This window comes from Salinibacillus aidingensis, assembly GCF_039522525.1.
Taxonomy (GTDB): Bacteria; Bacillota; Bacilli; order Bacillales; family Alkalibacillaceae; genus Salinibacillus; species Salinibacillus aidingensis.
Genome location: NZ_BAAADO010000001.1, coordinates 57672 through 173014, shown reverse-complemented (window position 1 = coordinate 173014; position 115343 = coordinate 57672). Strand labels below are relative to the sequence as shown.

Genomic DNA, 115343 nt, shown 5'->3' with positions numbered 1-115343 from the left:
AGGACCTTGTCGGGCAGTTGGAGGAGCTGGAAGTACGGCAAATTGATTACTTAGTACTAACCAATAAAAATGAAACAGCGTGCGGCAATGCAGATGTTATTATTGACAAGTACCATGTAAAAAAGATTGCAAGTTCGAATTATCAGCCCTGTGTTAATATTCAGACGGAAGATATCAGTACTGTTAAATGGGAGCATGGGGAGACTTATGAGCCAAGTACAGGTCTGAGGTTTAAAGTTTTAAAGGTTAATCCCAATTCTCAAAACATGTCATTGTATATCACATTTGGCAAAAACTCCATGGTTTTTATGTCAGAAGCAAATCAGGCGATTGAAGATATCTTAAAGGATTTGCCTATTCAGACGGAGATTATCAAGATTCCCGATTATGCTGAAAAAAACTTTCCGACAGGTGAGCTGTTAGACCAGCTTGATCCTCATATAGCGATTATTTATGACCTGAAGGATAAAAAACTGCATGCAGGACTTGTCGAACGGCTGACAGAGCTGTGGATTGATGTTTATCATTTGAAAAGGGTAGGTACGGTTCAAATTATCTTCACCCCATCAGATTACGAATTTGTCCGTTAAAACAAAGGCGGAAGCGCCTTAAGCCAAAAAAATCGTGTTAACGATTTCGTTAACACGATCTCATTGTTTCTTTTCGATGAAAACTTGAGCAGGTGCAAGCAGCATTTTGGTATGGGTTAGGAAAATTTTAATCGGAATTATTGATTTAACTATTTAGCGACTGAAATTTATTGTTATAATATATAACGAAGTAACCTTTCAGACATCCATTAGTTTGGGATTCATTGCTTGATGATATACGGTGCAAAAATTTCTATGTATGGCTTCTGAATGGTTAAGGAGGTACTCTATGACCCAGTCAGGCCCTGAGACACTCACTACATTACGTGTTTCAAAAACAGATAACCTTTACAAGATTGTGGATTGTTTAAATCGTACACTAAAAGAAAAGGATTTAATGTTTGGATTAGCGTTGGACCAGGAAGATGAAAAGACAGCAATCTTCACCATTTATGAGACATAGGTGGTTTCGCCTCGTTGCCCTTATTTTTTTCATCCTTTTCTTAATCGTTGCCGGATCCTTTATCTACGTGTATAGTACGGCAATGGAGGGTAAAGAAGCGACATTTGAACAATCCAGACAACAGGCGCTACAGGAAACGCCTTTAGAAGAAATCGAGAGTATAGTGCGATATAATGGGGAAAAGGCCTATGATGTTGCCGTGGGACTTTCAGAAGACGAAACAAAAGGAATGGCGTTTGTTCCTGTTGAGAAAGATGAGGAAATTACATATGTGCAAGAAAACGACGGAATAAGTAAAGAAAAAATAACCTCAATCTGGAAGGAACAGTGCCAGGACTGTACAATGCAAAGTATCACTCCAGGTATTGAGAATGGAAATGTAATCTGGGAAATCACATATAAAAACAATGACAATCAATACGTATTTGAAACGTACTTGTTTGAAAATGGAGATTTGTACGAACAAGTGAAGCTAAGTAAAAAATAAGAGGAGGAATCCACTTAATGGAATTGGCAGAACGTGTACAAAGCTTAACGCCTTCAAGTACTTTGGCGATCACAGCAAAAGCAAAGGCACTGAAAAAAGAAGGCCATGATGTGATCGGTTTAGCAGCTGGTGAACCGGATTTTAATACGCCGGAACATATTATACAAGCGGCGAAAAAAGCCATGGATGAAGGAAAAACAAAATATACGCCTTCCGGAGGTCTCCCGGAATTAAAGCAGCAGATTCAGAAAAAATTCAAACGTGATCAGAATCTTGAATATCGTGAAAATGAATTGATTGTAACGATTGGGGCCAAACACGCGTTATTCACTTTGTTTCAGGTATTACTTAATCCTGGTGATGAGGTGATCGTTCCAACACCGTATTGGGTAAGTTATCCTGAACAGATAAAGCTCGCACAGGGAAAACCTGTGTTTGTTGAAGCTCAGGAAGACAATGAGTTTAAATTAACTCCGGAGCAGGTGGAACAAGCGATTACCGATAGAACCAAAGCAATTATTATTAATTCTCCAAGTAATCCAACAGGTGTCATATATTCCAGAGAAGAGTTACAGGCAATAGGAGATGTGTGCCTAAAACATAATATAACCATTGTTTCAGATGAAATATACGAAAAGTTAATATATGGCGAGCATCACCACATTTCCATTGCGCAGCTGTCGGATAAACTTAAAGAATCAACCGTTATTATTAATGGGGTTTCCAAGTCCCATTCCATGACAGGCTGGAGAATTGGATATGCAGCCGGGAATGAAACGATCATCAAAGCGATGACAAACCTGGCTTCCCATTCCACCTCCAACCCTACGTCTATTTCGCAGTATGGAGCACTTGCAGCTTATTCCGCTTCTGAAGAGGAAGTAAATAAGATGAAAGAAGCATTCGGAGAGAGATTGGAAAAACTGTATCAGTGGGTAACCGATTTACCAGGTGTCAGCTGTGTAAAACCTAAAGGCGCCTTTTATCTGTTTCCAAATGTCAAAGAGGCCGCAGCAGCCTGTGGTTATGATGAAGTTTTTGACTGGGTGGAAGCCCTTCTTGAAGAGGAGAAGGTTGCATTAGTTCCGGGATCCGGTTTCGGTGCACCTGAAAATGTTCGTTTATCCTATGCAACCTCTTTAGATCAGCTTGAAGAAGCAGCTAAACGTATCAAACGTTTTATCGAAAAACATCAAACCGTTTAAATAGGAGGAAGCGTCATGAAGACGACAATCAATCAAGTATATAAACATGTAGGAGAAGAAGTAACGATTGGAGCCTGGCTTGCCAATAAGCGCTCCAGTGGAAAAATTGCCTTTTTACAGCTTCGTGATGGGACAGGTTTTATTCAGGGAGTTGTAGTTAAATCTGATGTAGAAGAAGAGGTTTTTGATTTAGCTAAGAAGCAGCTGACACAGGAGTCTTCGTTGTATGTAACAGGTACAATTGTTGAGGATTCCCGATCTCCACTTGGCTATGAAATTCAAGTGAGTGGTATTGAACTTATCCATGAAGCCGTAGATTATCCGATTACACCGAAAAATCATGGCACAGAATTCCTGATGGATCACCGCCATTTATGGTTACGGTCCAAGAAACAGCATGCGATTATGAAAGTCAGGAATGAAATTATTCGGGCCACTTATGAGTTTTATAATCAGCAGGGCTTTGTGAAAGTGGATCCACCTATCTTAACAGGGGCGTCTGCAGAAGGCACAACAGAATTGTTCCATACAAAATACTTTGATGAGGATGCTTATTTATCCCAAAGTGGACAGCTTTATATGGAGGCTGCGGCCATGGCACTTGGAAAGGTATTTTCCTTTGGTCCTACCTTCCGTGCCGAAAAATCAAAAACACGCAGACATCTGATTGAATTCTGGATGATTGAGCCGGAAATGGCATTTATGAAGCATGAGGAAAGCCTGGAGCTGCAGGAACAGTATGTCACTCATATTGTTCAATCCGTATTGGAAAACTGTAAGCTTGAATTACAGGCACTTGAACGAGATGTTTCAAAGCTTGAAAATATTCAAGCCCCATTTCCGCGAATTACATATGATGATGCGTTGAAATTTTTGAAGGAACAGGGATTTGATGACGTTGAATGGGGCGATGATTTCGGAGCACCTCACGAAACAGCCATTGCCGAAAGTTTTGATAAACCAGTCTTTATCACTCATTATCCTACCAAGCTGAAAGCCTTTTATATGCAGCCGGATCCAGACAATCCTGATGTCGTATTATGTGCAGATTTAATTGCTCCTGAAGGATATGGGGAAATTATCGGTGGATCCGAGCGTATAGATGATTTGGATTTAATGGAGCAGCGTTACAAGGAGCATGGACTTACAGGTCCCGCTTATGAATGGTATCTGGAGTTAAGAAAATATGGAAGTGTTCCTCACTCGGGCTTTGGTTTGGGATTAGAGCGTACGGTAGCCTGGATTGCAGGAATCGAGCATGTACGTGAAACGATTCCGTTCCCACGTCTGTTAAATCGTTTGTATCCATGATGTCTGTAAAAAATGATTTATAGTAAAAAGGCTCCCTTAAAACAGGGAGCCTTTTATACAGCTAATGGGTCTAATATTTTCTCCCACAGAACTTTTCATACATGATTCAGCAAGAGTACATGCTATAATAACTGTAAGGTGGGATAATCATGCAAAACGATTCAGCTTATTATCAGGTCATTTTTGATCAAATGACATTCCCTAAGACCCTTTTACTGAACTATACATCTTTGGGAATGACGGAAGGGGAGCTTGTCGTTATTTTACAGATTTATCGACTTCAGTCAGAAGGAAATCGTCTCCCTTCCATTCAGGCGATCAGTGAACATATGACCATAAATGAACAGGAGCTTGCCCGAGTACTTAAAAAACTTATGAATAAGAGTCTGATAAAGATTGAACAGCACCAGGAGGATCATGTCATCTATGAATGGTATTCGCTGGAGCCCATTTGGAAGAAGATTTATGATCAGGTTGAAAAGGAAGAACAGGCCGAACATGAAGGAAAACTATTTTATTTATTTGAACAGGAATTTGGCCGGGCTCTATCCCCTATTGAAATTGAGACGATCAATCATTGGCTGGATGATGATCAGTTAGCCCCATCTCTCATTAAAGCGGCTCTTCGTGAAGCGGTTTTAATGGGAAAATTAAATTTCCGCTATGTAGATCGAATCCTCATAGAGTGGAGAAAAAAAGGGGTTAAAACGGTTGAAGATGCACGGAAGGTGAGTCAGTCCTTCCGTCAGAATTCCAATCAGACAAGCGGTACTCAAAAGAAGAAAAAACGGGATACTTCCGTTTATTATAATTGGTTAGATGAAGATGGTGAATAGGAAGAGGTGGTCAATTAATGCTGACAAAAAAACAGATTCGTTTTTGTCTGGATAAGATGGGGGAAATGTTTCCTGAAGCCAAATGTGAACTTACCCATTCCAACCCATTTGAGTTGCTCATCGCAGTCGTACTTTCAGCGCAATGTACGGATGCACTGGTGAATAAAGTGACTAAGGATTTGTTTCAAAAATATAAAACACCCGAAGATTATTTAGCTGTTTCACTAGAGGAACTGCAAAATGATATAAAAAGAATTGGCTTATACCGGAATAAATCAAAAAATATTCGTAAGTTGTGTGAGATATTAGTTGAACAGTACGATGGACAGGTTCCTGATGAACACGAAAAATTAGTGAACCTCCCCGGTGTAGGAAGAAAAACAGCCAACGTTGTTGTATCAGTTGCGTTTAATAAGCCTGCCATTGCAGTGGATACACATGTTGAACGGGTTTCTAAACGATTAGGATTCTGTCGCTGGAAGGATTCTGTTCTGGAAGTTGAAAAAACACTTATGCGTAAGATTCCTGAAGATGAATGGGGAGATACACATCATCGTATGATTTTCTTTGGGAGATATCACTGTAAAGCACAAAGTCCTCAATGTGAAATTTGCCCTTTATTAGAGGTATGCAGGGAAGGACAAAAGCGAATGAGGAAGAGGGAAAAGGAAATAACCAATAGTAATCAGTCGTGATATAAGCAGATGATTTTCATTTGCACGAAATAAAGGTCTGAAAAAAAGAAAGAGCTGAATTCTCCAGTTTTCCTGGAGGATTCAGCTCTTCTTGTTGGGTATGGAAATCATCATTTGATGAATGATTAATTTTTTTCAGGGAAGGCAACATGCGTTGTTCTTAACCTGCTCTTCTCATTAATCCGTCAATTTGGGCTGTCTGACCGTCATCTGGCGGACTTTCACCATCTTGGGGCGGGTCGGTTGGTCCTTCTTCATTTCCGTCTTCGCTGCCATTGTCGCTACCGTTTTCGCCATCACCATCATCTTGTTGATCATCACCTTCATTGCCATTACCTTCATCATTCCCATTGCCGTTCCCGTTGCCATTACCATTTCCGTTTCCATTTCCATTTCCATTACCATTTCCATTTCCTTCACCAGGCAACATGTCGTCAAATGGATCTTCTTCCTCTTCAGGAATCTCCAGTTCAACTCGTTGCGGCTCACTGCGGTTTTCGGAATCATCCGTATGAACAGCCGTAACTTCGAAAATAACCTTAGATCCAGGTCGAATGTCTGTCACTTTAACTTGCTTGTTTTGCGTGTTTGTGATGACTTGTAAATCTGAATTTTCGATGCCCGCTTTTACTTCAAATTTAATATTTTCTGCTTCACCATCATAATTCCAGCTAAGGTCTACAGCTTTTTCCTGTTCATTGTATTCCGCTTTTAACTCGCTGACTGGATCAATTTGGTCATATTTCTCTGATACTTTTTCAGGTTCTTGGCCTTTTACAAATAACTCGTTGATGATCTGGTCTTCAGGAGTAAATTCACTAGGTAATTTTGCAGGACGTGTGCCTTTTTCAACGCCAACTTCAACAACAGAGTCTGGTTTTACAAAATCCTTCGTTTCTACCCCTTGCGAAATGTGCTGCATAATATTCTTAAACATTAATTTAGGAATATCATCCTGATTTCCTTCCAGACTATCACTGGATTTAGGATATCCGGTCCAAACTGAAATGGAATAATTCGTCGTATAACCACTGAACCAGGCATCCTGATTGCCGTTGGTGGTACCTGTCTTACCAGCCAGAGGCAATCCGGAGACGTTTGCATCTGTACCTGTTCCATATTGTACAACGTCTTTTAACATATCACTTATCATATAGGCTGTATATTTAGACATGGCGACTGTTGGTTCTTCTGAAAAATCAACTTCTTTATCACCCATGACAACTTTCTTTACAGCGTGTGGTTTATTAAAAATTCCTTGATTTCCAAACGCAGCATAGGCACCGGCCATTTGCACCGTATTCGGTTCAATATGCCCGCCGATGGCATCTGATTCATAGACACCATTATATTTAGACACGGGCAAACCTAATTTTTCAGCAAATTCTGCTGCTTTATCTGTCCCAACTTCCTGTAATGCCTTCAAGGCAGGTATATTCCGAGAATAAGCTAAATGGTATCGCATGGTATTCCATCCTCTATAGCTATTATCCCAGTTCGAAATATCAGTCCCATCCGAATATTCATGGTCAGCATCATTAAATTGATAGTATGTGGATCGCTTCTTGTTTTCGATAAGTGGTCCATAGCTCATAATAGGCTTCATAGTAGAACCAGGCTGGAAACCATCTTGAAAGGCATAGTTATAGTCAGCTCCAATTCCTTCTTTTCCATTGTATTGACCACCTAAAGCCAGGATTTCTCCAGTTTTTGTGTCAACCACGGATAAAGCTGACTGCAACTCTTCATTGTTAAAATATCCTCTCAGCGGATTATTCTCTGAATCACTTAACAGAAGTTCCACCTGTTTTTGGGCTTTAGGATCTAATGTTGTATAAATTTTTAAACCATCCTGATAAATATCAACCTCATCCCCCATTTTATTCTTAACTTCTTTTACTACCTTCTCTAAAAAGTCTCCATAAGGGATGTCTGATTCATAATCCTCTACTACAAGTTCATTCACATGAACCTTCTTGGCTTTTTCAGCTTTCTTTTCGGATATTTTTCCGTGCTGAACCATTAAGTCCAGGACAACATTTTTTCGTTCCTGAGCTTTTTCAGGATTCTTTGTCGGATCGTATACATTTGGCAGCTGTGGAATACCTGCTAACAGAGCGGCTTCAGGTAAGGTTAATTTGCTTAAGTCTTTCTTGCCAAAATAGACTTCAGCTGCCTTGGCCACACCATACGTAGAGTTTCCGTAATGAATTTTATTTAAATACATGGTTAAAATATCATTCTTGGAATACTTTCTTTCTAACTTCATGGCAAGCCATTGTTCCTGAACCTTTCTTTTAAGCCTTTTATCCTGCGAAAGAACAGCATTTTTCACAACCTGCTGGGTAATGGTACTGGCCCCTTCAGCTCCGAAGCCCTCGGTAACATTAGCCCAGACAGCGGCTAAAATTCGTTGGAAATCAATACCAAAATGACTGCGGAACCTGGCGTCTTCCGTTGCTATAACGGCATCCTCCAGTACCTGTGGTATATCGTCATATTCAATTTTTGTCCGTTTTTGGGAGCCTAAGTCGGCAATCAGATTTCCTTCACGATCATAAATTTTTGATGAAAGGGGATCCGATAAGTTTGCTGCATCCAGTGAAGGAGCACCTGCTGCCCATACGGCAAAAGTTCCTGCCACTCCCGCGAATAGGACACCACCAATTATGGCAAAAATAATCAGGATTCTTTTCCAATTCCATTTGGTCTTGCCTTGTTTATTCTGTTTCTTTTGCTGTCTTCGTTGCATTCGAGATTGGCTTTGATCTGCCATATTTAAATCTCCTCCCGTCTAAAAATAGACCTGATCAATGACTTTTAGATAGTCTACTTTTGCTTGTAAACTAAAGGGAATCTTAAAACCATGTTCTTTTATAGCGTTAATAGGAATCGACTTTCTGCCACCCTGAAACTGCTGGTCCCAATAGGGGAAAAATTGTTCTGCGGGCAGAAGGAAGGATTCCTCCTGGTTTTGCAAGCGAATAATTAGAAAACAGATTCCATCGTGCGCTGCTACGGACTTCATATGATCAACCTGATGCTGGTGAATATTAGCTAAAGGGAAAGAAGTCCGACTGCGTGTTTCTTTAGCTTCAAAATCAATATATTTTCCTTTATAAAGCCCATTGTAGTCAGTTGTTGATGCCTGCTTAAAATAGGCTTCACGAATAACTGCAGCACTTCTTTTTGGATAATCCACCTGTACGATTTGCACAGGAGTTGGTTTTTTATGGACAACGGCTAGATTCCGTTCCAAATAATATTTATTCGTCTCATTGATATCATTTTCGAGGGTCATTCCACGTTTTCCAAAGTTTGTTGGCTGATTCATCGTGTTTTTGTACTGATTTGTCGTCATTCTTTTTTTTCCATTCGGATAGTGCATAAAATCCTCCCCTATACTGCAGTATCATATCAAATTTTACGAAAAAAAGGTATTAAAAACATAAAATCAGAAGGGAAGATTTGTGTGAATTATCATGAAATCATCACTGACATTAAAGAGCAAACAGACAAAAAGAACATCAATAATGTGGAACGGACCAAGGCCTATCTTCAGTTTTACCTGAATTCCCGTGAAATTCAGTGGTCCTTTCTGGCCAGTATGGTGTCCCGAAATGCAGGCTGGAATATGACAGACCTCAAAACGGACACGTATAAAAATTTGCTGTCAGCGAGGATGTCACGCCATTTATTTATGACTTATGAAAGGGCGAACTGGTTCATTTTTTCGGACGCATACCCTCAATTACTCATTTACCATTATTCAACCCGTTATAAACAACCTCTCTTTCATTTATTAAGGTACTTTTATGTATCTACGTTTATGATAGACGAATGGATGCATTTTTGGTTACATAAAAATGAAAAACGTTTGTTATATGCTCAAATAATTAACGAACAGAATCTGATTCAAAAACCTGTGATAGAGGAACCCTTTTTCAAGTGGAAAATTTTCTATAATGTTCCTTATATACTGCAGGATAAGGTTCACTTAAACGCTGTTTTGTTTCCTGCTCCTTCTGGTATATTATATGGCTTGTCCATAAAAAAATTTACCAGCACCAATGAAAGAATTAAGACGGGAAAAAAATTAGCCTCCATACTATTTCACAATGATTTATATGAACATTTCCTTCAGTTTGCTGAGGAGGTTGAACCTGATGGGACCAGGGGAGAATATGAGCAATTTCTGGGTGAAAGGTACATCCCCGCAGAAGCTCTGGAAGACATATATCCAGATATAAAGCATGATAACAGGAAACGGATAGACTGGTATGATCCTGCATTATTTCAGGAAGAGTGGTGGCACGAAGCTCATTCAGAACCAGTACCAATTGGTGATATTTTCTATAAAAAAAGAAAAGCACTGGAAAAGCTCTCCATTATAGCTGGAAAATTTAGAAATGGCTGATCCATTGGTAAAAACCCATGATCAGCCATTTACGACTACATATCAGGTTGACGGACGATTGGGTCCATCAAGTTTTTTATTTCCATCACCTTTCCAGCCTCTGCGCACAGGTTCTTCTTCTACTGGCTTTCGATTTTTCTGATTATCTTTTTTACCCATCACAAACCCTCCTTAGTCATAGTGTGAAGCATGTCGATAATTCTATACTTGCCATGAAACAAAACGAATCCCTTGTAACATTTCTTCTTTCTTTGTCGGACGTAAAGGAGATAAAAGGATAAGGCAGAAAGTAAGACATAACTGAATATAAAAAAGGAGGCTGATTGTAAATGAATTTAGCCTATAAGGATGAGGAAAGCAGGGAAAATAAAATCAGTGGAGCAGAACTGGATAGGGCGTTGGAACAAGCTGAACAGAAGCTTCGGACTATGGAGAAGCAATTAAGTAATAAAATCAATGCTGAAGCAGCGACATACCTTGCTGAACAAAAGAAAAACATCAAGTCTCTGCCATTGGAGCTTGTGGTGATTTACGATAAATTCAAAGAAATAAAGGGAGGGGTTCTAAACAGCAAAATGAACAAGGATTTCAACTCACTTCCTTTTCTTACAAGATTTGCACAATGGATGAAATAAACATTGAAAAGTGATAAAGTGTAAGTAAAAAGGATGTATAGACATGCTGGATAACTTACACAGGATTATAGACGGAATTTATTCTGAGCTTTTGGAGAAAAGCTTACAACGATATAATGAGGGAAATAAAGTTGACCGTAAAGATCGGGAAGAATTTGAGCGAATTAAGAAGGAAACAGCCCCAATTTTTGAACTGATTAATAATTGGGAAAAAGAGGTCACCAATCATATTGCCAGCTTAAATGTAATGCCTAATCAGGTGGAAAATACGAAAGACAATATGGAGCTTTTACTCTTACACAGCTATTATATCGATGTCCGCAGAAAAAGATTTATGGAATTATATAATTCCATTGATTACGTGATGAATCGGATTTTGAATGATTAACCCCACACCATACAGAAAGCGCTTTACAATGGAATGAACTTTATTTATAATGAATCTCCAGACTATTCTGAGAGGAAGGACATTATGGATAAACAAACGCTGATTAATTATGCAAAAGAAATATGGAACCAGGCTTATGTACCTTACTCCCATTTTAATGTAGGTGCAGCTCTATTAACAAAGGATGGAAAGGTTTTTAAAGGGTGTAATATTGAAAATGCCGCCTACCCTGTTTCATGCTGTGCTGAAAGAGTTGCCATTTTTAAAGCAATCTCAGAGGGAGAAACCGAATTTTCTCAATTAGCTGTTATTGCGGATTCAGATCGCCCAGTACCCCCATGTGGTTCATGCAGACAAGTGATGAGCGAATTTTTCGAGCCGGATATGGAGGTTATTGTTACAAATATGAAAGGCGATGTTAAATCTATGACAGTGGAGGAGCTCCTTCCATTTTCTTTTACATCTGAAGATTTAGCAGAAGGACAATCCAATTCATAAAGTGTTACCTCTTGTTTTAAACAGGAGGTTTTTTTTATGATACAGGAATTATAATCTATAGATAATTTGTGGATAAAAAATCAGATGAGGAGGCGTAGGCAGTCATACAAAATTGGTGTAATGTACAGATTTAGGTACATGGCTTAGTACATGTCTCTTCCTTAGGTAATATAGTGTTAGTGTAGAGTTCAGGAAAGGGGAGGATAGTGTGCATCATCGTCATCATCATAAAGGCTGCCATCCCATGGGGGTAAGCCCGGCACAAAATGTCGTTTATCCTACAAAGCATTGTGTGAAAGATAATTATATACCCCATGAAGTGAATCACATTCATCCCACTAATACAACGATTATGAATCATCATTTAGTCAAAAATAAACATTATTATCCACACACACAGTCTGTCATGAATAATGTGCAGTCACAGAATGTCAACATGGGACCGGGCTCACCAAATATGGTATCACCGGCTAACATGGGCCAGGGGCGCCAAACATGGTTTCACCGGCCAATATGGGACCAGGAGGACTAGGAGGACCCAATGCAGGATCACCTGCATCCATGAATCACAAACCCTACAATGGCTGCTAAATAGCATAGGGAGGGGGAGCTTCCCCCTCCAAAAAAATGGAGAGATATTATGAAGAATTTAATGATTACTGGTTATAAATCAAATGAATTAAACATATTTAATATGAATGACAAGCGTATATTTTTTATAAAGGAAGCCATTAGGAAACGACTCATTCCTTTAGTAGAAGATGAGGGCATCGAGTGGGTGCTGATTTCCGGACAATCAGGAACGGAGCTCTGGGCGGGTGAGGTTGTTCTTGAATTAAAAGAACACTATGAAATTAAACTTGCCGTGATCACTCCATTTTTGAATCAGGAGCAGGTGTGGAAGGAAGAACAGCAATCCCTTTATCAAACGGTAGTTGGACAGGCAGATTTTTATCAGTCACTGGTTAAAAAGGAATACGAAGGACCGTACCAATTTAAAAGGAAGGATCGCTGGTTTCTGGAAAAAAGTGATGCTTGTTTGTTGCTGTATGATGAGGAGCAGGAAGGATCACCAAAGTTTTTTCTGCGCGAGGCAGAGAAGCAGGACAGCCATTTTCCAATTTTCTTTATCCAATCCTTTGATTTAGAAGAAATCGTACGGGAAATTCAGGAAAACTCAAGTGATTTTACATACGATTCTTAAATTGAAAATTGACATTTTGATAGGAATTTGAAAGAATATGTATGAATGTATGTTGCGGGGTGAATAAAATGGCAGAACGTGTACAATTAACAACGAAAGAAATCCTGGAAAAGGACTTTAAAACAGCAATTCGAGGTTACAATCAGGAGGAAGTTGATCAATTTTTAGATATTGTTATTCAGGATTATGAAGCTTTGCAAGGTGAAATTGAACGACTTACTGAGGAAAATCAGCGGTTAAAGAGTGGACAAAATGGAAATACTAGAGTACGACAATCTCAACAGCCTGCAACCGCTAATGTAAATTACGATGTTTTAAAACGCCTGTCTAACTTAGAAAAAGCTGTATTTGGAAAAAAGTATGCTGATTAATTGGTAAAAATTGCGATTTGCAAACGATATGAATCATGTTATAATTCTAAGTCCATGACATAAGTGGTATGAAAAATGAATGTTCGGGTAATCGCTGTACGACTTTAGTCTGCAGAGGAAAGTCCATGCTCGCACAAGCTGAGATGCTTGTAGTGTTTGTGCTTGACGAAATCATAAGTCAGGGTAGTCTGAAAAGGCTAACGGCAGGGAAAATACCTACGTTCTCCTTGAATAGGGTATGACTACCTTTAAAGTGCCACAGTGACGATTTCAACTGGAAACAGTTGAAGTGGAACGGGGGTAAACCCCACAAGCGAGCAACCCAAATAATGGTAGGGGCACTCTCCCAGAGGGAATTCAACCAAGGGAGGGACAAGCACAGGATGCTTGTAGATAGATGATTACCACCGGAGTACGAGGCCTTGACAGCCGTTGGAGTACGAAGGAACAAAACATGGCTTACAGAACATTCATTTTGTCAAATCCACGTATTTTATGAGCGAGCCTTTTCTAAGCATGAACCGTTTAGAAAAGGCTTTTTATTATACATATACACACAGTAATAAAGGAAGGAATGCATAACAATGTCCGGAAGATATACATTAATAGCTACTGCAGCGGCTGGTTTAGAATCACTGGTAGCTAAGGAAGTGAAACAGCTTGGCTTTGATGAGGTAACGGTTGAAAATGGAAGGGTTATTTATAAGGCTGATGCATTAGGTATTGCCCGTAGTAATTTGTGGTTACGTACAGCTGATCGGGTGAAATTGCTGGTTGGCGAGTTTGAAGCAAAGACGTTTGACGAGTTATTTGAACAGACAAAAGCCTTGCCATGGGAAGCCTACGTTCCTGAGAATGGTGCTTTACCTGTTGTAGGAAAATCCGTCAAATCCCAACTGTACTCGGTTCCTGATTGTCAATCAATCGTAAAGAAAGCGATTGTGGATCGCATGACGAAAAAGCATGGTCTGACAGGAAGATTACCTGAGAATGGGGTCATGTATAGAGTGGAGGTGGCTCTACTGAAGGACAAGGCAACGCTTACGATTGATACATCCGGAGAGGGCCTTCACCGTAGAGGTTACCGTGTTGAGCAAAATGAAGCTCCTCTCAAAGAAACGTTAGCTGCAGCCTTAATTGAGCTGACGAATTGGCGTCCCAATGATCCGTTCATTGATCCATTTACGGGCTCTGGAACCATCCCCATTGAAGCAGCTTTAATCGGACAGAATATTGCACCAGGATTTAATCGTGAATTTGCTTCAGAGGATTGGGATATCGTGCCCCGGAAGCTGTGGGATGAAGCTTTAACGGAAGCGGAAGACGTTGCAAAATATGATCAGCCTTTGGACATTTCAGGCTACGACATTGATCATCGAATGATAGAGATTTCCAAAACGAATGCAATGGAAGCAGGTCTTGCGGATCTCATAAACTGGAAGCAAATGCAGGTGCGCGATTTAAATCCCACTGTTCCCAATGGTTATATGATCGGAAACCCTCCATATGGGGAGAGACTTGGAGAACGAAAAGAAGTCGAGAACATCTATCGTGATTTGGGTAATATTATGAATGAGCACCCAAGCTGGAGTGTTTATATAATTACTTCCTATCAGGATTTTGAAAAAGTCTATGGGAGGAAGGCAACAAAAAAACGTAAACTTTATAACGGTTATATACGAACTGATTACTATCAGTATTTTGGCAAGCGTCAAAAATAAGTTTATCAAGCATTAACTGGCCGTAACACCCCCACTACAAGTCTTGAGGAAGCCCAACAAGACTAAGTGGGGGATAAACGGCCAGTAAATTCCTGATAAGTTCAACTAACCATCAGTGGGGGATGGAGAAACCCCCACTGATGGAAGTTTCATTTTATTTAAAAAATCAATTCTATTACGATATTCTGTTTCATAGGTTTACTACTAGAGGTGGTAAAGCTATGAAATGGAAAAAGAAAAATCGCCCCATAAAAAATCCAAATAACGGTCAAACAAAAGTCGTTATTAGCAGGTTTTATTTCATCCTGATTATATTTTTATTTACGATTAGTATTTTTTCGTTACCTTTTTTTCAAAATAAAGTTTTTCATCTGGATTCGATTGAACAAATAACAAATTCTGAAGAGATAACGAATATTTTACTTACAGGGATGAGTACAGAAATTCCGGAACTGGAAGTGTCTGCGGAAACCAGTGTTGAAGTACCATCCTTTTCTACATTAGCGTTCCAAATCACAACAGGAGTTAAGCCTAATCAACTATCTTCCATTCTTGAGAAAAGTCTTCCTGGATTTGAAACCTATACATCTGAAGTTTATGTAGATGGAGAAGGTACAGATGAATCTACATTACCAGTTGAATCACCACCACCAGATTTTGATGAGTTATTAAAGGATGATGATTCAGTAGATGAAGAACCTGAAGAGGAACAAAAGGACCAGCCTGAAAATGCATCGGTATTTGTTTATCATAGTCACAGTTGGGAAGCTTTCCGTCCACTAATGGATGAAGAAAATATAAAGCCGAGTGATTCTTCCAGTGTTGATTCTAAGGAAAATATATTACTTGTAGGTTCCATGTTAACCAGGGAATTTGAAAAGCAGGGGATTCCGACTTTGCATGATAAAACCAATATTCCTAAAGCATTAAATAATAAAGGGTGGCAATGGAATGACTCCTATAAATTAAGTCGGGAAATTATTGAGACAGCCTCTTCTACACAGGATCAACTTCAATTTTATATCGATGTTCATCGTGATGCCGCAGGAAAAGATGTAACTACGGAAACGATAAATGGAAAAGATTATGCCAAATTATACTTCGTTGTTGGAAAAGAACATGCACAATATAAACAAAATCTAAAGTTTGCAAGACAATTAAATTCAAGTTTAAAAAAGAAATATCCTGGTATAAGCAGAGGGATTTTCCTTAAGGACAAATACGATGGTAATGGTGTATATAACCAGGATGTCTCAGAAAAGGCCATTTTAATTGAAGTAGGCGGCATTGATAATAACAAAGAAGAATTACAAAACACCGTTGAAGCTTTCGCAAATGTATTTAAGGAATTCTATAACGGATCTATGGAAGTGAATGCGGAAGAAAACGAGTGAGGCTATCCTCGCTCGTTTTTAAGTTCTAAGGCTTACAGCAAGCATGATGTTATAAGGAACGACTCAAAAAAATCAGCATTTTTGATCGAAATAGCGGCGCATCTTTCCTAAAAGGATTATAATGGAACTATATCATTATTTTTACATAAGGAGCTGAATGAATTGTCAACCAATTATACGGAAACTGAACAGCAATTTTTAGATTATTTAAAGCAAATTCAGGCTTATAATGAAGCCATTGATGTCATGTATTGGGATTTACGGACGAAAGCACCCAAAAAAGGAGTGAAGCAGCGTTCCGAAACCATAGGGCTGCTTTCACATAAAGTTCATCAAATGTCTACTTCGGATACCATGAAGCATTTTATTGACGAACTCAAAGGAAATACACAAAATGAGATAGTACATAAGTCTGTTCTTGAGTGTGAAAAGGAATATGAACGAAATGCCAAAATCCCGGATGAGGAATTTAAAAAATATGTCATTCTTCAATCAGAAGCAGAATCTGTATGGGAAGAGGCCAGAGAGAAGGATGACTTTGAAATGTTTCGCCCATACCTGGAACAGCTGGTGGAGTATAATATAAAGTTTGCTGAATACTGGGGTTACGAAGACAACAGGTATGACGCATTACTGGACCTGTTTGAACCGGGCATGACTGTGAACGTACTTGATGAGGTATTCCCGGCATTACGGGATTCCTTAACGCCTTTAATTGAGAAGGTGCAGCAATCTGGTCATAAACCGGACACATCAAAAATATTAGTTCCATTTACTAAGGAAAAACAGGAAGCTTTTAGTTTGGAAATTTTAAAAGAAATGGGCTATGACTTTGATGCAGGTCGTCTGGATGAAACCGTACATCCTTTCATGATTCCATTAAACCGCAATGATACCCGTGTCACGACTCGTTATGATGAAAAAGATTTCCGAATGGCTGTATTTGGAACGATTCATGAAGGGGGACATGCTCTTTATGAACAAAACCTGGATGAGAGTCTGACAGGAACTCCGCTGGCTACAGGTACATCTAATGGTATCCATGAGTCCCAATCCCTGTTCTGGGAAACCTATGTCGCCAGAAGTAAGGCATTTTGGGATCGATATTTTGATACACTGAAAGATTATGCTCCTGAATCGATTGCAAAATTACCAGCTGAAGAGTTTTACCGTGCTGTTAATGAGGTGAAACCATCCTTCATTCGTATTGAAGCAGATGAAATGACGTATCCACTTCACATTATGGTACGCTATGAGCTGGAAAAAGGCTTAATTAATCAGGAGATAGAAGTGAAGGACCTGCCGAGATTATGGAATGATAAAATGGAAGAATATTTAGGAATCCGGCCGGAAAATGATCGTGAAGGCGTCCTTCAGGATGTTCATTGGGCAGGAGGATCATTTGGATACTTCCCATCATATGCATTAGGCTATATGTATGGCGCTCAATTCTATCACGCCATGAATAAAGACTTTAATGTACAGGAAGCCCTTCAAAATGGTGAATTAAATAAAGTGAAGTCCTGGTTAACCGAAAAGATTCACCAATACGGCAAGCTTAAAGAACCTCTGGAAATTCTTCAGGATGTCACTGGAGAAGGTCTGAACGCAGATTATCTTGTTGAATATTTAGAGGACAAATATAAAGAGATTTATAAGTGGTAAACAAAGGCGCTGTCTAAATGGACAGCGCCTGAATTATTGTTTACGTATTTCCAATCGGCCACTTAAAGCCTGGTGATCCTGGAGGTGCATTTTGAATAATGTCGATAAATGGTATGGTGTAGGCGATTAAAATAAGTGCCGCAGCAATACCAATCCAGAGTCTCCAGTTTTCCAATACCATTGGCGTACGTTCAGTTGGGTCTGCATATTCTGCAGTGGAGAAAACCCTTTGTTTTAAAATGATATAATAGAAGAATAGTACGAAGAGGAGGTCAGATTATGGAAAGGTATTTACCGTCATTTGATCTAAATGGAAAGACGGCGGTTGTTACAGGGGCAACAAAAGGGATTGGTAAAGCAATATCAACGGCCTATGCGGAAGCAGGAGCTCAAGTGATTCTGGTTTCCCGCACACAGGAGGATTTAGACCGCTTGGATAACGAGTTAAAAGCGCAAAACCTTAAAGTACATACTATCGCAGGTGATGTTCAAGACTACAAGCAAATCATAGACAAGGTTGAAACCATAATGAAGGATCAGCCGATTGATATCTGGGTGAACAATGCGGGAATGAATATTCGGTCAGAAGCAGAGGAGGTGTCAGAAGAGGAATGGGAGCAGATTGTCCAGACAAACATGAAGAGTGCATTCTTCTTATCCCAATATGCTGCTAAAAAAATGAAGGGACAAGGATATGGAAAGATTATAAACATGTCATCGGTTGGGGGGCATGTAGCGCTTAGAACCGGGGTTGTCTATGCTATGACGAAAGCGGCATTAATTCAAATGAGCAAAACTTTAGCGATTGAATGGGGGAAATATGGCATCCGTGTCAATGCCATCGGCCCATGGTATTTTCCAACCGCATTGACAGAAAAACTATTGGAAGATGAAGAGTATGTCCAGGATATACTGGACCGTACACCATTAAAACGAATCGGGAAGCTAAAGGAAATTGCAGGTACAGCTGTCTTTTTAGCCTCCGAAGCGAGTGACTACATGACCGGACAGACCTTGTTTGTCGATGGAGGGATGACTATTTACGGATTCTAGGGACTGTCCCCACGTGCTTTAAAGCGCTAAAGTGCATAATTCACATGAAGGCAGGGGATGGCTAAGAAAAAAAGGGATGGTACCCGTGCCAACAATAGCCTCTATTGGAGTTGGGATTCCAAAATATCAAATTAAACAATCAGATGCCCGGGAATTTATTCGAACGATTTTTCCCCGTTCCTCCCATCAGATTGAACGATTGCTTCCCGTATTTGAACATGCATTGATTGAAGAAAGACAGCTTGCTGTACCTGTAGAATGGCTTAAGGAAGAACACTCATTTGAGGATCGTAATCGTTGCTATATCCAGGCAGCCATTGATTATGCAAAGCTGGCAATAGAGGATTGTCTTCATCATCGTCATTTTTTGAAACAGCCTGTCCATGAAAGTGATATTGATTGTATGATTTTTGTTTCAAGCACAGGGATTGCCACACCATCCATTGATGCAGAGCTGATTAATGATATGCCTTTCTCCCGGAATATAACAAGGATTCCTATATGGGGATTAGGCTGCGCGGGTGGTGCTTCTGGATTGGCAAGAGCAGCGGATTATCTCCGGGCTCATCCCGATGCTAATGTTCTTCTTATTAATGCTGAATTTTGCAGCCTGTCTTTCCAGAAGGATGACCATCGGAAGAGTAATTTTGTAGGATCTGCGCTTTTTGGGGATGGGGTCTCCTGTGTGCTGATGACGGGAGACGAAAGCAAGTTAAGGGAAAATATAAAACATGTTGCTCCAAGAATCATGCATTCCAGTTCTAAATTTAAAAGAGATGGTCTAACTATAATGGGTTGGAATATTCAAAATAGCGGTTTCCATGTTATTTTTTCAAAAAGCATCCCAAAACTGGTCGAATCCTTCTGGTCTGAACATATAAATGAATTCTTACATAAATACAATCTGGAAAAAGATGAATTTCCATTCTTTGTTGCCCATCCAGGCGGTCAACGAGTGTTAGAAGCCATGGAACATGTGCTGAATGTTTCCTGGGATTTCTTTAAATTCTCTTATCAAGTCCTAAAATCTCACGGAAATATGAGTTCACCAACCGTCATTTTTGTCCTGAAAAAAGCCATGGAGTCTTTCCCTGATGCAGGAACAAAAAGCCTGTTGTCAGCTTTAGGCCCGGGATTCAGCTCGGAGCTTACATTATTGGAGTGGAAGGACCTATGATGTATGTACTGTTATGGTTAGTCATTGTTTTGCAGAGAGTAATTGAGCTAATCTACGCAAAGAGAAATGAGAGCCGGATGAAGGAACAAGGAGCCAAAGTCATTCAGGAGGACTTGTATGTGTGGATTGTCAGAACACACATCGCTTTTTTACTGGCTATTCTCCTGGAAGCTTATATAAGCCATCATTTTTCAGCCACCATTCAGCAGGTGTGGCTGGTTTTATTTATTTTCCTGCAGGCCATACGGATGTGGTGCATACGATCCCTGGGGCAATACTGGAATACGAAAATCATTGTACTACCTGGAATTCAATTAGTAAAAAGGGGACCTTATAAATGGGTTCGTCATCCCAACTATCTTGTGGTAGGTCTAGAATTTATGATCATCCCGCTGCTTTTCAAAGCCTACATTAGTGCATGTATATTTCCTGTTTTGCATCTCGCATTAATGTCGATCCGTATCCCCATGGAAGAGCGGACATTACAGGCTTTAACGAAAGAGAACGATTAAGACGGAAGATATAATTCCCAAAAAACAAACAAAGAGGGACTCGTTCCATATAGGAAAGGAGCCCCTCTTTGTTGTTTTACTGTGGTTTGATTTTTTTAGCTATATAAAAGAACGGAGTGTCCAGGAAGGATACAATGAATTTAATAAAGTACGTGGAAATAAAGATTTCAGCCCAGACTCCCCATGGCATTCCGAAAAATGCAATAGAACAGAAAACAAGACTGTCCAGAAGCTGACTAATCATCGTACTGCCATTATTTCTTAGCCATAAAAATTTATCATCAGGGAATTTATTCTTAAGCCTTGAAAAAATCCATACATCGAAATACTGACTGATAATGTACGCGGCTAAACTGCCCAGCGCTACTTGTGGAACTAAGTCAAATAATGTTTTCAGTGCCCCGTGAACAGTGTCACTTTCAGCCGGTTGAAACTGCAGGGCAACTTGCATCATAATCGTCATGGCAATTAAGGTAAAAAACCCAAGCCATACTGCTTTTTTTGCATCCTTTTTGCCATATTTCTCATTTAAAATATCTGTGGCTAGAAACGCTGTACCGTAAATGATGTTTCCTAAAGTGGCTGTGATTCCAAACATCTCAATCGTTTTCAGTACTTGAATATTTGCCACAACCGTGGACATTCCAATCCACACAAACAGGCCGGCCTTGCCAAAAATTTTGTAAATTAGCAGGATCATCGTGAAATTAACAATAGCAAATCCCAGCCAAAGCCATTCATTAAACATAATAAAGTCCTCCTTAGTTTTGATAACGCAGGATTTTTCGAACTGCGAATACTTTATTATATATGATTTTTCATTTTTGGACAACACTTGAAATGTGAAATAGATAAGGAGATACAAGAGACATAAAAAAACGCTCAGAACTTTTTCTTTCTGAACGTCTGAAAAACACATATAATCTTTAAAAAGGCTTTTAAGCCATATACTTTCCCATCACTTTTTGCACATAATTTTGAGTTTCTTTAAAAGGTGGAATTCCATTATATTTATCCACGTTCCCCGGGCCGGCATTGTAGGCCGCTAAAGCTAACGAAGTATCCCCATTATACCTGTCCAGCATTTGTTTCAGGTATTTTGTCCCGCCTAATACATTTTGTTCAGGATCGAAGGCATTACGTACACCAAGACCACGGGCAGTCTCCGGCATAAGCTGCATTAGCCCTTCAGCACCTGCGTGACTGACAGCATTCATATTAAAGTTTGATTCCGTGTCAATAACTGAACGGATTAAGTCCGGGTCTATACCAAATATCTCTGAGGCCTTTTGGATATAAGGTTCAACTTCGCCAGGAGACTCGGTACTGGATTGGTATTGAATGGTTGGGGTATAACTATTCTTAATGGAGAACAACTGATTGGAACTAATCGTTGATGTCTGAGGCTGGGGAGAATTAGATACTGTCGATATCTGCTGATTTAATATCGACTGAAAAGCCTGATTTAATAAGTTCATTTGTTGATTAGATGAACCATATGGTGAAAATGAAGATATACTTTGTAGTTGAATGAGACTTTGTAATAATTTTCCTTCCATGTTCGCTACCCCTTTATGTAAACACGCTTATAAGATTACTATATCGGAACATCGTGGATTCGACAAGTATTTTTGTGTATCTGGAACAAATAGGAAGAATTGAAAAGCGGTAACCGCATTAAGCGATTACCGCATCTATGAATGGCGTTTTATTTTTTAACAACATTAGCTGCTTGAGGTCCACGATCGCCTTCAACAACATCAAATTCAACAGATTGACCTTCGTCTAATGTTTTGAAGCCTTCTTCCTGGATTGCAGAGTAATGTACGAATACGTCGTCTGCTCCCTCAACTTGAATAAAACCATAACCTTTTTCTGCGTTGAACCATTTTACTGTACCGTTTTGCATAAATAAAATCCTCCTAAAATCTTTCACAAAAAATGTGCTTATTTCACAAATAAGAAGCGAAGGCAATTAAAAAAGGGCAACCCAGCAGAAGTGAAGGACACAAAATCCATCGACTTCTCATCTGAAGTTACCCGTCTTTCATGAACCTCACATCTTATCTGTTATTAAGTATTATATCCTCTTTTAAATTTAGAGTCAAACATAAAGAAGCAAATTTTTTCAGATAAATTGTCGATAAAGAAAATGTTCTGGTCGGTAAATGATGATCATTTTTGTTAAAATGCTGATAGGGAATTCTTAGCTTGGAGGAAGAAGATTTGGCTATACATATAGGTTTGACAGGATGGGGAGATCATCCCTCACTTTATGAAAATCAAAGCATTTCTTCAGGAAAATTATTTGCCTATGCCTCACATTTTCCAGTAGTTGAAGTAGATACAGCTTTTTATGCGATACAGCCTCAAAAAAACTTTAAGAAATGGGTGGAGGAAACACCGGATGATTTTTCGTTTGTCATTAAAGCCTTTCACACGTTAACTCGCCATGACAGGGCTCAGCTGACTTTAAAAGATTTAAAGGATTTAATGGATGCTTACATAGATTCGATCGAACCTGTATTGAAAGCAAACAAATTGAACGCGATTTTATTCCAATTTCCGCCCTGGTTTGATTTGCGGAAAGAAAATATCCGGTATTTACGAGTGATCCGGGAATATTTACGGGATTACCCGTTAGCCATCGAGTTTCGGAACCGTTCATGGTTTAAACCACAATTTAAGCAACAGACGATTGATTTTATGAAGAAGGAAAATTGGATTCATACGATATGTGATGAGCCACAGGCTGGGGAGGGCTCTGTACCAGCCATATTAGAATCAACGAACGAAACAACCTTAATTCGCTTCCACGGGCGAAATGTTCATGGCTGGAATAAAAATGGAAGGGAAAACTGGCGAGCGGTCCGGTTTTTGTATCGTTACAGTGAACCAGAATTGAAGGAATGGGCTGCACGGATTAAAGAACTCGAAAAGCAATCAAAGAACATCACGATTCTGTTTAACAATAATTCAGGTGGGGATGCAGCAGACAATGCTAAGCAATTCATAGAATTACTGGATATCCATTACGAGGGTTTAAATCCCCGGCAAATGGATTTGTTCGATGGAGGACTATAATGGATAAGCAAAAGATTTTTGAGCATACAGAAAGATGGATAACCGATAAATTTGCCGGGGATACCACAGGACATGATCAATGGCATATGAAGCGGGTGGTAAAGTTAGCGAAACAATTGGCCGAAAAGGAAAAAGCTGACTCTTTCATTTGTCAACTGGCAGCCTACGTACATGATATTCCTGATGAAAAGCTTGTCAATGATATTGAAGCAGCAGTCAAGGAAATCTTTACATTTTTAAAGGACGAGGGTGTACCGGAACAAGTGAGACATCAAATTTGGCTGGCCTTTAAAGATGTATCCTTTAAAGGCAATCATATGGTTCCGGAAACGCTGGAAGGGAAGATTGTACAGGATGCCGATCGTCTGGATGCTTTGGGGGCGATAGGTATTGCACGTACCTTTGCCTACGGAGGTGCTACTGGAGCAAAAATGTTCAACCCTAAATCAGTCGATACTGTCCAGAAGCAGGATTATCGAAGTCATGACAAAACAACGATTAATCACTTTTATGAAAAATTGTTAAAATTAAAGGATTTGATGAATACCGAAAGCGCCAAAAAGATGGCTGCGGACCGTCATCAATATATGGAACAATTTTTAAACAGGTTTTATGCAGAATGGAATGGGGACGACTAACATCATCCCCATTTCAATGCTTATTGCGAAACTCTTTTTGCCCCAAGATAACGCTGCTGCCAGTAGGAGCCGCTCATATTACTGATTTCCACTCCATTATTCCCCGCATGAATAAATGATCCATTACCTAAATAGATACCTGCGTGGGAGGGTCCTGGTTTATAGGTTTCATAAAAGACCAGGTCTCCTACACTTGGCTTTTGAACAGGTGTTGTTGCATTCCATATGTCAGATACGGTTCTTGGTAATTGAACACCAACCTGGGAAAAAACAAATTGTAAGTATCCGCTGCAGTCAAATCCACTTGGAGATTCGCCGCCCCATCGATAAGGTGCGCCCAGATAGGACTTAGCAATCTGAATGACATCACCAGAAACACTTACTTTAACCGTTTTCGTATCCGGTGTTTTCTGAACGGTGTGTACGATGGCATCCTGATCAGGAGTTTTCGTTTGCTCAAGCTGTTGAACAAATTGTTTATCAAGCTTGGTTTTTACAGGGATTTTGTGATCCTCCTGAAAGGCCTTTGCCGCTTCTTTTGTTAATGGACCGTAAATGCCATCTATTTTTCCTTGATAATAGCCGAAATAATGCAGTGCTGACTGGATCTTTTTTACATCCTCACTATACATTCCCACATCAATCGTTTCTTCTTCTAAGTTTTTGAGCGGCTCCAAATAATGCTCTCTCTCTTTCTGAATCAGTTTATATATGGTTTCTTTATTTGCACGGCCATTAACATTTAATTGGTACTTTGCCTGGAACTTTTTCACATAATGTTCTGTCATCACTCCAAACTTTCCATCTTCTTCTCCTTTAAACATATTGATATTTTTGAGCTTCTTTTGTAATACACTTACAGCTTCATTGTGAGTTCCATATGTCAGCGTTTTACTCTCAGAAAGTACTTTGTTTTGTTCCTGAATATTGACATCCAGAACAAATGACAGGGGTTGTGAAATGGCAAAACTGGTTGCCAGTGTTCCAAACAGAACAGGATGTTGACTCATCCCTGGCATTGCTGTCACCACCTTTTCCGTTTAGCTAGAACCAATATATGATGGCGGAAAAGTGGTTATGTACACACATAAAACATGTTACAATAATGTAATGAAAATAGGGAAAGTGGTGACGACTCTTGCAACAGTATCTTCAATTAACCAGAAACATCTTAGAAAATGGGACAACCCGGAGCGACCGAACCGGAACAGGCACGATCAGCATCTTCGGGACACAGATGCGTTTTAATTTAGCGGAAGGATTTCCATTATTAACAACCAAAAAAGTGCCTTTCAGACTAATAGTCAGTGAACTGCTATGGTTTCTTAAAGGTGATACAAATATTAAATTTTTGTTACAGCATAATAACAATATTTGGAATGAATGGGCGTTTAAAAACTGGGTGGAAAGCACAGAATATGATGGACCTGATATGACGGATTTTGGACGCCGTGCGCTGACGGATGAAGCCTTTAATGAACAATACAAAGAACAAATGAGAAGGTTTAAAGAAAATATTTTAAATAGCGACGAATTTGCACGCAAATATGGTGATTTAGGCAATGTTTACGGCAAACAGTGGAGAGAGTGGAAAACCTCTCAGGGTGATACGATTGATCAGATCAAAAATGTGATTGATCAGATCAAAACAAATCCGGCTTCCAGAAGACTTATTGTTTCAGCCTGGAATCCTGAAGATATCCCAACAATGGCCTTGCCGCCATGTCATACGATGTTTCAATTTTATGTAGCAGATGGCAAGCTGTCCTGTCAGCTTTATCAGCGCAGCGGGGATATGTTCTTAGGTATACCTTTTAATATCGCCAGCTATGCTCTGCTTACACATTTAATTGCTAATGAGTGTAATCTTGAAGTAGGGGAGTTTATCCATACCATTGGGGATGCTCATATTTATCAAAATCATCTGGATCAGGTAAAGACCCAGCTTAGTCGTGAGCCTCGTTCCTTGCCATCAATCAAAATAAACGAGGAGATAACGTCCATTTTTAATCTTAGTGTAGAAGATATTGAATTACATGATTATAACCCTCATCCGGCGATTAAAGCACCAGTTGCTGTTTAATTGCTTCAGCCTGATGAACGCTGCCAGATCACAAAAGCTGACGTGATGATTAAAGGAAGTGAACGGAATGATATCTTTATTAGTAGCTATGGATCAGAAACAGGTCATTGGCAAAGATGGGGATTTGCCATGGCGGTTGCCCAATGATCTCAAATTCTTTAAAGAAACAACCCTGGATCATACCATTATTATGGGGAGGAAGACCTATCAATCGATTGGAAGACCCTTGCCACGCCGTGAAAACGTGATCCTGACAAGAGATCGTACGTTTAAGGCTGATGGGTGTAAAATCATTCACTCATGGGATGCCGTCATGGAACGGAATGAGCGTTTCCCTGAAGAAGAGATTTTCGTTATTGGCGGGAATGAGCTGTTTAACGTTGCTCTTTCTTTTGCTGATAAAATGTATATTACGGAAATTGAGGAATCCTTTGATGGAGATACCTTTTTTCCTGCTTTTGGCCGCTCTGAATGGGAGCTCGTACATAAAGAAAAAGGGATAAGAGATGATAAGAATCCTTATGATTATTATTTCTGTACATATGTCCGGAAAAAATCATGAATTTTTTGTCACAAAATCCAATAAGTATTTGCAAATTCGGATGGTTTGAGAGAAAATGAGAACTAGAGTTGCAGATATCTTTGTTTAATGGATGTTCTGCTGGAGAGAATAGTAAAGAATTGTACATATATTACCCACAAATTAAACAGGCAGGTGATTGTTATGATGCAAATTGGAATTCCCGGATTAATTTTAATTTTAATCATCGCACTTGTGATTTTCGGACCGAAAAAGCTTCCGGAGCTTGGCAAGGCAACAGGGCAGACGTTAAAGGAATTTAAGAAGTCGACCCGTGAGCTGACTGAAGATGTAACAGATGAAGTGAAGGAAGTACAGGACATAACATCAAATGACTCAAAAAAATCATGAATCACTTTGAGGTGAATGTGAATGGGACAAATTGGAATTCCTGGTTTAATCTTAATTCTCGTTGTTGCGCTCGTGATTTTTGGACCATCTAAGCTCCCTGAAATCGGAAAAGCAGTTGGCTCATCTTTAAAGGAATTTAAACGTGCAGCAAGTGGCGTGATGTCGGATGATACGGATCAGCAGAAGAAAAACATTGAAACGAAAGATAAAAACTAATAGGTTCGGCTGAAGGTGTAAGGATCTTCCTTACACTTTTTGCTTGTTAATATAGGAATGGCTTTGTCACGTATACGTGAGAGGCAGGAGGTGTGTCCAATGTCAGAAAACGAAAAGGAACAAACAGAAGATACCTATACCAGTGAGGAAATGGAAGTCACTGAACATATACAGGAATTGCGAAAGCGAATCATATGGACGATTGTCTTTTTCATTCTGTTCTTTGTTGCAGGACTTGTTTTTGTCCAGGATATTTATGATTTTTTCACCCGTAATCTTAAATATGAATTAGTGGTCCTTAGTCCGTGGGAAATTATGTGGATCCATATTATGATTGCCAGTGTTATTGCCATTGGTGCTGCACTTCCTTTCTTTTGTTTCCAGGCCTGGTTATTTGTCCGGCCGGGTTTAATGCCTAGGGAAAGAAAGGTCACGTTAATTTATGTACCAGCGGTCTTTCTCCTGTTTATCGCCGGTTTGCTATTTGGGTATTTTGTTGTGCAGGAGCTGATCTTTAACTTTTTAATGGGCTTGGGAGAAGGTATGTTTGACAATATGTTTACCGCTGAGAAATATTTCCGGTTCATTCTCACAACAACGTTACCTTTTGCTTTCTTTTTTGAAGTTCCGTTAATAGCTATGTTTTTAACCAGTCTTGGCATTATTGATCCCGCTAAGCTGAAAAAGGTAAGGAAATATGCCTATTTAGTTCTGGTGATTCTGGGTACGATGCTCTCTCCGCCTGATTTTATTCTGCAGCTATTCGTTGCAGCACCGTTAATTATTCTGTATGAAATTGCGATTGTGATGTCAGGTGTTGTGTATCGAAGGAAAATTGCAAAAGAACAGGAACATGCTGTAGAATAATTTCATAAACATTTACGTAATTAAGGGAGAGAATGGTGTGCGTTCTTTTTATCATTTTATGATGAAATTCAGAGGCATGGACAAACATGCAGAAGAAAGACAGCTGGCTGATTGGATGTTTCGTGACCATGATTTTCCGAAACAATCGAAATCCTATGATGAAATCAGCCGCTATTTAGAATGGAATATGCCTTTTACAGGAGCCCTTCAGGTGTTCGACCAAATGTGGGAGGCTTATATAGTGGAGGAAATGGAATAGGAAGTTTCAGGGAATGGTATTGGGTGACCAATACCATTTTTGTTTGGGAGGGTTTACGGATGATCATCAGCAGGTTCAATGTGTAACAGCGTTTGAACGGCTAGCTTTTCTGTCCCCTGTACCGTCTCAAATTGAATAGTCTGGTGCTGTTCATTTAGTTTTGTGATTCTTCCTTCCCTGGTTTTCCTGTTTCCATCCTGATAAACGGTCACTTGTACCTTTTGTTTCTGCTTACAGGCTGTTACGCATATCTGATTCATTTCTTCTAATTCCTGTTCATCCAGGACAGGCATAGGCTCCTTCTCATAATCCTCCCATAGCTTCTTTAATTCCTCCACATGCTCCGGCAGCATTAAAGAAGTCCATTTCTTATTACCCCGATCCTTTAACAATCTCATCACCTCATGTTTTTTCTTTCGATACTAAAAGTAATCTATCTTTATTAGCAGTTGAGATACACGTAGACTCCTGCGGGAAAACCGGACAATGCAAGACCCCACAGCGAGGTACGAGCGAGGAGGCTTGCGGATCGCCCGCGGAAAGCGAAGTGTATCTCAACTGCGGTAACAATAACCAATGTGAAATGATCATTTTTATTATACACGAACAAATATTCGATTAAAAGTGGATAAAGAACAAATGTTCGTGTATAATAAGAACAGGAGGTGAACAGCATGCTTGCCAATCAGAAGGTAAAAGCAGATCAATGGGTGGAGATCATTTATCAAAGTCAATCAGGAGAAATAACGAAACGTACAATTAAAATTTATGGTTCCAACAAAGAAAAAATATTCGGCTATTGCTTCATGCGAAAAGACTATCGCAGCTTTTACAAAGAACAAATTTTAGCCATGATTCCCAAAAAACGCCTTTAATACCTCATAGAAAACCTTCAAGTAACCACATTTTTTCAAATTACCACAGGAATCAATTCGTGATAAAATAAATGAAGAGACAAGAAAAACGCGATGGAGTGTATGTAAAAATGAGAATTGTACACACAGCTGACTGGCACTTAGGCAAAATTGTGCATAACACATATATGACAGAAGATCAGGAACATGTATTACAGCAATTTTTAGAGGAGCTAAAAGAAATAAAACCGGATGTGATGATTCTTGCCGGCGATTTATACGATCGGGCAATTCCTCCGAAAGAAGCGGTGGAATTGCTCAGTCGTATGCTGACAACCATTGTTTATGATATGAACATCCCGATTTTAGCGATTACCGGAAATCATGATAGTGCAGAGCGTATGGACTTCGGAACTCAGCTGCTCAGAAGAAACAGGCTATTTATTCAGACAAAACTTAATCCGGATCTGGAGCCCGTAATCGTCGAGGATGAACATGGACCGGTATATTTTCATTTAGTCCCTTATATGGAGCCTGCGGAAGTAAGAAAAATTCTTCAAAAAGATGATATTACTTCCCATCAGGAAGCGATGGCGGAAATTGTCGGACAGATTCAATCCAAATACGATTTGGAAAATGAAAGACATATTTTCGTCGGACATGCTTTCCTGGCTGGAGGAATGGATTCAGAATCGGAAGAACGGTTAACTATGATTGGGGGTACACCGTATGTGGAAGCTGAATTGTTTAAGCCGTTTACTTATACAGCACTGGGACACCTTCATCAGCCCCAAAAGGTAAAGTATGATCATATTCGTTATTCCGGCTCTATTTTTAAGTATTCCTTTTCGGAGGTGAATCATAAAAAATCCTTTACGGTCCTGGATTTAGACGAAAAGGGAATCGATACACTGGAACAGAAGCCTTACCGGATGCAGCGCGATTTAATTCGAATAGAAGGATATTTAAATGAACTGCTTGATACAGAAGAAGTATGCGAGGATTACTGCCACATAACCTTACTGGATGACGGAGAAATTATGGATCCCATTGGAAAGCTGCGAAAGTGGTACCCTAACATTCTTAAGTTAGAGCGTAAAATGACAGGAACGCAGAATTTACACGAATTGAAACGGGTAAAAGAACGCCAGCAGATGTCCCATATTGAGCTATTTTCCTCCTTCTATGAAAATATGAAAGGGGAGCCTCTGCCTGAAAATCGCAAAAAAATTATGGAAAATATTGTACAAAAAGTTGTAGAAGAAGAAAGGGGACGGTAATATGCGGGCAATAACACTGAAAATGTCTGCATTTGGACCATACAAAGATGAACAGGTGATTGACTTCTCTCAGATGGGGGAGGAAAAGCTCTTTCTAATCACAGGTCCTACAGGGGCCGGGAAAACCACTGTTTTTGATGCCATGTGTTTTGCTCTATACGGAAGGGCAAGCGGAGATGATCGTGACCATGATACATTGAGAAGTCACTTTGCCGGTGTGGACCAGCAGACGGAGGTTTCCTTCCGTTTTCAATTGCATCAAAAGGAGTTTGAAATTGTCCGTACTCCCAAACAGTTGAAACGTAAAGCTCGTGGAGAAGGATTCACGGAGCAGCCACCACAGGCGGAAATCTATCAGATCATTGATGGAGAAAAGCATTTGCTTTACGGAAAGGTAAAAGAGGTCAATGAAGCTGTAGAGGATATGCTTCAACTGGATTATGAACAGTTCCGGAAAATGGTGATGATTCCCCAGGGCGAATTCCGTCGGCTGATTTCTGAGAATAGTAAAGAACGGGAAGAAATTTTGCAGAAAATCTTTCATACCTATTTTTATGAACAAATGACGAAGCGCTTAGCAGAAGAAAGTAAAAGTATTCAGCAGCAGCTAGAGCAAATTGAAAATCAGGAGCAGCAGGAAATTTCATATATCAACTGGCCTGAAGAATATAATATAGATAATCCTGATTCGAAACAGGCAAAGCAGAATCTCCTTATCCTTATTGAAAAAACAGAGAAAGTGATTCATCAACAGGAAAAAGAGCTGAAGGAAAAACGACAACAACAGCAAAACAGTCAGGATAAATATTATCAGGCAAAAGAGCTGCAAACGCTTTTTGAGGAACATGATCAGCGTAAAGAGGAACTTAATGAATTAAAAGCAAAGCAGGAAGAAATCGACAATCAAAAGCAAAAATTAAAGCAGGCCAAAGCTGCAGCCAGTATCAAGCCCTACGAACAGCAGGCAAAAGTGCGTCAGGATGAGCTGAAAAAAATTGAGAAGGATCTAAGTTTAAAGAGAGAAGAACAACATCAAATTCATAAATCTTATGATCGGATAGAGAAGGATTATAAAAATACGAAAGAAGAAGAACCGCATCGGGAAAAGTTAAAAGAATCCATTCGTTCTATGAAGGAACAGCTGGAGAAGGTAAAACAGGCTACAGATCTGGAAAAACAGAAGAAAGAACTGGCTAATGCGTATCACACAGAAAAGCCTAAGCTGGACCAGACCGATCAGAGAATTGAACAACTGGAAAAAGAGATTGAGAAATTCGATGAAGACATTACCCAATCTCAGCAGCTTACAGAGCAGTTCTATGAATTTAATGCCAAGCTTAAGGAATTTGAGCAGATTCTTAAGAAGGCGGATAAACTGCATCAGGAAAATGAGCAGTTAAACAAATATCGCATTCAGTACCGTAATGTTTTGAAAGAATACGAGAATGACGAGCATTATGTTGAACAATTACGAGACGAGTTACAACAGCTGGAAGATGCTCAGCGGAACGAAAAGGCAGCTCTCCTTGCTTCAGATCTGACAGATGGAGAGGCCTGTCCGGTTTGTGGATCTGTCCATCACCCACAAAAGGCAGAATTTAATCATACCTCTGTTACTGATGAAATGATCAATTCCAAGCGAAAACAGCTGCAACAAAGAGAGCAAAAGTATAAGCAAATCCAGAAAGAATATGTAGACATTAAATCTCAGGGAACCTCACAAAACCAGACAGTAGAACATTTACAGCAGGAACTTGAGGGTTTATCCGGAGTGAATGTGGATTTGAAAGAAATCGATCAGCATATTAAGGAATGGAAGCATGAAAAAGCAGGTATAAGTACAAAACGCAACGAATTGGACAAGCAATTAAAAGAATTGAAGCAAAAGCAGGAAAAACGAAGGCTGTTAAAAGAAGAATTAAATAAAGCAAAAAAAGATCAGCAGCATAAGCATGAAACCCTGCAAAATTTGAAAGAACAGGGAGTCAAAATTCAGTCCCAGCTTGAAAGCGTAAGAGCAGGACTGGAAAACCCTGATGACGATTACCAGGTGGTGCAGGAACGACTTTCTAAGACAGAAAATGAATATGAGAAACAGATGAATAAGTGGAATGAGCTTCAAAAGGATTTTGAAAAAGTGAAGGAGCAAAAACAGACACTGGATGTAAAAGTCGAGTCCTTACAAAATCAATTACAGACGGCTCAAGCTACTTATCAGGAAGCAGAACAAAGCTTTCTGAATGAATTAAAAGAAAAAGATTTCGTGACGGTTGAACATTATGAACAGGCGAAAATGGCTGACGCAGACATGGAAAAAGCAGAGGAACAGATCAAAGCATTTGAAGAAAAAGTTTCAATCACAAAAAGTCGTTACGACCAGCTTTCCATTCAGCTGAAAGAAAAAGAACGTCCTGACCTGGAAACCCTGGAAAACACGTTAAAGCAGATGAATGAAGAAATTGATGCCAAAACGAAACGTATTCAGGAACAGCAGCTGCAGCTGGACCGGCACCTTTCAACCTCGGATCGACTGCATCAGCTGGCTGAGGAAAAACAGGAATTAGAGGAAACGTATTTTGATATTGGGGAATTGGCCAAACTCTCAAGAGGAGACAACCAATTGCGCCTGTCATTTGAACGTTATGTATTATCCTCCTTTTTGGATGAAATCTTATTCCAGGCCAATATTCGCCTGGATCAGATGACAGATCACCGATACCAGTTAAGAAGAAGTGACCGTGTAGCTAAACGTGGTGCCCAAAGCGGTCTCGATATTGAGGTGATTGACCATTACACAGGTCAAAATCGTTCGGTTAAAACCTTATCCGGAGGAGAAGGATTTAAAGCAGCATTAAGCCTTGCTCTTGGAATGGCCGATGTTGTACAGGCCCATTCCGGTGGTGTGGAGCTTGACACCCTCTTTATTGATGAAGGATTTGGAACCCTTGATGAACTTTCACTGGAGCAGGCGTTAAATTGCTTAAGTGATCTGCAAAAAGGCAACCGGATGTTAGGTATCATTTCTCACGTACAGAAATTAAAAGAAGAAATAAGGGCCAAGCTTCACATAGAACCTTCACACAGCGGCTCTAAGGTATCACTTACCGTGTTTTAGTCTTCAATACTAATAAGGAATGAGTCCAGGATAAAAGTTTTATAATATTTTGGAAGGGGATGGTCCCATGTCTGTACCGTTAACAATTGAATGGAAGCTTGTTACAAATGAGAAGGAGAGACGAATGAATGTAAAAGAGAACATCTTTGAAATTACCTTTTCGGGCTACAAACTGTTTCCTATCGATGTCCCCATTGACATTATGAGGCACGAGGATTCAGACCAAATTGGAAGTGCCATCGTGAAGAAAATTACATTCGAGAAAAATCAGACCGTCTGCCAATATCAGCTGGTTTCGTTGTATAGTGTGAACTAACCGGGACATTTAAAAGTCAATTTTTCTAGGAAGATCGTCATCTGAGGCGATCTTTTTTTGCGCTGAAAAAAGGTTCATGACATTAATAAAGAACAAAACGGCAAAAATATTGTACCCGTCAAAACGTCGTCTTTACATAAAAAAGAGGCTGGGACATAACGAATTCGCTTGGTAATAAACCGAATGATAGGATGAATTTCCGGAGCGGTAGTTCCTACACCTATTATAATTCGGGTTTACCTTTAACGAAAACAACTTTGTCCCAGCCTCAAATACTGAACTTAAATCATTAAGTCAGATCATTAAGGGTTATTTTTTAAGTTTAACCTTGTGCCACTTTATCTTCTTCTTCAATACGCTTTAAACGTTCCTGAATGTCTTCCTCTGTCATTTGATGCTCAACCACATAACGGTTTCTTGGAGAAACGCGGCATTCATGGGAACAGCTGCGCATATATTTATACTCGTTTTCTTCAGAGCAGAGGAACTGACGGTTACAATCAGGGTCAGCGCAGTTTACATAGCGCTCACATGGTTTCCCATCAAAATAATCTCTGCCTACTACTACATGCTCTTTCTGATTTACAGGAACGGAAATACGTTCATCAAAGACGTAGCATTTCCCATCCCATAGTTCTCCCTGTACTTCAGGATCCTTTCCGTAAGTGACAATACCTCCGTGCAGCTGGGCAACATCTTCAATTCCTTCTTTTTGCAGCCAGCCGGAGACCTTTTCACAGCGAATGCCACCAGTACAGTACATGAGGACACGCTTATCTTTTAATTCATCTTTATTTTCCTTAATCCATTCAGGAAGCTCACGGAAGGTTTCAATGTCCGGGTTAATAGCTCCTCTGAAATGACCGAGGTCATATTCATAGTCATTACGTGTATCTAAGACAACGGTATCGTCTCTTTGTAATTCTTCATAAAATTCCTTTGGATCCAGGAACTCTGCTGTTTCTTCACTTGGATCCCATTCATCATCCAAACGCAGAGTCACGAGTTCTGGACGATGACGTACATGCATTTTCTTGAATGCGTGTCCCTCCACTTCATCCACTTTGAACATCATATCTGCGAAACGGGGGTCGTTGTGCATCGTTTCCATGTACTTGTTTGTTTGTTCCACCGTACCTGAAACCGTACCATTCAGACCTTCTTCCGCAACTAAAATACGACCCTTCAGTCCCAGCTCTTTACAAAACTCCAAATGTTCAGCCGCATAGGTTTCAGGGTCCTCAATGTGTACAAATTTGTAGTACAGTAAGACCTGATATTTTTCCTTGTTTTCCATTCTTATTACCACCTATCCATTTATATTTGCAAGATATAAACTTTTAAGGTGCTGTATGCATGTTATCTCTTGCAAAAGGAAATTTTATCACGGTTTCTGAACTTTATCAAATTAAAATTCACGAGTGAATGGATTGATAAACACCAAACGAACCATTCATTTGATGTTCAACTTTCTTATAATTTTTAATCCGAAAAAATTATTATGAAAAAAGCTTAATCAATGCCTGAGTACCAGAATCCTCATCACCTTTTTCCGCTAACTCTGTATACAGAGAAAGAGACAGCTCCAGACCTGGTGTCATCAGGTTCATATCTTTAGCGGATTCCAGGGCAATTTTCATATCTTTAATAAAATGTTTCACATAAAAGCCAGGTTCAAAATCACCCTGAATCATCCGTGGTCCTAATTTACTTAAAGAAAAGCTCCCAGCTGCACCAGTGGTAATAGAATCTAATACTCTCTCAGGATTAAGACCTGCTTTTTTAGCATACATAATCGCTTCACAAACCCCAATCATGTTGGAAGCAATGGTTATTTGATTACTCATCTTTGTGTGCTGTCCTGCTCCTGCTGGTCCCTGAAGGATGATGTTTTCCCCCATAACATTAAAAACAGGAAGCATTTCCTCATAAGCTGACTCATTTCCTCCAATCATAATAGCTAGCTTCCCATCACGGGCTCCGATGTCACCACCGGATACAGGGGCGTCTAACGCATAAAGCCTTTTCTTTTTGGCCTGTTCATCAATCTTTTGAGCGAGCTGTGGTTTTGAGGTGGTCATGTCGATTAAGTATGTACCTTCGCGGGCGTTTTCCAGGATGCCGTTTTCCCCAAAGTAAATCTCCTCAACATCTTTTGGATAACCGACGATGGTGATGATCACATCCGATGTTTCTGCCAGTTCAGCTACTGAGTTCTTCCAGGCCGCACCTTCATTGAGAAGCTCCTGTGCTTTTTCCTTCGTACGTGTATAGAGCTGGAGTGAATAACCTGCCTTCATAAGGTTACGAGCCATGCTTTTTCCCATGACTCCGGTTCCAACAAATCCAATGGTTGTGCTGGTCATATAGATCCCCCCTCGATAAAATTTTCATAAATTTGCCATAGGATATACCTTAATTCTACTCTTTCTTCAATTATACTTAAAGTGTAAAACGAAACTGTATAGGGGGAGTTCACGTGCTACCTGCCATTTTATTCGGATTAATTTTAACAAGTTTTGTAGGGTTTATTATTTATTCAGAAGTAACTTCATAACGGTTATAAACTTATAGGCAGCCAGGCACGGCTATGTGTCTGGCTGTTGTTTTCTTAAAAAGAGAAAACGAGTAAAATAGAAATCGAGAATGGTATGAGGGTGAGAGAGAAATGAAGCAGATATTACAAAATGACTGGAATGACTATTTAAGCGAGGAATTTGAAAAAAATTACTATCAGCAGTTACGGGAGTTTTTGAAAAGGGAATACAGCTCTGAAACGGTATATCCTGATATGCACGATATTTTCAATGCCTTTCATTATACCCCTTATCAAAATACGAAGGTAGTAATTTTGGGACAGGATCCTTATCATGGACCTGATCAGGCACATGGCTTCAGTTTTTCGGTACAACCATCCGTACAGATTCCTCCTTCTTTAAAAAACATCTACAAGGAATTGCATCAGGATTTAGGATGTACAATCCCGAATCATGGCAATTTAATTCACTGGGCCAGGCAGGGAGTTCTTTTATTAAATGCGGTCCTGACCGTTCGTGCCCATCAGGCTAATTCTCATCGGGGGAAAGGCTGGGAGTATTTTACGGACAAAGTAATTGATGTACTGAATAAGCGGGAGCGACCTATCGTATTTATTTTATGGGGAAGAAATGCCCAGGAAAAAAGCAAGTATTTGGATCAGGATAAACACTGTATTATTAAATCCCCGCACCCCAGTCCCTTATCGGCTTATCGCGGTTTTTTTGGCAGTAAGCCTTTTTCCAAAGCTAATCAGTACTTAAAATCTATAGGGGAAACACCCATAGACTGGCAAATTCCTGATTTAGGTTAATTTTCTCAGTTGTTTTCCATATAGAGCCTACACTGATTGTGCCTTCTCTTCGTACAGTAAAGTAGTACGTTTGCTTAGAAGAGGAGGAAGAGCGATGGCACCAAATACAGGAAGACCGAATCCATTTGATTTTCCAGGACCACAGAGACCACCTCAGCAGCCACCACAAGGTTTTTTTCAGCAGCCCGTGAATCCTGGCCAAACGGGCGGACAGCAAAGGGGAATTGGTGGACTTTTTCAGCGTCTGTTTAGTCGTACGCCTAAAGGAAATCAAGGCTTCGGTCCAGGAATGGGACCTGGCCCGGGTATGGGAGGCTTTGGTCCAGGAATGGGCACGCAGAATCCTGGTCAATTTACCGGAGCTGCTTCAGGGATTGAAAAGGCATCAAAAGCTTTAGGGAATGTTCAGCAGGCCATTAATGTTGCTCAGCAGGCAGCGCCTATGGTTCAGCAATATGGCCCCATGGTTAAGAATTTGCCGGCCATGCTAAAAATGCTTAAAGCACTGAATGAATCCGATGCTGAAGAAGACCATACCAGTGAGGAAGATGAGTATAAATCGGATCAGGAGGGTAAGGATACCGAAACATCTTTTGAGCAAAGGGAAGAAGATGAGGATGAATTAGAGAAGTTGCTCAGTTCCAATGAAGACTCAAAAGAAAACCAATCAGACACTAAGAAAACACATTTTGCCCCAAGCCGAAAAAGAAGAAGATCAACAGAGGATGGGCGTTCAAAACCAAAAGTTTTTGTGTGATCTGAAAAATCCCCTGAGTTGTGAAGAAGCGTTTTCCAGTATAAAATAGAAGTAACCAATTGCAATAGAGGGGGTAAGTATACATGTCTCAAAATAACCTGGAAAAAGCGACCTTTGCTGGTGGCTGCTTCTGGTGTATGGTGGAGCCGTTTGATGCCCGTCCTGGAATTGAATCCGTCATTTCCGGTTACACGGGAGGGCATAAGGAAAATCCAACGTACGAAGAAGTATGCAGTGAGACCACGGGGCACTATGAGGCCGTGCAAATCACGTTTGATCCAGCTATTTTTCCGTATAAAGATCTTGTTGAAATTTACTGGACATTAATTGACCCAACCGATCCAGGCGGTCAATTTAATGATCGCGGGGATTCCTATCGAACAGCTATTTTTTACCATAATGAAGAACAGAGGAAAATTGCAGAACATTCCAAACTTGAGCTGGATAAAAGCGGGAAGTTTTCAAAGCCAATCGTGACGGATATTTTGCCTGCATCAACGTTTTATCCAGCTGAGGATTATCATCAGGATTACTACCAGAAGAATCCTCTTCATTATAAAATGTATAAAAAAGGATCCGGACGCCAGGATTTTATTGAAAAAACATGGGGCAATCATAAGAATAAAGAAGAGCTCAAGAAGATACTCAATCCCATTCAATATCAGGTAACACAGGAAAATGGCACAGAGCGTCCCTTTCAAAATGAATACTGGGATTATGAAGAAGAGGGAATTTATGTAGATATTGTATCTGGTGAACCATTATTTTCCTCGAAGGATAAATATGATGCAGGCTGTGGATGGCCAAGCTTTACAAAGCCCATTTATGATAAGCAGGTCAAAGAACAGCTTGATACATCACACGGAATGAGAAGAGTGGAAGTCAGAAGTAATTATGCCGACTCCCATCTTGGACACGTCTTTGAAGATGGGCCAATGGATCAAGGCGGTCTCCGATACTGCATGAATTCAGCAGCTATGAAATTCATTCCGAAAGATGAAATGGAGGAAAAAGGGTACGGGAAGCTATTGTATCTCTTTGAGTAAAAGGCACATACCACAGGGTGATCTCACAGGCGAGACACCCTCCTGTTTATTTACATTTCATATACAAAACCAGACATAAAGGAGCAGAAAAAATGATTCATAAAACATGGGAAGAAGGCAATACCATTAAAAAAATTGAGTGTGTACATGCAAATGCGAAAAAGTATATCGTTAATCGTGTACTGACACCTGGTAAGGTATACGATGTAAAAAATGAAACGGATGAATTCTACTTTATTATCGATAATACAGGGAAAATAGGTGGATTCTTTAAGGATTATTTTAAGGAAGTCTAATGTTTCTGCCTAATAACAGAAAAATGCATTCGGCCTCTTTCATTGAGCGAAAAAATCGCTTTATCTTAAGGTGTCAATTAACAGAAACCAAAGAAGAAATTACCGTCCACCTGCAGGACCCTGGTCGTTTAAAGGAACTGCTCATCCCGAACAACACAATCTATGTATCATACCATGATGAACCTCATCGTAAAACCAAGTGGACAGCTGAAATGATTAAAAAACCGGATAGTGACATGCTTATATCCTTACGTTCCACCTTACCGAATCAGTTAATGAAGCATGCACTTCAGAAAAAGGCTCTATCTGATTTTAAACATTAAGATTATAAAAAGCAGGAATTTACCTATGGTGGTTCAAGGTGGGATTTTTTACTGCAAGGGGAAAATAAGCCGTATTTACTTGAAGTAAAAAGTGTCACGATGGCTAAAAACAGAATTGGATACTTTCCGGATGCTCCAACAAAAAGGGGAGCAAAACATGTGGAGGAGCTCACCTCTATTCGTGAGCAAGGCCTGTATCAGACCGGGATTCTTTTTGTTTGTCAAAGAGAGGATATAAAATCTGTTCAGCCTGCGGATTGGATCGACCCGGATTTCGCCCATGTGCTTCTTAATGCTAAGGAAGCTGGTGTTGATATAAAAGCAAGATCATGCAAGGTAGCATTAAATGGAATTACTTTAGGGGAACAAATTTCCGTGCAAATCTAAAATAGGGGAGTTGGAGATATGTCTTTTACAATAAAGGGAATTGATCACATTCAATTGGCGGCACCAGCTGGATGTGAAGAAAAAGCGAGGCAATTTTTTAGTGAAATTATTGGAATGAAAGAAATTGAGAAGCCGGAAACTCTAAGGAAAAACGGGGGAGTCTGGTTTCAATGTGGACATCAGGAAATACATATAGGTGTTGAAGAAGATTTTCGTGCAGCAAGAAAGGCTCATCCAGCGTTCTATATTCAAAATTTGCCTAAATTAAAAGAACATCTCGAGGAAAATGGGATAGAAGTTACCGTAGATGACCGGCTACCTGGATATCAACGCTTTTACGTGGCAGATCCATTTGGAAATCGATTGGAATTTTTGGAAGAAGATGATTAATGAACAAACTTCTTATGTGAAAAAGACCGTATAAGCACGGTCTTTTTCTTATTTCCTGCAATCTTCCATTTGCCTATGCCTTTTTACGTCTAAGGTTAACCAGTATGTTAAACGCAAAAAATAGAACGCCCAGCAAAACGAGGGTACCCCCAACAGCAGTCCCGACAATAAGTGGGGTGCTGTTCATATTTCCTGTCAGCAGCATGACAGCTAAAGAAATCATCATTAAAGGCAAACCAAGGTTGTGTAACCAGAAGTGAATCTTCGCAGATCTTCTGCTTGTGAGCTCAGGAAATAATACATAAATGATACCGATTAAAGTAAGGGCGGTCCAGCCAAGAAGATTGATATGAACATGTACACCAGTGAGTGTATATTGGTGGGAAGTTGACATGTAATAGCCTATACACACTCCAATTACAAAATAAACAGATGAAATTTTAATTAGTAAAGTTCCCAAATGTTTCATCTCCCTTTTATATAGTCAAACTTATTTTATATTCGTTCTAAGGTTCTGGGAACTATACCAAAGTATAATTTTTTAACCTTACATATAGAGACTGGCCAGGAATATCCCCAATGCCTCCTGATAAATTTCTTCATATTGACTTAAAGGCAGAGGGTTTATCCCTTCTCCAAGCTCAAGTGTATAACCTGGGCGCTGCCACTCCTGTATAAACCAATCCTTATAACCAGCATAACTGTCTACAGTTCGAATCGGCTGATAGCCGCTTACTCTCGCAAATTCATTAACGATTGTCTCAGCAATTGGAGGTTCTGAATTTTCAAAGCCCCAGTAAATAACCTCCCCCTGTGTATGAAAAGCTAACACTCGATCAAAATCACGATTGACTGTAAGATCAGCTATTGCACTAGCTTCCGGCTCTGTTAAGGGTGCTTCTCCAGGATAATCTCTCGGAGCTGGTTCCTGTTCCTTACGTTCTTTTTCAATTTCCCATTGGGCCGGGTATTGGTTATTGAGATCTACGCCTCTGATATTGGCCTTCCAATTGGAGAAATCTGTACTTCCGTTATTAATATCCAGCACAAGCTCCCGATAATTGGGTTCTTCAGGAGGGCCGTTCAGCACTAAATTTACACCATCTGGATTTACCATGGGTACCACGGAGAGAAGAACTTCTTCATATAAAGGATTCACCTGCAAGCCACGTATCGGCTGCTGGTTGGTTAAGGAAAGTAAATAATCATTTAAAAAGGTCATAATAATGGGTGTAGTAATCCACTCATTCGCATGGAAGGAACCATTCCAGTGGACTTTTTTTGCACCCTTCCCAATAACAAGTTCCGGGATGGGTTTGCCCATCACAGATTGGCCGACTTCAAAATTAGACATAAATGGATAAATGTAGGATAGCTGACGCAAGTTTTGAATCAGGTCGTCGTACGTATATTCCTGCCGGCCATTGACCACTCTCCAGGTCACTCTTCTTGGCAGTATAATCTGCTGACCCGCATATAAAGCATTAGGATTGATTTGCCGATTCACAAATAAGAGCTGTTGAAAGGAAATATTTTGCTGTTGGGCAATCGTCCATAATGTATCGCCAGATTGAATGGTATAGTTTTCCTGGACAAATCCCGGAATTCTGACTGTTTGACCGATGGATAATTGGTCAGGATGGATAGATGGGTTAGAATCGATGATAAGCTGAAGAGGCAGTTGAAAGGTTTGACTGTACAACCAGTAATTGTCACCCGCCTGAACCGTAATATTCATGCTGTACCCCCTATAATTTCAAGTCTCACGTAAAATATATGAGTAATCATTCTTTAATATTTGTAAAAGAAAGAGGAAATTTCGCAAAAAAACGTGATAAAAAAAAGGATTTTTTGTCATGGACATTTAATATTATAAAAGTAAGTGGAATTTAACGATAAAGGAGGGCTTATTTTGGCATTTGTTATAACCTCGCCTTGTAAGGAAGAGAAGTCGGCGGAGTGTGTAGAAGTTTGCCCGGTTGAATGTATAGAAGAAGGCAAAGACATGTTTTACATTGACCCGGATATTTGTATTGACTGTGGCGCCTGTGAAGCGGTTTGTCCGGTTGAAGCCATTTATCATGAAGACGATGTTCCTGAAGAGGAAAACGAATACATTGAATTGAATAGGAAGTTCTTCCAGGATTAAATAACAGGGCTGCTTCTTCTTTAAATGGGAGCAGTCCTTTTTTTATATTCATGATACACATTAACAAAGGATAGGAGCGAAAAAATGAAGGAAGTGAAATTTACGGAGCTTGAAGGATTCAGGTTAGGACATGCACAAAATGAGCAGGCACTGACTGGGTGTTCAGTGATTATATGTGAGGAAGGAGCAACAGGAGGGGTTGATGTGCGTGGAGGATCCCCTGGAACCAGGGAGACAGATTTACTGGATCCTCAGAATCTGGTGGAAAAAGTTCATGCGGTAATGTTAGCAGGAGGAAGCGCATATGGTTTAAATGCTGCTGGTGGGATTATGGAATACCTGGAGGAGCAGGAAATTGGTTTTGATGTTCAGGTAGCAAAAGTTCCAATTGTAGCCGGTGCTATTCTTTTTGATTTACTGCCTGGTGACCCCTCTGTACGACCTGATCATAAAATGGGGTATTCAGCCAGTCAAAATGCTTTTCATCATCCTGTGAATAAAAATGGAAATATAGGCGCAGGAACAGGAGCAACGGTTGGAAAAGCACTGGGTCCTGAATTTGCGATGAAGGGCGGTTTAGGTACGTATGCTGTGCAGGCTGGAGATTTACAGTTGGGGGCTGTTGTTGCAGTGAATTGCTTTGGCGATGTGATTGATCCAGAATCAGGCAAGTTGATTTCCGGGGCCTACGATAAGCAAAAACAATTCTTTTTATCCTCAGAGGAGTCCTTGCTCAACCAGTTAAATGATAAAGAAAAAACCAATCGTTTTAAGGGGAATACAACGATAGGTACGGTCGTTACCAATGCCAAGTTAACAAAAGCCCAGGTAAATAAGCTGTCCTCCATGACCCATGACTCCCTGGCACGAACGATGCGTCCTTCCCATTCATTGGTTGATGGAGATACAATTTTTACGATGAGCACGAATAAGGTTGAAGCAGAATTAAACAGTCTTGGAATGTTAGCCTCCAAAGTAATGGAAAAGGCTATTATACGAGGGATAAAGGCTGCAGAAGGTGTAGACGGAGTTTCGTCCTATCAGGATCTGAACGATTATATTTGAAAAAGTTTCGGGATAGGTCTGTTATCAAGGTTGCTTTTTCAGTAAAATATTCTGTAAAAAGGGGAACGGGAAAAGGAGCATTTGAATCCTATGACAATGACAAATATATCTAAACTGCAAAATTTGTTAAGCAAATTAGCACGTTCTTATGAAAAATTAGACCAATACGAAGATCAGCAACGAAAACATAAAGTTTTAGACCTGTATAAAAAATTTATAAACAAGGAAATGACAATTGGTTTTTCGGGTCACTTTTCCGCCGGTAAGTCCTCGATGATCAATGAGGTTATTGGCGACAGCATCCTGCCTGCAAGCCCTATTCCTACCAGTGCGAACCTCGTAAAAATAAAAAATACACAAAAGCCGTATACGAGAGTGTTTTTCCGGGAAGAAGCACCTGCTCATTATGAGAGTGTGCTTGATATGGATATTATTCATTCTTTGTGCAGAGACGGCGATGCGATTAAAGGGATTGAAATCGGAAAACCGATTTCACACCTGCCTGAAGACGTCTGGATTTTGGATACACCGGGAATAGACTCGTCTGATGAAGCGGACCGGATCATTACGGAGTCCAGTATCCATACGGTTGATGTCCTTTTTTATGTAATGGATTACAATCATGTTCAATCTGAGGTAAACCTGTCTTTTCTAAAAGACCTTCAAAAACAGGAAAAGCCTTTTTATATAATCGTCAATCAAATTGATAAACATGAGGAAGAAGAGCTCTCCTTTACATCTTTTAAAGATAGTGTCTATCAGGTGCTTGAACAGTGGGGAATAAGACCTGAGCAACTTTATTTTACATCCTTACATGAAGAGAATCATTCATACAATCAATTGTCCGTGGTTAAGCATTTACTGGAGGATCTTACACACAAAAAAGATTCCTTGATGGAGGAAACGGTTCAGCATGCGCTGACTTCTCTTCTTAACAGTCATGTTGAAGAATATAAGCAGGCATACCAGGATGAACTCAATGTACTTGAGGAACAACTGGAAGCTGATGAAAAATTATCAGAACTGGAGCAAATGCAAGCAGAAATAAATGAAGGAAAGTCTTTGGTAGAAGAAGCGGAGATACAACTGAAAAAGACCATGGATGATATTTTTAAAAATGCTTATTTAATGCCTTATGAAAACCGGGAAAAGGCAAGACTGTTCCTTGAGTCTATGCAGCCTGGTTTTAAGATAGGTTTGTTCATGACGAAAAAAAAGACTGCTGAAGAACGGGATAAGCGTCAGTACTCTTTTTATGAAGCACTAATGGAAGTTACAGCTGTACAATTGGAAACGCACATTCGTGACATGGCGGTCAACCTGGCTAAAAAATATCAGGTCACGGATGAACAAATTCTGCAGGATATTCAAAACTTTAATCTGACCTATGAACCAGAACGTTTAAAGAAGGTAATGAAAACAGGGGCAGAGGTTACAGGGAATTATGTTCTTGTATATACGAATGATGTGTCAAACGATTTAAAGAACAGTGCTAAGGAACAGATCGAACATTTATGGGAAAAAGTCAATCTTCATATTGAGGAATATGAAAAGAACATAATAAAAGAGAAGGAAGAAGACTTAGAAAAGCTTAAACAACACGAGCAGATAAGAGAACAAATCAATCATATTCACAGGTCAATAGAGTTGCGGGAAAGGGAGCTGGACCACGAAGAAATAACCGATGACTTGGATATTGAATCATCTCTTCAGCAAATGGAGAAGCTCTTGGCTACGTTTGAGAATAACGTCCAGATGGCTGCCGCTTCAGCATTGGAATCAGCTGGGAAAACCATCAAACATGAAGAAACATTCTCATCATCAGAAAAGCAGAATACTCATTTCTCTCCATCATCTTCGGTTCCAGTGGATGATATGATTGATCGGATGGAGCAGTCCATCCATATAATAAAGGATATGAAAGGTTTTAAAACGATTGCAGGTGATCTTTCTCAAAAGAGAGACCGGCTAATCAACCGTCAATTTACCGTAGCATTATTTGGAGCGTTCAGTGCAGGGAAGTCCTCCTTTGCTAATGCACTTTTGGGAGATAATGTTCTGCCTGTATCGCCTAATCCAACGACTGCAACCATTAATAAAATTCGTCCATCTGACCGTGAACACGAACATGGAACGGTTCGTATTCAACTTAAAAGTGAAAAGCAGGTCTTAGAGGATATTATACATGCAGGGAAAAGAATACCGGACTCCTTTGGAACATTAGAGGAGGCCATCAGCTGGCTTGCCCATGAAGATCTGTCAGAGTATATATCTGAAGGAGAAAATAAGAGTCTGTCCTTTCTGCATGCTCTGCAAAAGGGGTATCACAAGCTGAAAAATCAATTGAATCAATCATTGAGCATAAAACTGGAAGATGCGCATGTGTATGTTGCAGAGGAGCAATATGCCTGTTTCGTGGAATCGGTTGAATTTTATTATGATTGCCCATTAACAATGAATGGAGTAACGCTCGTAGATACACCCGGGGCTGATTCCATTAATGCAAGACATACGGAGGTGGCATTTGAATATATTAAAGATTCTGATGCAATTTTGTTTGTAACGTACTACAATCACGCCTTTTCCAGAGCTGATCAGGAATTCCTTACCCAGCTTGGTCAGGTAAAAGATGTGTTTACCTTGGATAAAATGTTTTTTGTCATAAATGCAAAGGACCTGGCTAAGAATGAAGAGGAACTTGAGCTTGTCCAATCCTATGTTAAGGATAATCTAACTGCATTTGGCATTCGTCAGCCCAGAATGTTCCCGGTGTCAAGTAAATGGGCGCTGCAGGAGAAAAAAGAAAACGAGGTTAAAGGGTCCGGACTCATGGAATTTGAAAAAGCTTTTACCTCGTTTATTCAGGATGAACTGACAGGGATTATGGTCAACTCAGGATTCCATGATATGAAGCGGGCGGTTTCTACACTGGATGAATACAGGAAACGTGCTTCCATGAACGCGGAGGAAAAACAGCAGCGAAAAGATCTATATAACAATGCTTGGTCAGCTATGCTTGACCTGATTAACCAGCAGTCTGATCTTCGTTATCAGCAGTCCATCAGGCAGGAACTGGAGGAACTGATTTATTATATTCATCAGCGTATATTCCTGAACTTTTCTGATCTTTTTAAAGAAACCTTCAACCCCGCAACGATTAAATCCAATGGACGTAGGGGCAAAGCCGAGTTAGAGATGGCTTTTCACCAGCTTATCGGACTGTTAGAGGGTAAACTCATTCGAGAGGTTCAGGCCACCGAATTAAGAGTGGAAGCATTTATGAAAAAGCAGATAGAACAATTAAAGGAGGATGTACAAAATGATGACCTGTTAAAGGATTATCAGGTCACCTTTCAAAACGAAATAGCACCGGATTTTATCTCGCCTAAAGTTGATTTACATCTGGACGTTATTGAATTAGAGCCATTCAGGAAAATTTTCAGTTCCTTTAAGAACACAAAGGTATTTTTTGAACAGAATGAAAAAGAGGATACAAAGCAGAGGTTAGAGGAAACGTTAAAACCGTTGATAAAAGAATCTTTAACAGACGAAAGTCACATATTGGTTCAGAATTACCTGGAACAATGGGAAAAGGAAATAGATGAAGTAAAGCAGAGATGGAAAGAGACCGTTAATCAGTATTTTGAAGGCCTTTTATACAGCCTGACCGATGAAGTGGATATTACTGACCTTCGAGACAAGTATAAGCAATTAGAAAACCTTGTCGATGTATAAGGGATAAAGACGGAAGCTAAGACTCGCAGCATAAGCAGAATCTCCTGAATGTCCTGACATTGGCTATAAATGGGATTCTGCTTATGAATGAAAAACGGAGGCGACGCTATAGTATATTTTACGAAAACAGTCTTTAGTTTTACTTAAAGTAATAATGGGGAAAGGATATTAGAGAGGTTTCCAGCATTATTTTATTCCTGGTTAAAGCAATAAGTTTCTGGAACTATTAAGATAAAATAGTGACTTTGGTGTGATTCATTTCAATAATGAGCACTAAAACTGGATTTTTTTCATAAATTCCTTTAAACTTGCTAAAGTATGGAAATCTAATATTGTGTATGTGAAACTTGTATGTGAAAAAGGAGAACAAGCGGATACTTGATAAAGGTTTGGTAACGATACAATTAGGGTTATTTTGAAACTTACGATACATACTAATAATAGATGAAATATATGTAAGAGGCATCATAGGAAAGGATTGAATAAGATTGACAAATTTTAAGGATTTTAATATTAGCGAGGACACCCTTCAGGCCGTAATGGCCATGGGTTTTGAGGAAGCTACACCCATTCAGGCTAAGGCCATTCCTTCAGGGATGGAAGGAAAGGATCTGATTGGACAAGCTCAAACAGGAACAGGTAAGACGACCGCATTCGGTATACCTCTTGTGGAAAAAGTGGATACAACAAGCGGAAATATCCAGGGAATTATTTTAGCCCCAACACGGGAATTAGCGGTACAGGTGGCTGAGGAATTAAATCGTATAGGTACGAAAAAAGGGATTTTCACCCTGCCTATCTATGGTGGACAGGATATTAATCGTCAAATTAAAGCGTTGAAGAAGCGCCCGCAGATTATTTCCGCTACACCTGGGCGTTTATTAGACCATATGAAGAGACGAACAATCCGTTTAAACAACATTCACACCGTTGTACTGGATGAAGCAGATGAAATGCTGAATATGGGCTTTATTGATGAAATTGAGGAAATTCTTGGAGCTATTACCTCTGAGCACCAGACGATGTTGTTCTCAGCTACCATGCCTAAAAAGATTGAAGCCCTGGCACAGAAGTTTATGAATAATCCAGAGCTGATCCGTACCAAGTCCAAGGAGATGACGGTTAAAAATATTGATCAGCATTATATCGATGTACCTGAAAAACAGAAGTTTGATGTGCTCAGCCGTTTACTGGATATTCAGTCTCCTGAACTGGCCATTGTGTTTGGCCGTACGAAAAAGCGAGTGGACGAACTGACAGAGGGGTTAAAAAAGCGGGGCTATTCCGCAGAAGGGATACACGGCGATTTATCCCAATCCAAGCGTGACCATGTCATTCGTCTTTTCAAAGAACAGACGATTGATATTATGGTTGCCACAGATGTTGCTGCCCGAGGTTTAGACATCTCAGGTGTGACACATGTGTATAATTTCGATATCCCACAGGATCCTGAGAGCTACGTTCATCGAATTGGACGTACAGGCAGAGCTGGTCGCAAAGGTCTGTCTCTTACTCTTGTAACCCCTCGTGAAATAGGACATTTGCGGGCCATTGAACAGGTTACAAAAACAAAGATTGAACGAAAATCAGTTCCTACGTATACAGACGTGATTGAGGGAAATAAACAATCCGCTCTTGATCAATTAAGAGAATCGGCACAGCAGGAAGACAATAAAGAATATAAAACGATGGCTGAAAATCTCCTGAATGATATTGATTCAGTGTCGTTAGTATCAGCTGCCATCAAACTGTTAACCAAGGAACCTGATCGTACACCTGTTCATTTAACATCCATTGCCCCACTGCGCGCCAAAAAATCAAAAAATCAGGGCAATCGGAAACGCTCAAATAACAGAGGGTATAAGGATCGGAACAATAAGGATCGATACAACAAAGATCGTAAACCAAGGGAAAGAAGATATAACAAAGACCAGCGAAATAAGAACAAGAAAAACTGGGGCGGAAAAGGAAAATAAGGAGAAGCGGAGCCGGACACGGCTTTTGCTGATCTCTTAGGCACAAATCAGCTTATTTCTAATTTCCTATACCATACAAAAGCTAATGGCTGCAATTGACCATTAGCTTTTGTATTGGTGCAGAAAATTAATTTCGTACATGTATCATCCATGGATTTTCTATCATATAAACTATCTTTTCCCCAGTCGTTCATGATATAATGGCAATTACGTTTAATTATCAGGAAAATGGAGGCCATACAAACGATGCTTAACGTTCAGAATGTCAGCTTACGATACGGTGATCGGAAGCTGTTTGAAGATGTAAATATAAAATTCACCCCGGGCAATTGCTACGGGCTAATAGGTGCAAATGGGGCAGGTAAGTCCACTTTCTTAAAAATACTTTCAGGTGAAATCGAAACTCAGACCGGTGATGTTTCCATTACACCGGGACAAAGGCTTGCTGTGCTGAAACAGGATCATTTTGAGTATGAAGAAAATGAAGTGCTGCAGGTTGTTATCATGGGGCATGAACGTTTATATAAAATTATGCATGAAAAAAATGAGATTTATATGAAGCCTGATTTTTCAGATGAGGATGGAATGAGGGCAGCCGAGCTGGAAAGTGAGTTTGCTGAACTAAACGGGTGGGAGGCAGAATCGGACGCCTCTAAACTGTTAACAGGACTGGGAATTGATGAATCGCTTCACCAGCTGAAAATGGCAGAATTGACCGGATCTCAAAAAGTTAAAGTTCTTTTAGCTCAGGCTTTATTTGGTTCCCCGGATATTTTACTTCTGGATGAGCCGACGAACCATCTCGATATTAAGGCCGTCCAATGGCTAGAAGAATTTTTAATCGATTTCGAAAATACTGTAATTGTGGTTTCCCACGACCGTCACTTCCTGAATAAGGTTTGTACACATATAGCAGATATTGATTACGGAAAGATTGAGCTGTATGTGGGTAACTACGATTTCTGGTATGAATCCAGTCAATTAGCCAAAAAGATGGCTGAGGAAGAAAATAAGAAAAAAGAAGAAAAGATAAAAGAGCTTGAAACCTTTATTGCACGCTTTAGTGCGAACGCATCAAAATCCAAACAGGCCACGTCCAGAAAAAAATTATTGGACAAAATTACGCTTGACGATATTAAGCCTTCATCGAGAAGATATCCATATATCGCCTTTAAGCCCAACAGAGAAATTGGCAATGATGTTCTTTTTGTTGAAGGGTTAAGTAAAACAATCGATGGAGAAAAGGTTCTCGATAATGTGTCCTTTACTTTGAAGAGGGATGATAAAGTAGCTCTGATTGGTGACAATGAGAGAGCCAACACAGCCCTTATGCAAATTATAATGGGGGAGATGGAGCCGGATGAAGGTTCCTATAAATGGGGAATAACTACGTCGCAAAGTTACTTTCCTAAGGACAATTCCCCATACTTTGAAAACAACAACATGGATTTAGTGAATTGGCTCCGTCAATATTCACCGGAAGACCAGACAGAAACCTTTATCAGAAGCTTTCTTGGTCGTATGCTCTTCTCAGGTGAGGAAGCCAGGAAAAAGGCAAACGTATTATCTGGTGGAGAAAAAGTCCGTTGTATGCTCTCAAAAATGATGCTAAGTGGAGCCAACGTATTGTTATTTGATGAGCCGACAAACCATCTGGATCTTGAGGCGATTACAGCTTTGAATAATGGACTCATGAAGTTTAATGGCGTTCTAATGTTTACGTCCCATGACCATCAATTCATTCAGTCCCTGGCCAACCGTATTATTGATATCCGCCCTGATGGGGTTGTGGACAAAGAAATGACTTATGATGAGTATCTTGAATATCAGGGAGTAACACTGGGATAAAAGAAATCGTAAGGGTACTCTATAGAACCTCGACTTAAAGCAAAATATATGGAAACTGTGATGCCTGGGCACGTATCTACGTCTACCCAGGCTTTTTTCTATTCCAAACTATATGGTGGATGGAGGACATGACTTACTTCATATGAGACGAAACTGACCGTACAAAAATGAAAGATCTGATACTTTATACTCAGTGTTTTTTAAATTTTATTTACAGGAATGTTAAAAAAAGGTAAGATAGAATTACAAATTGTAAATAATGGGGAGTTAATGGTATGGAGGAGACACTTCCACATCTATTAAATAATGTATTATTTATTGTCTTTCCAGTTTTATTCTATTTCATATTCCTCAACGAAGAAGATACTGCACGCCAGACACGTACTTTTTCAAAATTTGCTATTTTTCTTCTTATAGCCTTATGTTTAACCATGTTTTTCCCCGCAGAATATTCCGATGCTTTTATTTATGATTTAAGAATTGTCCCCATCTTAATGGCTATTCTTTATGGTTCACGTTTATCAGGACTAAGTCTCATTCTTGTCATGTTATTCTACACCTTACTGTTTCAGCATTCCGAGTTCTATGTTTATTTAGGTAATTATACAGTTGCTTTTATCCTTCTATTGTGGATAAAACCCCGATATATAAAAGCAGATCGTTTTAAAAGATTTATTATAGTTACTCTCTTTTATTTGGCGATTGCCATAACCAGAGGTGTATTTCTGATTCACACCGGTCAGGTACAGCAATTACCCCTCTTAGTTATCCTTTCATTAATAACCTGGTTTACCATTCTTGCGGTCCAGTTACTCATTGAAAATATGGATAAGCAAACCCGGTTAAAACGCGAGCTTCAGCATAATGAAAAAGTGGATGCCGTAAGCCAGCTGGCCGCCTCTGTTACCCATGAAGTAAAAAATCCGCTGACGACGGTCAAAGGATTTCTTCAAATTCTGCATGAAAAGGACTATTTAAGTGACAAAGATAAATCATATTTAAGATTGTCCATAGATGAATTGGAACGTGCGGAATCTATTATCCAGAATTATTTATCCTTATCCAAACCACAGAAAGATCCATATGGAATCGTAGACATTTCTTCAGTGCTTCAGAATCTTATTAAACTTTTAGCCACATATCAGCAGAATATCCAGTTAGTAACAGCGGTTGAACCTGATTTAACGGTGAAGGGAATAAAACATGAGGTTCAGCAGGTATTATTAAACATCATTAAAAATGGGATGGAAGCCATGAGAGATCATCCCGGACAATTATACATAAAAGCGATGAGAAGGGATTCCGATGTGGTGATAACCATTAAAGACCAGGGGAAAGGAATCGCAAAAAACGATTTAAAAAGAATAGGTGAACCTTATTTTACAACTAAAAAGAATGGCACAGGTCTTGGGATGAGTGTCAGTTTTGAGATTGTTAAACGGATGGGCGGACGAATTACTGTACATAGTGAGTTAGGTTACGGTACGATATTTACAATCGAACTGCCCTTAACCAATTTGTAATTTTCATAGATTTTCTTTTCTATTGTTCGACTTTCTTTTACAATAAGGGAAGCGTTTTTTTATAGGAAAGGAAGTATAAAATGGAATATATCTTCATGTCAACGGATCCAATGTTACTTTTTCTTGCCATTGTTTTAACTTTTATGGCCTCTTATACTGCCATTGATTTATTTACGTTGATAAGCTCCTCTGACCGGAACAAGGAGTTTTTATTTCTTGGAGGAGTTACTTCAATGGGGATAGGTATCTGGGTAATGAATGTTCTGGTTACCTTTACCATCAATACGGTGGATTTGTCTGATTATAACATCCCGCTTGAGATTCTATCTGTACTATTGGGAATTATTTTTATAGGCATCGCTTTTTATAATCTGGTAGCAAGGCCCTATCGAACATCACGTCTTTATACCAGCAGTTTCTTTCTGACTCTTGCTGTTTTCTGCTTTCACGTTTTAGGTGTTTATTCGATGAATTACACGATGTCTTTTGATCCTGAGATATTGTTTGTTTCCCTTGCAATGATTTTTATTTCGTTTTTATTTTCTTTATGGATTCTCTTTTCAAAAAAATATTCCTATACCAGACGAGGATGGTTGCGTCCAGTAAGCACCTTAATTATTACTCTTGCGATTGTTGAAGGCTATTTTTTGCTTTCAAGAGCATCGAGCTTTTATAACCCGGAGCATAATAGCAACGACGGGGGTCAATTAGAAGGATCATTTGTTTTTTACATTGTTATTTTTATGTCTGTTTTAATTTTAACCGGACTAATTGTAACGAGTTCGCTAGTCAGTAAAAGGCTGGCCTCCAGTTATACAAACCTGCAGGATTTTAAATTCGCCCTTGATCAATCCTCTATAGTGGCTATGACGGACAGGCGAGGTCGAATTATTTATGCAAACGACAAATTTTGTGAGATTTCCAAATACAGTCGTGATGAATTGATTGGGCAGGATCACCGGATATTAAATTCAGGGTATCATCCAAAATCATTTTTTAAAGATTTATGGAAAACAATCGGTACTGGTCATGTCTGGAAAGGTGAAATTTGCAATCGCGCCAAGGATGGTTCCTTTTATTGGGTGAATACAACCATTGTTCCTTTTCTGGATGATGACCATAAACCTTACCAGTATATTGCCATTCGAACGGATATAACAGAGCGTAAGAGAACAGAAGAATATTTACACCGTCAGGATAAATTAGCTGCGGTGGGTCAATTGGCAGCAGGGGTGGCACATGAAATCCGTAATCCTTTAACATCGATGCAGGGCTATGCAGAATTTCTGACTTTGGATGAGAAGGATGAACAAAGAAAAGAGTTTCTGGAGATTATTCTTGACGAAATTAATCGGGTGGATAACATTCTTGAAGATTTTATGGTTCTGGCCCGTCCGAAAGATTTAACGATGGAAGTGGGCAATATGGTTTTAACTGTCCAGAACGTTCTCACTTTGCTTGATTATGATGCTCGACAGCAAAATGTATCCGTATCCTTTGAAAATGAACAGGACTCCATGCAGGTTGTGATGGATGAAAATCGGATGAAGCAGGTATTTCTTAACCTTGTTAAAAATGCGATAGAGGCCATGCCTGAGGGAGGCGATCTGAACATAAATATGGACTATGTTCTTGAGGAAGAACAACGATGGGTTCATATTAAAATAGCTGATAGCGGGATGGGAATTTCGGAAAAGAATCTCAAAAGGATTTCCGATCCATTTTATACGACAAAAGAAAACGGAAACGGCTTAGGTCTTATGATCAGTTATAAGATTGTGGAAAACCACAAGGGCAAAATTCATATTGATAGTGCAGTGGGAGAGGGTACGACTTTCCATGTCTACCTCCCGGCTGCTGAACGAAAATGACTGATCTGTCCAGTCATCTGGAAAGAGAATGGTGAGGCAACCGTTTAGGACCTGGGGCATAAGCAGAATTTCCGAAGTGGCTGTATTTTTGCAACGGAAAAAATTCTGCTTATGCTTGTTTTAGTCCGTAAGGCAAACGGTTGTTTCTGCTTTTGCTACAAATTTTCATTCTGCTGTTTTATTTCATCAGCACCAATGGTTTTGTTGGCAGATTCTAATCTCTTGTGCTCGTCTGCCGAATCTCCTGGATAGGTTTCCTGATCGTCGTGAAACGGATCATAGGTTTGGACACTTAGTTCTTCACGCTTGGGGGCTTTCGTTTCTATGTTTCTTCGTTTACTCTTCGTCATTTGAATCACTCCTTTATTTACTACCCTTAGACTGGACCAATCTCCAAAGGTTTATTTCGTTACAGCTTAATTTTGTCATGAATTTTAATTTGGTACTTGTGAATGGTTCCGCTGGGAAGCTCAATTGCGGTAACCGCGTGTTTTACCGGCCAGACTACGTGCCACGGCTTTAGGTGGACTATGGTCTTAACCACTTGATGATGCTCATCTAAAAAGACAACATCGATGGGGAAAAACATAAAAAACATATGAATGGAATTGCAGGGGCTGATGAAAATTCCTTCGTTTTTTATAGGGGTTAATCTAAACATAAGCCCTCTGAACCTCTTCCAGAACGTCTGATATCTTAGTATGCTGATTGGAACCTCAAGCCTTTTGTCACTGCTAATAATCTCCATAAACTAACGCACCTTCCATACTTACCATTAATACTCTAGTGCTTTTTCTCTTCCACCATGCTAATATAAGTTTTGCAGGGACGGAAAGCCTTGCGAAAAGATGGCTGATGGAACGAAAGGAATGGCAATTATTGATTCTTATTATTTATAAATTTCAATCCTCCAATCGGGAAAACAGCCAGCCTGGTTTTAAAAAATTTCATAAAATTAATGGGGGTATACACAAATGAACAAACTAATGCAGAGATTAGTTAAAGAAGAAAAAGGACAAGGTATGACTGAATATGGTCTGATTCTTGGTCTGATTGCACTGGTGGTTGTAGTAGCACTGGTTACGCTTGGTGATGAACTTAAAGCAAAATTTGATTCCATCGTAACGTCAATTACAAATCCGGATACCATTACGGAAACAACTCCAGACACAACTTCCTCGACTAACTAACAACGAAATCCAACAAAGTTAAACTATAAATATTTGCAGACCCTATTTCTTGTAACAGTTTGTTCTAAAGAAGTAGGGTTATTTTTTTGCAATTAAAGGAGTGAGTGAATTGATTGAAGTCATTCTTTCTGTCATTTTAATCATCTCATTAATCACGGACATAAAAGCACGTAAAATTTTAAATATCGTAACCATCCCTGCTATAGGTTTTGCGTTTATATATTATGTTATAACCGGTGGACTACATGGACTCCTGTTCAGTACAGGTGGATTTTTACTTGGACTTGGTCTCTTATTCCTTCCATTTTTGTTAGGTGGAGTGGGTGCCGGCGACGTGAAATTATTGGCTGCTATTGGTGCACTGCAAGGCATGCAGTTTGTTTTTTATGCGTTTATTTATACAGCTCTCATTGGCGGGATGATAGCTGTCGTACTGCTGCTGAAAAGAAAGGATTTACTTCACTCCTTTAAACGTATTCTATACGTAACGCAGTTGAAAACGCTGGACTCTTTAAATAAAGATGAATTGCACCACGCCTTTCCGTATGGAGTGGCCATTGTGATTGGAACATTTATTACCTTGGGAGCAGGATCCTTATGGGTTTAAGAAAATCACAACGTGGACAGGCAGTTGTTGAGATAGCTTTAGCGTTACCTATCCTGCTGTTATTGATTTTTGGAATGATTGACTTTGGAAGAATCATACACACCTACATGACAGTTGAGCATGTCAGTCGTGAATCAGCCAGAGCAGCAAGCGTTGGGGATGACAATTTAAAAATTGAAGAAACAGCTTTTCAGGCAGCTCCAGCTTTAAAACACGAGCATTTATCCGTCACCATCTCTCCAGAAAGCAACCGGACCAGAGGAAGCTATGTCAGTGTAGCCACATCATATCCAGTTGAGATTTTTACTCCCTTTATCAAACAACTCTTACCAAATCCATTTTTAGTAACGAGCGAAACTGTTATGAGGATGGAGTAGTATGAGGAACTTCAGGAAACGTGAAGATGGGGCTGTGATGGTTCTGGTTGCGTTAGCGATGAGCGCTTTTTTAGCACTGGTTGCCCTTGTTTTAGATGGTGGCAATCTTTATCTGGAAAAAAACCGGCTGCAGAAAATGGTGGACGCTGCTGCTTTAGCGGGAGCGCAGGAACTTCCTTCATCACCGGAAAAGGCGACTGATTCAGCCAAATGGACAGCCTTACAAAATGGGGAAGCTGATCAAATTTTTGTTGAGTTTTTATCCGAAAATAAAGGAATAAAGGTTCGTGGACAGAAGACGGTAAGCTTAACGTTTGGAAAAGTATTGGGATTTGATGATCCTGTATTGGAAGCAAATGCTGTTGTTCAGCTGGCACCTCTGGATTCAGTCAAAGGAGCGATTCCTCTTGGTGTTCAATACAACAACGATATGTCTAAAGACGATTTAATTGAGCTGAAAGTAGGAGATCCTGTAGTAGGAAACTTTGGGGCCATTGAATTAACAGGCTCCGGTGCTCGTAACTATCTTGAGGACTTTAAAAAGGGCTTTGACAAAACCTTGCATGTAGGCGAAATCCTGTCTACGGAACCGGGAAAAATGAGTGGTGCTACAGAGGATGCTGTCGATTATCGCGTATCGAAATGCCCCGACGCTACGCACTTAGATTATAGTCCGGGCTGTGAGCGGGTCGTTCTCGTTATGGTGTATAAGCCGGTGAATGTTGATGTGAAACAAATAAAAGAAATTGAAATTGTCGGGTTTGCTTCTTTCTTTTTAGAAGGCATAGCACCCTATGATCAATCAGTTGTTCTGGGTCGGTTTATCGAGACAACCTTTAATGGTGGCAGTGCACCAGACCAATATGACTATGGTGCTTATGGTTTGAAATTAATTCAATAAGAAAATGGTGATGATGTGTGAAAAGCTTGAAGAAAATGTGGATTATATCAATTGTGTTAGGATTTATTTTTTCGTCTTTATTATATCTGGCTCTTAATCAGTCATCTGATCCATCTGTTCCAAAACAGGTACCAGCAACGGATGAGGAAACTTCTGAGGTCAATAATCAGGGTAGAGAGCAGGTACAAACAGAAACAGCAAACAATGGTATTGAAACAACAGAGGAAATAAATGAAGAGGAAACAAACACAAAACCGGCGTTGACTATTGAAAAAGGAAAACGAGCCATTGCCATTCCAGTAACAGGAGTACAAAGTGTAAGCCGTTTTATCCAGCCCGGGGATTTTGTGGATGTTGTTGCTGTTGTTCCTGCAGTCAAAGGTACTGATCCAAATGCGCAGATCCTGCTGCAGAAGCTTAAAGTTTTGGCCGTTGGATCAAGCACGGGCACAGAGAATAATGAAGCATCATCATCCTTAATTACTCTCGAAGTTTTACCGGAAGAAGGGGCTGCACTTGCTTATACTGTGGATCAGGGCTTTTATACATTAATGCTTCGCGATCCTGAGGACAAAGGAGATTCTCCCCACATTCACGTAACCATGGAAAAGTTAAATAAAGGGGTGATTCCTAAATGATAAATTACTTTATTATTTCCAGTAATGGAACTTCCACGGAAGCCATCAAAAAGCTTCTTTACTATAATCGTAAATTTGCAAAGTCCTTTCGGAACCAGGAGGAGTTTCAATCCTTCATAAGTGATGATGACTTCGGCGTTTTGTTTATTACTTCCAGCTCCGCGTACGATTTATACGATCTATGCGGAGACATTTCTATACAGATGCCTAATTTAAAAATCATTTTAATTGCCCATGAGGATGAAATTGATTATAAAAAGGCGATGTACGTAGGAGCAACAGACGTAATTCCTCTGAATTTTGAAGAACAGGAATGGAAGCAGGCACTGGTAAAAGCGGAAAGTATTATTGAAATCAAACTGGAAGAAGCAGAGAAAAAATTTGATCGGAAACCAGCAAGAACAATAACGGTAGCGAGTACTAAGGGTGGGATTGGAAAAACCACAATCAGTGTCAATTTAGCTGTGGCTTTTGCTAAACAAGGTGTAAAAGTAGCCGTCATCGATCTGGACCTGCAATTTGGAGATGTACCTTTGCTATTGGATCTGCAGCCTAAGCAGACGATTTATGAATGGCTGAAGGAGTCCTATGAAAATGGCGATGGCAAGGTTAACCCTTATATTACCTACGATCCGAAAACAAAGGTGTCTGTTCTGGCAGCTCCTACTTCTCCTGAATTTGCGGAATTGATTACTGGGGAACATATTTCCACAATTCTATCTCAGCTTAAGAAAGAATTTGATGTCATAATCGTTGATACCCCTCCATCCTTTGTTGAAACAAGCCTGGTCGCCATCGAAAATTCAGAGGAAATCCTGCTTATTACCTCATTGGATTTACCAGCTTTAAAGAATGGAAAATTGGCCATGGATACGTTTGAACTATTAGGTTTGAAGGATAAAGTGAAAATCCTGTTAAACAGAGATACCAAGATGGAAGGGATGGATCAATCATCGGTGGAGAAGATAGTCGGTCAAAATCTGGAACTATCTATTCCGAGTGATTATAAAACGGTTATTAGCTCCATTAATTTAGGTATTCCTTTTGTCATTCGCTCACCTAAAACAAATGTAGCCAAATCCATTGAGAAATTAGTAAGAAGAATCGATTCAAATAAAGACGCGAATAAAACACGATCAAAAAGGGAGAAAAAACAGTTTTCCTTTTTTCGCAAGCGTCATTAAAGTACGGGGGTAATCTTTACTCCAAACAACTTAATTTAATCATAGGTGGTCTTTAAGCCTTAGTATTTTAATGCGATGCCTAAACAACCATTCTTAGAAAACAGTCTTTTGTGAAAGAGGAGATGTAGATGTCATTATTAAAACGGTTAAATGAAAAAAGTGAAAATCAGCCAAAAGGTTCATCTGCATCAGCTGCTGTACCATCCCGAAGTGACAGCGTTCGTTCTCAGGAACACGAATTAAAAACGATGCTGCGAACTCATTTGATTTCCGAATTAAGAAAACAAAATGAAATTGATGATGATAAACAATTGGAATTTTTAAATAAAGAAGCGATGAAGTACCTGAATGAGGAGGGCGAGCGAATCTCATTTGAAATGAAAAAGTCCTTTATTGAAGACATTTCAAATGAATTAATTGGATATGGTCCGATTACTCCCTTCCTGAATGACCCGGAAGTTTCAGAAGTGATGGTCAATGGTCCAGACGATATTTATGTGGAGCGGAGTGGACGGCTTATAAGGACAGACGGTTATTTCAGGGATCATGATCATGTATTGCAGGTCATCGAGAAAATTGTTTCTCCTTTGGGAAGAAGAATTGATGAAAGCAGTCCGATGGTAGATGCCCGATTGCCGGATGGTTCCAGGGTAAATGCAATTATCCCTCCATTGGCTTTGAACGGTCCGACGATTACGATTCGAAAATTCCCTCAGGACCGGCTGCAAATGGAAAATTTAATTAACTTCGGCACCCTGAGTGAAGAAATGGCTCAATTTCTGGATGCCTGTGTAAAAGCGAGATTAAATGTGTTTATCAGTGGTGGAACAGGCTCAGGGAAAACCACATTGCTGAATGTCTTATCCTCTTACATTCCTCACGATGAGCGAATTATCACGATAGAGGATGCAGCCGAACTGCAGTTATCCCAGGATCATGTCATATCGTTGGAAACACGTCCTCCTAATATTGAGGGCACGGGTGCAATTTCCATCCGTGATTTAGTCCGAAACTCCCTGCGTATGAGGCCTGATCGAATTGTAATTGGTGAGGTGAGAAGCGCTGAAGCCTTGGACATGCTTCAGGCCATGAACACGGGTCACGATGGTTCGCTGGCAACGGGTCATGCAAACTCTCCCAGAGATATGCTTTCCCGTTTAGAAACAATGGTTCTTATGGCCGGTATGGACTTACCGATCAGAGCCATTCGTGAGCAGATTGCAGGAGCTGTGGATCTTGTTATCCAGCAGACAAGACTTAAGGACGGAAGCAGAAAAATCACCCATATCTCTGAAATCACCGGAATGGAAGGAGATACGATTACTCTGCAGGATATCTTCGTTTTTAAACAGACGGAAACAGCAAGCGATGGCAGGATTAAGGGAAGATTTGTATCAACTGGTATTCGGCCTGATTGTGCGGATAAATTAACCGATTATGGATTTGAGGTACCTGCCCATTGGTTCCAGGAGGAGTGGTCATAATGGTGTTTGTATTATTGTTTCTGCTTATTACATTGTTTACAGGAATGATTGCCATGACCTTGAAGCGTCATAAACTTCAAGTCGAATATCGCTTAAACAAATACTTTTCGGAAGAAGCAAATGATGAAAATAAAATGACAACCAGGGGCAGGACAATCGAGCAAGCCGGAAATAGAGATGCATTTTTAAAATCTGCTTTTCAAAGATTCTCAAGAATATTTCGCGGGAAAAAGCAAACAGAAAAGTGGGCAGAGCTTATTGAAACATCGGGTGTCCCCATAAGATCGGAAGAATTTATGGCTATTCGCCTGTTAAGCGTTTTGCTGACCTTTATGACAGCATTCGCAATGGAATTAAACTGGATGATGGTTATACTGCTTCCACTTATTGGCTGGTTTGGACCCGGCAGTTATTTAAAACATAAACGAAAAAAGAGAATTCAGGCGTGCTCAGATCAGCTCCCTCAGGCATTGGGAACTATTAGTACAGCGATGAAATCAGGATTTAGTTTTATGCAGGCGATGCAGTTAGTAGCGAAAGAAGTTTCCGATCCGCTCGGAACTGAATTTGCAAAAGCCATTCGGGAGATGAACTTAGGGATTTCAATGGAACAGTCTTTTCAAAATCTGTTAAGTCGTTTACCAAACAAAGACTTAAAATTAGTTGTGACTGCTGTGCTCATTCAAAGGTCCACGGGTGGAAACCTTTCTAAGCTATTTGAAACGATTGAAGAAACCATCCATGAAAGGATTCGTATGAAGGATGAATTGAAGACATTAACCTCTCAAGGGCGTATGTCGGCGATTATTATTTCGTTATTACCTGTTGTGCTGGGCTTAATATTAAATGTAGCAAGTCCCAGTTACTTTTCCCCAATGCTGGAGCATCCTTTGGGTTTGGTTTTCCTTGCTATGGGAGCCGTTTCAGGTTTCATCGGCTGGCTGGTGATTCAAAAGATTGTAAGAATTGAGGTGTAGAGATGGCAGCGTTTTTGTTATGGATGATTTCTTTTGCATTTTTCTCCATATTGTTTGTTACGGTACAAATAAGCGTGAATCATAATAAACTTCAAATTGACCGCCGTCTGATGCCGCTTGTTGATACGAGTATTTCCGCTGAACCGGAAGAGGATAAAGAATTATTATCATTTAAAATGCGGATTCTGTCACCGATGGCCGAAAAATTAAGAGGTTTTATTTTAAAAAGGACACCTAAACATAAGCTTCAGGAAATGGAAAATAAATTAAGAGATGCGGGAAATCCTTTTGGTCTGACAGGCCCAAATTTTATTTTGCTGAGATTAGTCATAACGATTGGTTTTATCCTGCTTTTATGGGTGATGTTTTTACCATCTGCAGATCAAATGGCCAAACTGATTTTCTTAAGTATTTTCGCAGCGTTATTTATTAACTTTTATGCTAACTACTATATAACTGCAAAGAAAAAACAAAGAGTAATAGAAATTGAAAAATCCATGCCAGATTTTTTTGATATGGTCACGGTTTCCATAGAAGCCGGTATGGGACTGGATAGTGCGCTGAGAAGAGTCTGTAAACAGATGGATGGCCCATTATCAAAGGAATTCCTCTACGCATTAGAGGATATGAAACTCGGCAAGTCAAGGAAAAACGCACTAACCGATTTACGAAACCGGGTAGCATCTGAATTTTTAAAGAGTGTGATCAGCGCAATTATTCAAGCTGATCAAATGGGGATAGGAATGTCCAAAGTTTTGCAGGCGCAGACACAGAGAATTCGTGAACAGCAGCGCCAAAAGGTAAAGGAACAAGCGATGAAGGCACCCGTAAAAATGCTGATTCCTATGGTGTTATTTATCTTCCCAACCTTGTTTATCGTTTTATTAGGACCGGCTGTTATTCAACTTATCGCAGGATGGAATTAGCAATGAATAAAATAGTACGGATACACAATCCCATTGGGCAGTAAGCGTTCAGTTTGAACCTGCAGCCAATGGGATTTTTTATGTCCATTTTTTTGTCTAATTTACCGACAAGCCATACGGGGGTATAGGGATCAGCTGGAGTATGGATGAGGAATATGAAGAGTTAAAGAAAAAAATCGGAACTGTAAACAATGGAAGTATAGCAGATGGCTGTCCGGATATTACAATAGCAAGATCGGCAAGCGAGGCAACCCTCCTGCTATCTTCAACAACCAATGGAAAAGTGGCTGTGAAGGACCATAACTGTTGGAAAGACGAATGAGTGTAGAATAAAGAGCACCTTTTTTTCCATTTAGCAGCAAATCTCTAATCTTCGTCTGAAACTTTCTCATGTGCTGACTTGTCCACTTCATAAATTCAACGGTCAGGGCATTATTAGTGGTTAATGCCTGTTCCAGTTGATCTTTACGGATGACAAATACTTCTCCTGGTTCAATGACTTTTGCACTAAGCAAGTAGGTGGCATCATCGATAAACAAAATCAACTCACCGACGATATCATCCTCTTTACATATACGCAGGATCATTTCCTTCCCGTTTGCTGTCAGCTTGGATATTTGCACGAGTCCACGTTTGATGACAAAGATTTCGTTTGCTGGGTCACCTTCATGAAACAGGAAGCTGTCTTTATCTATTTTCCGAACGGTACTATTGGAATGGAGAAGCTCCTGTAATTCATGGGAAATAGGCTGCTCATTGGTTCGTGCTTTAAGCAACAGGTCTGAATGCATCTTCAAACACTCCTTAATCTATGTAAATACACCGTTATTCTTTCATTAGTTGAAAATTCTCTGTATACTGTTATTCTAGCATCGTAGACGTATTTCTTTTTTCTTGATAAATAACGAATTTGTGACTAATATGCAAAATTATTGTGAAATGAGGGTTGTTATGAAATTAGCAGGCGTCGTTTTGGCAGGAGGGAAGTCCAGACGTTTTGGTTCACCCAAAGCATTTGCCAAAAGAGAAGGGAAAGATTTTTATCAATATTCACTGGATGCTTTACGTCCCGTTGTTGGTGAACTCTTTATGATTACCAATCCTGAGCTTTATAATCATTTTGATCTGCATTATACGAAAAACCTTACGGTACTTAATGACGACCCGGAACTGAAAAAGAGGGGACCGCTCTCAGGTTTATGGACGGCTATGAATGCCAAATCCTTTGACTGGTATATCGTGCTTCCTGTAGATGTACCCTTTATGGAAACTCGTGTATTACAACAGTTAGTCCACAATATAGACGAAGATACCGACGTGGTCATACCTGTCGTTACTGGTCGGAAACAGCCGTTAGTTGCTGCCTACTCAAAACAGATCAAGTCCCATATTAAACGTGTGCTGGATTCAGATGATTATTCTGTTGCCAGATTACTTGAGATGTGCCAGGTGAAGTATATAAATATAGATGAACCGCAGCCTTTTTACAATATAAACAACTCTACCGATTATCAGGTTTATATATATAACGATAAAGATATTAAATGAAGTATTTCGCTAGTCAGGATGGTGAAAATGAAAAGAATTCTTGCAGTTCTAATGGGATGTTTAATCATCATGCCAGGCTGCTCAGCTAATGATGAGGGGGATAAAACGGAGATTACAATCTCTGCAGCCTCCAGTATGTCAGAAAGCCTGCAGGAAGTGATAAGTGCTTTTGAACAGGAAAATCCATCTATCCATATTCATTTAAATTCCGGCGGTACTGGGACCCTTCGGAGGCAGATTGAGCAGGGAGCTCCTATTGATTTGTTTTTCTCAGCATCTGAAAGGGACTATCAAAAGGTTAGACAAAAGAATTTAATAAAAGAGGGAAACCAGCTTTTGACGAATTCTTTAGTTTTAATTAAGTCCGAACAAGCATCTGTTCGCACCATTAATGAACTGCTCCGTTCAGATGGGAAATTAGCTATTGGTACCCCGGAATCCGTACCCGCAGGAACCTATGCAAAGGAAGTTTTAATGCAGCTGAATAAATGGGACCGTCTTCGGGACCAACTGGTATTTACAAAGGATGTCACACAAGTATTAACGCTGGTTAACAAAGGAACCGCAGATTTAGGAATTGTCTATAACAGTGATGCTGATCAGGTTGAAAATGTTGCGGCAGTACGGGAGTTTGACGCAGCATTACATTCGCCGATTAAATACTATTTAGCTATGTTAAAGGATGACAATCAAAAGGAAGGTACGATTAACAAAGCAACAGATACATTTTACCAGTTTGCCCAATCAGAGACGGCTGAAAAGATCTATAAAAAGTATGGTTTCATAATTAAAGATTAATAAGATAGATAGGACGCTACCCTGGGAGATAAATTCCAGGGTATTTTTTTCACGCATTAACTGGCCGTAATACTCCCACATCAAGTCCTGAGGTTACCCCAACAAGTCTAAGTGGAGGATAGAGAAAATCCCCACTGATGGAGGTTTCACTTTTTAAATAATCATCTAATTTTTAATAAATTTTTCTTTTTGTGGTTTAAAATGAAATATATATTTCATATAATACAAAAACAGAAACATAAATTTCATTAAAAAGGAGAATGAAGAAGTGTTAAAACAAGAAGCTTCCTTTGACTCAGATTCCAATCGCAAGTCAAGAGAATTATATGCCCGGGCATGTGAGGTAATGCCAGGTGGTGTGACTGCGAACATTAAATATTTCGAACCACACCCGATTATGATGGAGAAGGGAAAAGGGAGCCGATTATATGATGCGGATGGTAACGAATATATTGACTACCTTCTATGTTATGGGGCACTGATTCACGGACATGGATATGAACCAGTAATGCAGGCCGTTTATGATCAATTAGAGAGCCAGGGAACAACGATTTTCGGTACACCGCACCAACTGGAAATAAAAATGGCGGAAAAATTGGTGGATCTGTATCCTGGTATTGAAATGGTCAGATATACAAACTCAGGCTTAGAAGCCACTCTTCTGGCTGTGCGGGCAGCAATGGCATACACAGGCAAGGAAAAAATTGCGAAATTTGAGGGGCATTATCATGGAGGATCCAATCAGTTTTTAGTAAGTGTTAATCCGGATATAGAGAAGTCTGGATCACAGAATGAACCAAAATCAATCCCTGAATCAACAGGGATGCCGGATATTTTGTTGAAAATACGATCATTTTACCGTTTAACGATTTAAAGGCTTCCGAACAGCTTTTACGTAAGCGTGCAAGTGAACTTTCTGCTGTTATTCTCGAACCTGTTCAGGGAGGATTTATTCCTGCAGATGAAGAATTTATACAGGGATTAAGAAAGGTGACAGAAGAGCTTGGAATCCTGTTAATTTTTGATGAAGTAAAAACCGGTTTTCGAACGTCCCTGGGCGGATGTCAGACAGTCTATGGTGTGAAGCCCGATTTGACGGCTTTGGGAAAGGTCCTTGGAGGAGGTTTTCCGGTTGGAGCTGTCGGCGGACGAGAAGATATCATGATGATCAGTGCTCCACATGGCGGCCGTGACATCCTGAGTGCCGGAAGTAAAGAGAAGGGAAAAGATGTTCTATTTCACAGTGGAACCTACAATGGTCATCCAACCGTATTAGCCGCAGGGCTTGCAACCATTGAAGCTTTAGAATCGGATCAGACCTTTGAAAAATTGGTGGAACGAACACAATATCTGCGCCACCAGTTAGAAACGGTTTATAAACGACACGGCGTAGAGATGCAAACCATTGGAATGGGGAGTATTTTTAATATTGTTCTAATCAATGAGCCTGTAAAAAATTATCGGGATTTACAAAAAGGAAATACATCCTTTCGAAAAATTATTGATCAGGAATTGCTAAAGAAAGGAGTTTACACAAAACCAATGAATCGTTATTCGATGTCGACCGTGCATACAGAAGAGGACATTGCAAGAACTGCAGAATTACATGAGGAAGTATTAAAGAAACTGAGGAGGTAGAAAACAAACAATGGGCAATGTTTATCAAACCATAGCAGAAAAAATCCCTAATATGAGTAAATCTCAAAAAAAGATTGGTGAATACATTCTAAGAAATCCCAATAATGTGCCCTTTTTAACTGTAGGTAAACTTGCTCAGATTACTTCGGTCAGTGAGGCAACGGTAGTCAGATTTGCAACCTTTATAGGGTATTCAGGTTTTCCGGAACTGCAGCAGGCCATGCAGGATTCCCTGCAAAAACAGCTTACAACAACCGAACGCTTACAAATGAGTTCTCAGGTATATGAAGGTGAGGATAAGTGGCTGTATAACATTTTTCAGGATGATATCTCCAATATACGTTCCACTATGGAAAACCTGGATAAGACACAGTTCCAGAAAGCTGTAAACCTCCTGCTGAGCGCAAATAATATTTATATTGTGGCCAGTCGCAGTGCGGTTTCACTTGGAGTCTTTCTTGAATATTATCTCCGCATTATGAGAAGCAATGTAGAATTTATTTCTTCAGCTGAGCTCATTTCCGAAAAATTTTATAATTGTAATGAAAATGATGTAGTGGTTGGCATCAGTTTTCCCCGTTATACCCAATCAACCTTAAAGATGTTTTCCTTTGCAGGGGAAAGAGGGGCGACTACCATCGCGATTACAGATAATCTGTTATCTCCGCTGGTCCCCATTGCGGATGTACCCTTAACCGCATCAAGCAGATTGCCGTCTTTTATTGATTCCTTTGTTGCCCCTTTAAGTTTAATGAACGCTTTGATTACACAAATGGGGAACTCCAGAAATGTGGATATAAAACAAAAGCTTGAGGACCTTGAGAAGACATGGGATTACCTGGATATCTTTCATAAAAAGGGGGAGGAGTGAACTTGATGAAGGAGGATAGGTTAAACAAATACCATTGCTGTGCAACGTGTATTCACTTTCTGGCTGGCAAAGAAGATGGACAGGTAGTAACGAAATGCAAACGGCTGGGATATTATACTAAATCAAATTATCAATTTAACTGCTGGGAACCAAAGCCACGAATTCGGCAGATTTTAGAAAATAAAAATTAGAGCGTCTTTACTGGCGAGGATTTTGACAATTCCAAAACCGCTTGTCAAGACGAATCAGATGTTTATTCTGGTTCTGGTGATTCTGGCATTACAATTTCATCCTCTAATTATGGTGTTGCCTCCATATTGGGTCTGGGATATCCTGATCAGAACTTAAAACCAAAAAAGATGCTTCCACGAGAATCAGTTGTATATTATGAATCAATGTAAAAGACATGCGCCCATGCATGTCTTTTTTATACGAAAATCGGAGGCGACCGTTTAGGCGCGACGGCATAAGCAGAATTTCAGGAGTGGCCGTATTTTGGCCATGGAAGGAATTCTGCTTATGTCCGCTTGGGCCTGGGAGCCGGAGTTGGACAGAGAAAAGCGAAAGCGGGGGCAAGTGTTTAGTGCAACGTATAAGACTCTTTGTTCTCTGATAAAAATGATGCGATTACATAGGCTAAGTGTAAAAACTGAGGGATATAATGACAAATACATTATTTCGTCTTGGATATGTAGCTATGAGTGTTCACCTGAAAAATAGTTCTCCGTCCCAAACGATGACCTACAAACGCTATTCACAATTTGATGATGAGGAGGCTGCGGTCCATAAATTGGAAAGCGTCGCCCAATCCAATGTACAAAACTGTCTTCGTCTGCTTAAGCATAACAAAGCAAATGATATTCATTTCTTTCGTCTCAGTTCCAGACTGGTACCTCTGGCAACTCATGAAGCTTTAAAGGGATGGGATTACATCAAGCCCGTGAAAAAAGACTTAGAAGATTTGGGAGATTTTGCCGATCGAAACCAAATGCGGATTGATTTTCACCCTGACCATTTCGTAGTGCTCAATACCCCCAGAAAAGAGGTTTTAAAGACCTCTTTTCTCACACTCGACTATCATTATAAACTGTTAACCAATATGAACGTGAGTCCCAGACATCGGTGTGTATTACATCTGGGTGGAAAATATGAAAGTAAAGAGGACTCTCTGGAGCGTTTTATAACAAATTGGTCCTATGTACCTGAACGTATACAGGAAATGATTATGCTGGAAAATGATGATAAAACCTATCATATACACGATGTTTTATATGCTTGTGAAAAATTAAATATACCAGCTGTGTTTGATCTTCATCACCATCTTGCTAACCATGAACAGGAAAACTGGATTAAGGAGTGGGATCGAATTTTAAATACGTGGAACGCCTCTCCGCATGCAGTGAAAATGCATATTTCCAGTCCAAAAAGTAAAAAGCAGTTTCGCGCCCATGCAGATACAGTTGATTCTGATATGTTTTTACAATTTGCCAAAGAAGTCAATGGAAGCACAGGTCAAATTGACTGTATGATTGAGGCCAAAAAAAAGGACGAGGCTTTATTTCAATTAGTTAAAGATTTAAAATCAAATCCTGAAGTAGAAATGGTCGATGAAGCTTCATTTTATTTGAAAGCTTAGCAGAAAGTGGAATCATACTTGATCACAACAAATGGGAAGCTAAAAGTGAACCACGTGTTCATTAAATCGGGAAAGGAGCATGACAATGGGACGAGGACAAAGCCAAAAACCAAGAGATAAGAACAAACAAAAACTGCCTCAAACCCCCCGCAGGGATATTGCTTCTGACGGCCTGGACATTGAATTTTCTCAGGAACTGGCTGACCATGATGATCTTGAAGCACAGCAGCGCTCCAATGCAGCGGATAGAAGAGCGAAAGAGAGAAAATAAAACACACTATAAGGGGAATCTTTATGATTCCCCTTTATGAGAAGGAAGGGTTGGATATGGAAACCTATCAAGGACAATTAATTAAGGGTGAATTTTCCATTCGGGAAAATGAGTTTATTATAAAGGAAATTAAACATCTCGAAACTCAATCCATATTGCAGTCGTCACAGATTGAGGCATTGCATGAATATTTAATTAAACAAATAAAGGGTGATGAATCCTGTGTAATTACCGTGAATGATCAAATGCCTGTAAGATTGAGCAGGGAGGAAGCAGAGGTCCTCCTGCAGGATCTGGATAAACTAATCCATCGAATGCATATTCATTAATTTCCTGATTTCATAATTAATTTTTTCAGAATTCCTGCAAACTGGGCAGGCATTTCATTTAAATTGTCAATCATAAGATAATGCTGATTATACATGGATTCCATGATTTTTTCCTGCTGTTCATCCTGTTGGTCCATTTGAACGCCAATGGTTCGGACATTTTTCTTATTCAGCTGCTGGATCGCTTCTTTTGTATCCATTATTCCGTTTTGAAAGTAATTAAATGCTGCCGGCTTTCCATCTGTTAATACAAAAAGAAATTTATTTTGCTCGTTTTGTTTTGACAGCTTGTGCCCGGCATATCTAATCGCAAATCCATCCCGGTTATCCTCTTCAGGCTGAAGCTGCATAATATGAGGACCGGAAGTTTTTTGCAAGCTGTTTTGGAAGGGAACCACTTCATGAAAGTAATTAGGCTGATATTCATCATCGCTGTCCAGACCATCCTCCCAGAATCCCATAACAGAATGGGAGATGTTCATCTGTTTTAACGTTTCATGGAAGAGGACAATCGTTTCCTTCGTTTTGTTCATTTTATTCATCATGGATGAGGAGCAGTCTACTAAGAGGGAGAACGTGCAATCAAATGTCATGTCTTCATCCTTTTTAACAAACATTTTAGGATTTTCTTCAGTTAAAAAGCGAACCAATTTTTTATCCAGCTTTCCATAATGTAAACGCCTGTAGTTATGTTCCTTCTTCCGGTCAAGAATATCTGTAAGCAGCTTTACCAGCTTTTTCTTTTCTAAGGCTACTTTTTGTCTTAGCATCTCATAATCGTTCAGGTCCTGCTCTGTGAAAGGTTCTATATCTTTTTCAATGGCCACAGCATAACGATTTGCTTTTCCTTTGTTAAATTCCTCTTTATCCTCTTCATCCTCCAATTGCTGATTGGAGGCCTCTGAGTGATCATTTAAATCAGCCTGCTGAGATTGGCCTTGAACACTTGCCATTACCTGATCTGTAGACTCACTTTCTCTCGGTGTTTTTGTGAATTTTGTATCCTGATGCTCTCCATCTACATCATCAAATTGAAGGAAGGTTTCCTTGGTTTCTTTTTTACGTTTTCTGCTCCACGTAGGGAATAGTTCATCGATAGACTCATCTTCTTCATCCTCTTTTATATCCCTACTGAGGATTTTTGGTAAGGTAAAATAGGCGTTAATCATGTCCGTGCTTACATATTCCTCTGTCATTTCGTAAATATTCCACGCTAAACCAATAACTTCTTCTGTATTCCTGCAATCAAAAATACGAAACAATCTTTCTTTTATCTTTGCCATTGTCGCATCCGGAATAGTTAAGATGGATTCCTCAAATACATCCATGCCTTTGAAGATGGCTAACGTTAAATAACAGAACAAAGTATCCGAATCAAACCCTCGATTACGATTTACTTTTAATTGATCCTGAAAGAACCCGGCATATTGTTCTCTGCGGAAGGAGAATGATCTTCCTGTACCAGGCCGCAATGAGCGTATTTTTTCCTCAAGTCGTATATCTTCTAAAAAAGCTGTCAGTTGTTTAACATAAGCAGGGAGTCGGCTTCTTTGATTTTGATTTAAAAATTGAATAAAAGCCTGACGATCACTAAAATGATAATTTCCGAGAGCGCGCAGGTAAATATCACTTTTTTCGCCCAAATGTCTCTTGGTTGTACGATTCTCCCAAAAGCTGCTAATCGTCACTTTAGGAGCATGGATATCCAGAAAGGAAACCTGATTATATTGAATATCGACATCCTTTTTCATAAAGGAAATAGCTAAATCCTTCAACTGCATAAACATGAAATAATTCGTTTCTTTTTCAATAAAGCTCATGAAATCATTCCTTAAAATAGGTTTCAGCTAAATTTAGAACAAAATGCTTTTCCCGTTCATCTTCTAATTTTTCGGCAATCGCATGTTCAATAGCGGTCAATGGAGTTAAATAAACAGATAAATCGCATGCATCCAACAGTGCCCTGGTTGAGGCGGCATCCTCGGAAATTTTTCCTTTTTTTGTTTCATTAATTAATTCCTCTGAGAGCTTCACCATATAGTCGATGGTCTGTTCATCTTCCAAGGCCGTTTGTTCCTTAATAACCTCTTTTAAAGGTTCGCCCGTTAAGTAAGAAACCTGGAAGATGACGAATCGGTTCTTTAAAGCTTCATTTAGAGGAGTGGTGCCGACATACCCTTCATTAATAGCAGCGATAACTCTGAAATCTTTATGGGCAGTAATCACCTCATTGGTAAAGGGATTTGTTATCGTTTTCCGGTAATCCAGCACACCATTTAAGATGGGGAGGGTTTCCGGCCTGGCCATATTAATTTCATCTATATACAACGTATGGCCGTTTTTCATCGCCTGAATAACGGGTCCTTCGACAAATTCGATGATGGATTCTCCGTTTTTCTCGTTTATGGTTTTAAAGCCTAATAAACTTTCTGCATCTAAATCTACAGAGCAATTAATGCTGTGCATAGGCTTATGGTATAGCGATGACAGGGATTCTGCCAATTTCGTTTTTCCGGTTCCGGTAGGTCCTTTCAGAAGTATATTTTTACCTAAATAAAAAGCGATAGCTGTCTTACGAACAAGATCCTCCGTTTCCATATATCCACCTGTGGTATTTAGGTGTTCATAATCATGATTCTGCTTCTGCTGATTTTGTTGAATATAATTGTTAATCTCTTTTGGTAAATCTAAATTCATGTTTATGCTCCTTTATTATTCTATAAATCAAGTACGGTACCATTGTATGTCTTTTGCAGGAAAGAGTAAATCAATTGATACATGGGTGGGGAATGATGGAACAAATCCGGCAGCTGTTATGTAAAACCCATGCATGGTTCTGCATGGGTAAGTGTGTTTTCTGGCTTCGCTGCTTGTCTCTGCCAGCTACGGCTCCCAGGCCCAAGCGGACATAAGCAGAATCCGCTCCATGGCCAAAATCCGGCCACTCCGGAGATTCTGCTTATGCCGTCGGGCCTAAACGGTCTCCTTCGCTTTTCTTGTTAATAAGGTCTGGAGTTGTGGCTGTTTTTCTCTGCTTGTTTAGGGGCTTGCTCTGCATCTTCTGCTCCCAGTGGATTTTGACTTGAGCTACCGTCTTTCTTCATTTTCTTAGCTTCTTCCAGGCCATCACGTAATCGGCGTCCATATTCGTCATCAGCTTCTTCAGCTAAGGCAATCATCTTGTCCTGAATTCGCTGGTCACACTCAGACAGGTCACCAACCATATTTTTGATTAACTCGTCCTTTTCCCAATCCTCAAACCAGCGATAGGTTTCTCCTGCCTGTTTGGTTACTTCCTTTCGATCAATCGGTTCTCGTACCAATTTTCCTTGTACTTCCGGTTTGTATTCCTTTCCGACCTGTTCCGTTTCTTTTAAGCCACTAAATGTGGAAGGCTCATAATTAATGTGTGGATTATGATTCGGTCCCTTATCACTTTCATACCGCAGCTGACCACCTTCCTGGTTGGTTGCTACCCGCTTTTTGGCTCTGTTAATTGGTAACTGTAAATAGTTCGCCCCTACCCGGTAACGCTGGGTATCCGAATAGGAAAAAGTGCGGCCCTGCAGCATTTTATCATCGGAGAAATCAAGGCCGTCAACGAGGACCCCTGTTCCAAAGGCAGCCTGTTCCACTTCTTCAAAGAAATTTTCCGGATTTTTATTAAGAACCATTTTTCCGACAGGCAGCCAAGGAAATTGATCTTCAGGCCAGATTTTTGTATCATCCAGTGGATCAAAATCCAGTTCAGGATGTTCATCATCGCTCATGATTTGCACATACAGTTCCCATTCAGGGTAGTTGCCCTGTTCAATGGCATCATATAAATCCTGTGTTGCGTGGTTAAAATTTTTCCCCTGTATTTTCTCTGCTTCTTCTACAGTCAGATTTTTAATTCCCTGTTTGGGCTCCCAATGATATTTCACTAACACTGCTTCACCATCTTTATTGACCCATTTATACGTGTTTACTCCAGAGCCCTGCATTTGACGGTAGTTGGCAGGGATTCCCCATGGGGAGTAAACAAAGGTCACCATATGGAAGCTTTCAGGAGAATTGGAGCAGAAGTCAAAGAAACGCTGACTATCCTGTATATTTGTAACGGGATCAGGTCTAAAGGCATGAATCATATCAGGAAATTTCATCGCATCACGAATAAAAAAGATTTTTAAGTTATTTCCTACTAAGTCCCAATTCCCATCCTCTGTATAAAATTTAACCGCAAATCCTCTTGGATCACGGACCGTTTCAGGAGAATGTCTGCCGTGAACAACCGTGGAAAAACGGACAAAAACAGGGGTTTGCTTTCCTTTCTCCTGAAATACTTTTGCCCGGGTATATTTGCTGACGGGCTCATCTCCAACGGTACCGTAGGATTCAAAATAGCCATGAGCACCTGCCCCACGAGCATGCACAATCCGTTCCGGGACTTTCTCCCGATCAAAATGACTGATTTTTTCTATAAAATCGTAGTTTTCCAAAGTTGCAGGACCACGGTTACCGACGGTCCGAATATCCTGATTATTGGTAACCGGATGGCCCTGTCTGGTGGTTAGAGAATCATCCTTTTCAATGTTGGTTTGATTGTTTTGGTTTTTATCCATGTTATCCATTTGTTTATCGCCTCTTTCCTTAAAAAATTCATTCATCATTTGATATCCTTCCATATCCTGTTTTAATTCATGTAAGGATATTGTACAGATTTCTTACCATGAAACTTCGCGAACCAATGGAATGTACATAGAATGAATAATCCATTATAATAATAAAAAAGTATTTCATCGAAAAAGGGATGAGACTATTGAATGCCAACCAGGCGATTGGAATATTAAAGGAAAATGGCTATAAACAAACGAAACAACGTGAGAAGCTGATACAAATATTTGAAGCAAGACAAAAGGATCAATATTTTCCAGTTAAAGATATTTTAGAGGAATTTCAGGATGAATTTCCAGGAGCAAGTTATAATACTGTTTATCGGAACTTATATACGCTTGAAGATCTGGATATTCTGGAATCAACAAGTTTAAATGGGGAACAGCTTTTCCGTTTACATTGTGATACAGATGGACATCATCATCACTTTATTTGTACAAAGTGCGGGCGGACAAAGCCAGTTGAAATTTGTGCTATTGAACAGGTCAATTCGTTGCTGCCAGGTTATGTAATCGAAAACCATAAGTTTGAAGTGTATGGAACATGTCCAGAATGTAAGTGAACAGGGGATTATACCCCTGTTTCTCTATTAGGAAAAAAGTTTATCATATCTTCTCCTAAATCGTAATCTTTACATTTACAAATAGTAACGATTACGATATAATTTTGTAAGGTTATCAACGGAGAGGAGAAACATTCATGAGGCATTTTGTACGTTATTTCATCATTCTTGTCCTATTTATCCCTGTTATTACCGCCTGTACTCAGGATGAAAACCAAGCAATTAAAAAACATACGGATAAAATTTCGATTTATACAACCTTATATCCAATTGAGGACTTTACCAGAAAAATTGGCGGGGAATACGTTGAGGTGACCAATCTATTGTCAGATGGTATGGATCCTCATACCTATGAACCGACATCGAAAACAATTGTAGATATTGCAGAAAGCGATTTGTTTATGTACAGTGGAGCTGGTTTAGAAGCCTATGCAGAGAAAATATCGAAGGCCGTTGAGTCTGAAGAAGTATTGATTGTAGAGGCAGCAAAAGGCGTTGATACAGTTCATCATGGTCATGGAAAAGAAGTGACTGTTTCGAAGCCTGTTCATGAGAATGAGGAAGAAGACAGTCATCATAATCATCAGCATGGAGATAAGGACCCTCATGTATGGCTGGACCCTCTGCGTTCAATCGATATAGCGGAGACTATTAAAGAATCACTTATCTCGCTAAAACCAGAACATAAAAAGTTTTTTCAGCAAAATTTTCAGGAACTGAAGGCAAACCTTGAGGCTTTGGATTCCAAATTCCATGATGTTATTCATCATGCAGACCGGAAGCAGTTTGTTGTTTCCCATGCTGCTTACGGGTACTGGGAAGAAGCCTATGGAATTAAGCAAATTGGTATTTCTGGTATGAACCAGAACAGTGAGCTATCCCAAAAGGAATTAACCAATATTATCAATGAAGTGAAAGAAAAACAAATCGACTATTTACTTTTTGAAAATACGTCTGTATCCAATATTGCTCAATTAATTAAAGATGAGGTAGGGGCAACGGTTCTTCCCATTCATAATCTGTCCGTACGTACCCGGGAAGAGATTCAGAATCAGGACGATTACTTCAGCCTGATGAGAAAAAACCTGGAGTCTTTATCTACAGCTCTAAATGATTAAAAAGCCTGACTTCGTGTCAGGCTTTTTATTTCTATAGCCCAATTCATGAAATTTCTATGTTATAATAAACATTGATAAGCTTAATTCATACTATACCCATAGGAATTATAAATTATAGTGGGGTGACAACATGGGGAGAGAATTTGTTGAACTGTTTAATGAATGGTCAGACTCTTACGATGACACAGTCAAAGGGTTGGACATTGAGTACAGGCAGGTGTTTGAAAATTACAACCATATATTAGAAATGGTTGCTGACAGTGTAACGGGTACGGTAATGGAGTTTGGAACAGGAACAGGTAACTTAACGGAAAAGTTAATCAATCGTCAATGCAGAGTCATTGGTATTGAGCCGTCCCCTTTAATGAGAAAAAAAGCTGAGGAAAAAGTAACAGGAGCTACCATTATTGATGGAGATTTTCTCAATTTTCCCATAGAAGAACCCATCGATGCTTTTGTTAGCACGTATGCCTTCCATCATTTAACAGAGCTGGAAAAAGAGCAGGCCATTAAGAAATACAAACATATACTGCCAGACGGCGGCAAGGTTGTGTTTGCAGATACAATTTTTTTAACCGAGAACGAAAAATCTGATATGATAGAAAAGGCGGAACAGGATCATTTTTATAATCTGGCTGACGATTTAAAAACAGAGTATTATACAACCCTTCCACAAATAAAAAAGATGTTTGAACAGAATGATTTTAGCATCAGGTTCACTCAGCTTAATGATTTTGTCTGGGTTTTAGAAGCAAAAAAATAAAAAAGGAGCGATAAATGATGAGTAAAATGAACGTTGAAAGCTTTAATCTGGACCATACGAAAGTAAAGGCACCTTATGTACGTTTGGCAGGTAAGACAGAAGGAACAAATGGCGATACAATTTATAAATATGACATTCGCTTTAAACAGCCAAATCAGGAGCATATGGATATGCCTGCTCTCCATTCACTGGAACATATGATGGCTGAATTCAGTCGTAATCATCATGACCAGGTAGTTGATGTAGGTCCTATGGGCTGTCAAACCGGTTTTTATCTGGCTCTTTTAAATGATGAGGATTACGATCATGTATTAGATCTGCTTGAAAAAACACTGAATGATGTATTAGAAGCAACAGAAGTACCTGCTTGTAATGAAGTCCAATGCGGCTGGGCTGCCAGTCATAGTCTTGAAGGTGCTAAGGAGCTTGCCCGTACCATGCTTGATAAGAAAAATGAATGGTCAGAAGTATTTGCATAGGTGGGAGTCAAAATGGAGTATGTACGTAATGTCCAGGAACTTATTGGGGAAACACCTTTAATTGAAATCCATCAGTATGATATACCTGAAGGCGTTCGAATTTTTGCCAAACTGGAATACTTTAATCCCGGCGGAAGTATTAAGGATCGTTTAGGTAAGAAATTACTTGAAGAAGCCTTGCAAAGTGGAGAGCTCCAAAAAGACGGGACGATTATTGAACCTACCGCCGGAAATACAGGAATAGGTCTTGCTTTAGCTGCTATTGGCAGGGGGATACGTGTCCTGTTCGTTGTACCGGAACAATTCAGTATGGAAAAACAGGAATTAATGAAGGCCCTTGGTGCTGAAATCATTCATACACCCACTGAACAAGGAATGAAAGGTGCTATTCATAAAACAGAGGAGCTTCTTAGAAAGATTCCCGGCTCATACTCCCCCAGACAGTTTTCAAATTACAATAATCCCAAAGCCTATTATGACACACTGGGTCCGGAAATTGTTCGGCAATTAGACGGAAAAGCAGATGTTTTTGTAGCCGGTGGAGGCACTGGTGGCACATTTATGGGAACTGCGCAATATCTGAAAGAGAAAAATGAAAAGATAAAAACGGTCATTGTTGAACCAGAGGGCTCCATTCTTAATGGTGGTGAGGCAGGTTCCCATGATACAGAAGGAATAGGGATGGAATTTATTCCTGATTATATGGAAACCCATTATTTTGATGCTATTCATACCATCCCTGATACTCAGGCATTTAACAGAGTTAAGGAGCTTTCGTCAAAAACGGGATTGCTTGTCGGCAGTTCTTCAGGGGCTGCATTTCAGGCCGCTTTGAATGAGGCTGAACAGGCCGTTCCTGGTACAAACATTGTGACAGTTTTTCCTGATAGTAGTGAACGCTACTTAAGTAAGGGAATCTATCAATATAACAGTTAGGGGAGGGGCTTTTATTGCGTAAAAAAACAAAACTAATTCATGGCGGAATAACAGGAGATGAACAGACAGGTGCAGTCAATGTCCCGATTTATCAGGTAAGCACCTATCAGCAGGAGTCAGCTGGAAATCATAAAGGCTATGAATATTCACGGACAGGTAATCCAACACGCTTTGCACTAGAAGAGTTTATCAAAGATTTAGAAGGTGGAAAGCAGGGGTTTGCCTTTGGTTCAGGGATGGCAGCGATTACGTCTGTGTTTATGCTGTTTTCTGCAGGGGACCATGTGATTATGACAGATGATGTTTATGGCGGTACCTACAGGGTTGTATCGAAAGTTCTTAACCGTTTTCAAATAGAGGTTACATTTGTAGATACAAGCTCACCTGATCAGGTAAAAAAAGCTATTCAATCTAATACAAAGGCCATTTATGTGGAAACTCCGACGAATCCATTGTTAAAGGTAACGGATTTAAGGAAAATGAGCGACCTGGCCAAAGAACAAAATCTGCTATTTATAGTAGATAATACATTCAGTACTCCATATTGGCAGAACCCGATTCAATATGGCGCTGACATTGTTCTTCACAGTGCCACAAAGTATTTAGGAGGCCATAGTGATGTGGTCGCGGGGTTAGTTGTGGTTAATTCAGATGAGTTGGGAGAAGACCTGCATTTTATTCTTAATTCTGCTGGTGGCATCTTAGGTCCACAGGATTCTTATCTTCTTATTCGTGGTATGAAAACCCTTGGAGTCAGAATGGAGGAAATTGAGCAAAACACAAACAAGGTGGCTCAATTTCTGCAGAACCATCCAAAGGTGAAAAGCGTTTATTATCCTGGTTTAGAGAATCACCCTGGCCATGATACTCATACATCCCAGGCTGCTGGCTTTGGTGGAATGCTCTCCTTTGATGCAGGCAGTGGTGAAATGGCTGATCAGGTTTTAAAACGAATTCAATACTTTACATTGGCAGAAAGTCTGGGAGCGGTTGAAAGTTTAATTTCAGTGCCTGCACGAATGACTCATGCTTCCATTCCAAAGGACCGAAGAGAAGAGTTAGGTATAACAGACGGCTTAATTCGTATTTCTGTTGGACTGGAGGATGCTGAAGACTTGATTGAGGATTTGAATAGGGCTTTACAATAGCACAGAATAAAAGCGGAAGCGCCCGTATATCCATTGGTCGCCTCCGCTTTTTCTTTTAACACTCAGCACTTGTTGTTATGACTCCGTGTCTTTTTTATTCTTTCGATTTTTAAAGAACCAGATTGACCCTCCGAAAATCGCCAATATAATAAGGAAAGGGGAATAGCCGATCAGAAAAACGATTAATCCGGAAAAGAAACTCGAGAGCTGGTTTAATGAGTTCGTAAATGCTTTTTGAATTCGTTCTCCTGTCTGTAAGTCTTTTTCTGCAATACCCGGGACATTTACAGATATATCTTTCAGCGTAATGGTCACTTCGGCAAATTCTGTCCGGTTTTCCAGGTATTTCATTCTGCCTTCCATTTGTTCTATTTCCTCCTGTACTTTTGCCAGGTCCTTTGAAATATTCAGAAGATCCTCTGTTTTTTCGGCTCCCTTCATAAATTCAAGCAATCGGTTTTCCACTGCTTTTTTTGCCTTTAAGCGGGACTCCAGATCAGTGTATTCCTCTGTTACATCTTCTCCTCTTACATGTTTTTCCACCACTTTTTCACTCAGTTTTTCTAATTCTTTTGTGAACGATTGGAGTTCTGGATTTGGAATTCTGACCGTCATGTGAGATTGAACATGTTGATCTCGATTAGTTGACGTTGTTTCTACCACATAGCCGTTTATCTGATTGGTCCGACTCGTAATGTCCTCGACAGCCCCGTCAATATCTTTTATGTTAAGGGTTAACCGGGCATGATACATAATCATGCGATTGTCTGTATTCGTATCTTTTTGATTTTCAGCTTGTTCCTCGGTTGCCGTTTGGTCCTGCCCCTTTTCATTAGTTTGCACCATGTCCGCAGAAGAATCGGCCTGATCTAAACGGCTGGATTCTTCTGATTTACCTGTATCATCTGAACTGCATGCAGCTAATACCAATATGGTGCAAATCATACCTAATTTCATGAACCACTTCATTCACAAACCCCCTATTGAAACACTTTATTAATTAGACGTTCATTCCATAAAAAGGTGACAACTGCATAGAAATTTTATCCATCAACTAAAATGTTTCTCTGGAAATGGTATATTGTAGAGAGTAATCATAGAAAGGACTGTTTCAGATGAAGATTTCATTAGAAAAAAAGCGAGTACTAATCAGAAAAATTCAGATGTTTTTTCTTGAAGAACGGGGAGAGGATATAGGAGAGCTGGCAGCAGACCAAGCATTTGAGTTTATGAAAAATGAAGTTGCGCCTTTCTTCTATAATCAAGGTGTTCATGATGCCAGAATGATGGCGGAACAAAAAATGGAGGCTTTAGACGAGGATATCAGATCACTTGAAAAGCCGACTCACAGGGGTGGCTGATTTCTTTATTCCTGTCTTCACATTTTGTTATCACATCTTCTGTATCCCTTTAATAAAGTAAGCATAGGGGATTTTACGAGATATATGGGGTGAGGAATATGAAATACGAAATTACCAGAGACTATATAAGCATTGGAAATTCCCGATCCGGTCAAAGTATTCAGAATGTCCAATTCATTGTAAGTCATGACACCGGGAATCCTGGTTCAAGTGCGTACGGCAATCGAAATTATTTTGAAAATACGAACCCAACTGCATCAGCACATACCTTCATTGATGATCGATATATTCTTGAAATCATTCCATTAGACGAAAAAGCATGGCATGTTCGGTATAATGTATCTACAGATAACCGTCGCTATGGAGCAAATGCAAATGATGCCGCAATTGGAGTTGAACTGTGCTATGGCGGGAATATTTCTTTCCAGGAAGCTTATAAACGCTATGTCTGGTACCATGCCTATTTAATTGACAAATTTAATTTGGATCCTGATGAAGATATTATTGGGCATAGTATGCTTGATCCCTCCCGCAGAACCGATCCCCAGAATGCAATGAATCGGTATGGGGTATCCTGGAACGACTTTCTCAATGATGTAGAGCAGGCCTATCGGAAATATTTTGAGGGAGAAGAAAGTCTTCCAGAGCCAGTTGTGGGTGGTGCTTCCGTGCAGTTGCCCATCGGAAAAGGTGATAGTGGAGAATTTGTTAGGGATATTCAAAAGGATTTAATCCAAGCAGGCTATTCCTTACCTGCATATGGTGCTGACAGTGTATTTGGCTCTGAAACAGAAAGAGCTGTTATGAGATTCCAAAGAGATTATAATCTTGCTGTCGATGGATTGGTAGGTCAGCAGACATTAGGAAAGTTAAAAGAGGTTACAAGCGCGAGTAAGCCCAGTACGGACTTTCCTTTACCTGGTGGAATTCTTCAGAAAGGCGATGAAGGACCTGAAGTAAAACAAGTACAAAGAGCTCTGAAACGCTTAAACTTTGACCCAAGATATATAGATGGCATCTATGGTTCATTAACTGAGGATGCTGTGGCAAGATTCCAGTCCATGTTCAGCGCGTTGGATAATGATGGCATCTATGGTCCAAATACACGACGTTTTATGGAAATGGAGCTGGAAGATATGTAAAAAAAGTCGCTGAAAAGCGACTTTTTTTATGAATTAATTTGAGGGTTTCCTCTTTTCCCACGATATTTTGTCATCAGACTCTAAGATCCCCAAAGTAACATCATCAATATCCGGATCCTCTAATATTTTATTTTGAACCTTTATTTTAATGTCATCAGCTTTTTCGAGGGACAAGCCTTCTGTCAGTTCGATATAACTATCTACATGATATTGCCTTCCTACCTGTATAACCTTCATTTCAGATATATCGACTACCTGGGGTTCATCTAAAATAACTTCAGCAATCCGATTTTCAATTTTTGCAGGTGCGGCAACACCAATTAAACCAATCGTATTATCATATCCGATTTTCAATGCAATTCCGATCAAAAGAATACCTATAAGCATTGTACCAATACCATCCAGAAGCAGAAAGCCTGTAAAATGGGCAAGAAGGATACTTATTAAGGCTAAAAATGCACCTGATGTCGCTACAATATCCTCATAAAAAACGAGCCTTGTGGGAGGAGAAGCATATTGTAAATTGCGAAACGCTTCCGGAATAACTGAAAAACCACTGGCTTCTGTACGGGATTCCTCGGCAATTTCCTTCATCGCTTTCAATAATATATAGCCATCAACAATAATGGATAATGATAGAATCCCCATATTTAGCCATAGATGTGTAGCTTCACTTGGATTCTGAATTAAATGCCATCCTTTAATAATGGTCTCGTAAGCCATTATTGAAATCACAACTACAGCTACTAAAACAAACAGGTTAACGACTCGCCCAAAACCGGCAGGGAATTTTTCTGTTGGTTCTTTTTCGGCTAATGCACTTCCGAAAAAAACGAATCCCTGGTTTGTAGTATCTGCTATGGAGTGAATCGTTGTTGCAAACATCGCACCACTGCCACTGATCGCAGCAGCAATTCCTTTAGCTACTGCCAGTCCTGCATTTCCAAGTGCGGCAATACCTGAAGACTTGTTTCCTTTTTTTAAAAGTTCAAGCATTGTGGATTCTCCTTATTGGTGTACTCGGTATTAAGTTGAACGATAAAAATAAAATGATACATATTCTTAAAATGTATCTGAAATTCACTAAATTATACATTTTTTAGTGTGAAGTGTTTACTTTAAGGGAATTGAGGGTATGAAGCTTATAAAATATTATGTACACGAACATATCATCATCAGAGAAATATAGTTAAAGGGGTATTCATAATGAACATGCAGGAAACACTTTTGAACTTCAATAAGGTTTTAGACAATGCACCTGGCCCAATTATGATTACGGATAACAATACGATCATATATGCAAATCAGAACAGCTATCGACTGTTAGGGTATGAGAAAAATTCGCCTGTTTTCCTGTGGGATATATTTCCGGAAAAGGACTATAATCGGTTGCAATTAAATATAGAAAAGGTATTAACAGGTGAAAAATCAGTAGAAATCAAAAACATAACTTTACGAACAAAAGGGGATAATCTTGTTACAACGAAGCTTTATATATACCCATACGATAGTCGGCAAAGCTATGTCCAGATTTGCATGGAGAATACAGATTCCATAAAACTCAGAAGTGATTTTGTTGAACTGAAGGAGAAATACCATAATATCTCAAAATATATTTCCGATGTGATTGCTTATTATAACGATAATGGAGCGATAACTTATGTGACGCCCTCCGTAAATAGTGCCTTTGGGTATAAATCAGACCTGCTAATAGGACGTTCAGCATTTGACTATGTTCATCCCCAGGACCGTAGCCGGGTTAAATACATCTTTAAAACTTTATCCTATAATGCTGAGCAGAAACAAGTACGCTTTCGAGTAAAGAAAAATATAGGTACCTATGTCTGGGTTGATTCCGTGTTCTACCGAATTGAGAATGATCAGGACTCTTACATATTGGGAAATTTGAAGGCCATTGATAAACAAATTGAGGCTGAAAAATTAGCTATGCAGACTGAAAAACTGGCTCTGACAGGAGAATTGAGTGCCGGTATTGTTCATGAAATAAAAAATCCACTGACTTCTGTTAAAGGATTTTTACAGCTCATGGAGGCAGGCACTATTGACACGAAAGACTATATCAATATCTTAAAGGCAGAAGTGGAACGAATGGAAGCAATGGCAGTAAACATGCTTTCGTTCGCAAAGCCTAATAATCATTTTGGTCAGCATAATTTGAAGGATATTATACAGGATGTATTCTCCCTTATGGAAATACAGGCGAATAAGAATCATATATATCTAAAAAAGAATGAGCATTCGCCGGACGTGTTTGTACATGGTGATGAAGCTCAACTAAAACAGGTATTAATTAATTTAGTAAAAAATGCGATAGAGGCATCTGAACCTAACCATAACGTTGAGATTCAGCTTTGTCAGGATTGCATAAATGGATATATAAAAGTAACGGATTATGGTGCAGGAATCCCCAATCATCAACTGAAAAATATTGGAAAATCGTTTTATACAACCAAGAAGGAAGGAACAGGTCTTGGCTTAATGGTATCCTATCGAATTATTGAACATCATCAGGGTCAGATTAAGGTCAACAGTAAATCAGAAAATGGAACAACTTTTACGATTTGTTTACCTAAGGTTAGAGAAAAGGAAAGTTATCAAGTATTAAGTGATTGCAAATCTGGTACATAACTGACACTGAGGAATCTTATATGATAAAAAGAAGCTTTCTTAAGAGTTGGTGTATCGAAAGAGATGGCAGCACGACAAAATTGTCCGTTCCACTCATGGAGTAAACTGTACGGGATCATGCAGCTGGAAAATTTACGTAAAGGATGGAATTATCACATCTGAAACCCAGCAAACGGATTATCCAACTACAGATGCAGATTTTCCTGAATATGAACCCAGAGGATGTCCAAGAGGTGCTAGCTATTCCTGGTATACATACAGCCCGGTTCGTGTTAAATATCCTTATGTTCGCGGCGATTTATATAAAATGTGGAAAGCAGAAATGGACGAGGGACAGAATCCGGTAGAAGCCTGGAGTAATATTACCTCGGATCCGGAAAAACGTGCTAAATATGTAAATGCCAGGGGGAAAGGTGGATTTGTAAGAGCAAGCGGGCATGAAGTGTGTGAAATGATTGGGAGTGCAACGATTCATACGATAAAAAAATACGGCCCCGACCGCGTGACAGGCTTTAGCCCAATTCCTGCCATGTCTATGGTCAGTTATGCAGGAGGAACCCGATTTTTATCTCTGATCGGGGGAACCATTTTAAGTTTTTACGATTGGTATGCAGACCTGCCACCAGCTTCATTACAGCCATTCCGTTTACAAAATTAGTTCACTTTTACAGTTTACCGTTGGGGTATCTTCATCGTGCGCCACAGCAATATCGCTCAAGAGTAGGATTCAGAAGAAAAGGTCTTGAATAAGTTTGTGATTTTTAAGTATCCATCATACGTTAACCACAGCATTACGGCCTGGATTACAAGAATCCAGGCTTTTTTCGTTCCGCCTATTTTTCAAGTCTCCATCCTTGTAACAGGAATGAATGATCTTAAAAAAGACATGCTAAGAAATAGAAAAGAGTGTAAGGAGGATCCAAATTGGTTTCAGCTATTGTAAAATCTGCTATTCTGGTGTTGTCAGGTGTATTATTATTGAGGATGGCCGGAAGAAAATCAATATCTCAAATGACATTAGCACAGACGGTTGTCATGATTTCCATTGGATCCATTATTATTCAGCCGATCATCGAAAAAAGTGTGATCCGTACCATTTTAGCTTCGGGAATATTTATCTTGGCACTGATTATAATGGAGTTCATACAGTTGAAATTTAATATTTTAGAGAAATTGATCACAGGTAAATCAAAGGTCATTATTAAGAATGGACAGGTTGATGTAAAAACATTACGCTCCTTACGTTTCACTGTGGATCAGCTGGAAATGCGGCTAAGACAGCAGGGGATATCCAGCATATCTGATGTAAAGACAGCTACTCTTGAACCGAATGGTCAAATTGGGTATGAACTGGCTGATGAAGCAAAGCCGTTAACTGTCAGGGAGTTTAAAAAACTGATGAATATGTATGATCAACAGCCGTCAGAAAATACTCAAAACCTATTTTCTGAAATCGGAACCAAACAGGATAACCCGGACAACCTGAAATAAACATTTGATGAAAAATACCAAACGGAGAATGAACATTGAGAGGAGAATCAAGTTTGAAACTAAGCGTACTTGACCAGTCCCCAATATCTAAAGGCGATACAGCTGCTACATCATTCAGGAAATCGGTTGAGTTAGCCAGACATACAGAAAATCTCGGCTATACACGCTATTGGTTGGCTGAGCACCATAATACGAAAGGACTGGCGGGGACATCACCAGAAGTTCTTATCTCACATATCGCAGCGAAAACGAACCATATAAAAGTAGGTTCAGGCGGTGTATTATTACCACAATACAGCCCTTTTAAAGTAGCAGAAAATTTTAAGGTTCTGGAAACCCTTTACCCAAACCGCATAGACCTTGGCGTAGGGCGTTCTCCAGGTGGAAATCACGCAACCCGACTAGCGTTAACGGATGGCATGAATAAAAGCTTAAATGAATTCCCCAGACAGCTTGAGGATTTATCCGGCTTCATTAATGGGAATCTACCTTCCGGGCATGATTTTCATAAGGTGAAAGCGACGCCTGAAACTATAACAAATCCAGATCTCTGGGTATTAGGTTTATCCGAAAGGGGAGCAAAAACCGCAGCTAAGAATAGTACCAGCTTCACCTTTGGGCATTTTATTAACCCTGCAAATGGTGAAAAGGCCATTGATACCTATTACAGACATTTTCAGGCTTCTTCAAGTCAAAAGAAACCTTATGTAAATGTCTGTATTTTCGTGGTTTGTGCTGAATCGAGAAATGAAGCTGAACGACTGGCACTAAGTCAGGACCTGTGGTTACTTAATGTGGAAATGGGAAAGGATACGAGAGTTCCATCTATTGATGAAGTAAAAGCGAAGACATTTACACAGCGTGAACTGGAAAAAGTCCAAAATAATCGAAAGCGGTGTGTTATCGGGACTCCTTTTGAAGTAAAACAGAAATTAGAAGAGCTGAGCGAGGTTTATCAAACGGATGAATTTATGATTATTACGAACATCTATGATTTTCAGGCTAAACTAAGAAGCTATTCTCTTCTAGCTGAAGCCGTGGAATTATAAGCACATATGCATTCTCAAAAAAGGGCTGCTATTTTCTATGGATAGCAGTCCTTAAGGAAATCTTAAAAATAGGACAGGAAATCGATCCAGAACCAGGCCTTTAAGATAAGTGTTATGATTCCGGTGATAACTCCTGTCAATCCCATTGCCTTACTCTGTTTTAATCCAATTAACCCAAAAACAACTCCTAAAATAGCCAGAGGATAAGGGAGAAAGGGGAACCAGTATAAGACCAGAGCTACGACCCCACACACCAAAGCAGCTATGGCCATCCCTTTACTATCTGGATCTTTTGGCTTGATTGGTGTTCCCTGCTGTTCCATACAGAAAACCTCCACTCGTATAAGATTTCATGATATTATACGCTCCGGATGTTAAAATATTCTTAAAAATAACTATTTTAACTGGACTATTTTCCTGTAATTCTCTGCACGATTTGGGAACAATATTTGATAAAATAGAATTTGAGAATATGAAGAAGGGAATCGTAACGATGAATAAAAATGACTTAATGATTGTGGATGGAATGGCACTTCTGTTTAGAGGTTTTTTTGCTACATCCTTTACAGGCAACTTTATGATGAATTCAAAAGGCGTACCAACCAATGGAATCTTCGGGTTTATGAGATATTTCCTGAATGCTGTTCAGACATTTAAGCCTACCCATGTGATTTGCTGCTGGGATATGGGAAGCAAAACATTTCGAAATGATAAATATGAATCTTATAAGGCCAACCGTAGTGCACCACCGGAGGAACTCATACCACAGTTTGATCTGGTAAAGGAGGCTGTGGAATCCTTTGGAGTACCGAATATAGGAATGGAAGGTTACGAGGCAGATGACTGTATTGGTACCTTGGCAAAACAGTACGGGAAGGAGGATAACGTCCTGATTTTGACAGGTGATCAGGATATTCTTCAGCTTGTGGATGAAAACATTAAAGTGGCCATTATGAAAAAAGGGCAGGGGAATTACGCTGTTTACCATGCAGACAACTTTCTCGAGCAAAAAGGAATTCACCCCATGCAGATTGTAGATATCAAAGGACTGATGGGGGATACGTCCGATAATTATCCCGGTGTAAAAGGTATTGGGGAAAAAACTGCATTAAAGCTTATTCAACAATACGAAAGTATCGATGGTATTTTAGAAAATATAAACCACCTTTCGAAGGGTGTACGAAAAAAGATTGAAGAAAATTTAGAAGACCTCCATTTGTCAAGAGAGCTTGCTGAAATTTTCTGTGAGGTTCCACTGGAGAGTACCCTTGATGAAGCAAAGTGGACGGTGGATATCACCAGAGTAAACCAGAAATTTGAAGAGCTTGAGTTTAAAAATTTGATTAAACAAGTAGATCAAGTGGTATAACTTTTATCCGGAAATCGGTCGTTCACTGATTTCTGTTCCATCTGTTATACCATCTTCATAGCCCGTATCATAACAGTCTTTGAAGGCCTGCTTAAGCACCTGCTGCTGGTCCTGTGTAAATACAACATTTTCACGTTCAAGCTTTTGTACAACCTCTTTAAACAACTGTTGAAATTCCGGTTGAAAGACCAAGAGAAGCACCACCTTTCTGTTTCTTACTTTTTTCTTAAGAACGAATTTTTATACAAACATTATAGACAGAATAAAAAAAGAAACACTTCCCAAAATAGGACTGGAGGTGTTTCTTTTGGCTAAACATGAAAAAACACGTAACAAAGGGCAAAAGGCTCCGAGCGTAAATCCTCAAGGTCTTTCTGAAGATGTGGCCGATCAGCAGCCAAGATCACAGCTGGAGCAGCGTACTAAAAAGAAAAATACCAAAATTTAATCCTGCTCAGGACCCTAACGCAGAAAATAAATGCGCTAGGATAAAGAGTGCTATGTAAGAATGGATTTTAAATATTAAAAAAAGGGCTGTGCTGCCAGGTTAAAAAATTTGGCTCCAGCCCTTTTTATCATTCATTATTCACTTACGGTAAACTCTTCCTTTGGCATGTTGTGCATTCCTCTGGCCTGGGTATGGGCAATAATATTATAGGTACCTGACTCGCTAAACGTTTTTGTAATGGAATAGACACCGTCCCCCTTATGTTCTGCCTTGATTTTTTCATGATTTTCTTCAGCTGATCCTTTTTTCCAGATTTCAAATTTTACGTAGGTTGCATCCTCAACCTTTTCTTCACCTAATGTAACGGCAGCCTTCAGTGGCACTTCTTCATTAACCTGAATGGATGATGGCAACTGGAGGGAGACATCAATCATTTGAAGCTGTTCATCATCCGTCTTTGATTTTGTCCCTTTCTCTTCCTGTGTACCACAGCCGGTGAAGAATAATATAAGCAGGAAGAATGAAGAAAAGAGTATGATTTTTTTCATATGAATCACTCCTGGTTCCAACTTTACTTTTTTGTCTACCTTCATTGTATAACAGAAATGCTTTCATTTTGGAATGAGTAATCAATGAGGAGTGACAAAATCTTTACAATTCTGGTATATTTCAGGGTAAGAACAGCATAAAGTGAAACTTCCATCAGTGGTGGTTTTCTCTAATCCCCCACTTAGTCTTGTTTAGTTACCCTCAAGACTTGAAGTGGGGGTATTTCGGCCAGTTAATGCGTAATAAAATTGTCAAATCGTTAAACAGGAGGGCTTTTCATGCTGGATATTCTACTATGGTTTCTCGTCATTGGTTTATTTGTATTAAGCTTTATAGGGCTGATTTTTCCAATTATTCCTTCAGTTCTTGTGATTTGGGGCGGTTTTCTCGTTTATTATTTTGGAATTAACAATGAAACTCTTTCTTTTTATTTCTGGATCCCAATGATATTTCTTACGATTGTCCTGTTAGTGGCTGATATAATCGTTAACAGTCACTTTGTCAAGAAATACGGAGGGAGTAAATGGGGGGAAAGGTCCGCAGCCATAGCAGTTATTGTCGGATCCTTTATCATTCCGCCATTTGGGATTATTATCTTACCATTTATCACTGTTTTTCTCGTGGAAATGATTCAGGAGAAGTCTATGGAAAAATCATTAAAAGCTGCATTTGGGTCATTTCTAGGTTTTTTTGGCAGTACTGTTGCTAAAATCATTGTCCAATTCATGATGATTATCTGGTTTTTCCTTGATATTTTTATTAATTTATCATGAACTTACTCCACGGCTGGAAAAAGGTCGATGTTTATTGCTTAAGATTGTGATTTTGCCTGTTTTTCAGCCATATCCCCTACAATGGGAAGTTTCATTTGCTTTCCCTGATAGGCTTTCACCATTAAGATGATCCATAAGATTAATACCAATGGATAGAGAAGCAGACTAAGCATCCATCCAATTATTGGGATAAAAGCTAAAATCGTACTGATCACAAAAACGCCTAAGAAAGTGAAAATCGATTGCAGGGCATGAAACTTAACGAAGGGACTTTCTTTTTCTATGACCAGAAATATAATTCCTGTTACGATTCCGGCTAAATAGCACAGCAATCCAGCTACATTTAAATCCATTCCCGTTGATGACTTTTCTGTCTGTTGTTCATTTGGTTCATTGACGGACTCAGACATCATAATACCTCCTTGTGGTTTGTACATATGAACGTTTGATGAAACTAACAATCCCTCTTCAGAAACCATTCATCAGAAACGCTCATTTATCAAAATAATCGTAACAATATTATGATTGTTTTGGTATTATACAAAAGTATAAATTTCCCCCTTTGTATAATTACGGTTGTTTTTCGAATAATAACTGTATGAATGAACAAAATGGGGGTTTTTTTGTGAAACGAAATCATTCACCCAATAATATTGTTTTTTGGGCTTCTTCCTTTTTTATCACAATTTTAGTTATATGGGGAGCGGTATTGCCTGAGAGCTTTGCAGAGGTAGCCACTGCAATTTATGGTTTTACTACACGTGCATTTGGCTGGTTTTATCTAGTAACGGTATTGGGCATTGTATTTTTCTGTGTTTTTCTGGCTATCAGCCGATTTGGAAAAATCAGATTGGGCGGTGATGATAGTAAGCCTGACTATCCCTTCTTCACATGGATCGGGATGCTATTTAGTGCTGGTTTTGGTGTTGGACTTGTATTCTGGGGTGTAGCAGAACCGATGCAGCATTTTCTAATTACTCCAGTTGATACGGAGCCTCTTACAGCAGACGCAGCACGGGAGGCCATGCGATATGCTTTTTTTAACTGGGGGATTCACCAGTGGTCTGTGTTTACCATCGTAGGGTTGGCTTTAGCCTATTTTCAATATAGAAAAAAGACAACCGGTTTAATCAGCTCAACATTAAATCCAATTATCGGTGAAGAGAGGAAAAGTGGAATCAGGATTCCTGTAGATACACTTGCTGTAATTGCAACTGTTATGGGGGTTGCAACTTCTCTTGGTATGGGAATTATGCAAATAAACGGAGGACTAAATTATGTTTTTCAGTGGCCAAGTGGAACAACAACACAGCTGATCATCACTGCTGTCTTGCTTGTGCTGTACCTGTTTTCCTCCACAACAGGGCTGGATAAAGGGATTAAATTTCTTAGTAATTTAAATTTAAGTCTTGCCCTGCTATTAATGCTATTCTTTTTATTTTTGGGACCGACTGTGTTCATTTTAAATTCACTAACCCTTGGGATCGGGGATTATCTCCAGCATTTTTTAGGTATGAGCCTGCGTCTTACTCCTTATGAAGGTGGAACATGGGTTCAGGACTGGACCATCTTTTACTGGGCATGGGTGATTGCCTGGTCACCTTTTGTTGGATCCTTTATTGCCAGGGTTTCTAAAGGGCGAACAATAAGAGAGTTTATTTTAGGAGTTCTAATTGTTCCACCTGTGCTGGCTATGGTGTGGATGTCTGTTTTTGGCGGTTCCGCGTTAAACCTTGATTTATTTCATGGTACAAACATTGCCCAGGCTGTGAATCAGGATGTAACAAGTGCGTTGTTTGCGACATTTGACCATTTCCCATTTACAATGCTGTTATCCGTGCTGGCTATTCTATTAATCTTTACTTTTTTAATCACGTCAGCTGATTCCGCTACATTCGTATTAGGCATTATGACCACAAATGGAGACTTAAATCCTTCTATGCTTGTTAAAATCATTTGGGGTATACTTCAGGCAGCTATTGCAGCAGTATTGATTATCAGCAGTGGATTACAAGGACTGCAAACGGCTTCACTTATCTCGGCACTTCCTTTTGCAGTCATTTTAATTATGATGTGCTATTCGTTATTTAAAGCTTTAAGCAGGGAGCCAAGGCAAAAAAGAAAAAGAGAGCCCAGACCTAACAGGAAACGAAAGAAAAAAGAAACGGAATTGCCGTCTGAATCATAAATTCTGACTTTCCATTTATATGCAAACCAATTATGCTACAATAAGGGAGAGGAGTAAAACAGGCATAGTAAGAAAGGGAGTATAAATATCATGACTGATAAAGTTGTACAATACTTACAGGATAACCGGGAAGCTTTGCTTAATCGTTTGTATGAATTCTTGTCCATACCAAGTGTCAGTACCGATTCTGAACATAAGGAAGATGTTAAAAAGGGCGCTCAATTCGTTGCGGATTACTTAACCGAAATTGGATTTGACAAGGTAGAAGTGATTGATACGGAAAAACATCCATTGGTATTTGGTGAATGGATGAAGGCAGAGGGAGCCCCAACTGCTTTATTTTATGGCCATTATGATGTCCAGCCTGCCGATCCATATGAGGAATGGAAAAGTGAGCCATTTAAACCGGAAGTAAGAAATGACCGTATCTATGCCCGGGGTTCAAGTGACGATAAAGGGCAGGTTTTTATGCACTTAGCTGTGTTCGAAGCCTTTATGAATACAACAGGTGAGCTTCCTCTTAATGTAAAAGTATGCATTGAGGGGGAAGAGGAAATTGGAAGTGAAAACTTAACTCAAATTTTAAAAGAGCAGAAAGACAAGTTTGCCGCTGATTTTTCCGTTATTTCTGATTCAGGAATGGTTGAACAGGGTCAGCCTACGATTACATATGGATTAAAAGGGTTTACAGGTCTTGAATTTACATTAAATGGACCTTCCAGTGATTTACACTCAGGTATGTATGGCGGGGCCGTGCGTAATCCGGCGATGGCCATGGCCCACCTGCTTACATCTCTGAAAAATGAAGAAGAGGTTGTAACCGTAGACGGGTTTTATGATGGAGTTGAAGAGCTCTCAGCAGAGGAGAGAAAGCTTATTAAAGAAGTACCGGGAGAAGATTTTGAAACAAGTACGGGTGTACCGGAAACCACACCTGAAAAAGGCTTTACGGCAAAAGAACACACGATGGCACGTCCTACGATGGAAATCAACGGCCTTTACAGTGGATATCAGGGAGAAGGAACGAAAACCATCATTCCTTCTGCGGCTACTGCAAAAATTACCTGCCGCTTAGTACCTGGACAAGATCCGGATCGTATCCAGGATTTAATTGTGAACCATCTGGAAACTCACGTACCTGTAGGTGTAACGATTGATATAACAAGGGAGCCTTTATCTGCAAAGGCCTATAAGGTTGATCCTGATCATCCTCTTATACAAAAAGCAGCCGAGAGTTTTACAAAAGCCTTTGGGAAAGAAACAGTCTTTGTCCGGATGGGTGGTTCAATCCCTGTAGTTGAATTGATTGATCAGCTCTATAAACACCCTGTTGTATTACTGGGCTTTGGAACACCAGATGATGGACTTCATTCACCAAATGAGAGCTTCCCTCTTGAAAGCTTTGACAAAGGAATGGAAACCATCGTTTACTACTGGGAATCAGTAAGCAAATCCTAGGGAGCTCAAGGAAGTCTCGCTGTCGCTTTGTGCTGGAGCTGGACGTATAAAAGCTGACTTTGTGTCAGCTTTTTTCATGCCATACACTTAAATGATTTAATCATTATGTTAAAATAGGAATTAAACCATTTTACTGATGAGGAGAATGACTAATCATGCAAAATACTGGTTTAGTATTAGAAGGCGGAGGTATGAGAGGCGTTTTTACCGGTGGTGTTTTACATTATCTGATGGAAAAAGAGGTTTACCTTCCATATGTCATTGGCGTTTCAGCCGGTGCGTGTAATGGAAGTTCATACTTAGCCAGACAAATTGATCGTAATCGGACCGTTAACATTGATTATATTACCCATCCCGAATATATATCGTATAAGCGATTTTTAAAACAGGGAGAGCTATTTGGAATGGACTTTATTTTTGATCAGCTGCCCAATCAATTGGTCCCATTCGACTATGAAGCCTTTAATCAGGCATCCGAAGAATTTGTTGTCGGCACCACGGACTGTCAGACTGGCGAGCCTGTTTATTTTGATAAATCTAATTATAAACATGATATGCTGACTTTGCTGCGTGCTTCAAGTTCCTTACCATTTATGGCTCCGGAAATTGAATTTGAAGGCCGGTACTTATTAGATGGCGGAATTGCTGACCCGATACCGATTAAAAAAGCGGAGCAGGACGGATACAGTAAAAACGTTGTCGTTCTTACCAGAAATAAAGGATATCGAAAGAGTAAAGCAAAATACAAATGGCTGCTGAAGAAAAAATACGGTCATTATGAAGGGTTAATTGAAGCCGTGATGAACCGCCATGAAAAATATAATCAGACTATTGACTATTTAGAGGAGCAGGAAGAGAAGGGGAATGTATTGATCATTCGGCCAAAAGAAAAGCTGGATGTTGGGCGAGTTGAAAAAAATCCTGTCAAACTGCAGAGATTATATGATCAGGGGTATGAACAGGCAAAATTGGATTTTGAACGTATACAAACCTTTATTTCTTCAGCACATGCTATAGAAGTATAATATTTTTAGGAAAAAAACAGGTTTATGGTCTGTTCCTTTTTAATCGGTACTCTTTTGGTTTACACTATGAGAAAGATATGACAGTTAAGTTTGAATGAAGGAGTTAATAAGAGCGATGAATATACCTGTTTTATATGAAGATAATCACCTTTTAATTGTGGAAAAGCCCGTTAATATCCCTGTTCAGTCTGATCAATCAAAGGATAAGGACCTGCTGAATATCTTAAAAGAAGACATTAAAATTCGATACCAAAAGCCCGGCAATGTCTATCTGGGCCTCGTTCACCGTCTGGATCGACCGGTAGGTGGTGTTATGGTTTTTGCAAAAACCTCAAAAGCTGCGTCAAGACTCTCGGATATGATTCGCAGAAAAGTGCTGAAAAGAACCTATCTTGCTGTGGTTCGTGGTCTGCCTTATCAGCAAAATGGAGTGTTAGAGCACTATTTGTATAAAGACAGACGTCAAAATAAAGTTTTTTCTGTTTCGTCCAATCATAACCAGGCGAAAAAAGCTGTTCTTAACTACAGTGTACTTCAACAATCAGAACAGGAGAATCTGAGTCTGTTATCGATTCAGCTGCAGACAGGGCGCTCTCATCAAATCAGGGTACAGCTGTCGGAAACAGGTTACCCTCTGTATGGTGATCAGAAATATGGACAGTTTGTCAATAAGCCGGGGCAGCAAATTGCACTCTGGTCAAACATGCTTCATTTACCCCATCCAACACGTGAGGATGATGTTCATGTTGAATGCAGCCCCCCAAAAGAATTTCCTTGGAGTTTATTCCAGAATTCATGATAAAAGATGAGATAGAAACGGACTTCTTAATAGGACAAGGGGTGATAACCAAGTGATTTATTACGCCAATCCTGGACAAGTCAGCTATGGAGAAACATTGGGAATTCTTATGCTTGATTCCTATGCTCCCTTTATACCTGGTGATATAGGAAATGCCCATACGTTTCCCTTTCCGGTGAGGTATGAAACAGTAAATGGACTAAAATCGAATAATATGGTTGAGTCTGATGATAAGTTTTATTACCCGTTTCTTGAGGCTGCACGTAATCTTGTGCAAAATGGAGTGAAAGCCATTACCGGTGACTGCGGGTATATGGCTATTTTTCAAAAGCGTCTATCAAGAGATTTAAAGGTACCGGTTTTTCTGTCCAGCCTGCTTCAATTTCACTTCCTGAAACATCTTATTCAAGAAGATGAAAAAATAGGAGTTATAACAGCAGATTCAAATTTATTGGATCAAAATCTGCTATCAAGTATAGACATCCATTCGATGGAGGATCCAATCGTAATCAAAGGCCTGGAAAATGAGCCGAATTTCCGCAGCTTTGCTATCGACGAATGGGGGATTTTAGATACGGAAAAAGTTCAGGTTGAGGTAGTAACAGCCGCAAAACAATTATGTGCTGATTACCCTGATATTAAAATGTTTTTGCTGGAATGCAGTATGCTTCCTCCTTATGCTAAAGCTGTACAGGATGAAGTGAATTTGCCTGTGTTTGATTACACCAGTATGATCAATTATGTCTATTCTGCATTTACACGTAAACCTTTTGATGAAGGCCACTAAAATCCATTGTTCTCAAACATTACCAGTCAATAAATTTACAAAAAGAGCATAATAAAATCCAATCCTCCATAAGGCTAAGGGTGCAAGACGATAAATTTCTCAAGGAGGTCATTAGAATAATGGCACAACAAAACCGCAGCAATAATTCCAATCAACTAGTGGTACCTGGAGTTGAAAATGCTTTAAACCAAATGAAAACTGAAATTGCACAGGAATTTGGAGTACAGTTAGGAGCAGATTCAACATCTCGTTCTAATGGTTCCGTAGGTGGAGAAATTACAAAGCGCCTTGTAACTCAAGCACAACAAACCATGAACAAATAAATACTGATGGACTTGAAATAAAAAAAAGCTCCCTTTCTCAGGGGGCTTTTTTAATGATATTCCTAAAGAAATTCCTGAAATGCTCCCTGTTTTCTTCCGTAAAGGCTTTAGGTCCTTTCGTTTTAAATCCGGCTTTTCTGGCTTTTGCATTTGCATGACGCATGGTCAGCATTTGATCAATATTATCTTGGGTAAATTGAAATCCTTTATGATGAAGAACGATACAACCTTTTCCCAATGCCAGAGATGCCAGGCCATAATCCTGTGTCACTACAATATCTCCAGATTGAGCCAGCTTCATAATACGGTAATCGGCAGAATCTGCACCAGCATCCACATACACGGTTTCAACATGGGGTTCTTCAATCTGATTTGAAAAATGTGAAAAACTCATAACGAACACAACACGAATATTCAGTGGTTTTGTCTCTGCAATAATGATATCCTTGACTGGGCTTGCATCTGCATCCACGTAGACTTTCATCCAATCCTCCTAAAAAATGGGTGTTGAGATATAAATAAAAATAATTCCGAGTTTACGTGTGATAATAATTGCAGATACATAAATTGTCAATGTTTATGGGTTAAAAGGAGTGTTTTATATGAAAGATAAAGCAGGAACCATTCAGTCATTAAGAGTGAAAGAAAAGAAAGGGAGGATATGGATATTAACAGATGGGGTTTCTGATGTCACTATGGATGTCGAAAAATCCGCTGAAACCATCGATCCATCCGTACAACAGCTGGATGTCTTTCTGTATCAGGATAAAAAAAGGGAGGTAGTAGCATCAGCTGTAATTCCAACTGTTCGGAGAGATCAATATGACTGGGCCGAAGTCGTCGATGTCATCCCGAATCTGGGTGTGTTTGTGGATATTGGAACGGACAAAGAAATCCTTGTATCCAAAGATGATTTACCTCTGTATGAATCGGTCTGGCCAATAGCAGGGGATTTCCTGTATGTCTGTTTAGATCTGGATAAAAGAAACCGTTTATTGGCGAAACCGGCAACAGAGGACATTTTCACAAGTGAGGACTTTTTGGATGCCGGAAACGATGTGCTTCATAAGTCTGTCAGTGGACGTATTTACAGAACCAGTAAAGAGGGAGGTGTAATGCTGACCGATGATGGATACCGGGGTTTTATCCACCATTCCGAGAGGAAAGAGGAACCCCGTCTCGGTCAAAGGGTACAAGGGAGGATCATTGATGTGAAGTCAGATGGCTCTGTAAATATTTCCTTGCGTCCATTGAAACAGAATAGTATTGCAGAGGATGCTGCGTCGCTTCTGGCTTATATGAATGCTAACGAAGGGATGATGCCATTTGATGACAAAAGTGATCCTGAGGAGATTCGTGCTACCTTTCATATAAGTAAAGCTGCATTCAAACGGGCTTTGGGCCATCTTATGAAGGAAAAAAAGGTGAAACAAAAGAATGGGAATACGTATACCGCGGATTGATATACTATAAAATGATTATGTAAACCTAAAACTGTATATAGGATAGAAATATAATAAGTTGGAAATCATGTCTGATTACAGGCAATATTTCCAGCTTTTTTATGTCGTATAAAAAGGAGGTTACATGTATGAATAAAAATATCCTTCGATTCATTTTCCTCGTTTTCGTACTGGCACTAGCTCTAATCGGCACGAACAGGAGTACATCTTCGCTTGAAGCACAGACGGATCAATTTTCCCGTCAGATTCATCAGCTTTTACAAAATGAGACTCACTTAGAGGGAGCAATAGCAGGAATAAGTATTCGCAATGCAAATACAGGAGAACTTCTTTATCAGCATAATGGCTCGAAATTACTCCGTCCTGCTTCGAATCTTAAGCTGCTGACAGCTGCTTCAGCCTTATCTATTTTGGGGCCGGAATACCGATTTTCCACAGAAGTTTTAACAGATGGACAGGTAAAAAATGGTGTATTAAAGGGAAATCTTTATATTAGAGGAAAAGGAGACCCCACATTAATGGAAAAGGATCTCGCAAATTTTGCTGAACAGCTGAAGGCAAAAGGCATACATAAAATTAAAGGTAAACTGGTAGGGGATGATACCTGGTATGATGATAAGCATTACTCACAGGACCTTCCCTGGACAGATGAGGATACGTATTATGGAGCGCAGGTATCTGCCTTATCGATTTCACCTGACCGGGAATATGATGCGGGGACAATTATAGCCAATATAACTCCTGCAAATCAGGTTGGGAAGAGAACAAAAGTTACGTTAACACCTGAAACTAATTATGTTTCCATCAATAATCAGCTTGAAACCGTCTCTGCCAAAGAAGGAAAAGACATTGAGGTTAATCGAAAACACGGGACAAACCATATTACAATCTCAGGGCAAATTCCACTCGATTCAGCAGCTGAAAAAGAATGGATAGCCGTTTGGGATCCAGCCAAATATGTGTTGCATTTGTTTGAAAAGAATCTCAAGGCTCAGGGAATTACCGTTTCAAAAAGTTCTTTAGGAAAAGCCTCTTCCTCAGCCCAAACCCTTTTGACCAAGGATTCAATTCCCCTGTCAGAGCTTTTTATTCCTTTTATGAAGTTAAGTAACAATGGTCATGCTGAAATTCTCGTTAAAGAATTAGGGAGAATTAAAAAGGGAAAAGGGAGCTGGAAACATGGACTTAGTATCTTGAAGAAGGATTTACGAAAATATAATCTCGATACGGAATCCATGGTTTTACGTGATGGGTCAGGTCTATCCCATATCAATTTAGTTACACCGAATCAAATCTCCAAGCTGTTATTTCGTATTCAAGAGGAAAGCTGGTTCTCTATATATAAAAATTCCCTTCCAATTGCTGGTTCCGACGATCGAATGGAGGGTGGCACACTGCGTTATCGTATGAAGACACCACCCTTACTCGGACAGGTTCAGGCAAAAACCGGAACAATCTCAACCGTTAGTTCATTGTCTGGTTATGCGGAAACCATTAATGGAAATACAGTGACTTTCTCCATCATATTAAACAATATGAAGAGTGAAGAGTATGGCAAGTCTATTGAGGATCAAATTGTCAGTTTTATTGCCAGACTATTATAATATTTCCCGGGCAAGCGCAAAGAGTGACAATAAGTGCTATACAATGACAGAAAATTCGGTTTATTCCCGCAGGTTTCGGCATAACTTGTTATCATCTCCACTTCTTTTAGGTGAATATTCACCAGGTATCAAACCATCCTAACAATAAGAAAGAAGTGTTAGGAGGAATAAAGATGGATCAATCTTTATCTTATTTACAGGAAGTTTTATCAAACTACACAGAGGAAATTGATGCTGTCAGGGATATTGATAACAAAATCGCAACAAATCACTATTCGTCGGAGAATCTTTTTTCAAGAGATCTGGATGAAGAGGAAAGTCGCTTACTAAGGGAGATTCTGTTAAAGGAAATTCATCATGCTAATGAATCAGGTGATCATGAACGCGGGTATCAATTACATGAAGTGTATGAACTTCTTTATTAGTTGCCAAGGACTGTGTTTCCTCATACAAGGGAAAGGCAGTCCTTTTCCTTTCAATCATCCCTTTACATAATTCATAAGTCTTTGTAGGATAATAATCCTTAAAAGTCTCGATATGGAGGGTACCAGATGGAAAATGAAAAACATATTGGGTTAACAGCCTCGGAAATTTCACCATTATGGGCCCAATATTTAAATGACAGTGCAAGTATTTGTATGCTGTCCTATTTTTTAAAAAACATAGAGGACGAAGAAATTAAATCGATTACCTCACACGCTCTGGAATTGTCTCAAGGTCACATTGAAAAAATTACAGAGATTTTTCAGGCGGAAAATTATGCAATTCCAGTTGGGTTTAAACTGGACGAGGATGTCGATTTAAAAGCTCCAAAACTTTATTCAGATGTTTATGTTTTAAATTATCTGAATCATATGGCTATCATTGGTCAGACCAATTACTCCGGTGCTGTCGCAGGATCGGTTCGACAGGATATAACCGATTACTATATAGAATGCATGTACGAAACCATGCATTTATATAAAATCTCTAAGGATTTATTGTTAAAAAAGGGCTTATATCAGAGGTCAGCTAAACTTCCAAAGCTTGAGGAAATTGATTATGTTGAGAAGCAGGGGTTTATCCTGGATATCATTGGTGAAAAGCGATCTCTTCTTGCCAGCGAAATTTCCAGTTTATATTCCAACTTGAAAAGAAATGCTCTTGGAGTTGTGACTTTGACAGGCTTTAGTCAGGTTGCACAGTCTAAGGAAGTAAAGAAGTTTCTTTTAAAAGGAATCGAGATTGGTAAAAAGCATACTAAGGTATTTGGGGGGAAACTGGAAAAAGAAAATCTTCCTGTACCTATGTCAATTTCATCGGAAGTAACAACAAGTACTTCCTTTACTTTTTCTGATAAGCTAATCATGTTTTTTACTTCAGCATTAATTGGCTTAAGTATAGGTTACTATGGTACAGCAATGTCTCAAAGTCCAAGAGTTGATTTAGGTGTAATGTATAACCGATTATCCCTTGAAGTCCAAAAATATTCTGAAGATGGGTCAAATATTTTAATCAAAAACCGATGGATGGAACAACCACCAATGACTGCCGATCGTGGAGAACTTGCCAACAAGAACAGCAATGGGTAATGATGAAAATGGAACGGAACCCCTGACGTTCCATTTTTTGTGTTATAAAATAGCGGTTTTATGGATCAAAAAATAGGAAGGGCCACGTCCGGTGGTTATGCCTTTGTTCATGAAAAATCCCAACATTCCCAAAATTATACACAATTTATGTTGCCAGCAACGGTAAAAAACAGCATAATAGAAATTATAGTAGATATTGCAAGGAGGCTGAACATGCAGGAACACATTGAAGAGCTCCATCAGATTTGTGCCCGTCATCCCTTTGAAGAAAAAATACTCATTGTTGATTCGCATTCAGTTGGAGAACAAATCTATCAGTCATTTCTGAAGAATGGTTATCGTTCTATCCATTTAAAAATCAAAACGGTAAAGGATATGACACAGGATATCATAGCGATTTATGGGAATCCATCGTTTTCGCTACTGGAACCAGTACTGGGTCAGCACCTTATCTATTATTTATTAAAAGAACTACAGGAAAGCCGGAGTTTAACCTATTTTAGCGGAATGGAAGTAACCCCTTCTTTTAGTCAAAGCATTTATCAGATGATAGAAGAGCTTCGTATGGCCGGCTATACAAGTGAAAACCTGCCTGCGCATGCATTCATTTCGTCGGAAAAGGCTGAAGATATGAGAAAAATTTTTATTCAATTTGAACAGTTAATCGCTGTTCATCATTTGCAGGATTTAGCAGGCTTATATCAACAGGCAATTCAAGTTGTGAGACAGACTTCAAATTCTATCTATATTCTTCAATCTCATTTACATTTATCTGATATAGAACTCACCTTTCTTAAAAAAATACTCCCGGAACATTATTATAAGCTGCCACTGCCGGAAGTTCTTGGTGTTTCTCCTCCTGAACATTATAATCTTAGAAGCATCAATTGGGGAAGACCAGGTCCTTTTAGTTACTTGTATAAGCTGGATGAGGCCGAGGATCAAGCAGACCTATCTATCTTTACCGCGAAAACAGAGGAAACCGAACTCAAACAAATCCTCGCTCAAATCAAACAGCAAACCCTACGTTTAGATTCCTGTATTTTATTTTATACCCGACCGGAACCGTATGTAACGATTCTGTACCAATTAGCTGAACAGCATCAATTGCCGGTCACTTTTGGAGAAGGATTGCCTTTATCATTAAGTCGACCAGGCAGGCTGGTTCGCGGACTGCTGCAATGGATGGATGAACGATACAGTACACGTTTCTTTATCCACCTTCTCAATGAAGGATTAATTGCCTTGCCAGAGAATGCACCGTCAAATGTGCGTCTTATTAACCTTTTGCGGGAAGCAGAAATTGGGTGGGGACCGAAAAGGTATAAGCATCAACTTGACAAACTGCTTAAGAAGTACGAGTACAGGCAATGGTATGCTGACAGCACAAATGACAAGGAAGCTATCCAAAGGAAGCTTCAGGATATCGCCTGGTTAAAAGATTGGTTTGACCGTCTATTTAAACAGTTGCCGCCTATGGAATCTGTCATCCGTGAAAAAGAATTCCTTACGTCCTTTCATTTTTTCCTGAAAAACTTCGCAAATTCCGTTTCAGCTATTGATCAATCAGCTCAGCAAGCCATACTTGAGACCTTAAACAGCATCATTCCGTATGCAGTCGAAGCGTTACCCAAATATGACCTTTTTGAAAAGCTGTATAACAGTCTGGATTCTATCCGTGTACGCAAATCAGGGCCTAAACCCGGTTATTTGCACATTGATGCCTATCATAGGGGGATTTATCATAGCAGAAAACATCTTTTTATCGTCGGGGCAGATAACCGTTCGTTTCCTGGTTCATCCGGTCAGGACCCGCTTCTGCTTGACCAGGAACGAAAGAAGCTTAGTAACAACCTGGAGCTTATGAAGAACAAAGGGGAGGAACATCAATATGTCATGCTGCAGCTATTGGCTTTGTCGCAGGGCCCTGTAACCATTAGCTATTGCAGTTTTAATATGAGTGAAAACCGATCTGTGAATCCTTCCTATTTGTTTTTACAGTGCTATCGTATGGTAACGGGGAACCATCACGCGGAGTTTAAGGAATTAAAAGATTTACCAGCCCGGGTAATACCTGAACAACCCTTTATGGATAAAGACTTCTGGCTTCTCTATATGACAAAAAAGGAAGTTTATCACCCGAATCAGCAATTATTGGATCATTATGTGAATTTACAGTACGGTCTGCAGGCAGATTATTCACGTAACACACATGCATTCACCGAATATGATGGACGGATTGATATCGACACGCGTGAATACGATCCCCGTTTAAATTCGAACCGTACCGTGACCGCAGGAAAGCTTGAGAAACTGGCAGGATGCTCTTATGCCTACTTTCTTGAAGAAATATTGCAGGTAAAACCGATCGAGGAGCAAATCTATCATTCTTTTGCATGGCTCGATCCTGCAACTAGAGGAACGTTACTTCATCGCATTTTTGAGTCTTTTTACCAGAAACAGAAGGAGAAAAAACAAAAGCCATCTTACGCCTTACATAAAGAAGACTTACACACGATTGCCTGGCAATTGATTGAAGAGCAAAAACAGGTTCAATCCCCTCCAAACGAACGGGTTTTTCAGCGGGAAGTACAGGATATTCTGGAAGCCTGTGATATTTTCCTTAAGGAGGAAGAGAATTTTGCTATAGACCATGATGCTTTATATTTCGAATATGCCTTTGGTATCGGTGAATATGAGCCTGCAGTGATTACACTCCCATCAAAGGCTAAAATTCATATATCCGGAAAGATTGACCGTGTAGACAGAGGCAAGGACGGCAACTACCATATTATTGACTATAAGACCGGAAGCACGTATAACTATAAGGACTATGAAAGATTTAAGGGGGGACGCCAGCTTCAGCATTTTATTTATGCTTTAGCGATTGAACAGCATTTGAAATTGGAATCAGGTGCTGTGAAAGAAAGTTCCTACTTCTTTCCAACATCAAAAGGACAGGGAAGAAGGTTCAGCCGAAAACAGGATGCTTCACAGAGAGAAAATGGGTTACATCTATTGGAAACCTTAACCGATGTGATTAAAAGTGGGCATTTTTCCATGACAGACGATCCTGCCGATTGTCATTTTTGTCAGCTTAAATCGGTTTGCAGGAGAAGCTTCTATGACCCTGAAATATTGGAGGCAAAACAAATGGATCCTGATGCGGATGGAATCAGGAAATTCTTGGGGGTGCGCAATTATGAGTAAGAAAATTATGGATCAGGAGGCCCGTACAAAAATTGAGAAGGAGCTTACCACTAATTTTCTGATTGAAGCAGGTGCCGGTTCCGGAAAAACAACCAGTCTTGTAAGCCGTATGGTTAATCTTATCTACACAGAAACCTGTAAAGTCCATGAACTCGCAGCGATTACCTTTACGAAAAAAGCAGCTGATGAATTAAAGGTACGCTTTCAAAGTGAAATTGAGAAAGCCTGGACATCCGAACAGGATCCAGAAAAACGGGAATGCCTCGGGGAAGCACTACAGAAAATGGATCAATGCTTTTTAGGTACTGTCCACTCTTTTTGTGCAAAACTTTTAAGAGAACGTCCGATTGAAGCTAAACTGGATATTGATTTTAAGGAATTGGAAGAAAGTCAGGATCTTGAACTATTAGAAGAGTCATGGGATAGTTTCTTACAAACGATTCAGGAGAAAGAACCTCAAATCATTGATCAATTATTGGAATTAGGGGTTCCTGTCGAGGAACAATTTGAAAATCTAAAAATGATGAAGGATTTTCAAGATGTTCAGTGGATGACTGAAAGAAGACCAAAGCCGGAATTACAGGAGACATTTGAAGCATTAAAGATGGTGTTAAAGGAAGCAGGACGAGCACTCCCTGAAATGGAGCCTCAAAAAGGGTATGACAAGCTGCAGTCTGCTATTACAGTGGCCTTACGGAAAATGAGGCACATGAATCATAAACAGGACAAAGATATCATTGACGTTTTTGAACAATTTGATAAAAATCTGAAGCCAACCTATAACCGCTGGATGTACAAAGAGGATGCTGAATACTTTTATGATAAAATTCGGGCTCTGGCAGAAATGAAAATTGTACCATTATTAAAGCAATGGAGGGAATATATCCATTCTGATGTCATTTCCTTTTTGCGTCAGGCCTTAAATGAGTATGAGAGTCTTAAAGATGAACGTTCATTGCTCAACTTTCAGGATTTATTGCTGACAGCCCGAAGTCTATTAAGAGACAATGCAGAGGTAAGAAACTATTTTCAGCAAAAATACCACTCTCTTTTAGTGGACGAATTTCAGGATACGGATCCTGTTCAAGCTGAGATTATGTTTTACCTTACTAGTGTGAACACAAATGAGACACAATGGACAAAATGTAAGCCACTACCAGGATCCCTGTTTGTAGTGGGAGATCCAAAACAGGCGATTTACCGGTTTCGCCGGGCTGACATGGATACCTATAACCGTGTGAAACAATTAATGGTTGAACACGGAGGTGAGGTTCTTCAGCTTACCATGAATTTTCGTACTTTAGATAGTATAACTGAAAACCTGAATGAGGTATTTGAGCAGCAGCTTCCTGAAACAGAAACGGCATACCAGGCGGCTTATCTCCCATTAAATGCGTATCATAAGGATAAACAAACGGCCTTTTCAGGAATAAAATCATTAATGGTACCAGCTGAATTTACAAGGAAGGATGATGTTATTAAAAAGGATGCAGAAAATATCGCTCGAACCATTCAACAGTTACGTAAAGAAGAGGGTTTTACACCCAGTGATTTTATGGTTCTTACCCGCTATAACGATAGTGTTGGTCATTATGCCAAAATTCTGGAGGAGCACAATATGCCAGTAAGTGTAAGCGGTGAAATGGCCATAGGTGATATGATTGAGTTTCAGGAACTGAAAATTTTACTCAGCACATTTACTGACCCTTCAGATCCTGTCCTGTTTACAGCAGCTCTCAGGGGTGTATTCTTTGGGATTAGCGATAATGAATTGTATCAGTGGAAACGGAATGGAGGAAGGTTCTCCATTTATTCACCGATTCCGGATCAGCTTAATAAAAGAACCGTGGAAAAATTCACAACTGCTTTGACTCGATTAAGAACCTATCACAAATGGGTTCGGATTTTATCCCCAACGACAGCAATAGAGAGGATCATGGAGGATGCCGGCTTTTATCCGCTTTTGCTGTTAAATAATCACGGGAAGCGAGCGTTTAAAAGTCTGCTTCAGATTCTGGATGCTCTTCGAAAAACGGAAGCAGAAGGATTTTCTGATTATCGCGATGTTTTTACTTTATTGGCAGACATGGTGGATGAGAAAACGGTAGTTGTAAACATGGAGGAGGAAACAGATGCTATTCGGGTGATGAATGTACATAAATCGAAAGGATTGGAAGCCCCCATTGTTTTTCTGGCTCATCCATGGAAGCAGGTAAACCCTGAATCTTCTATAAAGCAGCACATTAAACGGGATGATACTTCATCCAAAGGATATTTTTCCTTCTATAAGAACATCAGCAGGTTTCATAAAAAGCCAGTGGCTATGCCTTTTCAATGGAATGAGATTAAGCAGGAAGAGCTGCACTACTTAACAGAAGAGGAAAAACGTATACTGTATGTGGCTGCTACCCGGGCGGAAAAAGCCTTAATTATTAGTGGAAGTGAAAAGAACAATAGGAAAAATCCCTGGAAAACACTCTTAGAAGTACCCTTAATTGAAAATTTGAAAGGATTCACAGAGCAGTCAGAGCAAAACGAGACTGCGATAAGGATGATTACAGAAGAGGAATATCCTCATAATCATACTGAAAACCAATATAACTGGATGAAACAAGCAGAAAAACCATCCTATGAATCCTTCAGTCCAACCGCAAATAAAGATTATCAGTCAGTTTTACAGATTGATCGGGAAGCAGGAGGCGGCAAAGAGTGGGGAACCATAATTCACACGGTTTTAGAACACCTGGTTAATGAAAAGCCGATTGAGCTGCTGATTGAACATTTACTTGCTGCGTATAACTTCTCAAAAGAAAAAGAAACAGAGGTATATGATTATATTAATCAATTCAAGCAATCAAAGATATGGTCCGAACTTCAGCACGCAGAAACGATTCTTACTGAGGTGCCGATTGGTCTGCGTGCGGAGAGAGGAAGTGAGCTCTATTCATTAATTGCAGACAATCATGAAGTTGAAGCCTTCCATGTGAAAGGGATCATAGATTTAGTATATAAAGTCAACCACAGATGGAAAATTATTGATTATAAAACCGATCGAGTAAAAAGAAGGGAAGATAAAAAGAGACTGGAAGAGTATTACCAGTCTCAGCTGGAGATTTATCAATCTGCCTGGGAGCAATTGACGGGAGAACGTGCAGATACGCAAATTTGGGGTCTGTTTTTTTATTCGACTTAAGGAACGTTGTAAGAATCTTTTTCCTGGATGAGTCATCCTTTATGGACTGGCCTAATACGTCAACGCTAATGTGGTTGTTTTTCTACGCGCTTATCCGATAAATGGGTTTTCGTTTTATACTCTCCGTGAAGAGTACAACGGTATGTGTGAACAGTAATTGTTCGGTAAACATGGTAATCATGATAATGATAACTGACAAATGTCTGCACTTTCTTTTGGAAGCTGTCAACCAAATGCTCTTTTGAATACGTATGTACTTTTTCCCAATCATGTGTAATTCCCTTTGGCTGATCATCTTCCTTTGCTGAAGCTAACTCAGGGTTTATCATGATACCGGTAATAAGTCCAAGAGTCATTAGCCATTTTTTCATTTCGATTCACCTTCCCGAAAAAGGATTTCTTGCAGACTTTATTTTTAGTCTATCCTGATCGGGAAGGATTTATAAGATTTACTTATTATTCAACGGTCAGGCTTTTAGCCAGGTTTCTGGGACGGTCCACATTATACCCTCTAACAGTTCCTGAATAATAGGCAAGGAGCTGGAGAGGTATGGCAGCAACAATGGGCATTATCAACGGGTGTGTTTCGGGAATATACATGATTTCGTCAACGACATCAGTCAGCGCATCGTCCCCGACATTCGTAATTCCAACAACATAGCCATCCCTTGTTTTCAGCTCACGAATATTACTCACCATTTTATCCTTCAAATGGGGCTGTGTGGCGAGAGCAATAACTGGTACTCCAGGGGTAATCAGCGCCATCGTTCCATGCTTCACCTCACCAGCAGCATAGGCGTTGGCATGAAGGTAAGCTACCTCCTGTAATTTTAATGCTCCTTCTAATGCGAGTACATAATCCAGGCCGCGTCCTATTAAAAATAAATTTGTCTGATCATTCGTGACTTGAGCAAAGGAATCGATGGCATCCTCAGTCATTACTAAGGTTTGCTTTACAATTTCAGGCAAAGTTTGAACAGCTTCTATTAATTCCTTTATAAAATTTGGACTAGGCTCCTCCGTCTTTTTACATAAATGAATGGCCAATAAACTTAAAACCGTAATTTGAGATGTATAGGCTTTCGTTGCAGCCACTGCCTGTTCGGGTCCTGCATTCATTGGAATGATGCAATCAGCCTGACGTGCAATATTACTGCGCTTGTTATTAGTTATCGCAATGGTTTTGGCTCCATTTGCTTTAGCCTCTTTAATCGCCGTGAGTGAATCCGCTGTTTCTCCGGATTGACTAACCACAATCACTAAATGTTGCTCACTTAATTTACCGTGCTCATATGTAAATTCCGAGGAGAGAGAAACCTCAACTGGAAATGATAATAATTTGTCCATAATACTCTTTCCAATGATTCCAGAATGATACGAGGTTCCATTTCCGATGATGTCGATTTTACGAAATTGTTGATAGGGATGCTCACGGAAAAATAATTCTGCCTCTGGTAAATACACCTGTTTGTTTTTAATTCTGTTATTTAACGTACTTTTTAAAGAAGAAGGCTGTTCAAGAATTTCCTTCAGCATAAAATGATCATAATCGTTTAACAGAATTTCCTCTTCGTCCCATTCAATGGCTACCTTATCAGGATGAACCTGTTTGCCATCAACGGTTTCTATAAAAATATCATCTCTTGTCAGGATGGCCATTTCATTATTTTTTATGGGATAGGTTTCTTTCGTATAGGAGAGTAAGGCGGAAATATCTGATGAAAGATAAGCCTGGGATTCGCCAAACCCGACTATCAAAGGATTTTCCTGAGAAATGCCGATAATCATATCCGGATGCAAAGCGGACATCATCACAAGTGCAAATGATCCTTTCAACATCGGCAATACCATCCGAACCGTTTCAACAAAATTACCTGTATTATATTTGGAAAGCAGATGAGGGATAACCTCTGAATCGGTATCTGTTTTAAAGGAATACCCTTCCGATAGCAGCTCCTTCTTTAAAACGTGGTAGTTTTCAATAATACCATTATGAACAACGAAAAATTGCTCATGTTCGTCGGTTAAAGGATGCGAGTTTTCCGCCGATGGATTTCCGTGTGAAGCCCACCGAGTGTGCCCAATACCCAGAGTACCGTTTTGCATAGTATCCAATTGTAATGATGCTTCCAAATCCTGAATTCTTCCCTTTTCTTTCCGAACCTCAATGTGATCGCCATTTGAAATCGCAAGGCCAGCCGAATCATAGCCTCGATATTCCAAATTCGTTAAACAATGAATCAAAATTTCCTGAGCCGAACGATTCCCAATATAACCAACAATACCACTCATAATTGATCACTCCATTAGCATATCTCACCCTTTATTATAGTAAAATTAAACAGAAAAGGATATCATTGTTTTTTCGTTTGGAAAATATTATAGTAAGCGTTTTATGTGACTATAATCACAAATTCTATTATAATAATGGTAAGTTCATTCAAAGGGAACAGTATTTTGCTGCAGAGTCGAAATTACAGAGCAGTTCCGGCTCAACTGGCAACAGGGGCAACAGTTCATGCTGTTCGCAAGTCCCTTACCATTTTTAAAGGAGAATGCTGGATATGAATAATCCAATGATGTTTAAGCATATGCCAAACTTTGTAAAAAAGGAACTGGAGGCTATTTCTGAAACCATTGAACCTTATATTAAAAAGCACTCCAAATATATAATCTTTGCCATACCACTCATGACGTTTGCGATTTTTAATTTACTATTCTATTTATTTACCGGCGGCTGGTATCTCAATATGCTGCCGACATTAGCCATTTATGCGCTCATGGCTGCCATTGGGCTGGCCCTTTACAAAGAATCCAAGCATGTAAAGAAACAAATAGAAACAATAAGCACAGAACAAATGATTAAAAGAATTAAAAAGAGTGAACATATGAACGACTACAGCAAGACAGAATATATTAAGTCAATAAAAGAACAGCCAAAGTATGGGTTTCAGTCTTTTATTAACTTTTTAAATGAAGAAAATCAGCGTAAACAAAGAATGTTTGGGAATTAATCAAAACCTGGGAGTTGAATCTCTCAGGTTTTTTTATAGACCATAGTCCCTTATAATAGATGTAAATGATGGAACAGGGAGGCGGTAACATGTATGCAGCAGGTCAAAAAGACATTCAGATGATGGATCAGTACACGATTGAGAAACTGGGATTACCTGGACCTGTGCTTATGGAAAATGCCGGTGCCATGGTAGCCGAAGAAGTGATGAAACATCTGCCTCATAAACAGTCAAAGGTGAATGTTCTTGCCGGAAGTGGAAATAATGGTGGAGATGGATTTGTGGCCGCCCGACGTTTGTATGACTCAGGGATCAATGTTCAATTATGTCTAATGGTAAATCCAGTTCGTATTAAAGGAGATGCAAAAACTCATTTTGATGTATACATAAACCGGGGGTTACCGTTCGTTGACTTCTCTGAAAAATCTCCGGATAAGCTGTCTTTGTTTCTTGAAGGAGCAGATGTGATTGTTGATGCTATACTCGGAACCGGTGTTCAAGGTCCGGTTCGAAAACCAATAGATGAGATGATAGCTACTGTTAATCAATATTCTAAAGAAAAAATGATCATCGCTGTTGATATTCCGTCGGGGATTGGAAGTGATAATGGAAGAGCAGAAAGTGTAGCTATTAAAGCAACAAAAACGATCACATTTGTTTTTCCGAAAAAGGGGTTTTTTCTTAATCAGGGTCCTGCGTACATAGGCGAATGGAAAACGGTGGATATTTCTGTTCCTGTTTCCAATGCGAAAAAGCTTGACTTACATCTTCCGTCTGTTATTACGAAAGATTTAGCGAAGACTTCCATCCCAGCACGAATGCCACAAGGTAATAAAGGTACTTTTGGTCACGTTCTCGTTATTGGTGGTTCCCGTCCATATATTGGTGCTCCCATGTTTACTGCAAAAACTGCTATACACACTGGAGCTGGTTTAGTTACTTTAGCCATCCCCGAAAGCCTGTATCCGATGGCAGCCTCGCAGAATCCGGAATCGCTTATGCTTCCATTACCAGATAGAGATGGTCATTTGGATGATAAGGCTCTTGATGTTTTAAGCAGAAAAATGGACCAATTTGACTGCATTGCTATCGGTCCTGGTTTAAGTCGTTTTCCTAATGGGGAAGAATGGATGTCTGCTTTTCTGCGCATGCTTCAGGATCAGCATTTAATTGTGGATGCAGATGGATTATATTTTCTGCAGCATGAACTGGATATTTTACCTCATCTTAATGGAAATGTTATTCTTACTCCTCATCCAGGGGAGATGGCCAGGCTTCTTGGTACAACCGTTAAAGAAGTCGAGGGAAATCGGATAGAAATCGCCCGGAACTTTGCCCATAAATATAAGGTATATTTATTGTTAAAAGGTCACCGGTCCGTTATTGCCACTCCTGATAAAGATATTTTTATTAACCCTGTTGGTCATGATGCGTTAAGTAAGGGAGGAAGCGGAGATGTACTGGCGGGACTAATTGCCTCGTTTTTAGCACAGAAGGCTGCTCCTCATAAGGCCTTAATCGCAGCGGTCTATTTACATGCAAAAGCAGGAGAATATCAAGCAGGAGAATGGTCACGTTATGGAGTTACTCCATTAGAACTTATTTTAGGAATCAAGAAGGAATTAAGGGCCCTTATAGAGTAATGATATTGAAACGCAAATATATTTCATCATGAATTCACCATAACAATATTATGTAAACATTGAAATTATTTCTTTTAGCTTTTCGGCAGTATTACGGAAACTGGTTCTCCAATCCATTACTTTCTAAGAGAAATGTATCCGGATAACCCATGGGAATAATCATCTCCATTGAAAAAGTAACCCTTATACAGTTCATCAGGGTTACTTTCACCTTTCTTATACATATATAGGGGACTAACTTGAAGGTTCTTCATTTTCATGCTTCCAGGTTGTCTCCTGTCCCGTTACAGGACATCTGGGGAAAGAATCGTTCTCATTTAGTTTTGCTATTTCACCTGATTGACAGATATATTCTCCCGTCAATGGAACACCTTGTCCGGTCCGATATTCCCGAGTTTCCTCAGCCATGAATAATACCACCTTTCTGCAGATTCCATCTATAGTTTGTATGATGCTTACGCTTTCTATTCTAAACTTGATATCATCCCAATTTTAAAATAACCTTAAGCAGTTTGGAGGGCCTTAGATGTATCAGGATGATGAACTAATTATACGTCCAATTGAACAAAGAGACTTACCACGGTTATGGAAGCTCATTTACAAAGAAGAAGATCCGCTATGGAAGCAGTGGGATGCTCCTTATTTTGAACTTGTTCCTGTTTCCTATGAAAGGTTTCTTGAAAGAAAAAATAAATGGATTGACCAGGAGGATCGCTGGGTGATCGAAGTAAATCATTCGATAATTGGAACTGTCAGCTATTATTGGGAACATAAAGCTTCATTATGGCTGGAAATGGGGATTGGCATTTATGATCCTGATTACTGGAGTGGAGGTTATGGAACAAAAGCACTTCGCTTATGGATAAATCATCTATTTAACACATTACCCTTGGAAAGAGTCGGCTTTACTACATGGTCAGGCAATGAACGAATGATGAGAGTTGGTGAAAAGCTCGGAATGAAACTTGAGGGGCGATTGAGAAGATGCCGATATTATAACGGAAAATTTTATGACTCCATACGTATGGGGCTGCTTCGTGAAGAATGGGAGACTCTCACTGATTTTTATAAGTGAATCTTGTGGGAAATTAGAATTTTTTCATTCATACGCGTAAAAAACGCCTGTGCCCTAATCAGACCAGGCGTTTATATTAATTTTTCCCAAAGCCAGTATGCACTTCACTGTTCAAAGCTGTCATTTGTTTCTATCCTTCATTTAAATCCATGCTCTTTACTTTAGATGCAGAAATGAAAGGGTTTAAAATGCCTTCAGGACTCGATAGTCGAAAAGTACCGTTATTAACAACATCAAGTTTAAGTTTCGGATGAAAGAAAACGGCCTGCTGTCGATTGATATAAGTTGGGTAAACATTACTATCAACTTCCTGATAAGTGGAATTCACTTCTCCCACAAAACTGATCATTGGAAGGCCGTTTACGCCACAGCCGCAATCATCTGTGTCATACCACAACAATAGATATGGATCCCCTTTTTTATTAAGTTCCTTCAATACCATTTCGGCTGATGGAGTTATCTTCAATTCCAAATTAATCTCTCCTTAGAGTTCCTGATAACTGTTGTCATTCTATTTTACTATATGATTATCCACGATGCAGTTTTTTTGTTTTGCTAAAATGTCAAGGTTTTCGAAGGCATGTCAGCCGTCAGAGCAGATTTGTGAAGGAACAGATGTAATCCAATGTCTGTACTTTCATGAAGTCCAGTGAAAAGACATAGAGGATTTATGCTACTAATAAAGAAGTTAATTACTGAGGGGGTGTGCTACTTGGACGGTGTAAACCTGCAAAAGGAAAATCAGAATCTTAAAGATGTAAATCGGGAACTGGATGCCATTATTGAGAACTCATATGATGGGATTTATATTACGGATAAAAATGGAGTTACGTTAAAAACAAATTCAGCCATCGAACGGATTACAGGTATTCCTAAAGAATATTACATTGGTAAAAATGTCAAAGACCTGATAAAGCGAGGCATATTGAAAAACTCCGTAACAAGAAAAGTAGTAGAAGAAAAGAGAACCGTATCCCTTGTTCAAAATAACTATGAAGGGAATGAAACCCTGTTAACTGGAACCCCTGTATTCAATGAAAATGGAGAGGTCGAAAAAGTAGTAACAAATATACGGGATCTCTCTGATCTGAATAAATTACAGATAGAATTACGAAAAGCAAATCAATTGAATACCCAATATA

Annotated in this window: 122 protein-coding genes, 1 other RNA gene and 4 pseudogenes (2 of these 127 cut by a window edge); 98 read left to right on the top strand and 29 right to left on the bottom strand. The window is 39.6% G+C overall.

Annotation, left to right across the window (positions count from 1 at the left end; translation table 11 throughout):
- From ABD006_RS00950 to nth, 7 genes are all read left to right on the top strand, one after another.
- Window positions 1–590 carry the 3' portion of a ComEC/Rec2 family competence protein gene (locus ABD006_RS00950; RefSeq protein WP_343836526.1) on the top strand. The gene continues 208 nt to the left of window position 1, outside the view, so only the last 590 of its 798 coding nucleotides appear in the window; its start codon lies off the left edge, out of view; the stop codon is at window positions 588–590.
- Between the two features lie 289 nt (window positions 591–879).
- On the top strand, window positions 880–1053 hold the full coding sequence (locus ABD006_RS00945; protein WP_343836524.1) for a YpmA family protein: 174 nt from the start codon (window positions 880–882) through the stop codon (window positions 1051–1053).
- Window positions 1043–1540: a cell wall elongation regulator TseB-like domain-containing protein gene (locus ABD006_RS00940; protein WP_343836522.1), complete on the top strand. Its 498-nt coding sequence runs from the start codon at window positions 1043–1045 to the stop codon at window positions 1538–1540. The genes ABD006_RS00945 and ABD006_RS00940 overlap by 11 nt, the downstream gene beginning before the upstream one ends.
- 17 nt (window positions 1541–1557) lie before the next feature.
- Window positions 1558–2745 carry a pyridoxal phosphate-dependent aminotransferase gene (locus ABD006_RS00935; RefSeq protein WP_343836520.1) on the top strand — a complete coding sequence of 396 codons (1188 nt, stop codon included), beginning with the start codon at window positions 1558–1560 and terminating at the stop codon, window positions 2743–2745.
- 15 nt (window positions 2746–2760) lie between these two features.
- Window positions 2761–4056 (top strand): asparagine--tRNA ligase, encoded by a 1296-nt coding sequence (gene asnS / locus ABD006_RS00930; protein WP_343836518.1) that lies wholly within the window; start codon window positions 2761–2763, stop codon window positions 4054–4056.
- 149 nt (window positions 4057–4205) lie between these two features.
- Window positions 4206–4892, top strand: a complete 687-nt coding sequence (locus ABD006_RS00925) for a DnaD domain-containing protein (protein ID WP_343836516.1) — start codon at window positions 4206–4208, stop codon at window positions 4890–4892.
- 17 nt (window positions 4893–4909) lie between these two features.
- Complete coding sequence (nth, locus tag ABD006_RS00920) at window positions 4910–5587, top strand: endonuclease III (RefSeq protein ID WP_343836513.1); 678 nt, start codon at window positions 4910–4912, stop codon at window positions 5585–5587.
- Window positions 5588–5747: 160 nt separating this feature from the next.
- On the opposite strand, the gene ABD006_RS00915 is transcribed toward nth, so the two are convergent.
- Window positions 5748–8363, bottom strand: a complete 2616-nt coding sequence (locus tag ABD006_RS00915) for a transglycosylase domain-containing protein (RefSeq protein WP_343836511.1) — start codon at window positions 8361–8363, stop codon at window positions 5748–5750.
- A gap of 18 nt (window positions 8364–8381) precedes the next feature.
- Entirely contained in the window at window positions 8382–8975 is a 594-nt protein-coding gene (gene recU / locus ABD006_RS00910) for a Holliday junction resolvase RecU (protein WP_343836509.1), read from the bottom strand.
- Between the two features lie 84 nt (window positions 8976–9059).
- On the opposite strand from recU, the gene ABD006_RS00905 reads away from it, so the two are divergent.
- The 11 genes from ABD006_RS00905 to ABD006_RS00855 all read left to right on the top strand — a co-directional run bounded on the left by ABD006_RS00905 (window position 9060) and on the right by ABD006_RS00855 (window position 17880).
- A complete protein-coding gene (locus ABD006_RS00905) occupies window positions 9060–10004 on the top strand; it encodes a DUF2515 family protein (RefSeq protein WP_343836506.1) in 945 nt (314 codons plus the stop codon).
- Between the two features lie 329 nt (window positions 10005–10333).
- A complete protein-coding gene (locus ABD006_RS00900; RefSeq protein ID WP_343836505.1) occupies window positions 10334–10639 on the top strand; it encodes a hypothetical protein in 306 nt (101 codons plus the stop codon).
- Window positions 10640–10682: 43 nt separating this feature from the next.
- Window positions 10683–11027, top strand: a complete 345-nt coding sequence (locus ABD006_RS00895; protein ID WP_343836502.1) for a DUF1798 family protein — start codon at window positions 10683–10685, stop codon at window positions 11025–11027.
- Window positions 11028–11111: 84 nt separating this feature from the next.
- Complete coding sequence (gene cdd, locus ABD006_RS00890; protein ID WP_425542164.1) at window positions 11112–11525, top strand: cytidine deaminase; 414 nt, start codon at window positions 11112–11114, stop codon at window positions 11523–11525.
- A gap of 208 nt (window positions 11526–11733) precedes the next feature.
- Complete coding sequence (locus ABD006_RS00885; RefSeq protein WP_343836498.1) at window positions 11734–12057, top strand: CotD family spore coat protein; 324 nt, start codon at window positions 11734–11736, stop codon at window positions 12055–12057.
- Window positions 12058–12165: 108 nt separating this feature from the next.
- Window positions 12166–12729, top strand: a complete 564-nt coding sequence (locus ABD006_RS00880; protein WP_343836496.1) for an SLOG family protein — start codon at window positions 12166–12168, stop codon at window positions 12727–12729.
- A gap of 68 nt (window positions 12730–12797) precedes the next feature.
- Complete coding sequence (gpsB, locus tag ABD006_RS00875) at window positions 12798–13100, top strand: cell division regulator GpsB (RefSeq protein WP_343836493.1); 303 nt, start codon at window positions 12798–12800, stop codon at window positions 13098–13100.
- A gap of 79 nt (window positions 13101–13179) precedes the next feature.
- Window positions 13180–13567, top strand: an RNA gene (rnpB, locus tag ABD006_RS00870) — RNase P RNA component class B.
- Window positions 13568–13684: 117 nt separating this feature from the next.
- Window positions 13685–14821 (top strand): THUMP domain-containing class I SAM-dependent RNA methyltransferase, encoded by a 1137-nt coding sequence (locus ABD006_RS00865; protein ID WP_343836491.1) that lies wholly within the window; start codon window positions 13685–13687, stop codon window positions 14819–14821.
- A gap of 221 nt (window positions 14822–15042) precedes the next feature.
- A complete protein-coding gene (gene spoIIP, locus ABD006_RS00860) occupies window positions 15043–16215 on the top strand; it encodes a stage II sporulation protein P (RefSeq protein WP_343836490.1) in 1173 nt (390 codons plus the stop codon).
- A gap of 162 nt (window positions 16216–16377) precedes the next feature.
- Entirely contained in the window at window positions 16378–17880 is a 1503-nt protein-coding gene (locus ABD006_RS00855; RefSeq protein WP_343836488.1) for a carboxypeptidase M32, read from the top strand.
- A gap of 40 nt (window positions 17881–17920) precedes the next feature.
- Here the strand turns inward: ABD006_RS00855 and ABD006_RS00850 are convergent, their stop codons facing one another.
- Window positions 17921–18061, bottom strand: coding sequence for a hypothetical protein (locus ABD006_RS00850; RefSeq protein WP_343836485.1), 141 nt, complete (start codon window positions 18059–18061; stop codon window positions 17921–17923).
- A 98-nt stretch (window positions 18062–18159) separates the two neighbouring features.
- Here ABD006_RS00850 and ABD006_RS00845 point away from each other — a divergent pair, with 98 nt between their 5' ends.
- From ABD006_RS00845 to ABD006_RS00835, 3 genes are all read left to right on the top strand, one after another.
- A complete protein-coding gene (locus ABD006_RS00845) occupies window positions 18160–18933 on the top strand; it encodes an SDR family NAD(P)-dependent oxidoreductase (RefSeq protein WP_343836483.1) in 774 nt (257 codons plus the stop codon).
- Window positions 18934–19018: 85 nt separating this feature from the next.
- Window positions 19019–20110 (top strand): type III polyketide synthase, encoded by a 1092-nt coding sequence (locus ABD006_RS00840; RefSeq protein WP_343836480.1) that lies wholly within the window; start codon window positions 19019–19021, stop codon window positions 20108–20110.
- On the top strand, window positions 20107–20622 hold the full coding sequence (locus ABD006_RS00835; protein ID WP_343836478.1) for an isoprenylcysteine carboxyl methyltransferase family protein: 516 nt from the start codon (window positions 20107–20109) through the stop codon (window positions 20620–20622). The genes ABD006_RS00840 and ABD006_RS00835 overlap by 4 nt, the downstream gene beginning before the upstream one ends.
- A gap of 76 nt (window positions 20623–20698) precedes the next feature.
- Here ABD006_RS00835 and ABD006_RS00830 read toward each other — a convergent pair whose 3' ends face one another.
- The 3 genes from ABD006_RS00830 to ABD006_RS00820 all read right to left on the bottom strand — a co-directional run bounded on the left by ABD006_RS00830 (window position 20699) and on the right by ABD006_RS00820 (window position 22531).
- Entirely contained in the window at window positions 20699–21370 is a 672-nt protein-coding gene (locus ABD006_RS00830; RefSeq protein ID WP_343836476.1) for a queuosine precursor transporter, read from the bottom strand.
- Window positions 21371–21560: 190 nt separating this feature from the next.
- Window positions 21561–22181, bottom strand: a complete 621-nt coding sequence (locus tag ABD006_RS00825; protein WP_343836474.1) for a lytic transglycosylase domain-containing protein — start codon at window positions 22179–22181, stop codon at window positions 21561–21563.
- 149 nt (window positions 22182–22330) lie between these two features.
- The gene (locus ABD006_RS00820) at window positions 22331–22531 is read right to left on the bottom strand and encodes a cold-shock protein (protein WP_044157752.1); all 201 of its coding nucleotides are present in this window, start codon (window positions 22529–22531) and stop codon (window positions 22331–22333) included.
- 317 nt (window positions 22532–22848) lie between these two features.
- Between ABD006_RS00820 and ABD006_RS00815 the strand changes: the two genes are divergently transcribed.
- Together ABD006_RS00815 and ABD006_RS00810 are read left to right on the top strand one after the other, a co-directional pair.
- Window positions 22849–23706 carry a DUF72 domain-containing protein gene (locus tag ABD006_RS00815; protein ID WP_343836470.1) on the top strand — a complete coding sequence of 286 codons (858 nt, stop codon included), beginning with the start codon at window positions 22849–22851 and terminating at the stop codon, window positions 23704–23706.
- A complete protein-coding gene (locus tag ABD006_RS00810) occupies window positions 23706–24344 on the top strand; it encodes an HD domain-containing protein (RefSeq protein WP_343836468.1) in 639 nt (212 codons plus the stop codon). Before ABD006_RS00815 ends, ABD006_RS00810 begins: the two co-directional genes overlap by 1 nt.
- Window positions 24345–24364: 20 nt before the next feature.
- Here the strand turns inward: ABD006_RS00810 and ABD006_RS00805 are convergent, their stop codons facing one another.
- Complete coding sequence (locus ABD006_RS00805; RefSeq protein WP_343836466.1) at window positions 24365–25354, bottom strand: C40 family peptidase; 990 nt, start codon at window positions 25352–25354, stop codon at window positions 24365–24367.
- 128 nt (window positions 25355–25482) lie between these two features.
- Here ABD006_RS00805 and ABD006_RS00800 point away from each other — a divergent pair, with 128 nt between their 5' ends.
- The 6 genes from ABD006_RS00800 (at window position 25483) to ABD006_RS00775 (ending at window position 28700) form a co-directional block, all read left to right on the top strand.
- The gene (locus ABD006_RS00800) at window positions 25483–26427 is read left to right on the top strand and encodes a thymidylate synthase (RefSeq protein WP_343836463.1); all 945 of its coding nucleotides are present in this window, start codon (window positions 25483–25485) and stop codon (window positions 26425–26427) included.
- A gap of 67 nt (window positions 26428–26494) precedes the next feature.
- Window positions 26495–26989: a dihydrofolate reductase gene (locus tag ABD006_RS00795; protein WP_343836460.1), complete on the top strand. Its 495-nt coding sequence runs from the start codon at window positions 26495–26497 to the stop codon at window positions 26987–26989.
- Between the two features lie 162 nt (window positions 26990–27151).
- Window positions 27152–27358 (top strand): twin-arginine translocase TatA/TatE family subunit, encoded by a 207-nt coding sequence (gene tatA / locus ABD006_RS00790; protein WP_044157745.1) that lies wholly within the window; start codon window positions 27152–27154, stop codon window positions 27356–27358.
- A 21-nt stretch (window positions 27359–27379) separates the two neighbouring features.
- Window positions 27380–27574: a twin-arginine translocase TatA/TatE family subunit gene (locus tag ABD006_RS00785; RefSeq protein WP_343836458.1), complete on the top strand. Its 195-nt coding sequence runs from the start codon at window positions 27380–27382 to the stop codon at window positions 27572–27574.
- Window positions 27575–27673: 99 nt separating this feature from the next.
- On the top strand, window positions 27674–28441 hold the full coding sequence (gene tatC, locus ABD006_RS00780) for a twin-arginine translocase subunit TatC (protein ID WP_343836454.1): 768 nt from the start codon (window positions 27674–27676) through the stop codon (window positions 28439–28441).
- A gap of 37 nt (window positions 28442–28478) precedes the next feature.
- The gene (locus ABD006_RS00775) at window positions 28479–28700 is read left to right on the top strand and encodes a YozE family protein (RefSeq protein WP_343836452.1); all 222 of its coding nucleotides are present in this window, start codon (window positions 28479–28481) and stop codon (window positions 28698–28700) included.
- A gap of 53 nt (window positions 28701–28753) precedes the next feature.
- Here ABD006_RS00775 and ABD006_RS00770 read toward each other — a convergent pair whose 3' ends face one another.
- Window positions 28754–29092 (bottom strand): YolD-like family protein, encoded by a 339-nt coding sequence (locus tag ABD006_RS00770; protein WP_343836450.1) that lies wholly within the window; start codon window positions 29090–29092, stop codon window positions 28754–28756.
- Window positions 29093–29374: 282 nt separating this feature from the next.
- Between ABD006_RS00770 and ABD006_RS00765 the strand changes: the two genes are divergently transcribed.
- The 4 genes from ABD006_RS00765 (at window position 29375) to ABD006_RS00750 (ending at window position 34265) form a co-directional block, all read left to right on the top strand.
- Complete coding sequence (locus ABD006_RS00765) at window positions 29375–29575, top strand: hypothetical protein (RefSeq protein ID WP_343836448.1); 201 nt, start codon at window positions 29375–29377, stop codon at window positions 29573–29575.
- Window positions 29576–29685: 110 nt separating this feature from the next.
- Window positions 29686–30834 (top strand): exonuclease SbcCD subunit D, encoded by a 1149-nt coding sequence (locus ABD006_RS00760; protein ID WP_343836445.1) that lies wholly within the window; start codon window positions 29686–29688, stop codon window positions 30832–30834.
- Between the two features lies 1 nt (window position 30835).
- The gene (locus ABD006_RS00755) at window positions 30836–33949 is read left to right on the top strand and encodes an AAA family ATPase (protein ID WP_343836443.1); all 3114 of its coding nucleotides are present in this window, start codon (window positions 30836–30838) and stop codon (window positions 33947–33949) included.
- 67 nt (window positions 33950–34016) lie between these two features.
- Window positions 34017–34265, top strand: a complete 249-nt coding sequence (locus tag ABD006_RS00750; protein WP_343836441.1) for a DUF2584 family protein — start codon at window positions 34017–34019, stop codon at window positions 34263–34265.
- 322 nt (window positions 34266–34587) lie between these two features.
- On the opposite strand, the gene trhO is transcribed toward ABD006_RS00750, so the two are convergent.
- Both trhO and ABD006_RS00740 read right to left on the bottom strand, forming a co-directional pair.
- On the bottom strand, window positions 34588–35562 hold the full coding sequence (gene trhO / locus ABD006_RS00745; protein WP_343836439.1) for an oxygen-dependent tRNA uridine(34) hydroxylase TrhO: 975 nt from the start codon (window positions 35560–35562) through the stop codon (window positions 34588–34590).
- Window positions 35563–35764: 202 nt separating this feature from the next.
- Window positions 35765–36631 (bottom strand): NAD(P)-dependent oxidoreductase, encoded by an 867-nt coding sequence (locus ABD006_RS00740; RefSeq protein ID WP_343836437.1) that lies wholly within the window; start codon window positions 36629–36631, stop codon window positions 35765–35767.
- A gap of 302 nt (window positions 36632–36933) precedes the next feature.
- Here ABD006_RS00740 and ABD006_RS00735 point away from each other — a divergent pair, with 302 nt between their 5' ends.
- The 7 genes and pseudogenes from ABD006_RS00735 to ABD006_RS00705 all read left to right on the top strand — a co-directional run bounded on the left by ABD006_RS00735 (window position 36934) and on the right by ABD006_RS00705 (window position 40813).
- Window positions 36934–37614 carry a uracil-DNA glycosylase gene (locus tag ABD006_RS00735; RefSeq protein ID WP_343836435.1) on the top strand — a complete coding sequence of 227 codons (681 nt, stop codon included), beginning with the start codon at window positions 36934–36936 and terminating at the stop codon, window positions 37612–37614.
- Between the two features lie 94 nt (window positions 37615–37708).
- On the top strand, window positions 37709–38371 hold the full coding sequence (gene vrrA / locus ABD006_RS00730; RefSeq protein WP_343836433.1) for a VrrA/YqfQ family protein: 663 nt from the start codon (window positions 37709–37711) through the stop codon (window positions 38369–38371).
- 83 nt (window positions 38372–38454) lie between these two features.
- On the top strand, window positions 38455–39417 hold the full coding sequence (gene msrB, locus ABD006_RS00725) for a peptide-methionine (R)-S-oxide reductase MsrB (protein WP_343836430.1): 963 nt from the start codon (window positions 38455–38457) through the stop codon (window positions 39415–39417).
- 92 nt (window positions 39418–39509) lie between these two features.
- The gene (locus ABD006_RS00720; RefSeq protein ID WP_343836428.1) at window positions 39510–39713 is read left to right on the top strand and encodes a DUF6501 family protein; all 204 of its coding nucleotides are present in this window, start codon (window positions 39510–39512) and stop codon (window positions 39711–39713) included.
- On the top strand, window positions 39713–40036 hold the full coding sequence (locus ABD006_RS00715; RefSeq protein WP_343836426.1) for a hypothetical protein: 324 nt from the start codon (window positions 39713–39715) through the stop codon (window positions 40034–40036). The genes ABD006_RS00720 and ABD006_RS00715 overlap by 1 nt, the downstream gene beginning before the upstream one ends.
- 18 nt (window positions 40037–40054) lie before the next feature.
- Window positions 40055–40423: pseudogene (locus ABD006_RS00710) on the top strand (DNA/RNA nuclease SfsA); the annotation flags it as partial.
- A gap of 18 nt (window positions 40424–40441) precedes the next feature.
- Window positions 40442–40813: a VOC family protein gene (locus tag ABD006_RS00705; protein WP_343836424.1), complete on the top strand. Its 372-nt coding sequence runs from the start codon at window positions 40442–40444 to the stop codon at window positions 40811–40813.
- 73 nt (window positions 40814–40886) lie between these two features.
- Here the strand turns inward: ABD006_RS00705 and ABD006_RS00700 are convergent, their stop codons facing one another.
- A complete protein-coding gene (locus tag ABD006_RS00700) occupies window positions 40887–41273 on the bottom strand; it encodes a cbb3-type cytochrome c oxidase subunit I (RefSeq protein WP_425542163.1) in 387 nt (128 codons plus the stop codon).
- 87 nt (window positions 41274–41360) lie between these two features.
- A complete protein-coding gene (locus ABD006_RS00695) occupies window positions 41361–42551 on the bottom strand; it encodes a M14 family metallopeptidase (protein WP_343836419.1) in 1191 nt (396 codons plus the stop codon).
- 174 nt (window positions 42552–42725) lie between these two features.
- On the opposite strand from ABD006_RS00695, the gene ABD006_RS00690 reads away from it, so the two are divergent.
- The 7 genes from ABD006_RS00690 (at window position 42726) to ABD006_RS00660 (ending at window position 54980) form a co-directional block, all read left to right on the top strand.
- Window positions 42726–42962, top strand: coding sequence for a ferredoxin family protein (locus ABD006_RS00690; protein WP_343836417.1), 237 nt, complete (start codon window positions 42726–42728; stop codon window positions 42960–42962).
- 84 nt (window positions 42963–43046) lie between these two features.
- The gene (locus ABD006_RS00685) at window positions 43047–44027 is read left to right on the top strand and encodes a P1 family peptidase (protein ID WP_343836416.1); all 981 of its coding nucleotides are present in this window, start codon (window positions 43047–43049) and stop codon (window positions 44025–44027) included.
- 96 nt (window positions 44028–44123) lie between these two features.
- Window positions 44124–47762, top strand: coding sequence for a dynamin family protein (locus ABD006_RS00680; RefSeq protein ID WP_343836414.1), 3639 nt, complete (start codon window positions 44124–44126; stop codon window positions 47760–47762).
- Window positions 47763–48250: 488 nt separating this feature from the next.
- Entirely contained in the window at window positions 48251–49738 is a 1488-nt protein-coding gene (gene cshA / locus ABD006_RS00675; protein WP_464758074.1) for a degradosome RNA helicase CshA, read from the top strand.
- 246 nt (window positions 49739–49984) lie between these two features.
- Complete coding sequence (locus tag ABD006_RS00670) at window positions 49985–51586, top strand: ABC-F family ATP-binding cassette domain-containing protein (RefSeq protein WP_343836412.1); 1602 nt, start codon at window positions 49985–49987, stop codon at window positions 51584–51586.
- Window positions 51587–51861: 275 nt separating this feature from the next.
- Complete coding sequence (locus ABD006_RS00665; protein WP_343836409.1) at window positions 51862–53109, top strand: ATP-binding protein; 1248 nt, start codon at window positions 51862–51864, stop codon at window positions 53107–53109.
- Between the two features lie 95 nt (window positions 53110–53204).
- Window positions 53205–54980, top strand: coding sequence for an ATP-binding protein (locus ABD006_RS00660; protein ID WP_343836407.1), 1776 nt, complete (start codon window positions 53205–53207; stop codon window positions 54978–54980).
- Window positions 54981–55135: 155 nt separating this feature from the next.
- Here the strand turns inward: ABD006_RS00660 and ABD006_RS00655 are convergent, their stop codons facing one another.
- Together ABD006_RS00655 and ABD006_RS00650 are read right to left on the bottom strand one after the other, a co-directional pair.
- A complete protein-coding gene (locus tag ABD006_RS00655) occupies window positions 55136–55330 on the bottom strand; it encodes a hypothetical protein (protein WP_343836405.1) in 195 nt (64 codons plus the stop codon).
- A 59-nt stretch (window positions 55331–55389) separates the two neighbouring features.
- Window positions 55390–55728 (bottom strand): DUF192 domain-containing protein, encoded by a 339-nt coding sequence (locus tag ABD006_RS00650; RefSeq protein ID WP_343836403.1) that lies wholly within the window; start codon window positions 55726–55728, stop codon window positions 55390–55392.
- A 226-nt stretch (window positions 55729–55954) separates the two neighbouring features.
- Here ABD006_RS00650 and ABD006_RS00645 point away from each other — a divergent pair, with 226 nt between their 5' ends.
- The 9 genes from ABD006_RS00645 to ABD006_RS00605 all read left to right on the top strand — a co-directional run bounded on the left by ABD006_RS00645 (window position 55955) and on the right by ABD006_RS00605 (window position 63264).
- Window positions 55955–56170 carry a Flp family type IVb pilin gene (locus tag ABD006_RS00645; RefSeq protein WP_343836401.1) on the top strand — a complete coding sequence of 72 codons (216 nt, stop codon included), beginning with the start codon at window positions 55955–55957 and terminating at the stop codon, window positions 56168–56170.
- 109 nt (window positions 56171–56279) lie between these two features.
- A complete protein-coding gene (locus ABD006_RS00640; protein ID WP_343836398.1) occupies window positions 56280–56777 on the top strand; it encodes an A24 family peptidase in 498 nt (165 codons plus the stop codon).
- A complete protein-coding gene (locus tag ABD006_RS00635) occupies window positions 56768–57154 on the top strand; it encodes a TadE/TadG family type IV pilus assembly protein (RefSeq protein ID WP_343836396.1) in 387 nt (128 codons plus the stop codon). The genes ABD006_RS00640 and ABD006_RS00635 overlap by 10 nt, the downstream gene beginning before the upstream one ends.
- A gap of 1 nt (window position 57155) precedes the next feature.
- On the top strand, window positions 57156–58055 hold the full coding sequence (locus ABD006_RS00630; RefSeq protein ID WP_343836394.1) for a pilus assembly protein TadG-related protein: 900 nt from the start codon (window positions 57156–57158) through the stop codon (window positions 58053–58055).
- A gap of 35 nt (window positions 58056–58090) precedes the next feature.
- Entirely contained in the window at window positions 58091–58693 is a 603-nt protein-coding gene (cpaB, locus tag ABD006_RS00625) for a Flp pilus assembly protein CpaB (RefSeq protein ID WP_343836391.1), read from the top strand.
- Window positions 58690–59877, top strand: a complete 1188-nt coding sequence (locus tag ABD006_RS00620; protein ID WP_343836388.1) for a CpaE/TadZ family protein — start codon at window positions 58690–58692, stop codon at window positions 59875–59877. Before cpaB ends, ABD006_RS00620 begins: the two co-directional genes overlap by 4 nt.
- Window positions 59878–60005: 128 nt before the next feature.
- Window positions 60006–61361: a TadA family conjugal transfer-associated ATPase gene (locus ABD006_RS00615; protein WP_343836386.1), complete on the top strand. Its 1356-nt coding sequence runs from the start codon at window positions 60006–60008 to the stop codon at window positions 61359–61361.
- Window positions 61361–62338, top strand: a complete 978-nt coding sequence (locus tag ABD006_RS00610; RefSeq protein WP_343836384.1) for a type II secretion system F family protein — start codon at window positions 61361–61363, stop codon at window positions 62336–62338. Before ABD006_RS00615 ends, ABD006_RS00610 begins: the two co-directional genes overlap by 1 nt.
- Before the next feature lie 2 nt (window positions 62339–62340).
- Complete coding sequence (locus ABD006_RS00605; protein ID WP_343836383.1) at window positions 62341–63264, top strand: type II secretion system F family protein; 924 nt, start codon at window positions 62341–62343, stop codon at window positions 63262–63264.
- Window positions 63265–63560: 296 nt separating this feature from the next.
- Here ABD006_RS00605 and ABD006_RS00600 read toward each other — a convergent pair.
- Window positions 63561–64055 (bottom strand): annotated as a pseudogene (locus ABD006_RS00600) (Crp/Fnr family transcriptional regulator); the annotation flags it as partial.
- A 160-nt stretch (window positions 64056–64215) separates the two neighbouring features.
- Between ABD006_RS00600 and mobA the strand changes: the two are divergent.
- The 9 genes from mobA to ABD006_RS00555 all read left to right on the top strand — a co-directional run bounded on the left by mobA (window position 64216) and on the right by ABD006_RS00555 (window position 70355).
- Window positions 64216–64812: a molybdenum cofactor guanylyltransferase gene (gene mobA, locus ABD006_RS00595; RefSeq protein WP_343836381.1), complete on the top strand. Its 597-nt coding sequence runs from the start codon at window positions 64216–64218 to the stop codon at window positions 64810–64812.
- 27 nt (window positions 64813–64839) lie between these two features.
- Entirely contained in the window at window positions 64840–65610 is a 771-nt protein-coding gene (gene modA / locus ABD006_RS00590; RefSeq protein WP_343836380.1) for a molybdate ABC transporter substrate-binding protein, read from the top strand.
- 268 nt (window positions 65611–65878) lie between these two features.
- A complete protein-coding gene (locus ABD006_RS00585; protein WP_343836379.1) occupies window positions 65879–66484 on the top strand; it encodes an aminotransferase class III-fold pyridoxal phosphate-dependent enzyme in 606 nt (201 codons plus the stop codon).
- Window positions 66424–67248: an aspartate aminotransferase family protein gene (locus ABD006_RS00580; RefSeq protein ID WP_343837721.1), complete on the top strand. Its 825-nt coding sequence runs from the start codon at window positions 66424–66426 to the stop codon at window positions 67246–67248. The genes ABD006_RS00585 and ABD006_RS00580 overlap by 61 nt, the downstream gene beginning before the upstream one ends.
- A 10-nt stretch (window positions 67249–67258) precedes the next feature.
- Complete coding sequence (locus tag ABD006_RS00575) at window positions 67259–68119, top strand: MurR/RpiR family transcriptional regulator (RefSeq protein WP_343836377.1); 861 nt, start codon at window positions 67259–67261, stop codon at window positions 68117–68119.
- A 5-nt stretch (window positions 68120–68124) separates the two neighbouring features.
- A complete protein-coding gene (locus tag ABD006_RS00570) occupies window positions 68125–68310 on the top strand; it encodes a hypothetical protein (protein WP_343837720.1) in 186 nt (61 codons plus the stop codon).
- 470 nt (window positions 68311–68780) lie between these two features.
- Window positions 68781–69755, top strand: a complete 975-nt coding sequence (uvsE, locus tag ABD006_RS00565) for a UV DNA damage repair endonuclease UvsE (protein ID WP_343836375.1) — start codon at window positions 68781–68783, stop codon at window positions 69753–69755.
- Window positions 69756–69840: 85 nt separating this feature from the next.
- Entirely contained in the window at window positions 69841–70026 is a 186-nt protein-coding gene (locus ABD006_RS00560) for a YfhD family protein (protein WP_343836373.1), read from the top strand.
- A gap of 56 nt (window positions 70027–70082) precedes the next feature.
- Window positions 70083–70355 carry a hypothetical protein gene (locus ABD006_RS00555; RefSeq protein WP_343836371.1) on the top strand — a complete coding sequence of 91 codons (273 nt, stop codon included), beginning with the start codon at window positions 70083–70085 and terminating at the stop codon, window positions 70353–70355.
- Here ABD006_RS00555 and ABD006_RS00550 read toward each other — a convergent pair.
- The 3 genes from ABD006_RS00550 to ABD006_RS00540 all read right to left on the bottom strand — a co-directional run bounded on the left by ABD006_RS00550 (window position 70352) and on the right by ABD006_RS00540 (window position 74959).
- Complete coding sequence (locus tag ABD006_RS00550) at window positions 70352–72175, bottom strand: vWA domain-containing protein (RefSeq protein ID WP_343836369.1); 1824 nt, start codon at window positions 72173–72175, stop codon at window positions 70352–70354. The two genes, ABD006_RS00555 and ABD006_RS00550, sit on opposite strands and share 4 nt — an antisense overlap.
- Before the next feature lie 4 nt (window positions 72176–72179).
- Entirely contained in the window at window positions 72180–73052 is an 873-nt protein-coding gene (locus ABD006_RS00545) for an AAA family ATPase (RefSeq protein ID WP_343836366.1), read from the bottom strand.
- Window positions 73053–73354: 302 nt separating this feature from the next.
- The gene (locus ABD006_RS00540) at window positions 73355–74959 is read right to left on the bottom strand and encodes a catalase (RefSeq protein ID WP_343837719.1); all 1605 of its coding nucleotides are present in this window, start codon (window positions 74957–74959) and stop codon (window positions 73355–73357) included.
- A 188-nt stretch (window positions 74960–75147) separates the two neighbouring features.
- On the opposite strand from ABD006_RS00540, the gene ABD006_RS00535 reads away from it, so the two are divergent.
- The 6 genes from ABD006_RS00535 (at window position 75148) to ABD006_RS00510 (ending at window position 80017) form a co-directional block, all read left to right on the top strand.
- Entirely contained in the window at window positions 75148–75573 is a 426-nt protein-coding gene (locus ABD006_RS00535) for a Fur family transcriptional regulator (RefSeq protein WP_343836364.1), read from the top strand.
- A gap of 137 nt (window positions 75574–75710) precedes the next feature.
- Entirely contained in the window at window positions 75711–76691 is a 981-nt protein-coding gene (locus ABD006_RS00530) for a metal ABC transporter solute-binding protein, Zn/Mn family (RefSeq protein ID WP_343836362.1), read from the top strand.
- A 130-nt stretch (window positions 76692–76821) separates the two neighbouring features.
- Complete coding sequence (locus ABD006_RS00525; protein ID WP_343836360.1) at window positions 76822–77454, top strand: class I SAM-dependent DNA methyltransferase; 633 nt, start codon at window positions 76822–76824, stop codon at window positions 77452–77454.
- Window positions 77455–77471: 17 nt separating this feature from the next.
- Window positions 77472–77933: an S-ribosylhomocysteine lyase gene (locus ABD006_RS00520; RefSeq protein WP_425542162.1), complete on the top strand. Its 462-nt coding sequence runs from the start codon at window positions 77472–77474 to the stop codon at window positions 77931–77933.
- Window positions 77934–77945: 12 nt separating this feature from the next.
- Window positions 77946–78869: a PLP-dependent cysteine synthase family protein gene (locus ABD006_RS00515; RefSeq protein ID WP_343836356.1), complete on the top strand. Its 924-nt coding sequence runs from the start codon at window positions 77946–77948 to the stop codon at window positions 78867–78869.
- Window positions 78870–78883: 14 nt separating this feature from the next.
- Window positions 78884–80017, top strand: coding sequence for a bifunctional cystathionine gamma-lyase/homocysteine desulfhydrase (locus ABD006_RS00510; protein ID WP_343836354.1), 1134 nt, complete (start codon window positions 78884–78886; stop codon window positions 80015–80017).
- Between the two features lie 75 nt (window positions 80018–80092).
- On the opposite strand, the gene ABD006_RS00505 is transcribed toward ABD006_RS00510, so the two are convergent.
- Window positions 80093–80986, bottom strand: coding sequence for a DUF4349 domain-containing protein (locus tag ABD006_RS00505; protein ID WP_343836352.1), 894 nt, complete (start codon window positions 80984–80986; stop codon window positions 80093–80095).
- Window positions 80987–81132: 146 nt separating this feature from the next.
- On the opposite strand from ABD006_RS00505, the gene ABD006_RS00500 reads away from it, so the two are divergent.
- The 3 genes and pseudogenes from ABD006_RS00500 to ABD006_RS00490 all read left to right on the top strand — a co-directional run bounded on the left by ABD006_RS00500 (window position 81133) and on the right by ABD006_RS00490 (window position 82520).
- Entirely contained in the window at window positions 81133–81378 is a 246-nt protein-coding gene (locus ABD006_RS00500; RefSeq protein ID WP_343836350.1) for a DUF2164 domain-containing protein, read from the top strand.
- 98 nt (window positions 81379–81476) lie between these two features.
- Window positions 81477–81989 (top strand): annotated as a pseudogene (locus tag ABD006_RS00495) (peptidoglycan recognition protein family protein); the annotation flags it as partial.
- A 42-nt stretch (window positions 81990–82031) separates the two neighbouring features.
- A complete protein-coding gene (locus ABD006_RS00490) occupies window positions 82032–82520 on the top strand; it encodes a peptidoglycan-binding domain-containing protein (protein WP_343837717.1) in 489 nt (162 codons plus the stop codon).
- Window positions 82521–82553: 33 nt separating this feature from the next.
- Here the strand turns inward: ABD006_RS00490 and ABD006_RS00485 are convergent, their stop codons facing one another.
- Window positions 82554–83516 (bottom strand): cation diffusion facilitator family transporter, encoded by a 963-nt coding sequence (locus ABD006_RS00485; protein ID WP_343836348.1) that lies wholly within the window; start codon window positions 83514–83516, stop codon window positions 82554–82556.
- Window positions 83517–83726: 210 nt separating this feature from the next.
- Here ABD006_RS00485 and ABD006_RS00480 point away from each other — a divergent pair, with 210 nt between their 5' ends.
- The 5 genes and pseudogenes from ABD006_RS00480 to ABD006_RS00465 all read left to right on the top strand — a co-directional run bounded on the left by ABD006_RS00480 (window position 83727) and on the right by ABD006_RS00465 (window position 87709).
- Window positions 83727–85169, top strand: coding sequence for an ATP-binding protein (locus tag ABD006_RS00480; protein WP_343836346.1), 1443 nt, complete (start codon window positions 83727–83729; stop codon window positions 85167–85169).
- Between the two features lie 43 nt (window positions 85170–85212).
- Window positions 85213–85806: pseudogene (locus ABD006_RS00475) on the top strand (molybdopterin-dependent oxidoreductase); the annotation flags it as partial.
- On the top strand, window positions 85773–85919 hold the full coding sequence (locus tag ABD006_RS17950) for a respiratory nitrate reductase subunit gamma (protein WP_425542161.1): 147 nt from the start codon (window positions 85773–85775) through the stop codon (window positions 85917–85919). The pseudogene ABD006_RS00475 and the gene ABD006_RS17950, both read left to right, overlap by 34 nt.
- A gap of 234 nt (window positions 85920–86153) precedes the next feature.
- Window positions 86154–86660 (top strand): DUF421 domain-containing protein, encoded by a 507-nt coding sequence (locus ABD006_RS00470; RefSeq protein WP_343837715.1) that lies wholly within the window; start codon window positions 86154–86156, stop codon window positions 86658–86660.
- A 53-nt stretch (window positions 86661–86713) separates the two neighbouring features.
- Complete coding sequence (locus ABD006_RS00465; protein WP_343836344.1) at window positions 86714–87709, top strand: LLM class flavin-dependent oxidoreductase; 996 nt, start codon at window positions 86714–86716, stop codon at window positions 87707–87709.
- A 62-nt stretch (window positions 87710–87771) separates the two neighbouring features.
- Here the strand turns inward: ABD006_RS00465 and ABD006_RS00460 are convergent, their stop codons facing one another.
- Window positions 87772–88032 (bottom strand): DUF4190 domain-containing protein, encoded by a 261-nt coding sequence (locus ABD006_RS00460; RefSeq protein WP_343836342.1) that lies wholly within the window; start codon window positions 88030–88032, stop codon window positions 87772–87774.
- A 170-nt stretch (window positions 88033–88202) separates the two neighbouring features.
- Between ABD006_RS00460 and ABD006_RS00455 the strand changes: the two genes are divergently transcribed.
- Complete coding sequence (locus ABD006_RS00455) at window positions 88203–89078, top strand: 5'-3' exonuclease (RefSeq protein WP_343837713.1); 876 nt, start codon at window positions 88203–88205, stop codon at window positions 89076–89078.
- Window positions 89079–89081: 3 nt separating this feature from the next.
- Here ABD006_RS00455 and ABD006_RS00450 read toward each other — a convergent pair whose 3' ends face one another.
- Window positions 89082–89270, bottom strand: coding sequence for a hypothetical protein (locus ABD006_RS00450; RefSeq protein ID WP_343836340.1), 189 nt, complete (start codon window positions 89268–89270; stop codon window positions 89082–89084).
- A 115-nt stretch (window positions 89271–89385) separates the two neighbouring features.
- On the opposite strand from ABD006_RS00450, the gene sspL reads away from it, so the two are divergent.
- On the top strand, window positions 89386–89526 hold the full coding sequence (gene sspL / locus ABD006_RS00445; protein ID WP_343836338.1) for a small, acid-soluble spore protein L: 141 nt from the start codon (window positions 89386–89388) through the stop codon (window positions 89524–89526).
- A gap of 134 nt (window positions 89527–89660) precedes the next feature.
- Here the strand turns inward: sspL and ABD006_RS00440 are convergent, their stop codons facing one another.
- Complete coding sequence (locus ABD006_RS00440) at window positions 89661–90074, bottom strand: FixH family protein (RefSeq protein WP_343836336.1); 414 nt, start codon at window positions 90072–90074, stop codon at window positions 89661–89663.
- Between the two features lie 279 nt (window positions 90075–90353).
- On the opposite strand from ABD006_RS00440, the gene ABD006_RS00435 reads away from it, so the two are divergent.
- Entirely contained in the window at window positions 90354–90848 is a 495-nt protein-coding gene (locus ABD006_RS00435) for a DUF456 domain-containing protein (protein WP_343836334.1), read from the top strand.
- Window positions 90849–90886: 38 nt separating this feature from the next.
- Here ABD006_RS00435 and ABD006_RS00430 read toward each other — a convergent pair whose 3' ends face one another.
- On the bottom strand, window positions 90887–91258 hold the full coding sequence (locus ABD006_RS00430; RefSeq protein ID WP_343836333.1) for a DUF4870 domain-containing protein: 372 nt from the start codon (window positions 91256–91258) through the stop codon (window positions 90887–90889).
- 188 nt (window positions 91259–91446) lie between these two features.
- Between ABD006_RS00430 and ABD006_RS00425 the strand changes: the two genes are divergently transcribed.
- The 6 genes from ABD006_RS00425 (at window position 91447) to ABD006_RS00400 (ending at window position 97428) form a co-directional block, all read left to right on the top strand.
- Window positions 91447–93036 carry a glycine betaine uptake BCCT transporter gene (locus ABD006_RS00425; RefSeq protein ID WP_425542160.1) on the top strand — a complete coding sequence of 530 codons (1590 nt, stop codon included), beginning with the start codon at window positions 91447–91449 and terminating at the stop codon, window positions 93034–93036.
- A gap of 90 nt (window positions 93037–93126) precedes the next feature.
- Window positions 93127–94494, top strand: coding sequence for a dipeptidase (locus ABD006_RS00420; RefSeq protein WP_343836329.1), 1368 nt, complete (start codon window positions 93127–93129; stop codon window positions 94492–94494).
- 155 nt (window positions 94495–94649) lie between these two features.
- Window positions 94650–95519, top strand: a complete 870-nt coding sequence (locus ABD006_RS00415) for a patatin-like phospholipase family protein (protein ID WP_343836326.1) — start codon at window positions 94650–94652, stop codon at window positions 95517–95519.
- 115 nt (window positions 95520–95634) lie between these two features.
- Window positions 95635–96318: an RluA family pseudouridine synthase gene (locus ABD006_RS00410; RefSeq protein ID WP_343837711.1), complete on the top strand. Its 684-nt coding sequence runs from the start codon at window positions 95635–95637 to the stop codon at window positions 96316–96318.
- 52 nt (window positions 96319–96370) lie between these two features.
- Window positions 96371–97105: an aspartate/glutamate racemase family protein gene (locus ABD006_RS00405; protein WP_343836324.1), complete on the top strand. Its 735-nt coding sequence runs from the start codon at window positions 96371–96373 to the stop codon at window positions 97103–97105.
- A gap of 119 nt (window positions 97106–97224) precedes the next feature.
- Window positions 97225–97428: an alpha/beta-type small acid-soluble spore protein gene (locus ABD006_RS00400; RefSeq protein WP_343836322.1), complete on the top strand. Its 204-nt coding sequence runs from the start codon at window positions 97225–97227 to the stop codon at window positions 97426–97428.
- A 37-nt stretch (window positions 97429–97465) separates the two neighbouring features.
- On the opposite strand, the gene ABD006_RS00395 is transcribed toward ABD006_RS00400, so the two are convergent.
- The gene (locus ABD006_RS00395) at window positions 97466–97912 is read right to left on the bottom strand and encodes a YaiI/YqxD family protein (protein ID WP_343836319.1); all 447 of its coding nucleotides are present in this window, start codon (window positions 97910–97912) and stop codon (window positions 97466–97468) included.
- Window positions 97913–98030: 118 nt separating this feature from the next.
- Between ABD006_RS00395 and ABD006_RS00390 the strand changes: the two genes are divergently transcribed.
- From ABD006_RS00390 to ABD006_RS00365, 6 genes are all read left to right on the top strand, one after another.
- Complete coding sequence (locus ABD006_RS00390) at window positions 98031–98891, top strand: S1-like domain-containing RNA-binding protein (protein ID WP_343836316.1); 861 nt, start codon at window positions 98031–98033, stop codon at window positions 98889–98891.
- A gap of 128 nt (window positions 98892–99019) precedes the next feature.
- Entirely contained in the window at window positions 99020–100495 is a 1476-nt protein-coding gene (dacB, locus tag ABD006_RS00385; protein ID WP_343836314.1) for a D-alanyl-D-alanine carboxypeptidase/D-alanyl-D-alanine endopeptidase, read from the top strand.
- A 173-nt stretch (window positions 100496–100668) separates the two neighbouring features.
- Window positions 100669–100920 (top strand): sporulation protein, encoded by a 252-nt coding sequence (locus ABD006_RS00380; protein WP_343836312.1) that lies wholly within the window; start codon window positions 100669–100671, stop codon window positions 100918–100920.
- Window positions 100921–101046: 126 nt separating this feature from the next.
- The gene (locus ABD006_RS00375) at window positions 101047–102066 is read left to right on the top strand and encodes a DUF3231 family protein (protein WP_343836310.1); all 1020 of its coding nucleotides are present in this window, start codon (window positions 101047–101049) and stop codon (window positions 102064–102066) included.
- Window positions 102067–102279: 213 nt separating this feature from the next.
- A complete protein-coding gene (locus ABD006_RS00370) occupies window positions 102280–105276 on the top strand; it encodes a PD-(D/E)XK nuclease family protein (RefSeq protein WP_343836308.1) in 2997 nt (998 codons plus the stop codon).
- The gene (locus tag ABD006_RS00365; RefSeq protein ID WP_343836306.1) at window positions 105269–108469 is read left to right on the top strand and encodes a UvrD-helicase domain-containing protein; all 3201 of its coding nucleotides are present in this window, start codon (window positions 105269–105271) and stop codon (window positions 108467–108469) included. The genes ABD006_RS00370 and ABD006_RS00365 overlap by 8 nt, the downstream gene beginning before the upstream one ends.
- A 65-nt stretch (window positions 108470–108534) precedes the next feature.
- Here ABD006_RS00365 and ABD006_RS00360 read toward each other — a convergent pair whose 3' ends face one another.
- Window positions 108535–108840, bottom strand: coding sequence for a hypothetical protein (locus tag ABD006_RS00360; RefSeq protein WP_343836304.1), 306 nt, complete (start codon window positions 108838–108840; stop codon window positions 108535–108537).
- A gap of 85 nt (window positions 108841–108925) precedes the next feature.
- Window positions 108926–110761 (bottom strand): glutamine--fructose-6-phosphate transaminase (isomerizing), encoded by a 1836-nt coding sequence (gene glmS / locus ABD006_RS00355; protein ID WP_343836301.1) that lies wholly within the window; start codon window positions 110759–110761, stop codon window positions 108926–108928.
- A gap of 272 nt (window positions 110762–111033) precedes the next feature.
- Here glmS and ABD006_RS00350 point away from each other — a divergent pair, with 272 nt between their 5' ends.
- Together ABD006_RS00350 and ABD006_RS00345 are read left to right on the top strand one after the other, a co-directional pair.
- Complete coding sequence (locus ABD006_RS00350; RefSeq protein WP_044157649.1) at window positions 111034–111483, top strand: DUF5392 family protein; 450 nt, start codon at window positions 111034–111036, stop codon at window positions 111481–111483.
- A gap of 89 nt (window positions 111484–111572) precedes the next feature.
- A complete protein-coding gene (locus tag ABD006_RS00345) occupies window positions 111573–113126 on the top strand; it encodes an NAD(P)H-hydrate dehydratase (RefSeq protein WP_343836298.1) in 1554 nt (517 codons plus the stop codon).
- Between the two features lie 234 nt (window positions 113127–113360).
- Here the strand turns inward: ABD006_RS00345 and ABD006_RS00340 are convergent, their stop codons facing one another.
- Window positions 113361–113534, bottom strand: a complete 174-nt coding sequence (locus tag ABD006_RS00340) for a hypothetical protein (RefSeq protein ID WP_202925682.1) — start codon at window positions 113532–113534, stop codon at window positions 113361–113363.
- A gap of 118 nt (window positions 113535–113652) precedes the next feature.
- Here ABD006_RS00340 and ABD006_RS00335 point away from each other — a divergent pair, with 118 nt between their 5' ends.
- Window positions 113653–114201, top strand: coding sequence for a GNAT family N-acetyltransferase (locus tag ABD006_RS00335; protein WP_343836292.1), 549 nt, complete (start codon window positions 113653–113655; stop codon window positions 114199–114201).
- Window positions 114202–114331: 130 nt separating this feature from the next.
- Here ABD006_RS00335 and ABD006_RS00330 read toward each other — a convergent pair whose 3' ends face one another.
- On the bottom strand, window positions 114332–114673 hold the full coding sequence (locus ABD006_RS00330) for an iron-sulfur cluster biosynthesis family protein (RefSeq protein ID WP_343836290.1): 342 nt from the start codon (window positions 114671–114673) through the stop codon (window positions 114332–114334).
- Between the two features lie 240 nt (window positions 114674–114913).
- Between ABD006_RS00330 and ABD006_RS00325 the strand changes: the two genes are divergently transcribed.
- Window positions 114914–115343, top strand: the start of a protein-coding gene (locus ABD006_RS00325) for a sigma-54 interaction domain-containing protein (RefSeq protein ID WP_343836288.1). 977 nt of this gene lie beyond the right edge of the window; 430 of the gene's 1407 nt are visible here — the first part of the coding sequence; it begins with the start codon at window positions 114914–114916; its stop codon lies beyond the right edge, outside the window.

Excerpts from the sequence above, each read along its gene's own strand:
- ABD006_RS00945 (WP_343836524.1), top strand. The coding sequence starts at position 880 with ATGACCCAGTCAGGCCCTGAGACACTCACTACATTACGTGTTTCAAAA.
- ABD006_RS00940 (WP_343836522.1), top strand. The coding sequence starts at position 1,043 with ATGAGACATAGGTGGTTTCGCCTCGTTGCCCTTATTTTTTTCATCCTT.
- ABD006_RS00935 (WP_343836520.1), top strand. The coding sequence starts at position 1,558 with ATGGAATTGGCAGAACGTGTACAAAGCTTAACGCCTTCAAGTACTTTG.
- asnS (WP_343836518.1), top strand. The coding sequence starts at position 2,761 with ATGAAGACGACAATCAATCAAGTATATAAACATGTAGGAGAAGAAGTA.
- ABD006_RS00925 (WP_343836516.1), top strand. The coding sequence starts at position 4,206 with ATGCAAAACGATTCAGCTTATTATCAGGTCATTTTTGATCAAATGACA.
- nth (WP_343836513.1), top strand. The coding sequence starts at position 4,910 with ATGCTGACAAAAAAACAGATTCGTTTTTGTCTGGATAAGATGGGGGAA.
- ABD006_RS00915 (WP_343836511.1), bottom strand. The coding sequence starts at position 8,363 with ATGGCAGATCAAAGCCAATCTCGAATGCAACGAAGACAGCAAAAGAAA.
- recU (WP_343836509.1), bottom strand. The coding sequence starts at position 8,975 with ATGCACTATCCGAATGGAAAAAAAAGAATGACGACAAATCAGTACAAA.
- ABD006_RS00900 (WP_343836505.1), top strand. The coding sequence starts at position 10,334 with ATGAATTTAGCCTATAAGGATGAGGAAAGCAGGGAAAATAAAATCAGT.
- ABD006_RS00895 (WP_343836502.1), top strand. The coding sequence starts at position 10,683 with ATGCTGGATAACTTACACAGGATTATAGACGGAATTTATTCTGAGCTT.
- cdd (WP_425542164.1), top strand. The coding sequence starts at position 11,112 with ATGGATAAACAAACGCTGATTAATTATGCAAAAGAAATATGGAACCAG.
- ABD006_RS00880 (WP_343836496.1), top strand. The coding sequence starts at position 12,166 with ATGAAGAATTTAATGATTACTGGTTATAAATCAAATGAATTAAACATA.
- gpsB (WP_343836493.1), top strand. The coding sequence starts at position 12,798 with ATGGCAGAACGTGTACAATTAACAACGAAAGAAATCCTGGAAAAGGAC.
- ABD006_RS00865 (WP_343836491.1), top strand. The coding sequence starts at position 13,685 with ATGTCCGGAAGATATACATTAATAGCTACTGCAGCGGCTGGTTTAGAA.
- spoIIP (WP_343836490.1), top strand. The coding sequence starts at position 15,043 with ATGAAATGGAAAAAGAAAAATCGCCCCATAAAAAATCCAAATAACGGT.
- ABD006_RS00850 (WP_343836485.1), bottom strand. The coding sequence starts at position 18,061 with ATGGTATTGGAAAACTGGAGACTCTGGATTGGTATTGCTGCGGCACTT.
- ABD006_RS00845 (WP_343836483.1), top strand. The coding sequence starts at position 18,160 with ATGGAAAGGTATTTACCGTCATTTGATCTAAATGGAAAGACGGCGGTT.
- ABD006_RS00835 (WP_343836478.1), top strand. The coding sequence starts at position 20,107 with ATGATGTATGTACTGTTATGGTTAGTCATTGTTTTGCAGAGAGTAATT.
- ABD006_RS00830 (WP_343836476.1), bottom strand. The coding sequence starts at position 21,370 with ATGTTTAATGAATGGCTTTGGCTGGGATTTGCTATTGTTAATTTCACG.
- ABD006_RS00825 (WP_343836474.1), bottom strand. The coding sequence starts at position 22,181 with ATGGAAGGAAAATTATTACAAAGTCTCATTCAACTACAAAGTATATCT.
- ABD006_RS00820 (WP_044157752.1), bottom strand. The coding sequence starts at position 22,531 with ATGCAAAACGGTACAGTAAAATGGTTCAACGCAGAAAAAGGTTATGGT.
- ABD006_RS00810 (WP_343836468.1), top strand. The coding sequence starts at position 23,706 with ATGGATAAGCAAAAGATTTTTGAGCATACAGAAAGATGGATAACCGAT.
- ABD006_RS00805 (WP_343836466.1), bottom strand. The coding sequence starts at position 25,354 with ATGAGTCAACATCCTGTTCTGTTTGGAACACTGGCAACCAGTTTTGCC.
- ABD006_RS00795 (WP_343836460.1), top strand. The coding sequence starts at position 26,495 with ATGATATCTTTATTAGTAGCTATGGATCAGAAACAGGTCATTGGCAAA.
- tatA (WP_044157745.1), top strand. The coding sequence starts at position 27,152 with ATGATGCAAATTGGAATTCCCGGATTAATTTTAATTTTAATCATCGCA.
- ABD006_RS00785 (WP_343836458.1), top strand. The coding sequence starts at position 27,380 with ATGGGACAAATTGGAATTCCTGGTTTAATCTTAATTCTCGTTGTTGCG.
- tatC (WP_343836454.1), top strand. The coding sequence starts at position 27,674 with ATGTCAGAAAACGAAAAGGAACAAACAGAAGATACCTATACCAGTGAG.
- ABD006_RS00765 (WP_343836448.1), top strand. The coding sequence starts at position 29,375 with ATGCTTGCCAATCAGAAGGTAAAAGCAGATCAATGGGTGGAGATCATT.
- ABD006_RS00760 (WP_343836445.1), top strand. The coding sequence starts at position 29,686 with ATGAGAATTGTACACACAGCTGACTGGCACTTAGGCAAAATTGTGCAT.
- ABD006_RS00755 (WP_343836443.1), top strand. The coding sequence starts at position 30,836 with ATGCGGGCAATAACACTGAAAATGTCTGCATTTGGACCATACAAAGAT.
- ABD006_RS00750 (WP_343836441.1), top strand. The coding sequence starts at position 34,017 with ATGTCTGTACCGTTAACAATTGAATGGAAGCTTGTTACAAATGAGAAG.
- trhO (WP_343836439.1), bottom strand. The coding sequence starts at position 35,562 with ATGGAAAACAAGGAAAAATATCAGGTCTTACTGTACTACAAATTTGTA.
- ABD006_RS00740 (WP_343836437.1), bottom strand. The coding sequence starts at position 36,631 with ATGACCAGCACAACCATTGGATTTGTTGGAACCGGAGTCATGGGAAAA.
- ABD006_RS00735 (WP_343836435.1), top strand. The coding sequence starts at position 36,934 with ATGAAGCAGATATTACAAAATGACTGGAATGACTATTTAAGCGAGGAA.
- vrrA (WP_343836433.1), top strand. The coding sequence starts at position 37,709 with ATGGCACCAAATACAGGAAGACCGAATCCATTTGATTTTCCAGGACCA.
- msrB (WP_343836430.1), top strand. The coding sequence starts at position 38,455 with ATGTCTCAAAATAACCTGGAAAAAGCGACCTTTGCTGGTGGCTGCTTC.
- ABD006_RS00720 (WP_343836428.1), top strand. The coding sequence starts at position 39,510 with ATGATTCATAAAACATGGGAAGAAGGCAATACCATTAAAAAAATTGAG.
- ABD006_RS00715 (WP_343836426.1), top strand. The coding sequence starts at position 39,713 with ATGTTTCTGCCTAATAACAGAAAAATGCATTCGGCCTCTTTCATTGAG.
- ABD006_RS00705 (WP_343836424.1), top strand. The coding sequence starts at position 40,442 with ATGTCTTTTACAATAAAGGGAATTGATCACATTCAATTGGCGGCACCA.
- ABD006_RS00695 (WP_343836419.1), bottom strand. The coding sequence starts at position 42,551 with ATGAATATTACGGTTCAGGCGGGTGACAATTACTGGTTGTACAGTCAA.
- ABD006_RS00685 (WP_343836416.1), top strand. The coding sequence starts at position 43,047 with ATGAAGGAAGTGAAATTTACGGAGCTTGAAGGATTCAGGTTAGGACAT.
- ABD006_RS00680 (WP_343836414.1), top strand. The coding sequence starts at position 44,124 with ATGACAAATATATCTAAACTGCAAAATTTGTTAAGCAAATTAGCACGT.
- ABD006_RS00670 (WP_343836412.1), top strand. The coding sequence starts at position 49,985 with ATGCTTAACGTTCAGAATGTCAGCTTACGATACGGTGATCGGAAGCTG.
- ABD006_RS00665 (WP_343836409.1), top strand. The coding sequence starts at position 51,862 with ATGGAGGAGACACTTCCACATCTATTAAATAATGTATTATTTATTGTC.
- ABD006_RS00660 (WP_343836407.1), top strand. The coding sequence starts at position 53,205 with ATGTCAACGGATCCAATGTTACTTTTTCTTGCCATTGTTTTAACTTTT.
- ABD006_RS00655 (WP_343836405.1), bottom strand. The coding sequence starts at position 55,330 with ATGACGAAGAGTAAACGAAGAAACATAGAAACGAAAGCCCCCAAGCGT.
- ABD006_RS00650 (WP_343836403.1), bottom strand. The coding sequence starts at position 55,728 with ATGGAGATTATTAGCAGTGACAAAAGGCTTGAGGTTCCAATCAGCATA.
- ABD006_RS00645 (WP_343836401.1), top strand. The coding sequence starts at position 55,955 with ATGAACAAACTAATGCAGAGATTAGTTAAAGAAGAAAAAGGACAAGGT.
- ABD006_RS00635 (WP_343836396.1), top strand. The coding sequence starts at position 56,768 with ATGGGTTTAAGAAAATCACAACGTGGACAGGCAGTTGTTGAGATAGCT.
- ABD006_RS00630 (WP_343836394.1), top strand. The coding sequence starts at position 57,156 with ATGAGGAACTTCAGGAAACGTGAAGATGGGGCTGTGATGGTTCTGGTT.
- cpaB (WP_343836391.1), top strand. The coding sequence starts at position 58,091 with ATGTGGATTATATCAATTGTGTTAGGATTTATTTTTTCGTCTTTATTA.
- ABD006_RS00620 (WP_343836388.1), top strand. The coding sequence starts at position 58,690 with ATGATAAATTACTTTATTATTTCCAGTAATGGAACTTCCACGGAAGCC.
- ABD006_RS00615 (WP_343836386.1), top strand. The coding sequence starts at position 60,006 with ATGTCATTATTAAAACGGTTAAATGAAAAAAGTGAAAATCAGCCAAAA.
- ABD006_RS00610 (WP_343836384.1), top strand. The coding sequence starts at position 61,361 with ATGGTGTTTGTATTATTGTTTCTGCTTATTACATTGTTTACAGGAATG.
- ABD006_RS00605 (WP_343836383.1), top strand. The coding sequence starts at position 62,341 with ATGGCAGCGTTTTTGTTATGGATGATTTCTTTTGCATTTTTCTCCATA.
- mobA (WP_343836381.1), top strand. The coding sequence starts at position 64,216 with ATGAAATTAGCAGGCGTCGTTTTGGCAGGAGGGAAGTCCAGACGTTTT.
- modA (WP_343836380.1), top strand. The coding sequence starts at position 64,840 with ATGAAAAGAATTCTTGCAGTTCTAATGGGATGTTTAATCATCATGCCA.
- ABD006_RS00575 (WP_343836377.1), top strand. The coding sequence starts at position 67,259 with ATGGGCAATGTTTATCAAACCATAGCAGAAAAAATCCCTAATATGAGT.
- ABD006_RS00570 (WP_343837720.1), top strand. The coding sequence starts at position 68,125 with ATGAAGGAGGATAGGTTAAACAAATACCATTGCTGTGCAACGTGTATT.
- uvsE (WP_343836375.1), top strand. The coding sequence starts at position 68,781 with ATGACAAATACATTATTTCGTCTTGGATATGTAGCTATGAGTGTTCAC.
- ABD006_RS00560 (WP_343836373.1), top strand. The coding sequence starts at position 69,841 with ATGGGACGAGGACAAAGCCAAAAACCAAGAGATAAGAACAAACAAAAA.
- ABD006_RS00555 (WP_343836371.1), top strand. The coding sequence starts at position 70,083 with ATGGAAACCTATCAAGGACAATTAATTAAGGGTGAATTTTCCATTCGG.
- ABD006_RS00550 (WP_343836369.1), bottom strand. The coding sequence starts at position 72,175 with ATGAGCTTTATTGAAAAAGAAACGAATTATTTCATGTTTATGCAGTTG.
- ABD006_RS00545 (WP_343836366.1), bottom strand. The coding sequence starts at position 73,052 with ATGAATTTAGATTTACCAAAAGAGATTAACAATTATATTCAACAAAAT.
- ABD006_RS00540 (WP_343837719.1), bottom strand. The coding sequence starts at position 74,959 with ATGGATAAAAACCAAAACAATCAAACCAACATTGAAAAGGATGATTCT.
- ABD006_RS00535 (WP_343836364.1), top strand. The coding sequence starts at position 75,148 with ATGAGACTATTGAATGCCAACCAGGCGATTGGAATATTAAAGGAAAAT.
- ABD006_RS00530 (WP_343836362.1), top strand. The coding sequence starts at position 75,711 with ATGAGGCATTTTGTACGTTATTTCATCATTCTTGTCCTATTTATCCCT.
- ABD006_RS00525 (WP_343836360.1), top strand. The coding sequence starts at position 76,822 with ATGGGGAGAGAATTTGTTGAACTGTTTAATGAATGGTCAGACTCTTAC.
- ABD006_RS00520 (WP_425542162.1), top strand. The coding sequence starts at position 77,472 with ATGAGTAAAATGAACGTTGAAAGCTTTAATCTGGACCATACGAAAGTA.
- ABD006_RS00515 (WP_343836356.1), top strand. The coding sequence starts at position 77,946 with ATGGAGTATGTACGTAATGTCCAGGAACTTATTGGGGAAACACCTTTA.
- ABD006_RS00505 (WP_343836352.1), bottom strand. The coding sequence starts at position 80,986 with ATGAAGTGGTTCATGAAATTAGGTATGATTTGCACCATATTGGTATTA.
- ABD006_RS00500 (WP_343836350.1), top strand. The coding sequence starts at position 81,133 with ATGAAGATTTCATTAGAAAAAAAGCGAGTACTAATCAGAAAAATTCAG.
- ABD006_RS00485 (WP_343836348.1), bottom strand. The coding sequence starts at position 83,516 with ATGCTTGAACTTTTAAAAAAAGGAAACAAGTCTTCAGGTATTGCCGCA.
- ABD006_RS00480 (WP_343836346.1), top strand. The coding sequence starts at position 83,727 with ATGAACATGCAGGAAACACTTTTGAACTTCAATAAGGTTTTAGACAAT.
- ABD006_RS00470 (WP_343837715.1), top strand. The coding sequence starts at position 86,154 with ATGGCCGGAAGAAAATCAATATCTCAAATGACATTAGCACAGACGGTT.
- ABD006_RS00460 (WP_343836342.1), bottom strand. The coding sequence starts at position 88,032 with ATGGAACAGCAGGGAACACCAATCAAGCCAAAAGATCCAGATAGTAAA.
- ABD006_RS00455 (WP_343837713.1), top strand. The coding sequence starts at position 88,203 with ATGAATAAAAATGACTTAATGATTGTGGATGGAATGGCACTTCTGTTT.
- ABD006_RS00440 (WP_343836336.1), bottom strand. The coding sequence starts at position 90,074 with ATGAAAAAAATCATACTCTTTTCTTCATTCTTCCTGCTTATATTATTC.
- ABD006_RS00435 (WP_343836334.1), top strand. The coding sequence starts at position 90,354 with ATGCTGGATATTCTACTATGGTTTCTCGTCATTGGTTTATTTGTATTA.
- ABD006_RS00430 (WP_343836333.1), bottom strand. The coding sequence starts at position 91,258 with ATGTCTGAGTCCGTCAATGAACCAAATGAACAACAGACAGAAAAGTCA.
- ABD006_RS00425 (WP_425542160.1), top strand. The coding sequence starts at position 91,447 with ATGAATGAACAAAATGGGGGTTTTTTTGTGAAACGAAATCATTCACCC.
- ABD006_RS00420 (WP_343836329.1), top strand. The coding sequence starts at position 93,127 with ATGACTGATAAAGTTGTACAATACTTACAGGATAACCGGGAAGCTTTG.
- ABD006_RS00415 (WP_343836326.1), top strand. The coding sequence starts at position 94,650 with ATGCAAAATACTGGTTTAGTATTAGAAGGCGGAGGTATGAGAGGCGTT.
- ABD006_RS00410 (WP_343837711.1), top strand. The coding sequence starts at position 95,635 with ATGAATATACCTGTTTTATATGAAGATAATCACCTTTTAATTGTGGAA.
- ABD006_RS00400 (WP_343836322.1), top strand. The coding sequence starts at position 97,225 with ATGGCACAACAAAACCGCAGCAATAATTCCAATCAACTAGTGGTACCT.
- ABD006_RS00395 (WP_343836319.1), bottom strand. The coding sequence starts at position 97,912 with ATGAAAGTCTACGTGGATGCAGATGCAAGCCCAGTCAAGGATATCATT.
- ABD006_RS00390 (WP_343836316.1), top strand. The coding sequence starts at position 98,031 with ATGAAAGATAAAGCAGGAACCATTCAGTCATTAAGAGTGAAAGAAAAG.
- dacB (WP_343836314.1), top strand. The coding sequence starts at position 99,020 with ATGAATAAAAATATCCTTCGATTCATTTTCCTCGTTTTCGTACTGGCA.
- ABD006_RS00380 (WP_343836312.1), top strand. The coding sequence starts at position 100,669 with ATGGATCAATCTTTATCTTATTTACAGGAAGTTTTATCAAACTACACA.
- ABD006_RS00375 (WP_343836310.1), top strand. The coding sequence starts at position 101,047 with ATGGAAAATGAAAAACATATTGGGTTAACAGCCTCGGAAATTTCACCA.
- ABD006_RS00370 (WP_343836308.1), top strand. The coding sequence starts at position 102,280 with ATGCAGGAACACATTGAAGAGCTCCATCAGATTTGTGCCCGTCATCCC.
- ABD006_RS00365 (WP_343836306.1), top strand. The coding sequence starts at position 105,269 with ATGAGTAAGAAAATTATGGATCAGGAGGCCCGTACAAAAATTGAGAAG.
- ABD006_RS00360 (WP_343836304.1), bottom strand. The coding sequence starts at position 108,840 with ATGAAAAAATGGCTAATGACTCTTGGACTTATTACCGGTATCATGATA.
- glmS (WP_343836301.1), bottom strand. The coding sequence starts at position 110,761 with ATGAGTGGTATTGTTGGTTATATTGGGAATCGTTCGGCTCAGGAAATT.
- ABD006_RS00350 (WP_044157649.1), top strand. The coding sequence starts at position 111,034 with ATGAATAATCCAATGATGTTTAAGCATATGCCAAACTTTGTAAAAAAG.
- ABD006_RS00345 (WP_343836298.1), top strand. The coding sequence starts at position 111,573 with ATGTATGCAGCAGGTCAAAAAGACATTCAGATGATGGATCAGTACACG.
- ABD006_RS00340 (WP_202925682.1), bottom strand. The coding sequence starts at position 113,534 with ATGGCTGAGGAAACTCGGGAATATCGGACCGGACAAGGTGTTCCATTG.
- ABD006_RS00335 (WP_343836292.1), top strand. The coding sequence starts at position 113,653 with ATGTATCAGGATGATGAACTAATTATACGTCCAATTGAACAAAGAGAC.